The organism is Candidatus Pantoea bituminis, from assembly GCF_018842675.1.
GTDB lineage: Bacteria > Pseudomonadota > Gammaproteobacteria > Enterobacterales > Enterobacteriaceae > Pantoea > Pantoea phytostimulans.
Genome location: NZ_JAGTWO010000004.1, coordinates 1,957,452 through 2,072,794, shown reverse-complemented (window position 1 = coordinate 2,072,794; position 115,343 = coordinate 1,957,452). Strand labels below are relative to the sequence as shown.

Annotated in this window: 80 protein-coding genes and 28 pseudogenes (2 of these 108 cut by a window edge); 65 read left to right on the top strand and 43 right to left on the bottom strand. The window is 53.2% G+C overall.

Features of this window, described 5'->3' with window-relative positions:
• Positions 1-163, bottom strand: partial view of a LysR family transcriptional regulator gene (locus KQP84_RS13465; protein WP_215846910.1) — the 5' portion only. 761 nt of this gene lie to the left of the window's left edge; the window shows 163 of its 924 coding nt (coding positions 1-163); the start codon lies at positions 161-163; its stop codon lies beyond the left edge, outside the window.
• A 205-nt stretch (positions 164-368) separates the two neighbouring features.
• Here KQP84_RS13465 and KQP84_RS13460 point away from each other — a divergent pair, with 205 nt between their 5' ends.
• Entirely contained in the window at positions 369-1,565 is a 1,197-nt protein-coding gene (locus tag KQP84_RS13460) for an MFS transporter (protein WP_252515278.1), read from the top strand.
• Positions 1,566-1,840: 275 nt separating this feature from the next.
• On the top strand, positions 1,841-2,119 hold the full coding sequence (locus KQP84_RS13455) for a hypothetical protein (RefSeq protein ID WP_215846909.1): 279 nt from the start codon (positions 1,841-1,843) through the stop codon (positions 2,117-2,119).
• Positions 2,120-2,981: 862 nt separating this feature from the next.
• Here the strand turns inward: KQP84_RS13455 and KQP84_RS13450 are convergent.
• From KQP84_RS13450 to KQP84_RS13435, 4 genes are all read right to left on the bottom strand, one after another.
• Complete coding sequence (locus tag KQP84_RS13450) at positions 2,982-3,209, bottom strand: YgdI/YgdR family lipoprotein (RefSeq protein WP_215846908.1); 228 nt, start codon at positions 3,207-3,209, stop codon at positions 2,982-2,984.
• Positions 3,210-3,224: 15 nt separating this feature from the next.
• The gene (locus KQP84_RS13445; RefSeq protein WP_215846907.1) at positions 3,225-3,458 is read right to left on the bottom strand and encodes a YgdI/YgdR family lipoprotein; all 234 of its coding nucleotides are present in this window, start codon (positions 3,456-3,458) and stop codon (positions 3,225-3,227) included.
• A 2,014-nt stretch (positions 3,459-5,472) separates the two neighbouring features.
• On the bottom strand, positions 5,473-5,724 hold the full coding sequence (locus KQP84_RS13440) for a hypothetical protein (protein WP_215846906.1): 252 nt from the start codon (positions 5,722-5,724) through the stop codon (positions 5,473-5,475).
• A gap of 449 nt (positions 5,725-6,173) precedes the next feature.
• The gene (locus tag KQP84_RS13435) at positions 6,174-7,424 is read right to left on the bottom strand and encodes a mechanosensitive ion channel family protein (protein WP_215848286.1); all 1,251 of its coding nucleotides are present in this window, start codon (positions 7,422-7,424) and stop codon (positions 6,174-6,176) included.
• 315 nt (positions 7,425-7,739) lie between these two features.
• On the opposite strand from KQP84_RS13435, the gene KQP84_RS13430 reads away from it, so the two are divergent.
• The 4 genes from KQP84_RS13430 to pdxY all read left to right on the top strand — a co-directional run bounded on the left by KQP84_RS13430 (position 7,740) and on the right by pdxY (position 11,058).
• Complete coding sequence (locus KQP84_RS13430; protein ID WP_215846905.1) at positions 7,740-8,054, top strand: MliC family protein; 315 nt, start codon at positions 7,740-7,742, stop codon at positions 8,052-8,054.
• Positions 8,055-8,072: 18 nt separating this feature from the next.
• Positions 8,073-8,729, top strand: coding sequence for a pyridoxamine 5'-phosphate oxidase (gene pdxH, locus KQP84_RS13425; protein ID WP_215846904.1), 657 nt, complete (start codon positions 8,073-8,075; stop codon positions 8,727-8,729).
• A 139-nt stretch (positions 8,730-8,868) separates the two neighbouring features.
• Positions 8,869-10,143, top strand: a complete 1,275-nt coding sequence (gene tyrS / locus KQP84_RS13420; RefSeq protein ID WP_215846903.1) for a tyrosine--tRNA ligase — start codon at positions 8,869-8,871, stop codon at positions 10,141-10,143.
• Positions 10,144-10,197: 54 nt separating this feature from the next.
• Positions 10,198-11,058 (top strand): pyridoxal kinase PdxY, encoded by an 861-nt coding sequence (pdxY, locus tag KQP84_RS13415; RefSeq protein WP_215846902.1) that lies wholly within the window; start codon positions 10,198-10,200, stop codon positions 11,056-11,058.
• Between the two features lie 31 nt (positions 11,059-11,089).
• On the opposite strand, the gene gstA is transcribed toward pdxY, so the two are convergent.
• Both gstA and dtpA read right to left on the bottom strand, forming a co-directional pair.
• Positions 11,090-11,695, bottom strand: a complete 606-nt coding sequence (gstA, locus tag KQP84_RS13410; protein ID WP_215848285.1) for a glutathione transferase GstA — start codon at positions 11,693-11,695, stop codon at positions 11,090-11,092.
• Between the two features lie 139 nt (positions 11,696-11,834).
• Positions 11,835-13,330 (bottom strand): annotated as a pseudogene (dtpA, locus tag KQP84_RS13405) (dipeptide/tripeptide permease DtpA).
• Between the two features lie 872 nt (positions 13,331-14,202).
• Between dtpA and KQP84_RS13400 the strand changes: the two are divergent.
• Positions 14,203-14,901, top strand: coding sequence for a CTP synthase C-terminal region-related (seleno)protein (locus KQP84_RS13400; protein ID WP_215846901.1), 699 nt, complete (start codon positions 14,203-14,205; stop codon positions 14,899-14,901).
• Positions 14,902-14,960: 59 nt separating this feature from the next.
• Here the strand turns inward: KQP84_RS13400 and KQP84_RS13395 are convergent.
• The 3 genes and pseudogenes from KQP84_RS13395 to KQP84_RS13385 form a co-directional block, all read right to left on the bottom strand.
• Positions 14,961-16,306, bottom strand: a pseudogene (locus KQP84_RS13395) (enolase C-terminal domain-like protein).
• Between the two features lie 201 nt (positions 16,307-16,507).
• Positions 16,508-17,532, bottom strand: a pseudogene (locus KQP84_RS13390) (MFS transporter); the annotation flags it as partial.
• Between the two features lie 354 nt (positions 17,533-17,886).
• Positions 17,887-18,585 carry an HPP family protein gene (locus KQP84_RS13385; RefSeq protein WP_370661486.1) on the bottom strand — a complete coding sequence of 233 codons (699 nt, stop codon included), beginning with the start codon at positions 18,583-18,585 and terminating at the stop codon, positions 17,887-17,889.
• Positions 18,586-18,825: 240 nt separating this feature from the next.
• On the opposite strand from KQP84_RS13385, the pseudogene KQP84_RS13380 reads away from it, so the two are divergent.
• From KQP84_RS13380 to KQP84_RS13345, 8 genes and pseudogenes are all read left to right on the top strand, one after another.
• Positions 18,826-20,027 (top strand): annotated as a pseudogene (locus KQP84_RS13380) (M20 family metallopeptidase).
• Positions 20,028-20,038: 11 nt separating this feature from the next.
• Positions 20,039-21,331 carry an NtaA/DmoA family FMN-dependent monooxygenase gene (locus KQP84_RS13375; RefSeq protein WP_215846899.1) on the top strand — a complete coding sequence of 431 codons (1,293 nt, stop codon included), beginning with the start codon at positions 20,039-20,041 and terminating at the stop codon, positions 21,329-21,331.
• 236 nt (positions 21,332-21,567) lie between these two features.
• The gene (locus KQP84_RS13370) at positions 21,568-22,101 is read left to right on the top strand and encodes a GNAT family N-acetyltransferase (protein ID WP_215846898.1); all 534 of its coding nucleotides are present in this window, start codon (positions 21,568-21,570) and stop codon (positions 22,099-22,101) included.
• Between the two features lie 49 nt (positions 22,102-22,150).
• A pseudogene (locus KQP84_RS13365) lies at positions 22,151-23,766 on the top strand (ABC transporter substrate-binding protein).
• Between the two features lie 16 nt (positions 23,767-23,782).
• Entirely contained in the window at positions 23,783-24,775 is a 993-nt protein-coding gene (locus tag KQP84_RS13360; protein WP_215846897.1) for an ABC transporter permease, read from the top strand.
• Positions 24,772-25,605 carry an ABC transporter permease gene (locus tag KQP84_RS13355; RefSeq protein ID WP_215846896.1) on the top strand — a complete coding sequence of 278 codons (834 nt, stop codon included), beginning with the start codon at positions 24,772-24,774 and terminating at the stop codon, positions 25,603-25,605. Before KQP84_RS13360 ends, KQP84_RS13355 begins: the two co-directional genes overlap by 4 nt.
• On the top strand, positions 25,602-27,209 hold the full coding sequence (locus tag KQP84_RS13350; protein WP_215846895.1) for a dipeptide ABC transporter ATP-binding protein: 1,608 nt from the start codon (positions 25,602-25,604) through the stop codon (positions 27,207-27,209). The genes KQP84_RS13355 and KQP84_RS13350 overlap by 4 nt, the downstream gene beginning before the upstream one ends.
• 10 nt (positions 27,210-27,219) lie before the next feature.
• The gene (locus KQP84_RS13345; RefSeq protein ID WP_215848375.1) at positions 27,220-27,426 is read left to right on the top strand and encodes a hypothetical protein; all 207 of its coding nucleotides are present in this window, start codon (positions 27,220-27,222) and stop codon (positions 27,424-27,426) included.
• Between the two features lie 88 nt (positions 27,427-27,514).
• On the opposite strand, the gene nth is transcribed toward KQP84_RS13345, so the two are convergent.
• The 10 genes and pseudogenes from nth to ydgT form a co-directional block, all read right to left on the bottom strand.
• On the bottom strand, positions 27,515-28,147 hold the full coding sequence (gene nth / locus KQP84_RS13340; protein ID WP_215846894.1) for an endonuclease III: 633 nt from the start codon (positions 28,145-28,147) through the stop codon (positions 27,515-27,517).
• Positions 28,144-28,848 (bottom strand): electron transport complex subunit E, encoded by a 705-nt coding sequence (locus tag KQP84_RS13335; protein WP_215846893.1) that lies wholly within the window; start codon positions 28,846-28,848, stop codon positions 28,144-28,146. The genes nth and KQP84_RS13335 overlap by 4 nt, the downstream gene beginning before the upstream one ends.
• A complete protein-coding gene (gene rsxG, locus KQP84_RS13330; protein WP_215846892.1) occupies positions 28,841-29,473 on the bottom strand; it encodes an electron transport complex subunit RsxG in 633 nt (210 codons plus the stop codon). Before rsxG ends, KQP84_RS13335 begins: the two co-directional genes overlap by 8 nt.
• Before the next feature lie 3 nt (positions 29,474-29,476).
• Positions 29,477-30,535 (bottom strand): electron transport complex subunit RsxD, encoded by a 1,059-nt coding sequence (gene rsxD / locus KQP84_RS13325; protein WP_215846891.1) that lies wholly within the window; start codon positions 30,533-30,535, stop codon positions 29,477-29,479.
• On the bottom strand, positions 30,536-30,727 hold the full coding sequence (locus KQP84_RS13320; RefSeq protein WP_215846890.1) for a hypothetical protein: 192 nt from the start codon (positions 30,725-30,727) through the stop codon (positions 30,536-30,538).
• A 307-nt stretch (positions 30,728-31,034) separates the two neighbouring features.
• Positions 31,035-33,163, bottom strand: a pseudogene (gene rsxC / locus KQP84_RS13315) (electron transport complex subunit RsxC); the annotation flags it as partial.
• Positions 33,156-33,734 (bottom strand): electron transport complex subunit RsxB, encoded by a 579-nt coding sequence (gene rsxB / locus KQP84_RS13310; RefSeq protein ID WP_215846889.1) that lies wholly within the window; start codon positions 33,732-33,734, stop codon positions 33,156-33,158. The pseudogene rsxC and the gene rsxB, both read right to left, overlap by 8 nt.
• Positions 33,734-34,314 (bottom strand): annotated as a pseudogene (gene rsxA / locus KQP84_RS13305) (electron transport complex subunit RsxA). The gene rsxB and the pseudogene rsxA overlap by 1 nt, the downstream one beginning before the upstream one ends.
• A 123-nt stretch (positions 34,315-34,437) precedes the next feature.
• Positions 34,438-34,881: a DUF2569 domain-containing protein gene (locus tag KQP84_RS13300; protein WP_215846888.1), complete on the bottom strand. Its 444-nt coding sequence runs from the start codon at positions 34,879-34,881 to the stop codon at positions 34,438-34,440.
• A 115-nt stretch (positions 34,882-34,996) separates the two neighbouring features.
• Entirely contained in the window at positions 34,997-35,212 is a 216-nt protein-coding gene (gene ydgT / locus KQP84_RS13295) for a transcription modulator YdgT (RefSeq protein WP_215848284.1), read from the bottom strand.
• A gap of 706 nt (positions 35,213-35,918) precedes the next feature.
• Between ydgT and ytfQ the strand changes: the two are divergent.
• The 4 genes and pseudogenes from ytfQ (at position 35,919) to yjfF (ending at position 40,440) form a co-directional block, all read left to right on the top strand.
• Positions 35,919-36,874, top strand: a pseudogene (gene ytfQ / locus KQP84_RS13290) (galactofuranose ABC transporter, galactofuranose-binding protein YtfQ).
• A 54-nt stretch (positions 36,875-36,928) separates the two neighbouring features.
• Positions 36,929-38,448 (top strand): annotated as a pseudogene (locus KQP84_RS13285) (sugar ABC transporter ATP-binding protein).
• Positions 38,441-39,454: a galactofuranose ABC transporter, ATP-binding protein YtfT gene (ytfT, locus tag KQP84_RS13280; protein ID WP_215846887.1), complete on the top strand. Its 1,014-nt coding sequence runs from the start codon at positions 38,441-38,443 to the stop codon at positions 39,452-39,454. The pseudogene KQP84_RS13285 and the gene ytfT overlap by 8 nt, the downstream one beginning before the upstream one ends.
• Positions 39,451-40,440: a galactofuranose ABC transporter, permease protein YjfF gene (yjfF, locus tag KQP84_RS13275; protein ID WP_215846886.1), complete on the top strand. Its 990-nt coding sequence runs from the start codon at positions 39,451-39,453 to the stop codon at positions 40,438-40,440. The genes ytfT and yjfF overlap by 4 nt, the downstream gene beginning before the upstream one ends.
• Before the next feature lie 58 nt (positions 40,441-40,498).
• Here the strand turns inward: yjfF and KQP84_RS13270 are convergent, their stop codons facing one another.
• The 3 genes and pseudogenes from KQP84_RS13270 to KQP84_RS13260 all read right to left on the bottom strand — a co-directional run bounded on the left by KQP84_RS13270 (position 40,499) and on the right by KQP84_RS13260 (position 44,421).
• Complete coding sequence (locus tag KQP84_RS13270; RefSeq protein ID WP_215846885.1) at positions 40,499-40,969, bottom strand: GNAT family N-acetyltransferase; 471 nt, start codon at positions 40,967-40,969, stop codon at positions 40,499-40,501.
• Positions 40,970-41,219: 250 nt separating this feature from the next.
• Positions 41,220-42,721 (bottom strand): annotated as a pseudogene (gene araA, locus KQP84_RS13265) (L-arabinose isomerase).
• Positions 42,722-42,735: 14 nt separating this feature from the next.
• Positions 42,736-44,421, bottom strand: coding sequence for a ribulokinase (locus KQP84_RS13260; protein WP_215846884.1), 1,686 nt, complete (start codon positions 44,419-44,421; stop codon positions 42,736-42,738).
• A 366-nt stretch (positions 44,422-44,787) separates the two neighbouring features.
• On the opposite strand from KQP84_RS13260, the pseudogene KQP84_RS13255 reads away from it, so the two are divergent.
• The 5 genes and pseudogenes from KQP84_RS13255 to KQP84_RS13235 all read left to right on the top strand — a co-directional run bounded on the left by KQP84_RS13255 (position 44,788) and on the right by KQP84_RS13235 (position 50,476).
• Positions 44,788-45,770: pseudogene (locus KQP84_RS13255) on the top strand (arabinose ABC transporter substrate-binding protein).
• A 67-nt stretch (positions 45,771-45,837) separates the two neighbouring features.
• Positions 45,838-47,356, top strand: a pseudogene (gene araG / locus KQP84_RS13250) (L-arabinose ABC transporter ATP-binding protein AraG).
• A 12-nt stretch (positions 47,357-47,368) separates the two neighbouring features.
• Complete coding sequence (gene araH / locus KQP84_RS13245) at positions 47,369-48,355, top strand: L-arabinose ABC transporter permease AraH (RefSeq protein WP_215846883.1); 987 nt, start codon at positions 47,369-47,371, stop codon at positions 48,353-48,355.
• 86 nt (positions 48,356-48,441) lie between these two features.
• A pseudogene (gene araC, locus KQP84_RS13240) lies at positions 48,442-49,358 on the top strand (arabinose operon transcriptional regulator AraC).
• 77 nt (positions 49,359-49,435) lie between these two features.
• On the top strand, positions 49,436-50,476 hold the full coding sequence (locus KQP84_RS13235; protein WP_215846882.1) for an oxidoreductase: 1,041 nt from the start codon (positions 49,436-49,438) through the stop codon (positions 50,474-50,476).
• An 81-nt stretch (positions 50,477-50,557) separates the two neighbouring features.
• Here KQP84_RS13235 and add read toward each other — a convergent pair whose 3' ends face one another.
• The 3 genes and pseudogenes from add to malX form a co-directional block, all read right to left on the bottom strand.
• Positions 50,558-51,553 carry an adenosine deaminase gene (gene add, locus KQP84_RS13230; protein ID WP_215846881.1) on the bottom strand — a complete coding sequence of 332 codons (996 nt, stop codon included), beginning with the start codon at positions 51,551-51,553 and terminating at the stop codon, positions 50,558-50,560.
• 247 nt (positions 51,554-51,800) lie between these two features.
• Positions 51,801-52,966, bottom strand: a pseudogene (locus KQP84_RS13225) (MalY/PatB family protein).
• A 33-nt stretch (positions 52,967-52,999) separates the two neighbouring features.
• A complete protein-coding gene (gene malX, locus KQP84_RS13220; RefSeq protein ID WP_215848283.1) occupies positions 53,000-54,589 on the bottom strand; it encodes a maltose/glucose-specific PTS transporter subunit IIBC in 1,590 nt (529 codons plus the stop codon).
• A gap of 181 nt (positions 54,590-54,770) precedes the next feature.
• Between malX and malI the strand changes: the two are divergent.
• A pseudogene (gene malI / locus KQP84_RS13215) lies at positions 54,771-55,801 on the top strand (Mal regulon transcriptional regulator MalI).
• Positions 55,802-56,017: 216 nt separating this feature from the next.
• The gene (gene uraH, locus KQP84_RS13210; RefSeq protein WP_215846880.1) at positions 56,018-56,434 is read left to right on the top strand and encodes a hydroxyisourate hydrolase; all 417 of its coding nucleotides are present in this window, start codon (positions 56,018-56,020) and stop codon (positions 56,432-56,434) included.
• Positions 56,435-56,534: 100 nt separating this feature from the next.
• On the opposite strand, the gene KQP84_RS13205 is transcribed toward uraH, so the two are convergent.
• A complete protein-coding gene (locus KQP84_RS13205) occupies positions 56,535-58,034 on the bottom strand; it encodes a YdgA family protein (protein ID WP_215846879.1) in 1,500 nt (499 codons plus the stop codon).
• Positions 58,035-58,158: 124 nt separating this feature from the next.
• The gene (gene manA / locus KQP84_RS13200; protein ID WP_215848282.1) at positions 58,159-59,343 is read right to left on the bottom strand and encodes a mannose-6-phosphate isomerase; all 1,185 of its coding nucleotides are present in this window, start codon (positions 59,341-59,343) and stop codon (positions 58,159-58,161) included.
• Positions 59,344-59,530: 187 nt separating this feature from the next.
• Between manA and fumC the strand changes: the two genes are divergently transcribed.
• Complete coding sequence (gene fumC, locus KQP84_RS13195; RefSeq protein WP_215846878.1) at positions 59,531-60,928, top strand: class II fumarate hydratase; 1,398 nt, start codon at positions 59,531-59,533, stop codon at positions 60,926-60,928.
• 59 nt (positions 60,929-60,987) lie between these two features.
• On the opposite strand, the gene tus is transcribed toward fumC, so the two are convergent.
• On the bottom strand, positions 60,988-61,917 hold the full coding sequence (gene tus, locus KQP84_RS13190; RefSeq protein WP_215846877.1) for a DNA replication terminus site-binding protein: 930 nt from the start codon (positions 61,915-61,917) through the stop codon (positions 60,988-60,990).
• A 212-nt stretch (positions 61,918-62,129) separates the two neighbouring features.
• Here tus and KQP84_RS13185 point away from each other — a divergent pair.
• Together KQP84_RS13185 and KQP84_RS13180 are read left to right on the top strand one after the other, a co-directional pair.
• Positions 62,130-63,310 (top strand): annotated as a pseudogene (locus KQP84_RS13185) (MFS transporter).
• A 190-nt stretch (positions 63,311-63,500) separates the two neighbouring features.
• Positions 63,501-63,989, top strand: a complete 489-nt coding sequence (locus KQP84_RS13180; protein WP_215846876.1) for an RrF2 family transcriptional regulator — start codon at positions 63,501-63,503, stop codon at positions 63,987-63,989.
• Between the two features lie 107 nt (positions 63,990-64,096).
• Here KQP84_RS13180 and oqxB read toward each other — a convergent pair.
• Together oqxB and KQP84_RS13170 are read right to left on the bottom strand one after the other, a co-directional pair.
• Positions 64,097-67,246: pseudogene (gene oqxB, locus KQP84_RS13175) on the bottom strand (multidrug efflux RND transporter permease subunit OqxB).
• 12 nt (positions 67,247-67,258) lie between these two features.
• Positions 67,259-68,419 carry an efflux RND transporter periplasmic adaptor subunit gene (locus KQP84_RS13170; RefSeq protein ID WP_215846875.1) on the bottom strand — a complete coding sequence of 387 codons (1,161 nt, stop codon included), beginning with the start codon at positions 68,417-68,419 and terminating at the stop codon, positions 67,259-67,261.
• Between the two features lie 302 nt (positions 68,420-68,721).
• Between KQP84_RS13170 and KQP84_RS13165 the strand changes: the two genes are divergently transcribed.
• The 3 genes and pseudogenes from KQP84_RS13165 to KQP84_RS13155 all read left to right on the top strand — a co-directional run bounded on the left by KQP84_RS13165 (position 68,722) and on the right by KQP84_RS13155 (position 69,854).
• Positions 68,722-69,063, top strand: coding sequence for a helix-turn-helix domain-containing protein (locus KQP84_RS13165; RefSeq protein WP_215846874.1), 342 nt, complete (start codon positions 68,722-68,724; stop codon positions 69,061-69,063).
• A gap of 85 nt (positions 69,064-69,148) precedes the next feature.
• Entirely contained in the window at positions 69,149-69,583 is a 435-nt protein-coding gene (locus tag KQP84_RS13160) for a ribonuclease domain-containing protein (RefSeq protein WP_215846873.1), read from the top strand.
• A 2-nt stretch (positions 69,584-69,585) separates the two neighbouring features.
• Positions 69,586-69,854: pseudogene (locus tag KQP84_RS13155) on the top strand (barstar family protein).
• On the opposite strand, the pseudogene KQP84_RS13150 reads toward KQP84_RS13155, so the two are convergent.
• The 4 genes and pseudogenes from KQP84_RS13150 to KQP84_RS13135 all read right to left on the bottom strand — a co-directional run bounded on the left by KQP84_RS13150 (position 69,851) and on the right by KQP84_RS13135 (position 77,836).
• Positions 69,851-72,225, bottom strand: a pseudogene (locus KQP84_RS13150) (virulence factor SrfC family protein). The pseudogenes KQP84_RS13155 and KQP84_RS13150 sit on opposite strands and share 4 nt — an antisense overlap.
• A pseudogene (locus KQP84_RS13145) lies at positions 72,222-75,183 on the bottom strand (virulence factor SrfB). Before KQP84_RS13145 ends, KQP84_RS13150 begins: the two co-directional pseudogenes overlap by 4 nt.
• 2 nt (positions 75,184-75,185) lie before the next feature.
• Positions 75,186-76,505, bottom strand: a complete 1,320-nt coding sequence (locus KQP84_RS13140; protein WP_215846872.1) for an SrfA family protein — start codon at positions 76,503-76,505, stop codon at positions 75,186-75,188.
• A gap of 161 nt (positions 76,506-76,666) precedes the next feature.
• Positions 76,667-77,836 (bottom strand): benzoate/H(+) symporter BenE family transporter, encoded by a 1,170-nt coding sequence (locus tag KQP84_RS13135; RefSeq protein ID WP_215846871.1) that lies wholly within the window; start codon positions 77,834-77,836, stop codon positions 76,667-76,669.
• Positions 77,837-77,943: 107 nt separating this feature from the next.
• Here KQP84_RS13135 and KQP84_RS13130 point away from each other — a divergent pair, with 107 nt between their 5' ends.
• The 3 genes from KQP84_RS13130 to KQP84_RS13120 all read left to right on the top strand — a co-directional run bounded on the left by KQP84_RS13130 (position 77,944) and on the right by KQP84_RS13120 (position 79,571).
• Positions 77,944-78,489 (top strand): helix-turn-helix domain-containing protein, encoded by a 546-nt coding sequence (locus KQP84_RS13130; protein WP_215846870.1) that lies wholly within the window; start codon positions 77,944-77,946, stop codon positions 78,487-78,489.
• An 81-nt stretch (positions 78,490-78,570) separates the two neighbouring features.
• On the top strand, positions 78,571-78,996 hold the full coding sequence (locus KQP84_RS13125) for a MarR family winged helix-turn-helix transcriptional regulator (protein ID WP_215846869.1): 426 nt from the start codon (positions 78,571-78,573) through the stop codon (positions 78,994-78,996).
• A 17-nt stretch (positions 78,997-79,013) separates the two neighbouring features.
• Positions 79,014-79,571 (top strand): isochorismatase family protein, encoded by a 558-nt coding sequence (locus KQP84_RS13120; RefSeq protein WP_215846868.1) that lies wholly within the window; start codon positions 79,014-79,016, stop codon positions 79,569-79,571.
• A gap of 122 nt (positions 79,572-79,693) precedes the next feature.
• Here KQP84_RS13120 and pqqU read toward each other — a convergent pair whose 3' ends face one another.
• Complete coding sequence (gene pqqU / locus KQP84_RS13115; protein WP_215846867.1) at positions 79,694-81,823, bottom strand: TonB-dependent receptor PqqU; 2,130 nt, start codon at positions 81,821-81,823, stop codon at positions 79,694-79,696.
• A gap of 223 nt (positions 81,824-82,046) precedes the next feature.
• Here pqqU and KQP84_RS13110 point away from each other — a divergent pair, with 223 nt between their 5' ends.
• From KQP84_RS13110 to KQP84_RS13100, 3 genes are read left to right on the top strand one after another with little or no spacing between them, the layout of a single operon-like run.
• Positions 82,047-82,559: a GNAT family N-acetyltransferase gene (locus KQP84_RS13110; RefSeq protein WP_215846866.1), complete on the top strand. Its 513-nt coding sequence runs from the start codon at positions 82,047-82,049 to the stop codon at positions 82,557-82,559.
• Between the two features lie 51 nt (positions 82,560-82,610).
• Positions 82,611-83,471, top strand: coding sequence for an NAD(P)-dependent oxidoreductase (locus KQP84_RS13105; RefSeq protein ID WP_215846865.1), 861 nt, complete (start codon positions 82,611-82,613; stop codon positions 83,469-83,471).
• Positions 83,472-84,254 carry an AraC family transcriptional regulator gene (locus KQP84_RS13100; protein ID WP_215846864.1) on the top strand — a complete coding sequence of 261 codons (783 nt, stop codon included), beginning with the start codon at positions 83,472-83,474 and terminating at the stop codon, positions 84,252-84,254. It begins immediately after the preceding gene.
• On the opposite strand, the pseudogene leuA reads toward KQP84_RS13100, so the two are convergent.
• A pseudogene (leuA, locus tag KQP84_RS13095) lies at positions 84,175-85,889 on the bottom strand (2-isopropylmalate synthase). The gene KQP84_RS13100 and the pseudogene leuA overlap by 80 nt on opposite strands.
• Before the next feature lie 190 nt (positions 85,890-86,079).
• Here leuA and KQP84_RS13090 point away from each other — a divergent pair.
• From KQP84_RS13090 to KQP84_RS13050, 12 genes and pseudogenes are all read left to right on the top strand, one after another.
• Entirely contained in the window at positions 86,080-87,012 is a 933-nt protein-coding gene (locus KQP84_RS13090; RefSeq protein ID WP_215846863.1) for an ABC transporter substrate-binding protein, read from the top strand.
• A gap of 89 nt (positions 87,013-87,101) precedes the next feature.
• Positions 87,102-88,121, top strand: a complete 1,020-nt coding sequence (locus tag KQP84_RS13085; RefSeq protein ID WP_215846862.1) for a dipeptidase — start codon at positions 87,102-87,104, stop codon at positions 88,119-88,121.
• Positions 88,122-88,269: 148 nt separating this feature from the next.
• Positions 88,270-88,341 (top strand): pyrroloquinoline quinone precursor peptide PqqA, encoded by a 72-nt coding sequence (gene pqqA / locus KQP84_RS13080; protein ID WP_215848281.1) that lies wholly within the window; start codon positions 88,270-88,272, stop codon positions 88,339-88,341.
• Positions 88,342-88,515: 174 nt separating this feature from the next.
• Positions 88,516-89,433, top strand: a complete 918-nt coding sequence (pqqB, locus tag KQP84_RS13075; protein ID WP_215846861.1) for a pyrroloquinoline quinone biosynthesis protein PqqB — start codon at positions 88,516-88,518, stop codon at positions 89,431-89,433.
• A 3-nt stretch (positions 89,434-89,436) separates the two neighbouring features.
• On the top strand, positions 89,437-90,192 hold the full coding sequence (gene pqqC, locus KQP84_RS13070; protein WP_215846860.1) for a pyrroloquinoline-quinone synthase PqqC: 756 nt from the start codon (positions 89,437-89,439) through the stop codon (positions 90,190-90,192).
• Between the two features lie 3 nt (positions 90,193-90,195).
• Complete coding sequence (pqqD, locus tag KQP84_RS13065; RefSeq protein WP_215848280.1) at positions 90,196-90,474, top strand: pyrroloquinoline quinone biosynthesis peptide chaperone PqqD; 279 nt, start codon at positions 90,196-90,198, stop codon at positions 90,472-90,474.
• A pseudogene (pqqE, locus tag KQP84_RS13060) lies at positions 90,437-91,602 on the top strand (pyrroloquinoline quinone biosynthesis protein PqqE). Before pqqD ends, pqqE begins: the two are co-directional and overlap by 38 nt.
• Entirely contained in the window at positions 91,602-91,898 is a 297-nt protein-coding gene (locus tag KQP84_RS25795) for an insulinase family protein (protein WP_256449275.1), read from the top strand. The pseudogene pqqE and the gene KQP84_RS25795 overlap by 1 nt, the downstream one beginning before the upstream one ends.
• 14 nt (positions 91,899-91,912) lie before the next feature.
• Positions 91,913-93,097, top strand: coding sequence for an insulinase family protein (locus KQP84_RS25790; RefSeq protein ID WP_256449274.1), 1,185 nt, complete (start codon positions 91,913-91,915; stop codon positions 93,095-93,097).
• Positions 93,067-93,552 (top strand): hypothetical protein, encoded by a 486-nt coding sequence (locus tag KQP84_RS25785; RefSeq protein ID WP_256449273.1) that lies wholly within the window; start codon positions 93,067-93,069, stop codon positions 93,550-93,552. Before KQP84_RS25790 ends, KQP84_RS25785 begins: the two co-directional genes overlap by 31 nt.
• On the top strand, positions 93,525-93,884 hold the full coding sequence (locus tag KQP84_RS25780) for a hypothetical protein (RefSeq protein WP_256449272.1): 360 nt from the start codon (positions 93,525-93,527) through the stop codon (positions 93,882-93,884). The genes KQP84_RS25785 and KQP84_RS25780 overlap by 28 nt, the downstream gene beginning before the upstream one ends.
• Positions 93,885-94,008: 124 nt before the next feature.
• Positions 94,009-94,593, top strand: a complete 585-nt coding sequence (locus KQP84_RS13050) for a YceI family protein (protein WP_215846859.1) — start codon at positions 94,009-94,011, stop codon at positions 94,591-94,593.
• A gap of 574 nt (positions 94,594-95,167) precedes the next feature.
• Here the strand turns inward: KQP84_RS13050 and dld are convergent.
• Positions 95,168-96,862: a D-lactate dehydrogenase gene (gene dld, locus KQP84_RS13045; protein ID WP_215846858.1), complete on the bottom strand. Its 1,695-nt coding sequence runs from the start codon at positions 96,860-96,862 to the stop codon at positions 95,168-95,170.
• A 458-nt stretch (positions 96,863-97,320) separates the two neighbouring features.
• Between dld and KQP84_RS13040 the strand changes: the two are divergent.
• The 14 genes and pseudogenes from KQP84_RS13040 to KQP84_RS12975 all read left to right on the top strand — a co-directional run bounded on the left by KQP84_RS13040 (position 97,321) and on the right by KQP84_RS12975 (position 111,318).
• A pseudogene (locus KQP84_RS13040) lies at positions 97,321-98,300 on the top strand (6-phosphofructokinase).
• 10 nt (positions 98,301-98,310) lie between these two features.
• Positions 98,311-98,625, top strand: a complete 315-nt coding sequence (locus KQP84_RS13035; protein WP_215846857.1) for a PTS sugar transporter subunit IIB — start codon at positions 98,311-98,313, stop codon at positions 98,623-98,625.
• Positions 98,618-99,984, top strand: a pseudogene (locus KQP84_RS13030) (PTS sugar transporter subunit IIC). Before KQP84_RS13035 ends, KQP84_RS13030 begins: the two are co-directional and overlap by 8 nt.
• Entirely contained in the window at positions 99,971-100,813 is an 843-nt protein-coding gene (locus KQP84_RS13025) for a class II fructose-bisphosphate aldolase (protein ID WP_215846856.1), read from the top strand. The pseudogene KQP84_RS13030 and the gene KQP84_RS13025 overlap by 14 nt, the downstream one beginning before the upstream one ends.
• Before the next feature lie 64 nt (positions 100,814-100,877).
• Positions 100,878-101,147, top strand: a complete 270-nt coding sequence (locus tag KQP84_RS13020; protein ID WP_215846855.1) for a hypothetical protein — start codon at positions 100,878-100,880, stop codon at positions 101,145-101,147.
• Positions 101,148-101,156: 9 nt separating this feature from the next.
• Positions 101,157-101,594 carry a PTS sugar transporter subunit IIA gene (locus tag KQP84_RS13015; protein ID WP_215846854.1) on the top strand — a complete coding sequence of 146 codons (438 nt, stop codon included), beginning with the start codon at positions 101,157-101,159 and terminating at the stop codon, positions 101,592-101,594.
• Complete coding sequence (locus KQP84_RS13010; RefSeq protein ID WP_215846853.1) at positions 101,591-102,232, top strand: P-loop nucleotide/nucleoside kinase family protein; 642 nt, start codon at positions 101,591-101,593, stop codon at positions 102,230-102,232. The genes KQP84_RS13015 and KQP84_RS13010 overlap by 4 nt, the downstream gene beginning before the upstream one ends.
• Positions 102,183-102,668: a thiol-disulfide oxidoreductase DCC family protein gene (locus KQP84_RS13005; protein WP_215846852.1), complete on the top strand. Its 486-nt coding sequence runs from the start codon at positions 102,183-102,185 to the stop codon at positions 102,666-102,668. The genes KQP84_RS13010 and KQP84_RS13005 overlap by 50 nt, the downstream gene beginning before the upstream one ends.
• Before the next feature lie 140 nt (positions 102,669-102,808).
• Positions 102,809-103,602 (top strand): annotated as a pseudogene (locus tag KQP84_RS13000) (SDR family NAD(P)-dependent oxidoreductase).
• Between the two features lie 91 nt (positions 103,603-103,693).
• A complete protein-coding gene (locus KQP84_RS12995) occupies positions 103,694-104,047 on the top strand; it encodes a hypothetical protein (RefSeq protein WP_215846851.1) in 354 nt (117 codons plus the stop codon).
• A gap of 45 nt (positions 104,048-104,092) precedes the next feature.
• On the top strand, positions 104,093-106,093 hold the full coding sequence (locus KQP84_RS12990) for a protein-disulfide reductase DsbD family protein (RefSeq protein ID WP_215846850.1): 2,001 nt from the start codon (positions 104,093-104,095) through the stop codon (positions 106,091-106,093).
• Positions 106,093-106,814 (top strand): annotated as a pseudogene (locus tag KQP84_RS12985) (DsbA family protein). Before KQP84_RS12990 ends, KQP84_RS12985 begins: the two are co-directional and overlap by 1 nt.
• A complete protein-coding gene (locus tag KQP84_RS12980) occupies positions 106,811-107,311 on the top strand; it encodes a protein disulfide oxidoreductase (RefSeq protein WP_215846849.1) in 501 nt (166 codons plus the stop codon). The pseudogene KQP84_RS12985 and the gene KQP84_RS12980 overlap by 4 nt, the downstream one beginning before the upstream one ends.
• Before the next feature lie 903 nt (positions 107,312-108,214).
• Positions 108,215-111,318 (top strand): annotated as a pseudogene (locus KQP84_RS12975) (efflux RND transporter permease subunit).
• Positions 111,319-111,402: 84 nt separating this feature from the next.
• Here KQP84_RS12975 and KQP84_RS12970 read toward each other — a convergent pair.
• Positions 111,403-111,738, bottom strand: a complete 336-nt coding sequence (locus tag KQP84_RS12970; protein WP_215846848.1) for a cupin domain-containing protein — start codon at positions 111,736-111,738, stop codon at positions 111,403-111,405.
• A gap of 138 nt (positions 111,739-111,876) precedes the next feature.
• Here KQP84_RS12970 and KQP84_RS12965 point away from each other — a divergent pair, with 138 nt between their 5' ends.
• On the top strand, positions 111,877-112,515 hold the full coding sequence (locus tag KQP84_RS12965; protein ID WP_215846847.1) for an RpiB/LacA/LacB family sugar-phosphate isomerase: 639 nt from the start codon (positions 111,877-111,879) through the stop codon (positions 112,513-112,515).
• Between the two features lie 42 nt (positions 112,516-112,557).
• On the opposite strand, the gene KQP84_RS12960 is transcribed toward KQP84_RS12965, so the two are convergent.
• The 4 genes and pseudogenes from KQP84_RS12960 to KQP84_RS12945 all read right to left on the bottom strand — a co-directional run.
• Positions 112,558-113,322 carry an ABC transporter ATP-binding protein gene (locus tag KQP84_RS12960; RefSeq protein ID WP_215846846.1) on the bottom strand — a complete coding sequence of 255 codons (765 nt, stop codon included), beginning with the start codon at positions 113,320-113,322 and terminating at the stop codon, positions 112,558-112,560.
• Between the two features lie 9 nt (positions 113,323-113,331).
• The gene (locus tag KQP84_RS12955; protein ID WP_215846845.1) at positions 113,332-114,198 is read right to left on the bottom strand and encodes an ABC transporter ATP-binding protein; all 867 of its coding nucleotides are present in this window, start codon (positions 114,196-114,198) and stop codon (positions 113,332-113,334) included.
• Positions 114,170-115,073, bottom strand: a pseudogene (locus tag KQP84_RS12950) (ABC transporter permease). The gene KQP84_RS12955 and the pseudogene KQP84_RS12950 overlap by 29 nt, the downstream one beginning before the upstream one ends.
• A protein-coding gene (locus KQP84_RS12945; RefSeq protein WP_215846844.1) for an ABC transporter permease crosses the window boundary here: on the bottom strand, positions 115,070-115,343 show its final stretch. The gene runs 752 nt beyond the window's last position; the window shows 274 of its 1,026 coding nt (coding positions 753-1,026); its start codon lies off the right edge, out of view — the gene reads right to left on this strand; its stop codon occupies positions 115,070-115,072. Before KQP84_RS12945 ends, KQP84_RS12950 begins: the two are co-directional and overlap by 4 nt.

The following is a 115,343-nucleotide window of genomic DNA, read 5'->3' as shown; positions in this document are numbered from 1 at the left end:
TGGTACGCGTTAACAGGCGAATCTGCAAACGGTTTTCCAGAGAAGTAATCGCCTGGCTCAGCGCGGGCTGAGTCACGCCCAAATGGGCTGCCGCGCGGGTAAAACTGCCTTCACGTGCCACGGTAACGAAGGAAAGCAGGTCATTGAGATTACGTTTGATCATGCCGATCACCCCTGTCATTTATAAATGTCACTTATAACCTCAGTAAGCATTCATTAGCTTGTCCTGCTGTGCGACTTCTGTAGAATTTTAACGACACCTTTTATCCCCATGCATTTTAAAAATTTCTGCGTATTCCTTTTGGTACACGCAAAGGCTTCGGCTTGCCTGAAATTTACCTGCGCATTAATGGCGCCCGAGGAAAGTTATGACTGATCAGATACAGGTGGTAAAAAAAGAGGTTGAGGAAACGGCCTGCTGGAGCGGTGTATTGGCGATGACATTGTGTGTCTTTGCGCTGGTGGCATCAGAATTTATGCCAGTCAGTTTGCTGAGTCCTATTGCTCAGGATCTTCACATCAGCGAAGGGCTGGCGGGACAGGGAATCTCGATTTCCGGTGCGCTGGCGGTGTTGACCAGTTTGCTGATTTCATCCGTTGCCGGCAGCCTGGATCGCAAACAGCTGCTTCTGGCTATGACGGCATTGATGATGGCCTCAAGCGCGGTAATCGCTTTAGCAAACAGCTACGTTATCTACATGACGGGCAGGGCGTTGATCGGTATAGCCATCGGCGGTTTCTGGTCACTGTCGGCGGCTACTGCTCTTCGTCTGGTACCCAGCGCCAGCGTGCCGCGAGCACTGGCAATTTTTAACAGCGGTAATGCGCTGGCAACGGTTATCGCTGCACCCTTAGGCAGCTATCTCGGCGCGATGATGGGCTGGCGAGGCGCATTTCTTTGCCTGATCCCCGTCTCTTTAGTTGCTTTTATCTGGCAATGGATCAGTTTACCGACCTTGGCCATGGATAAAGCGCAGCAAAAGCGTGGCGGGGTGATCTCCCTGCTGTCTCGCCGCTTAGTGGTTAGCGGGCTGCTCGGCTGCGGCCTGTTTTTTATGGGGCAATTTGCGCTCTTCACTTATTTGCGTCCCTTCCTCGAAAACATCACGCAGGTTGATGTCTCCACCTTATCTCTGACGTTACTGGCGATAGGTGCATCAGGATTTATAGGAACTTTACTGATTGGCCTGTTTCTCCGGGCAAACTTCTATCTCACCTTAATTGTGATTCCAGTCGCGATGGCGATCATCGCGGTTACGCTGATTGACTTTGGTCATCAAACCGGGCTGGTAATGGTGTTGCTGGCGCTGTGGGGATTAGTCGCCACTGCAGCTCCTGTTGGCTGGTGGACATGGCTGGCACGAACCCTGCCAAACGATGCCGAAGCGGGAGGTGGATTGATGGTCGCGGTGGTGCAACTTTCCATTGCGCTCGGTTCAACCGCCGGTGGCCTGATGTTTGATCATCACGGTTATCAAAGCACCTTTGCCCTGAGCGCCGCGCTGTTGCTGCTGGCGGCGTTTATCACTTGGCTGACAGCACGCAGTGAAAAAATAGATTTGTGAAGCAGGCGCTGGCCTGATTGTTTATCGATCAATAAGGTCGGCGTAATGAAAAGTTTCATCTGACACATTGATGGCGGCGGGTCTGGCTGACACAGTGCGGCCAGGCCAATGAAAGCAGGCAGCAACTGTTCTGCTGAAGCGTCGAATCAATGCGTTAGATGAGGTTGAAAAAAGCTTTTTTATCACTGCTGCGACGAGTGATTACACTATTATTTACCTGGCCCGACCAGATCGGTTGCGTTTGGGCGTAATGATAATAGAACCAGGTAGATGTAATGAACTTTAAGCAGTTTCAAACCAGGATTGAGCTTTGGTCCACACTTCATTTCTCAGCAGTCATCAGTAGCCAATATGGTTCAGATTATGAAATATACGTAACTGACCAAACAAGTAATGCGAAAGGCAAACTGTTTATTACTTCTGCTGCAGACGAAGCTGAGGCGAATCAGCTTATTAAGCAGTTTAGTTTGTGGTTGATAAAGATAAACAGTGAGAACAGGAAACAACAACGCGATAGGTTTCATGAAGGTGAAATTGATTTTTCCATTAAATAATATTCGCCAGCCTATTTCGATGAGATGTAATAATCCTTTTTTACTGTAAACAGCATAAAGCATTAAGCTGGCCGAATAAATAAATCAGCCCTTGCAGATAAAACAGAGCGCTAACAGCCTGTTTCTCTGTACAGGGCTTCATCAGGAAAGCAAGTCGGACAGGTTGGTCTTTATTCACGGACGCTTTTGACGACGTAGTTCCTGCTCTGAATTGACAAGGGCAGGATCAAAAATCGACTTGAACCTGCGCCTATCAGGCGTCATAAAACCCGGTTTTCTCTAGCAATCTGCGCGCATACATATGCTCCGCATCGGATGCGCCTCTGTCAGTGACCTCACGCATCAAGCAAACAGAAACGTCCCCTAAGGCAGCAGGGCGCCTGCATCCACTTTTGTCATACCATTCAAAAGACCAGCTGTCTGATTTCCGACGATGATAAATAGTCAGCCAGGTACTGCAATTGGCAGGATATCCGCTGAATACTTCCACTCGCTTATCCGAAATTTTTTTCGTTAGCGAAAGCAGTAAGGTCAATGCCGATGACACCATGGATGCATTGGATACTGTATTCATGAGGGCCTCTGAGTAACAAGTCACTTAACTGTGAAGTTGACGTAAATGGTTTGCTGTTGGGGCGCGTAACAATCAATTGTGTTTCACCCGCTTCGGAGCCAGATGCCACTTATCTTCTGGCAAAGCGTAATCTACAGACCGGTTTTCCGTGAGCGAGAGATCGCCTGTCGCGCTTAAATCATAGCGTAATCGTAAAAAAATACAGGGAATGAGTAAAAAAGTTCATCATTGCTGTAACGTCACAAAGAAAAAGCCGCCCTGAGGCGGCTGGGGGAATCGATTCCATACTTACTTCGGTACTTCTGAAACCGATTTTACATCGGTTTTATTAATCTGCTGTTTAACACCGTTAGCGTCGGTGTAAGCCAGCAAACCTGCATCTGATTCTGCAGGTTTGCCGTCACTGATGATCGTGCGGCCATCATTGGTATGAATGGCATAACTTGTGCTGGTGCAGCCCGTCAATGCAGCCATACCCAATACTGCTGCCAGCGGTAAAATCAGGAATTTTTTCATATCAGTCACCTTATATTAGTTATCAAGTTCACTCATATTGCTTATCTGATTGCGGTTGATCTGCTCTTCTTTGCCAGTCTGTGCATCCTTGTAAGAGACTAAACCGGTATCGTTATCGATCTGAGGTTTGCCGTCAGTCACGATTGTGCGTCCATCTGTGGTCTTAATTGATTGGTTGGCAGCACATCCAGCAAGCGTACCTAAAGAAATGACCAATAAAGCAACAGTTGAAAGGGATTTCATATTCATTTTCATCTCCTTGAATTAAAAACAGACCTTAATAGCGTAGACAATATTTGAAAAATTTCCGCTTTGAATTAAGTGGCTGGATAATAATTAAGCAACAAAATCAGAAAGATAGAATAATCCTGGCTATATAGAGTCTTGTTAAAAGCATTTATTGCAAAAGTAACGGCGTTTTTATAAGCACGTGGTGTTCACAATTAAACATTAAATTTACATTTGAATTTTATGCTATTTTTACTGCAACTATTTTGTTGTTCAAATCGACTATTGCCAACAATAAATGACTGATTGCTCTGCTTACGTCAATTTCACGCTATTCTTCGGAAATTTTGCGTTGCATTAATGCTGAGCAGGGCTGCTATGCTGTTAAGTAGCCGTTCAGTCGATTAAATAAATACCTGCCACAATCGCGCTAACAGAAAGAATATGTAATAGCTCAGTCATTGTTATTTCTCCTGATGAATACCTGACCTCTACAGTGAAGAAGCTGACAGCCAATACGTCAAAAAAATTTACATTTCTCTGAGGCTGTCGAAGTTGAATACGTTTTACAGGCAGGCGTTTTAAGTTGGAGCAGGATAGTAAAAGAGACCTCTTTACTTCTGCATAGCCCGTTAATAAAAACGGCAGAGGTAACGAATATCCATTTTCAGTGATCAGTAAGGTGTTTAAAAGCGCGTGTTTTTTCCAAAAAATCCTCTCTTTTGAGAGGAAAATATAAGAAATTGTCGAACTTAGAATCTCTCTTAAATCATTTCCCTGGTGAAGGCATGACTCAAAGAGTTTCCTCACTGTAACATACTGCGCTAATCGATCTAGAGGGCTGATCTTTGGAAAAAAGGTTTTCCATCTAAAGGTTAGCTGACTAATTTTTGGGATAAGTATTGTATTCAATAGGTTGTGAAATTTGGAGTTTAAGTGTCGTTTTAATTGAAATAAAAACTAACAAAAGCAAAGAGAAATTAATGATTTCTTAACAGTTTACGTGACGCTTTCGGCTCTTATCAGCGTCAGGGTTACAGAAAAAAGAGAAAGGTGTTTTATAAAATTACTGGCGTCATTCTAATTTTGGCAATCAGAGCGATGAGGTAATGACACTGAGACGCAGAAATAAGCTGTTTGCAATAAATCTGGGAAATTAAAACCTGGAACTTGAAACCAAGAACGTGTAATCAGGGGTGTAAAATCAGGAAAGGGAAGACTCAATAACGCTTTGATACCGTCAGGAAAAAGGTCTATTCAAAAAAGATGACAGAAAAAAAGCCTCTGGAGGTGGAAATCCATAACACCTACAGAGGCGATGCAATGCATCGTTCGTTACGCGTGGCTGAATGCCACCGCATGACGTTATACAAAAAGAGTAGGCTTGTACAATTTTATCCGGTGCAAATTGTGTGGTCTGAGGTGTCATGAAAGGGCTGTTTATAACACCCTCTTTTAGCCACAAGCTGATTAAGGATAGGGTCGCGCGGGAAGCATAAAATAATCTTCAGTAACGTGAGTTAGAGAGATAGCCACAACGCTTTGTAAGGGCAGCCGGTCTTGAGGTTAATTAAGGTGTTCAATCTTATTGTTGCAATAAAAATAGTGTTTAAAGAAGTGATTAAAAAAGCCCCTGATTTGGGGGCTAAAGGGTAGGAGTTAGTACATGCTCTGCGACCGGAGCGGATTTCGTCACAGAGCCATTTGAATATAGACAACGTTAAAAAAGATGTAGGGACCTTTTTTAAAAAATAGAGCTATTAATCATGCAATTAAAAAGTATCTTTTGGTTAATTTTATTTATTACAGTGACTTGCTAAGCCTGAAATCGGTTACTAAGAATTATCTTTAAAAGGCACTGTGCTAAATATTTTTCAACAGCCAAGGAAAAATAAAGCGCTGTGTAAAACTGATTCAGAGGTTAAAAATTTATAATGACGATAAATAAAAGGCGGGAAAGAGACGCTAGCGTGATGCCGAACGACAAAATTTAAGGAAAAGGCAGGCCACCTGAAACGTGGCCTGAGATGCACTGTCAATCCATTGAAGGCGGTTCATATTTAATGTACTGACGAACAGCGTCGTGAATGTCTCTGTTATCACCTTCATCCAGGCCGCGACCTGCATACTCTTTGGCCAAGGCTTCAAGCACGTCATCGAATTTGCCTTTGTAGTTAAGATTATTGAGGGCGATCTGCTGCCCCATAATTTCTCTTAATACGTGGGTTTCGATTCTCAGTTGATGCACCGTGTCTTCAAGGTTCTTGATGCGATCTTCGTCTGACATATTACCTCCACTGTTAAAACAGACAGAATAGTCAAGCGACTCCCCGGCAGGCAAGCGCAGTGTCGCACTAAAGTGACCTGTCCGCACGTTGGCGGGCTTTATTACGCTTGCGGGTTAAGTAAACCTGGTGTGTAGGCTTATCGACGCTATTTGCTGGGCGGGGTGTTCATGCGCTTTAAAGCATTCACACCGAGCAGGATGAAATAAAAACCCGGTAATAAAAGTAAGAGGGTGAGCAGCGGATTGAAACCCGTCTCTTGTGCTCGGCGAAAACACGCTAAGTGCAAGGTAAACCAGGCAAACAGACCTATCGCGGCCAAGGCTGCGCCATAATTTCTCATTTTGAATTCTCCCCATACGCTGAGGAGAGTATCGGCAGCCCAGCCGAAGGTATGAATAAATCATCGTGATCGCTGATGCCCTCCTGCTACGACTCAGGCCGTTCTGTATCAAATGTGGTTATCACGCGCATTGATTGCCGGAGCCTGCTGTGAGAGGCGTGAGAAATCAGTGCCTGCCGGGTGCTGATAGAGCCGCAAATCGAAGTAGCCGACAATGGCATAGATGTATTCGAATATCTCTGCTTGCGTATTCTCGTAATCGATCCACAAGGTGGAGGAGGTGAAGCAGTAAACTTCGATCGGTAAACCATCGGGTGAAGGCTTTAGCGCACGCACCACGATATACATCTCTTTATTAATATCATCACGTTGAGAAAGATAGGCGGTGAGATATTTGCGGAAAACAGTGAGGTTGGTAATGCCATTTTCCAAAAACCAGCGGTCGCCAACGGCCGTGATATCACGACCATCAAGCAGCACCGAAAGCGGCTCACTGACCGCACGTATTTGGCTCATCGATTGAAGCATCTCCTGATTCACGAAAGTCACCGATCGCTGATCCAAATAGAAGCTTCGCATGATGCGCCGCGCGCCGGAGGAGAACATCGCCTGCCAGTTGGTATAGATTTCCGTCAAAAAGTTTTTAGTCGGAATGCGGGAAATCGTATTGTCCCAGTTACGTATAGTGATGGTGTGCAGGGCGATATCAATCACTTCGCCGCTGATACTGTTTTCAGGCATTTCAATCCAGTCACCGAGCTGCAGCACATCATTGGAGGAAACCTGAATATTTGCCACCAGTGACAGCAAAGTGTGCTGAAAGATCAGCATCAAGACGGCGGCTACAGCACCCAAACTGGAAATAATAATCGCTGGCGACTTATTAGACATAATCGCCAGAATCATGATCGCGGAGAGGATATGAACCAGTATTTTTCCTATCTGGATGTAGCCCTTAATCGAGTGATTTTTGCGTTTCGACTTTTTCGAATAAGAGTTATTAACGATCTCCAGCACTTCGGTAAAAAACAGTGAAAGATAAATAAAGAACAAAATGCCGCAAATGGTTTTGATAGCAATAAGTAAATGCTCGGGAAGTTCCGGCATAAATTGCAGAAAATAATAGACGGTAATGACAGGGATAAAATTCGAGAGTTTCTCTGAAATTCTGACATCTTTATCGAGGGGGACATCTTTTTTATGGCTGCTAAAAAAGACTTTTCTCACCACTTTAACCACAAAGAACTTACAGATCAGGTGCGCAATCATACCTGTCAAAATTAATAAAATAATGCTGAAGGTGGCGGAAAGAAACGCATTGCCCTCAATGAAATTCGTTAAATCCTTAATGTAACTCATCATAACCATATGCCTAAAAATGTTAGGGCGAATTCAAACATATTCAGGCAGGAAAGTGTATGCGGGGAATGCGCAAAATGAACAGGCGTTGCTGGGAGGTACTGACAGTTTGGCGGGGCCTTTATTCACTCATTTGAGGCGATGAGCACCTCCGCCTGTAAAGCCACGGCAACAGTCATGCCCCATCGCATGAGCCTAAAACAGCGCGAGTAACGTTTCGTTACCTCACTACGACGGTGATTAGCGTGGATTCTGACTTACTTAACATCTATTCCTTCTTATAATGTTGTCACCATTTGCTCAGGAGATCCCACCATGTTGAAAGGATTAACCGTTGGCGCTGTGCTGGTTTTGTCAGGGTGCAGTTTGATGCACACGCAGCCCGAGCAGCCAAAAACGCTGCATTATCGTTGCGGAACGCTGCCACTGACTGTCACGCTGGATAATGCGCAACAGCAAGTCAGCTTTATTATGGATGGCAAGCCGCTCACGTTGAAGCAGACTCAGTCTGCCTCTGGCACGCGTTACAGCGACGATAATTATGTTTTCTGGTCAAAGGGCAACGGCGCATTTATCGAGCGTAATGATAAGATTGTCGTCAACGATTGTGAGCTGCAACCTGCCAATTAATTTGAAAGAGTCATCATCATGAGCGACAGCGCATCTTTTCAAACTATTTCCCATCTGCGTCGTGAGTACACCCGCGGCGGATTACGCCGTAAGGATCTGCCCGACGATCCGCTGGTTCTGTTCGAAAACTGGCTGAAGCAAGCCTGCGAAGCCCAGTTGCCCGATCCTACCGCCATGACTGTCGCGACGGTGGATGAAAATGGACAACCTTACCAACGCATCGTGTTGCTCAAACATTATGATGCACAAGGCATGGTTTTCTATACCAATCTTGGCAGCCGTAAAGCGCTGCAGTTAGCCAACAATCCGCGCATTGCGCTGCATTTTCCGTGGCACTTTCTTGAGCGTCAGGTAATGGTGCTGGGTGAAGTCGAAAAACTGTCACCGCTCGAGGTGCTGAAATACTTCCACAGCCGGCCGCGAGACAGCCAAATTGGTGCATGGGTGTCGAAACAGTCGAGCCGCATCTCTGCGCGTGGCGTGTTGGAAGGAAAATTCCTTGAGCTCAAGCAAAAATTCCAGCAAGGGGAAGTGCCCTTACCGAGTTTTTGGGGCGGATATCGGGTGAAATTTCATACCGTTGAGTTCTGGCAGGGCGGTGAACATCGTCTTCACGATCGCTTCATCTATCAACGTGAAAGCGATGGCTGGAAAATCGACCGACTCGCGCCTTAAAACTGTACCTTTCTCGCCTTTCAACGCTGGCACAGAAGTCGCCAGCGCTTTATGCTATAGCCCTCGTTTTTTTGATTCCGCAACTCAGCGGAAAGCTGTGTACCAGCCTAGGTGCAGTCTGATCAATTTGGAGTCAGTGATGACCAGCAGTAACCTGATACAACAATTGCAGGAGAGGGGCTTGATCGCCCAGGTGACGGATGAAGACGCGTTAGTAGAGAAACTGGCGCAAGGGCCAATTTCGCTCTATTGCGGCTTTGACCCCACTGCTGACAGCTTGCACTTGGGCCATCTGGTACCGCTGCTCTGCCTGAAGCGTTTTCAGGATGCCGGACATAAGCCGGTTGCGCTGGTCGGTGGTGCTACCGGCCTGATTGGCGATCCGAGCTTTAAAGCCGCAGAGCGTAAACTCAATACCAGCGACACCGTAGGTGAATGGGTTGAGAAAATCCGTAAGCAAGTCGCGCCGTTCCTCGACTTTGATTGCGGCAGTAACAGTGCAATCGCGGCCAACAATTACGACTGGTTTGGCAGCATGAACGTGCTGACTTTCCTGCGTGACATCGGTAAGCACTTCTCTGTGAACCAGATGATCAATAAAGAAGCGGTGAAGCAGCGTTTAAACCGTGACGATCAAGGTATCTCGTTCACCGAATTCTCTTACAACCTGTTGCAGGGCTACGATTTTGCCTGCCTGAACGAACTGCACGGCGTTTCTTTGCAAATCGGCGGTTCCGATCAGTGGGGCAATATCACTTCGGGTATCGATTTAACGCGTCGTCTGCATCAAAACCAGGTGTTTGGTTTAACCGTTCCGCTGATCACCAAATCGGATGGCACCAAATTTGGTAAAACTGAAGGCGGCGCGGTCTGGCTCGATGCCAAGAAAACCAGCCCATACAAGTTCTATCAGTTCTGGATCAACACCGCAGACTCTGACGTCTACCGTTTCCTGAAATTCTTCACCTTCTTAAGCATCGACGAAATCAATGCGCTGGAAGAAGAGGACAAAAACAGTGGTACCGCGCCGCGTGCGCAATACGTATTGGCTGAACAGGTCACGCGTCTGGTACACGGTGAAGAGGGCTTAGCCGCCGCTAAACGCATCACCGCAAGTCTCTTCTCTGGCTCGGTCAACGACATGACTGAGGCAGATTTCGAGCAGCTGGCGCAGGATGGCATGCCAACCATTTCGCTGGGCGCTGAGGACGATCTGCAACAGGCGCTGGTGAAAGCGGAGCTGGTGCCATCACGCGGCCAGGCTCGTACCATGATTGGTTCCAATGCCGTGGCACTCAACGGTGAAAAACAGTCTGACGCCGAATATCGCTTCAGTGATACTGACAAACTGTTTAACCGCTACACACTGCTGCGTCGCGGTAAAAAACATTACTGCCTGATCAACTGGCAGTAAGCTTTCAGGGCCGACTTTCGGCCCTTTTTTATGGCAAGGGCAGTACAGGGTAAAATGAAAAATATTCTCGCAATCCAGTCACACGTTGTTTTTGGTCATGCCGGGAATGCGGCAGCGGAATTTCCGATGCGCCGCATGGGCGCAAACGTTTGGCCATTAAACACGGTTCAATTCTCCAACCATACGCAATACGGTCACTGGACCGGCACGGTAATGCCGGCGACGCACTTGACGGATATCGTTAAAGGCATTGCGGATATCGATCGCCTCAAAACCTGCAATGCGGTATTGAGCGGATATCTCGGTTCAGCCGAGCAGGGCGAGCAGATCCTTGAGATCGTGCGTCAGGTGAAAGCAGCCAACCCGGATGCATGGTATTTCTGCGATCCAGTCATGGGACATCCCGAAAAAGGCTGCATCGTTGCGCCTGGCGTGGCGGAATTTCACTGCAAGATGGCTTTACCCGCCAGCGATATCATTGCGCCGAACTTGCTTGAGCTGGAAATGCTCAGCGAGCGCACTGTCACCAGCGTGGAAACCGCCGTGGACGCAGCACGTCAGCTGATTACCCAAGGGCCGAAAGTGGTGCTGATTAAACATTTGGCGCGTGCCGGACGTCGTAGCGATCGCTTTGAAATGCTGCTGGTTACTGCCGATGAAGCCTGGCACATCAGCCGCCCGCTGGTGGATTTTGGTGTTCGCCAGCCGGTTGGCGTCGGTGATTTAACCAGCGGCCTGTTGCTGGTCGATTTACTGCACGGCAAGTCACTGCAAGATGCACTAGAGCACGTCACGGCAGCGGTATATGAAGTGATGCTGAAAACCCATGAAATGGGCGAGTATGAACTGCAACTGGTCGCCGCGCAGGATGCGATTGCGCAACCTACGCAGCACTTTGCTGCCGAGAAGTTATAACGCAAAAGGGCCGACTTGTCGGCCCTTGTCTCTACTCTAACCCTTCCGCCTTCAGCGCCGCCTGTACCGCTGGACGTTCCTTCACGCGACTAAACCAGCTTTCCAGTGCATCCAGGTGAGACAAGTCTAATTTAATCGCATGGGCCCATCGCGTGACGACAAACAGATAAGCGTCTGCCACGCTAAAACGCAGCCCCATTAGCCACTGCTTCTCCCGCAACGCGTCATCGACGTAACTGAATTTATTCTCCAGCTGCGCGCGTAGCAGCGCTTTATACTCTTCGGGTGTCGTCGAGCTGAATAACGGGCTAAATCGCTTGTGCAGTTCGCTGCTAATGAAGCTTAGCCATTCCAGAGTGTGATAGCGTGTCAGGCTGCCAACGGGTGCCAGAAGATGGCGATCGGGCTTCAAATCAGCCAGATACTGCACAATCGCCACGCCTTCCGTCAGCACCGTGCCATCATTAAGCTCCAGCGCGGGAACCTGTCCTTTAGGGTTGATCTGCCAGTAATCTTCACTGCGCTCGGTTATTTTCTTCGCCAAATCGACATTCACCTGCGTAAAGTCGTGCCCGCATTCACGCATTACGATGTGCGGTGAGAGCGAGCAGGCACCTGCCTTGCAATAGAGTTTCATCATGTTGACTCCAGGTTGCGATGGGATCTTTGCATAATAAATCGTCAACGCGGAATTGCCAGTGATGAGGATCAGGGAATTACCCGTAGGACAAAAACAAAAAAGCCGGGCATAGCCCGGCTGAGTGAAAACTGAAGTCTTACGCTTCGGCTTTCTGCATTTTTTGCTGCGGATCTTGCGTCATACGGTTCAGCAATGGCGCAGTAATCAGCATCAGCAGCGCGATGACCGCGGTAGCAATACCAATTTCCTGGAATACCTTGCTGTAAGTCACGAGCGAGATCAGCGGATCGGTTACGTTCTCTGGCACGGCCATCAAATTCGCCACTTTACCGGCGATAACGGCGGCACCTGCGGTGGTCAGGAACCATGAACCCATGATGAATCCCATCAAGCGCTGCGGCACCAGCTGTGCCACCATCGCCAGGCCCAGGCCTGAAATCATCAGCTCACCGATACTTTGCAATCCGTAGCTCAGAATCAACCAGTTTACCGAGACAATACCGGCATCACTGGCAAACTTCGCACCGACCGGCAGCACCAGGAATGCAGCGGAACACAGCACCATACCAATCGCAAATTTATGCGGCATGGGCAGTTTATCGCCCAGTTTGTTGTAAACCGCAGCCAGAATCGGGCTGGCCAGCATGATCCAGAACGGGTTCAGCGCCTGGAACTGCTCGGGGGCAAAGGTAATGCCGAGAATGCTGTGTTCAACGTTGCGGATAGCAAAAAGTTCAGTGACGTTGGCATCTGCATGTACAGCACAAAGAACACAATCGCTTCAACCATCAGCAGAAAGGCCACGATCATTTTACGACGCGCGAGACCGTGCAGAGAAAACGCTTCTTTAGCGAAGACCAGCACGATACCCAAAGCGATGACCGCCAGCACTAAACGCGCAATCGACTGGTGATGCAGCATCCAGTTGGCCAGTGCAACCAGCAGCACCACACCGACTAACGTCATCAACAGTTTCCCGATGTTCAGCGGGGCGAAGTCCGGTTTAGAACCGTAATCTTTCACCATACGTTTGCAGAACAGGAAGTTGAACAGGGTAATCACCAGGCCGATAACCGACAGCGAGAACGCCACGTTATAGCCATATTTCGCTGCCAGCCACGGTGTCAGCATCATCGAGAACAGCGAACCGATGTTGATCGACATATAGAACATGGTGAAAGCACCATCAATACGCGGATCATCCTTCTGGTAGCAGGTCGAAAGCAGTGAAGAGGGGTTCGCTTTGAACAGACCGCTACCGACGGCGATCGTCGCCATACCGATATAAACGATGCTCACGTTGTGGCCAGAAAACGCCACCAGCGCATAACCCAGCGCCAACACCATGACACCTAAAACGATCACGCGTTTGGTGCCTAGCACTTTATCGCCCAGCCAGCCGCCAATCGCCACCAGGCCGTAAACCAGTGCGCTGAAAGAGGAGAACAGAGTGATGGAATCGGATTCGGACATACCCAGTTGTTTTACCAGATAGACCGCCATGATGGCCTGCAGGCCGTAAAAACCGAAACGTTCCCACAACTCGATTGAGAAGATTAAGTAGAACGCCTTTGGCTGTTTAAACGCGTTAAGGCTGACAGCCTCATCAGTGTGTTTGTTTGCAGTTGACACGAGTACCTCAGTTTTTTCATACCCTGCTTCGTGACAGGAATTAAGTCTGCGTCATGTGAACATTTCATGCGCAAGATTGTTATTAGAAGGGAAAGGCGGCGCCTAATTTGTCTGATTAAGCTCAGCAGGGCAAGAATTTTCTAACCACTGTAATACCTTGTTAAGGTAGGGTTAAAATCCTTATAAAAAACCCTTAATCGGATTTAAATTTCGAGTAGATGAATTATACCAGTATAAAAAGCATGGGCGCGAGGTGGTGAGATGATAAAAATAGCATTAGCTGCTGTTGGCGTGTTATCTGGTTATATACGTTGCTGAAGGTTATTTATGCAGCATAATTGCCGAGCAAATAGGGCTTATAGGGTCTTTTTGGCTAAATTGCGTACGCTCAACGCGCGGGATTGACGCATAAGTGAGCGAATGACGATCTTGCGCACAAACAGATGATTTAATTCAGGAAGAAAAAGAAGTAAACGTTTGCGTGGCTGAAATTTGCGCGCCAAAATTTTTCGCCCTTATCGGTTTGTTAAGTGCCCTCTTGTGAGGCCATAAAGCGAAACGTGTCGGGTGAACGCCCAATCCTGTATTGACCTGGCGTAACGCACGCTTTCCCAACGTTCACTTTTCATTCGTAGGCTCATTATCGCTTCTGTTGCAAAAGCAGGTGCCTTCTAAACCAAGGAGGAGATAAGGGCTGTGCCGTAAAGCGTCCACCACAAGGATGCGGCGGACGAGCCTACAAGGCGGTATTTACGGCGGCTTTACGTATCACCTCATCTCCGACTGAACACATTGATGTCACGCATCAACGCCATTCTCGACAACAACTTAACACTCCGCTAACCTCGTCATTTCCCCTGAAGGATCTCATCATGTCTTCTGCTTTACGCTTATCTTTGGTTGGTGATTACCGTGCAAACGCTGTTGCCCACCAGGCTATTCCGCTCGCCATTGATCGCGCTGCCGCCCAGTTGAACATCGCTGTTGAAGCAAACTGGATACCCACCGAAACGCTCGGTGATCTGGGCGTGATCAAGCAGAGCGATGCAGTTTGGGTGGTGCCAGGAAGCCCCTATAAAAATGATACAGGCGTATTCGCCACACTTCGCTGGTTACGCGAAAACCACAAACCCTTCCTGGGGTCATGCGGCGGTTTTCAGTACGCGATAATTGAATATGCCCGCAATGTGCTGGGCTGGCAGGATGCAAACCATGCTGAAACGGATCAAGGCGGCAGAATGGTCATTGCGCCATTAAGCTGCTCGCTGGTAGAACAGCGCGGTGAAGTGATCTTTACAGCTGACTCGCGTATCGCTAAAGCGTATGGCGCGTTGAAAAGCGAAGAGGGTTATCACTGCAATTTTGGCGTAAACCCAGAATTCAGCGCGGCGCTGGCGGACCATAATCTGCGTATTACTTCCTGGGATTTAGCGGGTGATGTGCGCGGCATTGAACTGATTGATCATCCATTCTTTGTGGCAACGCTGTTTCAGTCGGAGCGTGCTGCGTTGCAGGAAAAAGATTCGCCGTTGGTGATGGCCTGGATGCAGGCTGCACTGGCGCAACGTTAAGCCAGAAATAGCCTGTGAAATCTCACAGGCTTACTGTTTACCTATCCAATGAAGCGAGTTCAGCCACGCAAAAGTGCAGGGCGTTTGGCATTAAACGTCCAGTTATCGATCAGAAACTGCATGCCCAGCGCATCGTTGCGGTTTTTATCTGGCAGTGATTGATAAAGCGCATGGGCTTCTTCTACGCGCTGCATGTTGAGCGTAATGCCAAGTCCTGGTCCAGGCGGCAATTCCAGATGCCCATCGCGAATCTGAGGCGCTTCATGAGTAAGCTGTTGACCATCCTGCCAAATCCAGTGTGTATCAAAGGCCGTAATGCGATCGCCCGGTGCAGCAGCCCCTAAATGCGCCACCATTGCCAGCGAAACGTCAAAATGATTATTGGAGTGACAACCGGTAATCAAGCCCCATTCATTGCACAGTTGCGCCACCGTATGAGCATTACGCATCGTCCAGAAATGCGGATCGGCCAGCGGGATATCAATCGCATTAAGCTGCAAGGCATGTTGCAACTGACGCCAGTCGTTGGCGATCATATTGGTGGCAACGCGCACGCCGGTGGCGCGCTTGAATTCCGCCAGCGTTTCACGTCCCGAATAACCCTGCTCGGCACCACAAGGGTCTTCCAGATAAGGAATGCGTCCGGCAAGCTGCTTACCGAATCGAATGGCCTCATCCAGGGACCAGCTGGCGTTAGGGTCGACCGTCACGCGCGCCTGCGGAAAACGGGCTAACAGCGCTTCAACCGTTTCCACTTCCTGTTCAGCGTGATGTACGCCACCTTTGAGTTTGAAATCGCAGAATCCGTAACGTTCGGTCGCCGCTTCAGCCAACCTGACGACGGCCTCGCTGCTCATTGCGGCCTGATGACGCAACCAAAACCACTCATCTCCCTGCTGATCGCCGGTTTGATAATTCATTGTGGTCAGTTTGCGGTCAGCAATATAGAAGAGATAACCCAGTATCGGAATGCGATCGCGCTGCTTACCGCTGGCCAGCAGATCGGCAACCGGTAAATTGAGATGTTGACCCAACAGGTCAAGTAGCGCGGCTTCTATCGCAGCAGCAGCATTGTAAAACTTTTCGGGATTCATCTGGGGAATATGAATCTCATCAGTGTGCGCACTTTGCTGTACCCGCGCATCACTGGCAAACAGCGTGCCGATGGTCGCATTGAGGCGCAACAGATCGCTGCCTTCAATCTGCGACCTAAAGCGTTCCAGTAATGCCAGCGTTGAGGCGTGACAAGGACTTTCCCCACGCCGGTGCGTCCTGCTGAATCCGTCAACATCACCAGAATGCGGGTGAAATAACAGTTATGCGCGCCGCCGATATTCAGCAACATACTGTCGTATCCGGCGACCGGAATGACGCGCATGCTTTTAATGACTGGACTGTCTGACATGATCTTTCTCCAGTTGAGGGAAGGCGGGGAAGGTTTACGGCGCAGCAACAACCACAAACCGGTGATAATTGACACGCTGGTCAGCGCATACAGGCCGCCGGTTGTTGAACCGGTTTTCATTTCGAGATAGCCAAAAACGGTTGGGGCGAAAAAGCCGCCGAGATTACCTATCGAGTTCACCAGCGCAATGCCTGGCGCGACAATAGAAGCAGGAAGCTCACCTTGCGGCATTGGCCAGAAGAAAGTGGCACTGACTTTTGACCCGATACACGCCACGATCATGGCAACGAAACCAAACCAGGGTGAACCCAACGTCGCCATAAAAGTGCCGCAGGCCGCGACCAACATGGCCATTCCCAGCGCTTTATCCAGCTTATTGCGATGGCGATCGGAAAAACCACTCAACAGGTTGATGGCGATAATCGCGCAGAGCCAGGGAACGGCGGTCAGCAGACCAATGCCAAAGCTACTGAAGCCCTGAATACGCTGAATAATCTGTGGTAGCCAGAACACCAACGTATAGCCGGTCATGGTCATGGTGAAAAAGATCACGCAGAAAAACAGCAGGCTGCGATTGCGCAACAGCGACATCTTGCCTGGCTCACGGTTGAGTTGGTCACGCTCAACATCTTCGTTATGAAGCTGTTGAGCCAGCGCGCGTTTCTCTTCCTCACTCAGCCAGCGTGCATCCATGGGTTTTGAAACCAGCACGCCTGCCGCAACGATCCCGACCAGAATCGAGCCGCCGCCTTCCAGGAACATCACCCATTTCCAACCGGCAATGCCCAAAATGTCATGCATCATCAGGATGGAACCGGTCAGCGGCCCCGAGAACAGAAACGCCCCAGCGGTGGCGCTCAGCACCATGGCCGTCGCGCGTCCACGCCAGGCGTTGGGCACCCATTGACGAAAATAGAACAGCACGCCAGGAAAAAAGCCCGCTTCTGCCACGCCGAGTAAAAACGCAGCGCGTAAAACTGCACTGGCGACGTGACAAAGCCGGTCAGCACCACCACCAGTCCCCAGGTAATCATGATGCGTGTCAGCCAAACTCGCGCACCGAAGCGTTTCATCATGATATTGCTGGGCACTTCGAACAGCGCATAACCGATAAAGAACAGGCCCGCGCCCAAGCCAAAGGCAGCGGCGCTGATTCCGGCGTCCGTTTGCAGTTCAGCTTTGATAAAGCCGATATTGGAGCGGTCGATTTGATTGATGATCAGCATTACCGCCAACATCGGGATAATTCGGGTAAAGAATTTTTTGATGGCGGAGGCGATCAAGGCATCGTGCTGAGTTGATACAGCGGTATCCATCTCTCTTCCTCATTGACGACGAAATTAGAGAGAGCAGTGTAGGTGGCTGAAAAAACAGGCTCTATAGGCATCGGCCCAAGCCAAACTGGGCGTTCGGCCTGGGCTGCTTTGTTATCAGGGTGTTACAATTTTACCGGTGCGATGTCTGTGATAAAACTGTGGGGTAGATCAACTTACCTGTTTTTTTATCAGAACGGGTCTGCGTCGTGACAGGCGCGGCATCGATAAGCAGTGAAGTTGTACACATGACGCGTTTGAGGTGATTCAGCTATTAAGCAGGCGGCGTTCGGCAATCTGCTCAGCACGCTGTAACAGCGCCTGCAAGTCATCTTCATCAATATCCAGCAGCTCACCACTTTGCAAAGCTTCATGCAGATCGGTGCGCGTCAGCGGTATCGGCAATGACAGCGGCTGCGGCTTCACCTCTTCTGGGGCCAGTGGATGAGGATAACGGCGGCCCGATAAATTATTAAAAATAATCGCCAACAGCGCCAGCGTCGCAGAGTTGAGCAGCACCGGCGTTAATACAAACTGATAACCGAGATGCTGTACCGCCGGACCGCCAATCACGGCAGTGAGCGCTACCGCGCCGCCGGGTGGATGCAAACAGCGCAGTTGAAACATCAAGACAATGGCGAGGCAGGCGGCCACGCCACAGGCAAGTGCAGGATTTGGAATCAGTGAGCTGACGGTTACGCCCGCAAACGCAGAAAGCGCGTTGCCACCCACCACCGACCAGGGCTGTGCCAGCGGGCTGGCGGGAACACCAAACAGCAGCACCGCAGAGGCACCCACTGGCGCCACAAACCACAGATTCAACTCACCCAACATCCAGTGACTCAGCAGGCTGGTCAAAACCAAGCCAATTCCTGCGCCAAGGCTGGCTAAGAAAATCTGTTTTTTCCCCACGGCCAGCGGATGCGGCCAGAGACGTGACAAAAAATACGCGTTCTGCGTAGCCAACTTTTGGGCTGTTCGTCCATTGTCTTGTTCACTTATTTTTTCACTTGGTGCGTCATAACATTTTCTTATGGTTGAGGCGGGCAATTTTCCATCATCAGCATCATCGTAACAACCCGACAAACTGTAATGGTTAAGCGCTTATGCCCTGTTTCCCACTTTAGATAGCACTTTTTCTTTTTAAACAATCGAGAGCAACAAGCTTAGATTAATCGCCATCGATGACGAAAAGAGAGCATGGAGATGAGTGATAGCGCATTACGTCTGAACCTTGAAAGCAACCTTGAACGGCATGCTGCCCGCTATATCGCGCTGGCTAAAACCATTCACCAGCAGCCTGAAACCGGCAATGACGAATACTTCGCCAGCGGTGAGTTAACCCGATTGCTCAGCGAGCAGCAGTTCACGGTCACGCGGCACGTCGCGGGTCATGAAACGGCCTTCTTTGCCGTGAAACAGAGCCAAAAACCAGGCCCGACCATCGCGTTTCTGGCTGAATACGACGCGCTGGTCGGGATTGGACATGCCTGCGGACACAACATCATTGGCGTCACCAGCGTGGCGGCAGCGATTGCACTTTCACAGGTGCTTGATGAAACCGGCGGGCGCGTGGTGGTGCTGGGCACACCAGCAGAAGAGGGGGCAAAGGCGGAAAAGGCGGCCCGAAAGGCAATGTGAAAGCGCGCTTTGTGGCGGCGGGCTTGCTCAATGATGTCGATGTCGCGCTGATTATGCACCCGGCGGGTAAAACGCGGCTGAGTGAAGAGACGCTGGCGAATAACCATCTCTATTTCCACTTTCATGGCAAACCTTCTCATGCAGGCAGTGCGCCGCATCTGGGCATTAACGCACTGGATGCGCTGGTGCTGCTCTACAACGGCATCAGCGTATTACGTCAGCAACTGCCGGATGGCGTGCGAGTACACGGCATCATCACCCATGGCGGACAGGCGCCGAATGTCATTCCTGACTATGCGGCAGCGCATTACTACATTCGCGCCGACAGCCGTGAAGTGGTGGAGTCACTGGAGCCGCGTCTGCGTGCTATTGCAGAAGGGGTGGCGCTGGCAACCGGCACGCGTGTCGAGATTGATCATCAGGTGGGCCCTCGTGATTTCAAACGTAACAGCGCGCTGGACGCCTTGCTGCATGAAGAGCTGACGGCGGCGGGTGAAACCGTCGATCTTTCGCCACAGCAGGGCAAAGTCTCTACCGACGCGGGCGATATCAGCCACGCGGTGCCGACAGCGCACCCCTTTCTCAAGATTGGCCCCGATGACCTGATCTTTCATACCGTGCCGTTCCGAGAAGCCGCTAATTCCGAACAGGGCTACCAGGCGTTGATCACCGGTGCGCGCGTACTGGCACGCAGCGGATTACGTTTACTCACCGAACCGGAGCGCCTGCAGCAGGTAAAAGCCCATTTTGCCCGCGGGCACGCTTAAAGGAGAATCTTATGACGCGTAGAAAACTAAAAACCCTGGTGGGTGCCGCGAACGTGGTCGCTGCCGCCAATGACGACGCGCCGGGAAAAGGCATCGCTCGTGCCGTCGAGTTGGCAAAAATTGCCGAGCGGGAAAAAATCACCGGTCTGTTCACCGCCGATCTGCTGCAAGCCGATCCCGCAGGGTTGGCAGGAACCACCGGCAGTCAGGATCCGTTAATCGTGCTGGCCGCGCTTAGCCAGGCGACCTCACAGATTGGCTTGATTGCCACTGTCAGCACCAGTTGGCAACATCCTTACACGCTGGCGCGGCTGATTGGCACGCTCGATCACGTCAGCGCCGGGCGCGCAGGCTGGAACGCGGTAACGTCTTCAGTGGGTGAAGAAAATTTCGGCGATACACCGCTGCCCTCACCGCAAGAGCGTTACGCGCGCGCCACCGAATTTATTGATGTCTTTAATGCGCTGTTTGACGCGAATGACCGCGACGCAGTACAGCGTAGCGACAGCGGCAGCATTCGCATCGATCCCGCGCGTCTGCATGCCATCAACCATCGCGGCGATTACTTCCAGGTGGCGGGACCGCTGAATGTGCCGCCACCACCACAAGGGCGTCCGGTACAGTTTCAGGCGGGTCAGTCAGAGGCGGGCATCACGCTGGGTGCGCGTTATGCTGAAGTGATCTACACCTCGCAGCCCACGTTGAGTGCCGCGAAACGTTTTGTCAGTGATGTGCAGGCGCGTGCGCGGCGCTTTGGGCGCGAACAAAATCTGCCGTTGATCATGAACTCCTTTCACTCAATCATTGGTGACAGCGACGCAGATGTGGCACGGCGCCTGCGTGAAAAGCATGAACGAATCGATTATCAGCAAGGTCGCCTGCGGCTGGCTGACATGCTCGGCGGGGAGATTGAACTCAATACTCTGCCGTTGGATCAACCGCTGCCGAGTTTTCTCATTCCCGATCTGGCGCAGGTAAACCGGCGACAAGGACGCGCGTCGATCTTCCGTGAATTTGCTCTGCAAGGCTTAACGCTGCGGGAACTGATTATCAAAGCGGAAGAGACCGGACACTGGTTTGTCGCCGGAACACCTGAATCGCTGGCGGATGCCATTCAGGCGCGTTATCAAGCGGGCGTGCTGGACGTGATTTCGCTGCATGGTTTGGGACAGCCTGATCAACAGGATCGCCTGCTGAACGGCTTGCTGCCGGAACTGCGTAAGCGCGGTTTGCTGGATGAGGATTATCAAGGTCACGATTTCCGCAGCAGCCTGGAGTTAGCCGCGCGACCGGACTCGCATTAATCGCTGCCAATGCATTGCGGCCCGGATAATGACTCTCCAGGCCGTTTTTTCATATTTAAAACAACCTTAGCTGAAATTATTCATTGGTTTTCACCATAAGGTTTAAATAGTGATGCTGAACCCTAAGCGAAACTGAATATCCCATATTTCTCAAATCCATTGTCATATTTCTAGGTTTACATTTCTTCCTGCGAATTTTAATAATCGCTGCGTGATCAACCCAAGGAAACGGCAAAATGAGTCAATTTATTCAGACGGCAAAACCTGAAGATGCAGAAGAGATATTTGCGTTGCTCCAGCGCGCGTATGCGGATTTGCTGCCGCTGAATATCCATTTCACCATCAGTCAGGGCACCGTTGAGCAGGTACGCGCCACCATCCAGCGTGAGACGGTGCTGGTGCTGCGCAAAGGGGGACGGGCGCTGGCAACGGTCACTGTGCGCTTTCCCTGGACGCAGGATCACAATGCCCCTGCCGATCTGCCTTTTATTCACTGGTTTGCCGTGGATCCCGATTTTAAAGGCCAGGGTTATGGCCGAGAAATATTAACCTGGGCGGAAAATAATTTACTGAGGGAGACTTTAAAAGCACCTGGCGTTTATTTGGCGACAGCGGTTAAACATCCCTGGCTCAGCGAACTTTATCAGAAACGCGGTTATCAACCTTTCCATCATCGCACCAATCCATTAGGTGAAGCGCTGGTCTTCTTGAAAAAGGATCTTAATTCCACGCTTACGCCAGCCGCCAGTAAAAATAGTCAACACGCCTGATATTGCGAAAAACAGGGCGAATAATAAACCTGCATTATACAAGGATTATATGAACGCGAATTCTTTGCGCATCGCGCTGGGCTTAACCTGCCTGCTGGGAACCTCTTTATCTCTTCACGCCGCGGAACAGCCCAAACAAGGCGGCTCGCTTACCTGGGGCGTGGAAACCGAACCCAGCCCCTTTAACCCGCAGCTAAATGGCCAGTCAAAAGCCGAAGTGGTACTGCGTTCGGTATGGGAATCACTGCTGGCTCGCCAGCCGGATGGCCGCTTTGTGCCTTGGTTGGCGGAGCGTTTTGAAGCCAGTGAAGATGGAAAATCCTACCGCTTTACCCTGCGCCGCGATGTCACCTTTTCCACTGGCGAAAAGCTCAATGCCAACGCGGTTGCGGAGAACTTTCGCCATACGCAAGATGCCGCTTACTGCGCCGGTTCAAGCCTCTGCGCGATGGGTAATCGCATCGCCAGCATTGAAACGCCTGACGAGCAGACGCTGGTGATCACCCTGAAACAAGCCTATTCGCCGTTTCTCTCTTTTGCTGCGTCGCTGGAGATTTTGTCGCCAGGCAGTTGGCATTCAACCCAGCTGAAATCGGGTGGCAAAGAGATTGCGGGCACCGGGCCGTTCATTCTCGAAAGCTACGAGAAAGGGCAGCAGGTGACTTTCGTGAAAAACCCAAACTACAACTGGGCGCCTGCCACGGCAAAACATCAAGGGCCAGCTTATTTGGATCGCATCACCTATCGCTTTCTCCCGGAATCATCGGTACGAACCGGTGCGTTGCTTTCAGGTCAGGTTGACGTCATTGAGGGCATTTCGGGTAACGATGCCGGGGAGTTCAAAGAAAATGAGGATTTTAGCTATCAGCATGCGCTGAATACCGGCACGCCTTATTCGCTGTTTCTGAACGTTGAATACGGCGCAACGCAAGACGTTAAAGTGCGTCAGGCACTGCTGCAAGGGTTGGATATCGATCCGATTCTCACGTCGGTGTACCGCGGCGAGCGCACCCGCGCATGGGGGATTACGTCGCCTATCGATCCGCTCTACAACAACGATTTGGAAGGCAAGTACGGCAACCAGCCCGATGAGGCCAATAAACTGCTGGATGAGGCGGGCTGGCAAACTCGCGACAGCCAAGGTTTCCGCAGCAAAAATGGCGAGCGCCTGAGCATTGAAGTGATTCAGGCGCAGGCGACGGTACGTGATCAACGCGATGTACTGTTACAGGCGATTCAGGCGCAGGCGCGCCAGCGGCTGGGTGTTGAGCTGAAGCTGCGTTACGTCGACTCCGGTACCTATACCGAGGTGCGTAACACCGGCAAATTTGGCTCAATTGCCAACTCCAATACCGAAACGGACGGCATCGACATCGAAAACCACTATCGTCCGGTTAAAGCGGGGGATCGATCAACTACAGCCGCGTCAACAGCCCAGAGATCAACACGTGGTTGGATCAGGCGGCCAACACGGCTGATCTCACCCAGCGTCGCCAGCTCTACAGCGAGTTGCAGCGCTATGCGTTGCCGCAGCAGGCGCTCGCCGTACCGCTGTATGAGCCGGAAGATCAGATTGCAGCCGCCCGCTATGTGCATGGCGTGGGTTTCCGCAGCTTCAAGCAGATGCCAGAAAATGCTTACGACGTCTGGTTAAGCGATCATTAATTCGGGAGAAAAAAGCATGAGCCTTGAGAGCATCATTAGCCGCGAACCGCGCATCAAGCCGGTGAAGCGATGGCGCAATGTGCTGGCACGTCGTATTGCCGGGCGACTGCTGGGTGGCGTGCTGGTGCTGTGGGCGGCGGTAACGCTGGCGTTTCTCGGCGTGCATCTGGCGCCGGGTGACATCGTGAGTTTGCTGATTGGCGAGCAGATACGCACGCCCGCTATTGAGGCGGCGATCCGTGCAGAATGGGGCCTTAACGAGCCGCTGTGGTGGCAATATTTGCATTATATCTGGCGGGTGCTGCACGGCGATCTCGGACGCTCTTACATCCTCAATATGGATGTCACGCAGCTGATGCAATCTCAACTCTGGCCGACGCTGAAACTCACGCTGGCGGCGTTGCTGGTCAGCGTGGTGTTTGCCGTCACTGTTGCGGTGGCGACGGCGAATCGTCGCTGGGGACGACGCATTGCCAACGGGGTGGAGCTGTTGCTGGCCTCAACACCCTCCTTCTGGATGGGCATTGTGCTGCTGTTTTTCTTCAGCTTCACGCTGCGCTGGTTCCCGGTCGCGGGTGATCGCCATCTCTCTTCACTGGTGTTACCGGCTTTATCATTGGGGCTGGCGCAGGGCGCAGTGATTGCTCAGGTGCTGCGCCGGGAGTTGGAAAAGGCGCTGGAATCGCCCTTTACCCTGACACTACGCGCCTGGGGCGTGGGTGAAACCACGCTTCGTCTGCGCCATGCGTTGCGGCATGCGGCGCTGCCCGCCGTCACGCTCACCGGTTGGCTGGTGGGCGGATTGCTCAGCGGCGCGGTGATCACTGAGCAGGTGTTTGGTCGCCCCGGCCTCGGCAAACTCACGGTTGATGCGGTGCTGGCGAGCGACATGCCGGTGGTGCTGGCGGTGGCGATCCTGTCAGCGGCGATTTACGTGGCAATGAGCACCTTAGTCGACATTCTGGCGCTGTGGATTGATCCACGTCTGCGTGGGGAGGAGCAGCGATGACTGCACTATTACAACGTTTACCTGGCGCATTTCCGCTGACAATTTGGAGTGCGCTGTTCTGCCTGTTGCTGGTGGCGCTGGCGGTTATTGCGCCTGGGTGGTTGAGCTCTGGCGATCCGCTGTTGGCCGATCCCGTCAACGCGCAATTGCCGCCTTCGGCACAACACTGGCTGGGCACCGATCAGCTCGGGCGCGATCTGCTGACCCGCGTGATCTACGGCAGCCGCTACTCCATGTTGATCAGTATTGCGGCGATGGGGCTGGCGGTAGTGTTGGGTACGCTGTTGGGATTACTGGCTGCGCTGGCGCGCGGCGTGGTAGATGAAATGCTGAGTCGTGCGGTGGATGTGATCTCCGCCTTTCCCGATCTGCTGCTGGCGCTGATGCTGATCGCCTTTACCGGTCCCGGCACCAATAACTTGATCATTGCACTGGGCGTGGCGTCCATACCGCGTTTTGCCCGCGTGGTGCGGGCGCAAACCTTCTCAGTGATGCATTCGGGCTATGTTGAGCAGGCGCGCACATTCGGCTTGTCACGTTTTACTCTTATTACCCGCCATATTCTGCCCCACGCCATTGCGCAGGTTCCCGCGCTGGCAACGCTGGGATTAGGTACTGCGATCATTGGCACCGCTGGCTTGAGCTTTCTCGGCATGGGACCGCAACCGCCCACAGCGGAATGGGGGTTAATGCTGGCAGAAGGGCGAAATTACTTACGCAACGCCTGGTGGATCGCTGTGTGGCCGGGCGTATTTATCACGCTAACCGTGGTAGCAGTTAACACGCTAGGACGTTACTGGCAGGGGCGTTTTGAAGGAGGGGAAGCATGAGTCATCCCGTGATCGACATTCAAAACCTCTCTATCCGCTTCGGGTCGCAGCAGGTGGTGAAAAACCTGTCGCTACAACTCTGGCCGGGCGAATCGGTGGCGCTGGTAGGGGAGTCCGGTTCGGGAAAAACCCTCACGGCGCGCAGCTTGATTGGCCTGTTACCGCCTGGCGCAACGCTGAGCGCTGAGCGCTTTGTTCTTGAAGGGCGTGACATGCTCAATGCTAGCCCGGCGCAGTGGCGTGCGCTACGTGGACGGCGAATCGGCTACGTATTGCAGGATGCGCTGGTGTCGCTTGATCCGCTGCGGCGCATTGAGCAACAGTTGGCGGATGCCCTGACGGCGGCGGGTCAGGGCGATAAAAGCACCTTGCACGCGCGCAGCGTGGCGCTGCTGAAGTCAGCGGGAATGCCTGATGCCGAAAGCCGGCTGGCGCGCTATCCGCACCAGCTCTCCGGCGGTCAGCGACAGCGCGCACTGATTGCCACGGCACTGGCCGGAAGCCCAACCTTGCTGATTGCGGATGAACCCACCACCGCGTTGGATATGACCGTACAGCGTCAAATTCTGCAACTGCTGGCGCAGCGGCGTGAGGATGGTCACGCGCTGCTGCTGATCAGTCACGATCTCGCGGTGGTCGCCGAGTTGGCCGATCGCGTATTGGTGCTGCGCGATGGCGAAGTGGTTGAACAAGGCTACAGCCGCGTGCTGCTGCGTCAGCCGCAACATCACTGGACACAGCGTTTGCTGCGCGCCGTGCCGACGCCCGCGACGCGTGGATTGCGGCTGAGTGAAGCCCAACCGACACCGCTGCCGCCGCGTCCCCAACGCACGGCTGAACCGCTGCTGGAGGCGCTCGGGCTCAATAAGTCTTACGGCGAACGGCAGGTGCTTAACAACATTCATTTTCAGCTTCATGCAGGCGAAACGCTGGGCGTGGTGGGCGAATCAGGCTCAGGAAAAACGTCACTCGTCAAAGTGGTGCTGGGATTGACGGAACCCGACAGCGGCACGCTGCTGCTTGAAGGGCAACGCTGGGATCGCCAGAGCGAAAAGGTGCGGCGCAGTCGTCGCGCGCGTATACAGCTGATTGCTCAGGATCCGTTCAGCTCCTTTGATCCGCGCTACAGCGTGGAAAAGATCATCGGTGAAAGCCTCGACAGCGTCGGTATTAATGGTGATGCGCGGCGTCAACGGGTGAGGCAACTGCTGGATGAAGTGCAGCTAGGTGATCGCTTTATGAACCGCTACCCGCAGCAACTTTCGGGCGGCCAGCGACAACGCGTCGCCATTGCGCGGGCTTTTGCGCCAAATCCGGCGTTACTGGTGGCGGATGAACCGGTGAGTGCGCTGGATGTCTCGGTGCAGGCGCAGGTGCTTGATTTACTGGCCGATATGCAGGCCGAGCACGGCACGGCGCTGCTGTTTATCTCCCACGATCTGGGCGTCATTCAGCACCTTTGCGATCGCGTGTTGGTGATGCAAAACGGTCACATTGTCGAAAGCGGCGAAATGCATCAGGTCTTTACTGCGCCGCAACATCCGTGGACGCAAAAACTGTTACAGGCGCTGCCGGTGCTACCGGATTGGCAGCCGCAAATTTAAAGGAGAGAGTATGAGTCAGACACAACGCCAGCTTCGTTTAGGCGCCATTATTCAGGGCGTATCCAGCAACATGTCTGCCTGGCGCCATCATTCAGGGCGTGTCCGAGGCGGCACGCCGACTGCGTTCGACGATTTTGTCGATCATGTGATTCCGCTGCTACAGGCGCGGGTCATATATCGTACGGAATATGAAGGCGAAACGCTGCGTGAGCATTGAGGGTTGGCGGAGCCGCTGAATCAATTCGCTGTGCGCAAACAGCAGGTGCATGCGCTATCAGGCGGTATTTATTAGGCGTGGCGCACGCTTATTCAACTTTTTCAGCGTACTCGCACAGATCTTCGATCAGGCATGAACCGCAGCGTGGCTTGCGTGCTACGCAGGTGTAGCGACCATGGAGAATCAGCCAGTGATGACAATCAACCTTGAAGTTCTTTGGCACCACTTTCAATAGCTTCTCTTCTACCTGTTCAACGTTCTTGCCCGGCGCAAAGTTAGTGCGATTGCAGACGCGAAAAATATGCGTATCAACCGCAATCGTCGGCCAGCCAAAGGCGGTATTCAGCACCACGTTAGCCGTTTTTCGGCCTACGCCCGGTAACGCTTCCAGCGCCGCGCGATCTTCTGGCACCTCACCGCCGTGCTGTTCCAGCAGGATGCGGCAGGTTTTAATCACATTTTCTGCTTTGCTGTTAAACAGACCGATAGTCTTGATGTACTCTTTTACGCCCTCAACGCCCAGCGCCAGCATCGCGGCCGGGGTATTCGCCACCGGATAGAGTTTAGCGGTGGCCTTGTTGACGCTGACATCCGTGGCCTGCGCTGACAGCAACACCGCAATCAGCAACTCAAATGACGAAGCAAAATTGAGTTCGGTGGTAGGGTGCGGATTGTTGGCCTGCAAACGGCTCAGGATCTCGACGCGTTTTGCTTGATTCACACGGCTTTCCCGGTATTGCCTGACAGTTCAGCCACTGCAGCCGCTTCAGCGCGACGCGCTGCACGCTGTTTCATCTTCTGATCGATCAGATATTTACCTGCCAGCATCATGCCGAGGCCGATAAACGCGCCCGGTGGCAGCATGGCTAACAGCATCGGTGAATCGAAATGCACCACTTCAATACGCAGCACTTTGGCCCACGGGCCGAGCAGCTGATCGGCGCCGTTAAACAGCGTGCCGCTGCCGATGATTTCACGAATCGATCCCAGCACCACCATCGCACAGGTCGCACCCATACCAATAGCGAAACCGTCGAGCGCGGAGAGGGGAATGCTGCTTTTCGAGGCGACCGCTTCCGCACGGCCCACCACAATACAGTTGGTCACAATCAGCGGGATAAAGATGCCCAATGATTGATACAAACCGTAGGCGTAGGCGTTGATCAGCATCTGCACACAGCTCACTACCGACGCGATAATCATTACGTAGATGGGAATACGGATTTCCGAAGGCACCCAGCGGCGCGAGGCGGAGATAAAGCTGTTGGTCAGCGTCAACACCAACGTGGTCGCCAGGCCCAGGCCTAATGCATTGGTGGCGGTTGCAGTCACCGCCAGCAGCGGGCAGAGCCCCAGCAGCTGCACCAACGCCGAGTTATTTTTCCATAACCCGCCAACCAGCAGGTTTTTAGCTTCACTCATTTGCGTCTCCACACTCGGGTAACGAAGAGAGTTCCCCAGGAAGGGTTTCAATTAACAGCGCGGCGCGTTTAGTGGCATTCACCACCGCACGCGGCGTGATGGTGGCACCCGTAAACTGGTCAAACTCACCACCATCTTTTTTCACTGCGAAGGCCGTATCATTGGCGCCATGTACCACTTTACCGTTAAAACTGTTGATCCAGTCGGAAATGCGCAGTTCGATTTTATCGCCGAGGCCTGGGGTTTCATGATGTTCAACCACGCGAACGCCCAGCACCTTGCCTTTGAAATCAGCCCCAACCAGCATTTGAATCGCGCCAGAATAACCGTCTGGTGCGGTGGTCTCAAGTGCGGCGGCAACCGGTTGATCGCCTTTACGCGCCAGAAAGAGATGATGCGGATCACTATTACCCAATGCTGAATTAGTGACAACGTAACACTCTTTCTGAATGTTATTGTCATAAAGATCGGTGGGAACCACCTGATCCAGCAGATTTTTCTGCTGCAACTGGGTTTGATGTTCCACCGTCGGTTTGGTTACGGTGTTCACTACCGCCGTAAAGCCCGTGGTGATCGCCGCGAATATCGCCAGCGTGACGCCGTTTTTACGAATCGTTTCCAGCATCGTTTATTCCTTGTGATGGCCGTAAACGCGCGGCTGGGTGTAATAGTCGATCAGCGGCACACAGATATTCGCCAGCAATACGGCAAAAGCAACCCCATCCGGGTAGCCGCCGAAACTGCGGATCAGCCACACCAGCAAGCCAATCAGTGCGCCGTAGATCAGACGTCCGCGATTGGTGGTTGATGCCGTAACGGGATCGGTCGCGATAAAAAACGCACCCAACATCGTGGCACCTGAGAACAGATGAAGGGTTGGGCTAGTCAGTGTTTCCGGCGAAAAAATCCAGCCGATCGTGGCGCAGAACGCCAGCGAGAGCAGCATGGCTGCGGGAATGTGCCAGCGAATGGCCTTTTTCCACAGCAAAAACAGGCCACCGACCAGATAACCCAGGTTGATCCATTGCCAGCCCAATCCTGCCAGCATGCCGCTGTAGATCGGTTGAGCCAGTAATTGATCGGCGCTGTGTCCGGCGCGCAGACCGGTTTTAAAGGTGTCGAGCGGCGTCGCCTGGCTCACTCCATCGACACCCATCTGCAACTGTTGCATGGTGTCACCGCCCAAGGTGTGGCCAGTAAACACCATACTAAGGGAGTCGAGCAGCGTCGGTTTAATCGCCTGCAGCGTGTCGGGCGGCATCCAGCTGGTCATTTGCACCGGAAACGAAATAAGCAACACGACGTAGCCAACCATTGCCGGGTTAAACGGGTTTTGCCCTAAACCCCCGTAAAGCTGTTTGGCAATTACAATGGCGAATATCGTACCGACTACCACCAACCACCAAGGGGCCAGCGGCGGCAAGCTGATACCAATCAGAATGGCGGTAAGCAAGGCGGAGTTATCAGCCAGATTGCTGGCAATCGGCGCTTTGCGTAAGCGTAAAACGGCGGCTTCTGTGATCCACGCCGTGAGCGTAGCCAGCAAGACTTGAATCAGACTGCCATAACCAAAAAAATACCACTGAGCGGCGAAGCCGGGTACAGCCGCCAGCCCCACCAGCAGCATGATATTGCCTGTGCTGCGGCGGTTGTGGGTATAAGGAGAACTTGCAATACGAAAAGCCATTTATTCCTCAAGCGTCGAAGTCGACTGCGCTTTACGCGCTTTGGCACGGGCGATGGCAGCAGCAATAGCAGCTTTGCGCGCATCTTCGGGTTGATTCAGTTCAGGAGCTTGTTCAGGCTCTGCATAGGCGCTGTTGGCTTGTTCTTCTGCCTGCTCAGCATCTTCGACTTGAGTGCGGGCGATATGCGCCATTTCGGCTGTATCACGCGCATCTTGCCTGGCTTCAGCCGCGGCATTGTCTGCTGCCGTGGAGGCTGCGGCGGCTTTTTCGCTTTGGCGCGGGCAATGGCTGCGGCGACGGCAGCTTTGCGCGGATCTTCCGGCGCGTCGGCAACAGGCTCAGCCGCGGTTTCCACCGGCGCCTCCGCTGCGGCGGCTTTTTCGCTTTGGCGCGGGCAATGGCTGCGGCGACAGCGGCTTTACGCGGATCTTCCGGCACGTCGGCAACAGGCTCAGCCGCGGTTTCCACCGGCGCGTCCGCTGCGGCGGCTTTCTTCGCTTTTGCACGGGCAATGGCTGCGGCGACGGCGGCTTTACGCGGATCTTCCGGCACGTCGGCAACAGGCTCAGCAGCGGTTTCCACCATTGCTTCCGCTGCGGCGGCTTTCTTCGCTTTGGCACGGGCAATGGCTGCGGCGACGGCGGCTTTGCGCGGATCTTCCGGCGCGTCGGCAACAGGCTCAGCCGCGGTTTCCACCGGCGCGTCCGCTGCGGCGGCTTTCTTCGCTTTGGCACGGGCAATGGCTGCGGCGACAGCGGCTTTGCGCGGATCTTCCGGCGCGTCGGCAACAGGCTCAGCAGCGGTTTCCACCGGCACGTCCGCTGCGGCGGCTTTTTCGCTTTGGCGCGGGCAATGGCTGCGGCGACGGCGGCTTTGCGCGGATCTTCCGGCGCGTCGGCAGCAGGCTCAGCCGCGGTTTCCACCGGCGCGTCCGCTGCGGCGGCTTTCTTCGCTTTGGCGCGGGCAATGGCGGCTTCGACGGCGGCTTTACGCGGGTCGGTAACCTGGCGGCTCAATGCCTGGGTTTCAGCTTGTGTTTCTGCCTGACGCAAACGTGCCTGCGCATGACGCGCTTCACGTTGCGCTTCCAAGGTCGCGTCATCCACCTCGGCATCCTGCTTCGCTTTCACACGCACTTTAGCGGCGGCAAACTCAGCATTATCGCAGCGCGCAGCGCGCTGTTTAGCATCAACATGGCGTGCTTCACGCGCCAGTTTTTCACGTTCCAGCCTGGCCTGACGCGCTTCGAAACGGGCTTTGGCTTCTAATGTACGTTTTGCTTCAAGATCGATGGCGCGCAGTTCTGCTTTTTCCTGGCGGTAATATTGCACCAGCGGAATATTACTTGGGCACACATAGGCGCAGGCCCCACATTCGATGCAGTCATCAATATGATGCGCGCGCGCTTTATCGTGATCGCCGCCCTGGCTGTACCAGTAAAGCTGCTGTGGCAGCAGGTTAGCGGGACAGGCATCGGCACAGGCAGAACAGCGAATACAGGATTGTTCTTCGTCGTTATTGCCCATTTCGTGGCTGGAGGGAGCCAGAATGCAGTTGGTGATTTTCACCACTGGAACATCTAATGAGGGCAGCGTGAAGCCCATTAACGGCCCGCCCATGATCACCATTTGTTGCGGTGCGGGACGAAAACCGACCTGATGCAGTAAATGGCTGATTGGCGTACCAAGGCGGCTCCAGACGTTACGCGGCTGCGCGATGGCTTCACCGGTTAACGTGACGACGCGTTCGGTAATCGGTTCACCGTTAATAATGGCGCGCTTCACTGCCCACGCAGTGCCGACATTTTGCATCAGTACGCCAATATCGGTGGAACGTCCGCCGTGCGGCACTTCTTTACCGGTGAGAATCTGGGTTAACTGTTTGGCGCCGCCCGAAGGATATTTGGTTGGAATGACGCGGATCTCTAAATCCCGCTCACTGCCTAAGGCGTGCTTTAACGCCGTAATCGCTTCTGGCTTGTTGTCTTCAATGCCAATCAGCACGCGCTCAGCTTGCAGCGTCCATGCCAGAATGCGGCTGCCTTCCAGCACTTCAGCGGCGCAATCCTGCATCAGGCGATCGTCTGCGGTGATATAAGGTTCGCATTCGGCTGCATTGATGATCAGCGTCTTGATGCCACGCAGACCACCTTTGAGCTTGGTCGCAGTCGGAAAACCTGCGCCGCCTAAACCCGCCACGCCTGCGTCGTGAATGCGCTGCACGATGTCAGCACGTTCGTGTTGGCGATAATTGGGCAGGGGATCAAGCGGCATCCAGCGATCTTCGCCATCCGGCGTCATGAAAATACAGAGCTCAGACAAGCCGGAAGGGTGCGCTGTCATGTGCTGACCAATATCGTCAATCACCCCTGACGTTGGTGCATGGACTGGCAACATCCGACCCTGCCCAAAGGTCAGCGGCTGACCGCGCAGCACTTTATCGCCAGGCGAAACACAAATCTCGCCCTCATGACCAATGTGCTGCTTTAGGGGAATGATGAATCGGTGCGGCAGCGGCAGTTCGCTCAGGGGCGTGCCGTTGGACTGGGTTTTCATTTCGGGCGGATGAATGCCGCCCTGAAAATCCCAGACCTTATCTTTTTTGAAGAAATTTAACAGATTAAGCATGACGCTCTACCGGAATTACCCGAACAGGAATGGTTTCAAGATCCCACTTCCAGTTGGCAGTGGTGGTTGCCACGGGACGCATCTCAATGCAGTCGGTAGGACAAGGCGCGACACAGAGATCGCAGCCGGTGCAAACGTCGCTCAACACGGTGTGCATAGCACGCGTTGCGCCTACGATGGCATCAACCGGACAGGCTTGAATACACTTAGTGCAGCCGATACAGTTCTCTTCATCGATAAACGCGACGGTACGCACCGGCGCTTTGGCCTCTTCGTCGCCGTCAATCGGTTGTGGATCCACGTTCAGTAATTCAGCCAGCTTGAGCATGGTCTGCTCGCCACCCGGCGCACATTTATTGATCGCTTCGCCGTTATTGCCGACAGCGTCTGCATACGGACGGCAGCCCGGATACCCGCATTGACCACACTGGCTTTGTGGCAAGATCGCGTCGATTTGTTCGACGATAGGGTCTTCTTCGACCTCAAAGCGGCGTGAGGCGTATCCCAGCAGGGCACCAAATACCAGGCTCAGGGCACTTAATACAGCAATAGCTATCCAAATCGCGGTCATCAGAATTTCACCAGACCGGTAAAGCCCATAAAGGCCAACGCCATCAGACCGGCGGTGATCAGCGCAATCGAGTTGCCCTTAAAGGGCATAGGCACATTCGCCAGCACTAGCCGCTCACGCATGCCAGCAAAAAGCACCATCACCAGCGAGAAGCCCAACGAGGCGCTGAAGCCATAAAGCGCAGCCTGAAGAAAAGTGTGGTTGAGGTTAACGCTCAATAGCGGCACGCCAAGCACAGCACAGTTAGTGGTGATCAACGGCAGGAAAATACCCAGCAGGCGATAGAGCGACGGGCTGGTTTTACGCACCACCATTTCGGTGAATTGCACTACCACTGCGATCACCAGGATATAAGCCATGGTACGCAGGTAGACCAACTCCAGCGGAACAAGAATCAGGTGGTTTACCAGCCAGGCACAGATTGACGCCAGCGTGATAACAAAAGTGGTGGCGAGTCCCATGCCAATTGCCGTTTCCAGTTTTTGGAAACGCCCATAAAGGGACAGAGGCCGAGAAACTTCACTAATACGAAGTTGTTCACCAGCACTGTGCCAACAAAGAGAAGAAGATAATCGGTCATTTTTTCGCCATAAATTCAAGAAGCGGCTTATTATCAGGGATAAAAGCCTCTATCTCAACTCCCACGCCCAATCAGGCGTGGAAGACCGCACTCAGAATTAAATTATTGACGTTTCTCACCGCGTTACGGTTGGACAAAAGTCGCTTTAACGCGTTGAGAACGTTTGAAGTAGGGCGCAAATACCGCTGCGGCTAACAAGGAAAACAGTAAAGTTTGCAGCGCTTTAGCATCTGAAACGGGTGAAAAGGCGAAGGTTTTCAGTGCCAGTAATACCGTAACCAATAACCACAACACATAGTGACGGGGTAAACGGTGCGAGCGTTTAAAGAACAGCCAGCAAACCCACAAGCTGTATAACCAGACAGCCGCAGCAGTCAGCAAAGAAAATCCCCACTGCATTAATAAACTGCTGCCGTGTGAAAACAGCGTGGTGCGCCATTCCGCATTAAATAACGGCGTAAGGTACATCGCCATCACCAGCGCTGTGGTTAACAGGGTCATGATCAGCCAGGCCAGCGGCAGCGATAACCAGCCACCAATACGCGGCACAGCAACCTGTTCATTCATAGCAAGTGTTCCTGTTTTGGGATCGAAGCGCAGCAGAATAGCATGTCCAAACGGGGCACGCCCGACATGGACAAGAGGATTGATAAAATGGAGAAAAGTGGCGCGGCAAAAAAGATTAAACCACGTAACGCCAGACCGTTTTGGGTACGCGGCCCAAATCATATAAACGTCCGCCAGAAGTGAGCTCGGCACGTCGATGATCGGCAGCGCGGTACATATTGATAATTTCTTTGTCGTCGGTGAGCGAATAATTGAGATGGTCGTAAAGCTTTTCCAGGCTTTCAAAATTATTCACTTTGCGAAATTTAAGCAGGTAATCTTGCGCAGTCATCATTGCCATAACAGTAGTGGGAACAAAGGAGTGCTCAGTATAAAGAGCAACCTTTAGCTGTCCAGATCTCGATTAGAAAAAAGCGTAAATTAAGACTAACTGACGAGATGTGACGTTAAAACGGATGTTTTTAAGGGTTTCAGTGCGACTTCTTCACTTTCATTTTCTGGCTTAAACAGCAGGTTAACCGGTTTTTCTGCCTCATTGCCTTAATTGACCCAAAAGCTAAAAATTTTAGCTGTGTTGTTTTTTGCGCGTTAACGCGCATTGTCCGCCCATAATTAGCCGTGTTTAGTGGCCTTTTTAGACGGTTAACCGCAGCGTGAGAGATATTCCTGTTTTTCAATCGGCGTCACAAGGTTGCTGAATGTACTTAGGCCATAAGGCGCGCCTTTGTGCGGGTAATCACAAAATTAATTATTTATCTTTTCAGGTTACTCATAACCATTCTTTACGCATCCTTGTAATCGCTTCCAGTTGCTGAGCGCATAAGCGGTTCTGTTTATTACAATTATTTAACCTGGCCACAATTTAATTGCAGTCAATTTATCCATAACCCTGTTGCCTGAAATTGCCTGTTAGTATGCGTAACTCCTTTATATTGCTCTATTTTGTGAAGCAGGTCGCCATTATTTACGTGGTTTTAGTCCAGGCTAAACAGGCTCTTTACCCTATACAGCAAACGCCCTTCAGAGGAATGAAAATTATGTGGAAACGTTTACTTCTGACTACTTTGGTCAGCGCCGCGTTGACTGGTCCGGTGCTGGCAGCAGATATGACGGTTGGCTTCTCGCAGGTGGGTTCTGAATCCGGCTGGCGCTCAGCAGAGACCAACGTGGCGAAAAGCGAAGCACAGAAGCGCGGCATTACGTTGAAGATTGCCGATGGACAGCAGAAACAAGAGAACCAAATCAAAGCGGTACGTTCCTTTATCGCACAGGGCGTCGATGCAATCTTTATCGCCCCCGTGGTGCAGACAGGCTGGGAACCGGTGTTGGAAGAAGCCAAAGATGCCAAGATTCCGGTATTCCTGTTAGACCGCGCCATCGTGGTTAAAGATAAATCGCTGTATATGGCAGTCGTCACGGCAGACAACGTATTAGAAGGCAAACTGATTGGCGACTGGCTGGTTAAAACGGTGGGTAGCAAGCAGTGTAACGTGGTTGAGTTGCAGGGCACAGTAGGTGCCAGCGTGGCGATTGACCGCAAGAAAGGCTTTGCCGAAGCGATCAGCGGCCATCAAAACATCAAAGTGCTTCGTTCACAGTCTGGCGATTTCACGCGCAGCAAAGGCAAAGAGGTGATGGAGAGCTTCATCAAAGCTGAGAATAACGGCAAAAACATCTGCATGGTGTATGCGCACAACGATGACATGGCCATCGGTGCGATTCAGGCGATTAAAGAAGCGGGTTTGAAACCGGGCAAAGACATTCTGACCGGTTCGATTGATGGCGTACCCGATATCTACAAAGCGATGCTGGCGGGTGAAGCCAATGCCAACGTTGAATTAACCCCTAATATGGCGGGCCCAGCTTTCGACGCGCTGGAGAAATTCAAAAAGAGGGCACGCTGCCGCCAAAAATTATCAAAACCGAATCAAAACTGTTCTTACCTGCTGATGCTCAGGCCGAGCTGGACAAGAAAAAAGGCATGGGTTACTGAGTTGAAGACCGCCCTTTGGGGCGGTTTTTCATGACCTGAGGCGGAGCTAGCCGAATGACCATACACAACGAAGATGCACTGTTAACCATCAGCGGCGTCAGTAAAGGTTTTCCCGGCGTGAAGGCGCTGGATAATGTCTCTTTCAGCATACGCAAAGGCGAAATTATGGCGCTGCTGGGAGAGAATGGCGCGGGAAGTCCACGCTGATCAAAGTGTTAACCGGTGTCTATACCCGCGATGCCGGCACTATCACATTAAACGGCAATGCCATTTCTCCTCACAGCACAGCGGATGCGCAGGAGATGGGCATTGGCACGGTTTATCAGGAAGTGAATCTGCTGCCCAATATGTCGGTGGCGGACAATCTGTATATTGGTCGCGAACCGCATCGTTTTGGCATGATCGATCGTAAACGGATGATCCGTGATGCGGATGCACTGATGCGTAACTACGGTTTTGCCCTCGACGTCACTCGCCCACTTGGCCATTACTCAGTGGCGATGCAGCAGATCATTGCGATTTGCCGCGCGGTCGATCTCTCTGCTCAGGTGCTGATTCTAGATGAACCCACCGCCAGCCTTGACGCCAGTGAAGTGGAAATGTTGTTTACTTTGATGGCGCAGTTGAAAGCCAAAGGCATGAGCCTGATTTTTGTGACTCACTTCCTTGACCAGGTTTATCGCATCACCGATCGCATTACCGTGTTGCGCAATGGTCAGTTTATCGCCACGCGTGATACCGCCTCGCTGCCGCAGATTGAATTGATTAAATTGATGTTAGGCCGCGATCTGATGGAAACCGCCTTGCAACGTCAAGGCAGCACCTTGCGCAGCAATCAACCGGTGGTTTCATTCGAAAATTACGGCAAAAAGGGCACCATCGAGCCGTTTAATTTGCAGGTTCGGCCCGGCGAAGTGGTGGGCCTGGCGGGGTTATTGGGTTCAGGACGAACAGAAACCGCTGAAGTGCTGTTCGGTATTCGTCGTGCCGATCGCGGCACAGCCACCATAAAAGGCAAAGTGCAGCATATACGTACGCCCGCCAAAGCGTCACGGCTGGGAATGGGTTTTTGCCCGGAAGATCGTAAAACTGACGGCATTATTGGCGCGGCCTCGGTGCGGGAAAACATTATTTTGGCTCTGCAGGCGCAGCGCGGCTGGTTGCGACCCATTAAGAAGCGCGAGCAGCAGGCCATTGCTGAACGTTTCATAAAAAGCCTGGGTATTCGAACGCCGCATGCCGAGCAGTCGGTTGAGCTGCTCTCGGGCGGCAACCAGCAAAAGGTCTTGCTGTCGCGCTGGCTAGTGACCAAACCGCAATTTCTGATCCTGGATGAGCCAACCCGCGGCATCGACGTGGGTGCGCACGCTGAGATCATTCGTCTCATTGAATCCCTGTGCGCAGATGGACTTGCGCTGCTGGTTATCTCCTCTGAACTCGAAGAGCTGGTGGGCTACGCCGACCGCGTGTTGATCATGCGTGATCTAAAACAGGTGGCCGAAATCCCGCTGGAACAGCTTTCGGTGGCGTCGATCGTTAACGCCATCGCCGACGGAGGAGCACAACATGCTTGAATCCCATATGACACCTGAAAAATCACCACGTAAGTGGAAGCTGCCACCGGGAATGCCGCAAATTGCGGCGCTAATTCTGGTTTTGCTGGTGGACAGCTTCGTTGCCAATAACTTCTTTGCCGTGCATTTGCAGGACGGACGTCTGTTTGGCAGCCCCATTGATATTCTCAACCGTGCGGCACCGGTTGCCTTGTTGGCGATTGGGATGACGCTGGTGATCGCGACCGGCGGCATCGATTTATCGGTGGGCGCGGTGATGGCGATTGCCGGTGCCACCGCAGCCACCTTAACCGTTGCCGGACACAGTTTGCTGTTTATCATTCTCGCCACGCTGGGAACCGGATTTTTGTGCGGTTTGTGGAACGGTGTTTTGGTGGCCTTGCTGCGTATCCAACCGTTCGTTGCCACGCTGATTTTGATGGTTGCCGGGCGCGGCGTTGCACAGCTCATCACGCAAGGCCAAATCGTCACTTTCGACAGCGACAGTTTGGGCTGGTTTGGCAACGGTTCGCTCTGGATGTTGCCGGTGCCAGTATGGATTACCGTGGCGGTGGCGCTGCTGGTTTGGCTGCTTACGCGCAAAACCGCGCTGGGCCTGTTTATCGAAGCGGTGGGAATTAACCTGCGCGCTGCGCGTAATGCAGGCGTAACCGGCTGGCTGGTGGTGATGTCAACCTACGTGATCAGCGGCATTTGTGCGGCAGTAGCGGGTTTGATTATCGCCGCAGATATTCGCGGTGCAGATGCTAACAATGCCGGTTTGTGGTTGGAGCTGGATGCCATTTTAGCGGTGGTGATTGGCGGCGCGTCGCTGATGGGCGGGCGCTTCAATATTGCGTTGTCGCTGATTGGTGCGTTGATCATCCAGTCAATGAATACCGGCATTTTGCTCTCTGGCTTCCCGCCTGAACTGAATCAGGTCGTGAAAGCGGTGGTGGTGATGTGCGTGCTGCTGTTGCAGTCGCCGCGCTTTATAGCGATGTTTAAACGGAGACGTTCATCATGATCAAGCGCCATCTTCCCTTGATGATCACTTTGCTGGTTTTTGTGGCGGGTTATCTGTTCTGCCTGAGCCAGTTCCCGGGATTCGCTTCCACGCGGGTGATCTGCAACATCCTTACCGACAATGCTTTTCTCGGCATTATCGCTGTTGGCATGACGTTTGTGATTCTGTCCGGCGGAATAGATTTGTCCGTAGGCGCCGTTATCGCCTTTACCGGTGTGTTTCTGGCGCGCGCAATTGGCGACTTCCATCTTAATCCGCTGGTGGCCTTTGCCTTGATTTTGTCTCTGGGCGCGCTGTTCGGTGCCATGATGGGGTGGTTGATTGATGCGCTGAAGATCCCGGCCTTTATTATTACGCTGGCGGGGATGTTTTTTCTGCGCGGTTGCAGTTATCTGGTTTCTGAAAACTCCATTCCGATTGATCATCCGTTCTACACCACGCTCTCCAGTTTTGCCTGGAAAATCCCCGGTGGAGGTCGGCTCAGTTTGTTGGCGGTGATCATGTTGCTGGTGGTGTTTGTGGGCATTATTCTTGCCCACCGCACGCGCTTTGGGAATCAGGTTTATGCCATTGGCGGTAGCCTGACTTCAGCCCAGTTAATGGGCGTTTCAACCCGCGCTACCACCATCAAAATTTACATGCTCTCTACGACGCTCGCGACGCTGGCGGGGATCGTGTTCTCAATATATACCTCGGCAGGCTACGCGTTAGCCGGTTTGGGCGTTGAGTTAGATGCCATCGCGTCAGTGGTGATTGGCGGCACGCTGTTGTCGGGTGGGGTTGGAACCGTGCTGGGCACGCTGTTCGGCGTCTTGATTCAGGGACTGATTCAAACCTGGATCAACTTCGACGGCACGCTGAGTTCCTGGTGGACTAAAATCGCCATCGGTATTCTGCTTTTCGCCTTTATCGCGTTGCAACGTTTGCTCACGGTAATGTGGGATCGTCAGAAGAACGCGCCCGTTAAACGCATCAGTACCTCTTAAATATAATGTTGTAAAAATGAGGTGTTGAACATCAGGCGGCTCAAAACGAGCCGCCTTTTTATTGCGATGAATCGAGCGGCATCACCATTAATGTCACCTCTTCGTCAGCAATGACCCGTTGCTCAACTGCCTGCCAGCCTAAGCGTTGATAAAACGCCTGTTGATCTGGCGTGTAGAGCCACAACGCTTTAATACCGTTCTGTTTCGCCAGCGCAACGCAGCGGCTAATCAATGATTTAGCAATGCCTTGCCCGCGAAACGCGCTGTCAGTAACCACTTCGCCCAGCCAATATTCACGCGCCAGAGCATCATTGAGTTCATAACGGATCACGCTGCTGGTGGCGATGACTTTGTTAGCGTGCTCCACAACCAGTGTGAATTCGCTGTGCGCTGAATAATTGCGCGCATTGAGCCGTTGCAGGATGGTGGATTGATTTGACCAGGCAGGTAAGGCAGACCATTCGCGGAACAGGAGATGTGCGGTTTGAGCAGCAAATGAGGACGCTTCACTAAGAAGTTGGATTTTCATTGTTATCTTCCCTGTTGGGCAACGCTAAATTCGTTATTGAAAGATGAAAACACGGGGTGGTTAATTCACGCAAGGGGCAGGTTTGAAAACAAGTGAAGCGAGGGAATAAGGGCATGAATGATGAGCAGAGGAGTAAAACGTCCGCCGGGGATAGGGCGGACGTGCAATGGCGTCTTTACGGAGCTGCCCATCAAGTGCGACTGACCGCTCCGTTTTTTTACCGCTGAATGAGAGTAAACCCGCTAACTTATCAACGTTTCATGCGGTAATAGGCTTCATTCCAGCGCAGCGCATCTTTGAATGATGGCAATTGCGTCTGTTCATCAATCACCAACACTTCGATGTCGTTCATCTCGCCATACAGATACATATCATCCAGCGTTAACGCCTGGCTGAATACCGTATGGTGCGCGCCACCGGCTAAAATCCACGCCTCTGAGGCTGTCGCCAGCGAAGGTTGCGCACGCCATAAGGCGCGGGCCACCGGCAACTTCGGCAGCGGTTTTGGCTGTTCAATCGCATCGACCACGTTCACCAGTAAGCGGAAACGATCGCCCATATCAATCACGCTGGCGTTAATTGCACGGCCTGCCGGTGTAGAGAAGATCATGCGCGCCGGATCGGCTTTGTCGCCAATGCCGAGGAACTGCACATCGATCAGCGGCTTCTCTTCAATCGCAATAGAAGGGCAAACTTCCAGCATGTGCGAACCCAGTACCAGATCGTTGCCTGGTGAGAAGTGATAGGTGTAATCCTCCATAAAGGAGGTGCCGCCAGGCCGATCGCCCGCGAGGATTTTGAAAATACGCAGTAGCGCGGCAGTTTTCCAGTCACCTTCACCGGCAAAACCATAACCTTGTCCCATCAAGCGCTGCACCGCTAAGCCCGGCAACTGTGTCATACCGTGCAGCGTCTGGAAGTTAGTGGTGAACGCGTGGCAACCTTCGCCTTCAAGAAAACGCTTCAGTCCCAGTTCAATACGGGCTGCATCCAGAACGTTCTGGCGCTTTTCTCCGCCGGTCGCCGCCACGTCGGTAAAGCGATAAAGGCTTTCATACTCATCAAGCAGCGCATTTACGTCGCCATCGCTGACGCTGTTAATCACGTCGACTAAATCGCCCACGCCCCAGCCGTTTACTGAATAACCAAACTGGATTTGTGCGGCCACTTTATCGCCTTCGGTCACGGCCACTTCACGCATGTTGTCGCCAAAACGGGCCACCTTCAGCTGCTGGCTGGCCTGTTTTGCCACCGCTGCACGCATCCAGTTGCCGATACGCTGCTGGCTTTGTGCATCCTGCCAATGGCCGGTTACTACGCTGTGTTGTAACCCCATGCGTGCACCGATGAAGCCAAACTCACGGCCGCCGTGTGCGGTCTGGTTCAGGTTCATAAAATCCATATCCATGCTGTCCCACGGGATCTCAGCATTAAATTGGGTATGGAATTGCAGCAGCGGCTTATTCAGGACGCTCAGGCCACCGATCCACATCTTGGCGGGGAAAAGGTGTGCAGCCAGGTAATGATCCCAACGCAATGTTGATCGTGATTCGCGTCCCGACACAGCGCCAGCGCTTCGTCGGGGGATTTCACCAGCGGCTTAAGCTCCAGACGCAGCGGAATGCCAGACGCCTGATTCAAGCCTTCCACAACCTGTTGTGCATGCTGTTCAACCTGACGTAACGTTTCCGCTCCGTAAAGATGCTGTGTGCCAATCACAAACCATACGCTGTGCGCTTTAAACTGTTCCATAAACTCTCTCCTGACTACGTAGCGGAAACGGAAGCGGGACGTGCGGCGTAATGCGGTTCTGCCGTCACGGACCATTCTTGATAGCGTTGATAAAGCTGCTGATAGCGCGCCACGCGCGCCTGATCGGGCTGTAAGGTGACGGCAATCGGGCTGGCCATTACCTGTTGGGCATCGGGTACGCTGGCGTAAACGCCTGCGGCGACTGCGGCAAAAATTGCGGCGCCCAGGGCGCAGCACTCATCCGAGGCGACGATATCCAGTGGACGGTTCATCACATCGCAGCAAGCCTGCATGATGGCAGGGGATTTACGTGCAATGCCGCCCAGCGTCAGGATGTTCTCAACAGGAATCTGTTGCTGCTCAAAACATTCCATAATGGCGCGGGCACCGAAGGCCGTGGCAGCGATCAATCCGCCAAACAGTGCAGGCGCGTCAGTGCCGAGGTTAAGATCGGTGATCACGCCTTTCAGACGTTGATTGGCATTTGGGGTGCGACGACCGTTGAACCAGTCCAGCACCACCGGTAAATGCTCCAGTTTTGGATCCGCTGCCCAGGCATGGGTAAGATTTTTAATCAGATCTTTTTGTAGCGCGGCGAGCTGCGGCTTCAATTCAGGATGTTGCTCAGCGGCCTGTTGCAGCGGCCAGCCCAGCAGTCGGCTAAACCAGGCGTAGATATCGCCGAACGCCGATTGTCCCGCTTCGCAGCCAATGGCACCAGGCATCACGCTGCCGTCAACCTGACCACAAATCCCCTTAATGGCGCGATCACCCACGGTTTCAGCATCGGCGATCAGGATGTCGCAGGTTGATGTACCGATCACTTTAACCAAGGTATAAGGCTTGGCACCGCCGCCGACTGCGCCCATATGGCAATCAAAGGCGCCGCCTGAAAGGGTCACTTTTTGCGTCAAACCCAGGCGCTGTGCCCAGTGATCGCTGAGGGTGCCGACCGGAATATCTGCGGTCCAGGTCTCTTCAAACAGCGGCGAATCGAGTTGCTGCGTCAGCAACGGATCCAATGCATTGAGGAAATCTACATCCGGCAAACCATTCCACTCGGGATGCCACAACGCTTTATGACCGGCGGCACAGCGTCCCCGGCGCAGTTGCGCGGGCGCGGTAGTTCCGCTCAGTAAAGCGGGTACCCAATCACACAGCTCCACCCATGACACCGCCGCTTCACGTACCGCATCATCTTCACGCGACACGTGCAAAATCTTGGCCCAAAACCATTCAGAGGAGTAAATGCCACCAATGTAGCGGCTGTAGTCCGGGAAGCGGCCGCTGTGACAGAGCTGATTGATCTCTTCAGCTTCTTCAATAGCGGTGTGATCTTTCCACAGCACAAACATTGCGTTGGGATTGTCAGCAAATTCCGGACGCAGCGCTAACACATTGCCGTCACGATCAATCGGGGCGGGCGTTGAACCGGTGGTATCCACGCCAATGCCAACGACGGCGGCGCGTTGTTCCGCACTCAGCGCGTTGAGCACACCCAGCATCGCCTGCTCCATGGCGTCGATGTAGTCCTGCGGATGGTGACGAAAGCGGTTGGTGTGAGGATCGCTATAAAGGCCTTGCTGCCAGCGCGAGTAATTAACGACTGCGCTTTCAAGCTCTTTGCCGCTCTGGCAATCCACCGCCAATGCACGTACCGAATCACTGCCAAAATCCAGTCCGAGGGTGATGGCCCGCATCGGATATCTCCTGTTGTGTATTGATGCTCCTATCCTGGAATTGACACAGATTAAGGGTTAGTCATCGCTGGCTGAGAATATGCACTTTTCTGCCATCAGTAATGATTTTGTGATCCATGGCAAAAGTTAAGTACCGGTTAAAATCGCTGAATATATGGACCAATTTGCCGTGATTTGAAGATGTGATACCGCTCTACATTTTTCTTCTCCATTCCAGCTAAAACTAGCGCAGCGTTTGAACAGGCAATCACCAACTCGCTTCCTAACGCACTGATTTACATCTGTCCCTAAAAAACAAAATTGACTGGTAGCGTTTACACCGATTCGTTATTAGCAGCGATAAAACAACTAGCGCCGGAGAGCATCATGCATAAATTCACTAAAGCGTTCGCGGTCATTGGGCTGGCAGCGGTTATGTCACAATCCGCTATCGCCGAGACCATGAAGCTTGGTTTTTAGTCAAGCAACCGGAGGAACCCTGGTTCCAGACCGAATGGAAATTCGCCGATAAAGCCGGAAAAGATTTGGGCTTTGAGGTGATCAAAATTGCCGTTCCCGATGGTGAAAAAACTCTTAATGCCATCGACAGCCTGGCTGCCAGCGGCGCGAAAGGTTTCGTTATCTGTACACCCGATCCCAAACTCGGTTCCGCTATTGCGGCCAAAGCCCGCAGCTATGACATGAAAGTTATCGCGGTCGATGATCAATTTGTGACGGCCAAGGGCAAGCCGATGGATACCGTGCCGTTAGTGATGATGGCGGCGACCAAAATCGGTGAGCGTCAGGGGCAAGAACTCTATAAAGAGATGCAAAAACGCGGCTGGGATGTGAAAAGCACCGCCGTGATGGCGATCACCGCCAACGAACTCGACACGGCGCGCCGTCGTACCGGCGGTTCAATGGACGCGATCAAAGCAGCCGGTTTCCCGGCTGGCCAAATCTATCAAGTCCCGACCAAATCCAATGATATTCCTGGCGCGTTTGATGCCGGTAACTCTTTGCTGGTGCAGCATCCTGAAGTGAAACATTGGCTGATTGTTGGCATGAACGACAACACCGTGCTGGGTGGTGTGCGTGCGACAGAAGGTCAGGGCTTTAAAGCCGCTGACGTTATCGGTATCGGTATCAACGGTGTGGATGCCATCAGTGAACTCTCCAAAAACAACGCGACCGGATTCTACGGGTCGCTGCTGCCAAGCCCGGATGTACACGGTTATAAGAGCAGCCAGATGCTCTACAACTGGGTAAGCAAAGGGGCAGAACCGCCGAAATTTACTGAAGTGACCGACGTGGTGTTGATCACCCGTGACAACTTTAAAACGGAACTGGCGAAGAAAGGGTTGATGTAAACCCGCACAGCGCTTCCGCACCTGTATCAAGGTGCGGAATCTCCTCGGCTAACCCAATGGAGTTTCCATGAACACTGATTCAGCCTTTCTGTCGTTTCATGGCATCAGTAAAACCTTCCCCGGCGTGAAAGCGTTGCAGGATATCTCGTTTGAGTGTCACGGCGGCCAGGTTCACGCGCTGATGGGTGAAAACGGTGCCGGTAAATCGACGCTGTTAAAAATCCTCAGCGGCAGCTACCAGCCTAGCGGGGTGAAATCCGCATCAAAGGCAAGCCGATGAGTTTCCAGCTCACCACCGATGCGCTCGATGCAGGCGTGGCGATTATTTATCAAGAGCTGCATCTCATCCCGGAAATGAGCGTGGCGGAAAATATCTATCTCGGTCAGATGCCACACAAACATGGCTTGGTTAATCGCAAGCTACTGCGTTACGAAGCGGGTTTGCAGCTTAAAAATTTGGGTATGGATATCGATCCCGACATGCCGCTGAAATACCTGTCGCTGGGTCAGTGGCAGATGGTAGAAATTGCCAAGGCGCTGGCACGCAATGCCCGCATCATCGCCTTTGATGAACCGACCAGTTCGCTGTCAGCGCGTGAGATCGACAATCTCTTCCGCGTGATTCGTCAGCTGCGCGCAGAGGGACGTGTGGTGCTGTATGTATCGCATCGCATGGAAGAGATCTTTGCACTGAGCGATGCCATTACCGTGTTCAAAGATGGCCGCTATGTGCGCACATTCACCGACATGGCTACCACGCATCACGATGATTTAGTACAGGCAATGGTCGGACGAAACCTCGGCGACATTTACGGCTATGCGCCACGTGAAAAAGGCGCGGTGCGACTGGAGCTGGACAAGGTCGAAGCGAAGGGCGTACGCACCCCGATTTCGCTGCACGTTCATGCAGGGGAAATTGTTGGCTTGTTTGGTCTGGTCGGTGCAGGACGCAGCGAACTGCTGAAAGGGCTGTTTGGTGCGACGCGACTGCGCGGTGGGCAGGTCAGGCTGGACGGTAAACCATTAACGCTACGTGAACCGATTGATGCGATTCGCGCGGGCGTCATGCTCTGCCCGGAAGATCGCAAAACGGAAGGGATTATCCCGGTGCACTCGGTCCGTGACAACATCAACATCAGTGCGCGACGCCATAACCTGGCGGCGGGATGCCTGATTAAACAGGGCTGGGAAACGAAAAACGCGGATAACCATATTCGTTCGCTCAATATCAAAACGCCCGGTGCCGAACAGCTGATCATGAACCTCTCCGGGGGAATCAGCAAAAGGCGATTCTGGGCCGCTGGTTGTCGGAAGAGATGAAAGTGATCCTGCTGGATGAACCGACGCGCGGCATTGACGTGGGCGCTAAACATGAAATTTATAACCTGATTTATCAACTGGCGAACAGAGGTATTGCGGTGCTGTTTGCCTCCAGCGACTTACCGGAAGTCATGGGTCTCGCTGACCGCATCGTGGTCATGCGTGAAGGTGCGATTGCCGGTGAAATAATGCACGACGATGCTACGGAGCAGCAAACGCTGAGCCTGGCGATGCCGAAAACTACTCAAGCGGCCGCCGTGGCCTGACAGGAGATCAACATGGCTTCATCCACGACATCTAATACGCCGCCGCCAGCCTCACGCAGCGGCCTGCAGTTTGGGCGTATCTGGGACAACTTCGGCATGCTGGTGGTGTTTGCGCTGCTGTTCGTTGCCTGTGCAGTCTTTGTGCCGAATTTCGGCTCGTTCATCAATATGAAAGGCCTGGGATTGGCGATGTCGATGTCTGGCATGGTCGCCTGCGGCATGTTGTTCTGTCTGGCATCCGGCGATTTTGACCTGTCGGTTGCGTCAGTGATTGCCTGCGCCGGTGTCGTCACCGCCGTGGTGATTAACATGACGGAAAGCCTGTGGATTGGCGTTGCTGCAGGCCTGGTGCTGGGCATGCTGACCGGATTCGTTAATGGGTTCGTGATTGCGCGTCTAAAAATCAATGCGCTGATCACCACGCTGGCAACGATGCAAATTGTGCGCGGTCTGGCCTACATCTTCTCTGACGGCAAAGCCGTAGGGATTGAGGACGAGCGCTTTTTCGCTCTGGGTTTTGCCAACTGGCTGGGGATTCCCGCGCCGATTTGGCTCACCATCGCGACCATGCTGATTTTCGGTTTCTTGCTGAATAAAACGACCTTTGGGCGTAATACGCTTGCGATTGGCGGTAACGAAGAGGCTGCGCGCCTGGCGGGTGTGCCCGTGGTGCGTACTCGCATCATCATCTTCATTCTTTCCGGGCTGGTCTCGGCTGCAGCGGGCATCATTCTGGCTTCGCGTATGACCAGCGGTCAGCCGATGACCTCGCTGGGTTATGAGCTGGTGGTGATTTCAGCCTGCGTGTTAGGCGGCGTGTCCCTTAAGGGTGGGATTGGCAAGATCTCCTATGTCGTCGCCGGGGTGTTGATTCTCGGTACCGTTGAGAATGCGATGAATTTATTGAATATCTCGCCATTCTCACAGTATGTGGTGCGTGGTTTGATACTGTTAGCCGCGGTAATTTTCGACCGCTACAAACAAAAACACAAAGCCTGATTCAGGGGCAATGACGCCGTTTTCAGTAACCACGCGGACGCAAGCAGCGTCCGCGTTTGAACAATTAACGACGATGTGAGGGCACTATGTATCACCGTGAATTGGCTGCGGAACAACACAATCCCTTGTTGCCGGGTTACTCGTTTAACGCCTGGCTGGTAGCAGGTTTAACGCCGATTACAGCGGATGGACCGCTGGATTTCTTTATCGATCGTCCGCATGGCATGAAAGGCTACATCCTGAATTTGACCATCAAAGGCAAAGGTCAGGTTTTTGATGGCGAAAAGGCTTTTGAGTGTGAACCGGGCGAAATGCTGCTGTTTCAGCCAAAAACGGCCCACTATTATGGTCGCGCGCCCGACAGTCCTCAATGGTTTCACCGTTGGGTCTATTTCCGCCCGCGTGCTTACTGGAATGACTGGCTGCAATGGCAAGATGAGAAAGAGGGCGTAGGTCGATTACAGCTTCCTGAATCACTGCGGGGGAATTTGATCGCCTGTTCGCCAGCATAGAGCAAACCCATAATTCAGGCCGCCGCTTCGCTGAAGAGTTGGCGATGAATTTGCTCGAGCGGCTTTTGCTGCGTGCGGTAGAGGAAGATCCGCGCAGTCATCAGCAAGTGCGCGATCCGCGCGTGATTGAAGCTTGCCAGTACGTGACAAATCATTTGGCGAGCGAAGTGAAAATTGAAGACGTAGCGCGTCACGTTTGCCTTTCGCCTTCACGGCTTGCGCATCTGTTCCGCGAACAAATGGGTGTTAATCTGCTGCGCTGGCGCGAAGATCAACGAGTTATTCGCGCGAAACTGCTGCTGCAAACCACCCAGGAACCGATTGCGACTATTGGCCGTGAAGTCGGTTATGATGATCAACTCTACTTCTCACGCGTGTTCCGTAAACGCGTTGGCGTGAGTCCCAGCGATTTCCGCCGTCGCAATCTGGATGGGCACGACAGCCTGGCTGCGCAAACTGCCTGGCCAATGGCACGAAGTGCTATCTCCTGATTTTTAGGGGATTCCTCCTTGTCCTCGCCTGGCTAATGGTCTTAAATCAGTCACACTAGCGAACAAGAGGAATGAGAATGAGCGATAAACTTCGTGTTGGTTTGATGGGATATGGCTTCGCCAGCAAAACGTTTCATGCACCGCTGATTGCGGGCACGCCGGACGTTGAGCTGGCTGCTATTTCCAGCAGCGATGCCAGCAAAGTGCACGCCGACTGGCCATCTGTTCAGGTGGTAGCTGATCCTCAAGCGCTGCTCGATGATCCTACTCTGCAATTAATTGTTATCCCCACGCCGAACGACACCCACTTTCCGCTGGCAAAAGCGGCCCTGAATGCGGGTAAACATGTGGTGGTAGACAAGCCTTTCACCGTGACGTTGTCACAAGCGCGTGAGCTGGATAACCTCGCCAAGGCCAAAGGTCTGCTGCTTTCTGTGTTTCATAATCGCCGCTGGGACAGCGACTTCCTGACGCTCAAACAGCTTCTGGCTGAGGGCACGCTGGGCGAAGTCCGTTATCTGGAATCGCATTTTGATCGCTTCCGTTTAGAAGTGCGCCAGCGCTGGCGTGAAATGAAAGGTGCAGGCAGCGGCATTTGGTACGATTTAGGCCCGCATTTGCTGGATCAGGCGATTCAACTGTTTGGTTCACCGGTTGCGATTAACGTTGATCTTGCCGAGATGCGTCCCGGTGCGCAGACCACCGATTATTTCCACGCCACGCTGACTTATCCGCAACGTCGTGTTGTGCTGCATGCCAGCATGCTGGTGGCGGCTGAATCACCCCGTTATGTGGTGCACGGCACCAAAGGCAGCTACGTTAAATATGGTCTTGACCCGCAGGAAGATCGCCTGAAATCTGGCGATTTCCCACCGAAAGAAGAGTGGGGTTACGATATGCGAGATGGCCAACTGACGCTGGTTGAAGGCGACGGCATGACCGAAAAAACGCTGATGACGCAGCCAGGCAATTATCCTGCCTACTATGCCGCAGTGCGTGATGCGATAGCAGGGCGCGGCAATAATCCGGTCACCGCTGAAGAGGCTATTCAGGTGATGGAGCTGATCGAATTGGGTCTGCAATCGGCTGAGAAACGCCAGACTTTGTCGCTGAAGTAAAGGTTACTGAAGCACCTGTACGTGACAGAAAAGAAAACGGGCCATGCAGGCCCGTTTTTTATGCATCAATGACGGCATGTTTTACTGAATTTTCGCCCGAATTGCCGCTTTTTCGTCATTGCTCAGGAAAGCGATAGCTAATCCATTCTCCTGCGCCTGGCGCATCTGAGCCTGGCTCAAACCGGCAGCAGGCGCGGCGTGCTGATACTCATGCGCCAGCTCAATGCCCTGAACGGCGGGATCATCAGTGTTGATCGTGGCAAGAATGCCATGCTCCAGGAAGGTCTTTAACGGATGCTGCGCCAGTGATTTCACGGTGCTGGTTTGAATATTGGAGGTCAGGCAGGACTCAATACCAATATGATGCTCCGCCAGGAAATCCATTAATGCGCGATCTTCAATCGCTTTCACACCATGGCCGATGCGTTCTGCGCCCAGTTCACGGATGGCTTGCCAGATACTTTCTGGGCCCGCAGCTTCACCTGCATGCACCGTAACGCGGAAACCGGCATCACGCGCACGAGTGAAATGGCTGAGAAATTCGCTGCCGGGGAAACCCAGTTCGTCACCGGCTAAATCCACTGCAGTGATATGATCGCGATGTGCCAGCAATCCTTCCAGCTCATTCAGGCACGCTTCATCGCCAAAAGTACGGCTCATAATGCCAATCAGACGAATATCAATGGCGTGCTGCTGGCAACCCGCTTTGATGCCGTCAATCACCGCTTCCACCACACCGGCAATCGGCAGGTTATGGTTCATCGCCATGTAACCGGGTGAAAAACGCAGTTCAGCGTAGTGAATGCCTGCGCGCGCGGCGTCTTCGACATTTTCCATTGCGATACGGCGGCACGCGTCCAGATTGCCCAACACTTTTACGCCCCAATCCAGCTTTTGCAGGAAGCTGACCAAATCCGGCTCGTTTTGCGTGACCTGCACATGTGGGCGCAGCGCCTCTAAACTGTTGGCGGGCAGGGTAAGATTAAACTGGCGGCCTAAATCGAGAATAGTTTGTGCACGAATGTTGCCATCAAGATGGCGATGAATATCGGTCAGGGGAAGGTGTGATTCAATCATGGCGCACTCGCTCAGTTGTCGGTTATTTATCGAAGAAACTCTATCGAAGATACTGTCGATAACGATATCGAGAAGTACTTGAGAAGTTTTAGAGAAGTCGATGAGAAGTGCAGAGGATTATAAAAACATCTTGCGCAACAGCGCCAGCAATTTGCGCAACAGCATGGCTGGATGCTGGTTAATTGTGCGGGAAAGCCGGGCGGTGTGGATTGCCGCCCGGCCAATAAGCGCGTCAGGGCCTGAATTGTCAGGTCTGAAGGGCCGCAATCAAGCGAGAGACGCCGTCTTCCACTTTGCTGCGTGGGCAGCCAACATTAAGACGTAAAAACCGCGGCTGGCAGCGCCATACGTCGATCCCGGCATGATCGCCACTTTTTGCTGGTGAATCAGCGTTTGCTGCAAAGCGTCTTCGTCAATGCCCAGCGGGTTAAGATCGATCCACGCCAGATACGTCGCTTGCGGCAGGCGCCAGTTGAGAAGCGGAAACGCGCTATTCAGGCGTTCAGCCACGCAGGTCAAATTGCTTTGCAAATAGGTGCGTAAAGCATCTAACCACGTCGCGCCCTCACGATAAGCAGCGATGTGCGCAGCAACGGCCAGCACGGCAGGCGAAGAGAGGCCATCGCTGTTTTTCAGTGCCTGAAACCAGGCGGCACGATCACATTGACGGGGAATGACTCCCCACGCGCCAGTCAGTGCCGGGATGTTGAAGCTCTTTGACGCCGAGGTAAACAGCGCCCAATCGCTGCGCGCCACCTTCGCCCACGGCGTATGCGGCTGGCTGCCCATCACCATATCCATGTGGATTTCATCACTGATGACACGCACACCATGCCGCTCACACAATGCAGCCATCTGCTGCAACTCCTCCAGCGTCCAGACTTTGCCGGTGGGATTGTGTGGACTGCACAGCAGCATCACCTTACAGGTTGGGCGGGCCAGCAGCGCCTCAAGTTTAGTCATGTCACAGAGCCAGCCTTGTGCGCTGTTAAACAATGGCATGTCCAAAACCTGGCGTTGATTACCCAAAATGGTTTTATAAAACGCGTCGTAAGCCGGCGTGTGGATCAGCACTTCGTCATTCACATCGCTCCAGTGGCGCAGCATCTGCGCCACCATGTAAATCACCGAAGGCCCGTAAACCAGCGATTGTGCTTCAGGCTGATAGTCGAAACGGGTATGCATCCAGTGAACAATCGCCGAAAGAAACGCGTCATGCTGCCAGCGGCTGTAACCGAAGACACCGTGCTGCACGCGCTGCTCCAACGCCTGCAAAATGCAGGGCGCGGTAGCAAAATCCATATCAGAAATGGTGAACGGCAGCAGGTCGGGAACGCCAAAGCGGTCAGCCACGAAATCCCATTGCGTACATGCCGTGCCGCGACGGTCAATGACCTTATCAAAATCAAACATTGGCTTTTCTCTTCCGGTTGCAGGTTAGGTACGTTACGCGGTCACGTCCATCAAGTGTGACAACTCGTCTTTCACCGACTGCACCTGCGGGCCAATCACCACTTGCAAGCTGGTTTGATTAAGGTGAATCACGCCGATCGCGCCGTTGGCTTTCAACGCAGCATCATCCACTTTGCTCATGTCGGCGATAGTTAAACGCAGGCGCGTCAGGCAGTTATCCAGTGAGGTAATATTTTCAACGCCACCCAGCGCCGAAAGAATGGCCGGTGAGTTGTAACCTGACTTGCCTTTGCCCGCGCTACTGACTTTTTGCTCTACGGAATTTGCCGTTTCGACTTCCCGCCCTGGCGTTTTGATATTAAACCGCACGATAGCAAAGCGGAAAATGGCGTAATAACCGACAAACCAGACGGCGGCAACCACGGGAACCCAATACCATTTCGTGGATAATCCATGCAGTACGCCGAACACCACGAAGTCGATAATATTGCCGTCGGTGTTACCAATCGTGACACCAAGAATCGCCATCATGGTGAAGCCTAAACCGGTCAACAGCGCATGGAGTAAATAGAGGAACGGCGCTACAAACAGGAACAGGAATTCAATCGGTTCGGTGGTGCCACCCACCACGCAGGCAACCACGCCGGAAATCAGCAGCCCTTTAATTTTATGGCGATTTTCAGGGCGTGCGCAGTGATAAATCGCTAATGCCGCACCGGGCAACCCGCCCAGGAAGGCCGGCATTTTACCCTGCGACAGGAAGCGGGTCGCACTCTCAGCAAATCCGTGGGTTTCTGGACACGCCAGTTGCGCCTGGAAGATGGTCAGCGCACCGCTGACGGTTTTGCCGCAGACATCCAGCGTGCCGCCCGCATCGGTGAAACGCATAATCGCAACCAGAATATGTTGCAGGCCAAACGGCAGCAGCAAGCGCTCGCCGGTACCGAAGATCATCGGGCCGAAATCACCTGCACTGTTGATCATCCAGCCCAAGCCGGTAATGGCGCGAGCAAAAAACGGCCAAATCAGCGGAACGATCAACCCAACAACACCCAGCACCAGCGTGGTGATGATGGGAACGAAACGCGTGCCACCAAAAAAGGCCAACGCGTCGGGTAGGCGGATATGATGAAAGCGTTCATGCAGCCAGAACACGATAATCCCGACAATCACCGCACCCAAAATCCCGGTATCAATGGATTGAATTCCAAGAATCGACTGCACGTTATTGGCTTTCAATAACGCGGCATCGGTGGTCGGCAGAATACCGTTGATGTTCAGCCAGAAGTTAATACTGAGGTTAAGCACCGCATAGCCGACAAAGCCGGAAAACGCGGCCACGCCTTTGTTCTCACGCGCCATGCCGAGTGGAATAGCGACGGCAAACATCACCGGTAAATAGCTGAAGGCGAATGAACCCAGTTTTGCCATCCATAAAAACAGATATTGCAGCAAGGGTTGATCGAGTAAAGGAATCAGCGTCAGGACATCGTGACTGCTCAGCGAGCTACCAATGCCAAGCATAATGCCGCAGAACGATAACAGCGCAACCGGCAGCATAAAGGTTTTACCCAGGCTCTGGAAAAACTCCCAGAGAGACATTTTTTGTTGTGGGGCGGGCATCATGACTCCAGCAAGGATTAGTAACGGTTAGGAAGTAATGCGATGATAAAACGTTTTATCAAGCCGTAATGCGCGATAAATCACACTGTTTGTGCGTCATGCGATATTAATTTTTCCCTCAGCGGTGTAACGTTTTATCGAAATGTTTAAGGCTTTATGACCGCTTACGTATTGAGAAACCATGTCGCAGCATAAAATCACCATTAATGATGTCGCCGATGCGGCGGGCGTTTCCGTTACCACTGTTTCGTTGGTGCTTTCTGGAAAAGGGCGCATTTCCGCTGCTACCGTGTTACGGGTTAATCAGGCTATTGAGCAACTGGGCTTCGTACGCAACCGTTCTGCATCAACCTTACGCGGCGGCGAAAGTGGCGTGATCGGCTTGATCGTGCGCGATCTCAGCCATCCTTTTTATGCCGAAATGACGGCGGGTCTCAGTGAAGCATTGGAAAAACAGGGCAAATTGCTGTTTCTCACCCAGAGCGGCACGCAAGGTCAGCATCTTAATCGCTGTTTTGATTCGCTGGTGTCGCAGGGCGTTGATGGCGTGGTATTAGGGGTGGCACCGATCAGGCCGCAGAAATCATTACGCGGGTGCGTGAGCAAAATATCGCGATGGTTTGCGCTGCACGTGCCAGCAGTGTTGATGACGTTGATACGATTCGTCCTGACAATGCACAAGCGGCGCGGCTCGCGACCGAATATTTGATTCGTCAGGGACATCAGCGCATCGGTTGGCTGGGCGGAAACAGCGCGTCGTTAACCCGAGCTGAACGTATTGGCGGTTACTGCGCGACGTTACTGCAATACGGTTTGCCGTTTCGCCCGGAATGGATCGTAGAGTGTGGTAACACGCAAAAAGAAGCCGCCGACGCGGCTATTCAACTATTAAAACAGCATCCTCGATTAACCGCGATTCTGGCCTATAACGCATCAACGGCAATGGGATGTTATTTCGGCCTGTTGCGCACCGGGCGTGATATTGGTCGCGGCGCGGTAGACAGCTATTATGGTCAGCAAATGGCGCTGATGGGATTTGGTGATGAGCCGCAGGCGGAATTAACCGATCCACCTTTGACCTTTGTGACCAGTTCGGCGCGAGATATTGGCCGGGCAGCGGCAGCGCGTATTTTATATCGCATGGCAAATCCCACGGCGGAGCGGCAAGATTTAATTATTCCGCCGCAGCTGATTGTGCGGGGGTCGGCCTAGCGTGTTCGTCATATATCTTTTTCTCCGCGTCAGGCATACCCACGGCCTTGCGTGATTTCATCCCTTTTGAATATTTCGCGTAAAATTTGCACTATTTAGCGGATGGATTTGCAGCGTTAATTTAGGAAATTTCACATTTTTTCCCGCGAATTTTAAAGTCGCCATGGCTGGCTATAAGATTCGGCTGCATTCAATTTCTAATAAAGGGAAGAACCGATGAAAACAACATTACTGGCGGCGTTATTACTTTCTACCTCTGTTTCAGCCATCGCGGCGCAGCCTGAAGCGATGAAAAATCCGCTGAGCGTTCATGTCCTGAACCTGCAAACCGGCGTGCCAACCGCAGGTGTTGAGGTTGAACTGGATCAGCAACAAGAGGATAAATGGATTAAATTGGCTACTGGTGTGACGGATAATAATGGCCGCATTCCAGCGCTCTATCCACAAGGTAAAACGCCGACAAGCGGCAATTATCGCGTCGTGTTCAAAACCGGGGATTATTATAAAAATCAAAAACAGAAAACGTTCTTCCCTGAAATTCCCGTTGAATTTACCTTAGAAAATAATGGTCAGCATTATCACATTCCGCTGCTGTTAAGTCCGTTTGGTTATTCCACTTATCGCGGCAACTAATAAATTAAACGTCGCCGACCAAACGTCAGTGAAAGCATAAAAAAATGCCGGCCCCTTTCAGGGTCGGCATTGTTATTCATTCACGCTAAATAGCGAAATTTTATTGTGGCATGCCTTCATTGGTTGGCATACCGAGCATATAACGAGACAAAAACTGCTCCAGCGTCATTTTGTCGCCATTCATATTAACCTGACCATTAGCATATTGCAGACTGGTAATAATATTATCATCCTGCTGCTGCGTCAGACGGAACATCTGTCCCATTGCCGCTAAACCTTTGACCTGCTGATCGGCCAGTTTCTGCGCCTCATCTGCCTGATATCCTTCTGCCAGCCCAACATGGCGCATGGTTTCGGTAGCCATTGGCATATTAATGTTCAGCTTGGTGTCGAGCGTTTTCAATACACGATTAACCATGGCGCTCAGGCTCTGTGGTTCACCCGTCACGGTTGCCGGATCGTTAAAGTTAGCGGTCAGATTAAAGCTGCTTTCGCCTTTCTCATTCTTCCAACTCAACGGCGCGATGCTGATGGCTGGCGAGCCCTTCAACAGCGTCGGTAGGTTGTTCAGCAGAATGGTGTGAACGCCCGCTTGATAACGGATAGGATCATCCGCCAGGCCTTGTTGGTTAAGCAGATCCTGCATTTGCGCATTGTAATTATCAGAGAAGGTCTTAACTGCCTGCGCGTCAAACTGCGACAGCTTCATTTTCAGCGTGGCTTCGCCAAAATCTTGCTGCTGAAGCTGGATGCTGTCGACGTGATAATCGATATTGCCACCGATTTTTCCAGACTGATTATCAAAGGAGGAAGTGCCTTTCAGTTTTTGCAGTGTTAATGCATCTTGTCCATTAATGCTGGCATTGACCTTTTCAACTTCAATAGCCTGATCGCCGATGCGCACACCTTCCGGGCTAAGATGAGTGTTACCACTGACTTTTAAGCCATTCAGCGTGAACAGCACCGGCTGGCCCATCTCATTTTTGCTGGTTAACGCAACGCTACCGATATCGCTATCCAGTGACACTTTATCGCCCTTGCTGTCAGCGCTGACGTTAAGCACGCCGCCATTCGTTGCAGCACGTTCACCGGTTTGCGCATTTTGATAATCAATAGGCAGGATTTTCAGCGCGGTGTCGGTAGCACCGCTGTAACCGATGCGCGTCTCCGCGTTGATCAGAGACTGATTGTTGGTCAACTCAAACAGCTTTTTCACCGCATCGGTATTAGCCAGTTCGGTATGTACCGACGCCATGCTCGGAATAAGATTGAAGTGTTTTAACTGGGCAAACGGGAAAGGGCCGTGGCTGATGTTTTCATTCAATACGATGCTTTGACCCGGCTTCAGCAAAGCATTGTCTTCCGTTTGCGATGTCGCCTGAATCACCAGTTTGGTCTGACTGCTGAAGACGCCACGCTGATAATCTTGATAGCTAATCTTCAGTCGGCTATTGGGTGCGTAAGCGTTCAACTGGGTGTTGGCGTTTTGCACCAGTTGATCCATGTGCGTTTCGAGCTGCTTGCCAGTGAACCAGGCTGCGCCGGTCCAGATTACGCCCAGTGCTACAATCACACCCACGGCAACGTTGGTCTTTTTCATTGCTGAGTCGTCCTTATCCTTGAGTCCGCCTACGCCGCTGATCGTGTTCGGCGCGTGAAGAAAAAACGCCCGCAGGCGTTATTTAGCTAATAGGTTGAAATAATAGCAGTTAAGCGCCAAAACGTCAGCCGCATCCGTGTAAGTCGTTAAAGACACGCGCTAAACGTCCCGTTCCGGCCACTGTGATCGGTGCCTCATTTGCGGCAACGAAGCAGGATTCACCAGGCTGGAGCACCACTTGCTCTGTGCCTTTAGCGATGATTGCCTGACCTTCAATACAGAACAGCAGGGCAGCGCTCTCCTGGCTCACCGCCTGCGGCACCGCATTCAAGGTATGAATAGCGAAGGCAAAGTCATCAACCGGAATCGGAAAGCGTAATTCACTCTCCTGTTCCTCAGGCTGTGTCAGTAACTGATCGGCAGGTTTCTCGACGAATTTAACGTTCGCCATCAATTCAGGGATATCGATGTATTTTGGCGTTAAACCCGCGCGCAACACGTTATCCGAATTCGCCATCACTTCCAGCGCAACACCTTTCAGGTAGGCGTGAGGCGTTTCGGCAAACAAGAACATCGCTTCGCCGGGTTGCAGCGTAATGACATTGAGCAGTAAAGGAGAAAACAGGCCGGTATCGTCTGGGTAATCGAGCGCAATGGTTTTGATGGTCTGCCAGGGTTCGCCTTCGCGGGCATTAAGGGCAGATTTCAGTACGCCAAGCGCCAGTGATTTAGCTTCGCCTTGCAGCGAAAGCAGCGTGGTGAACAATTTTGCAAGATTCTCTTGATCGGGATGCTGAAGAAAATGCGCAATTTGGGGATGCGCGCCCGCAACGGGCTCCAGCAAAGAAACCATTTCTGAGAAAGCGCGAAAACCGTTCATCGCCTGAAAAGGGGTTAAGGCGTAAACCAGCTCAGGTTTATGGTTGGCATCTTTATAGTTACGTTCGGCGGCATTCAGCGGAATAGACGCAGCATTTTCCCGTGAAAATCCCTCTTCAGCAGCGCTTTTACTGGGATGCACCTGAATAGAAAGGGGCTGATCAGCACACAAAACCTTAAACAGAAAAGGCAGTTCACCAAAGCGCTTAGCCACCTGATTGCCCAGCATGGCGTCTGGATGGGCATCAATTACGTCGCGCAGCGAGCGAACTTTACCGTGGTCGTCTACGGTTGAAGGGCTTTTGGGATGCGCACCCATCCACATTTCCGCCATCGGTAAACCTTTTGGGTTAGCGATGCCATAAAGTTCTGTTAAGGCCGTTTTGCTGCCCCAAGCGTAATTTTGCAGCGAATTGTTCAGTTTTTGCATCATTTACCCTTAATCACGGGAAGTTATTGTGTTTATTAAAGCAGAAAGTGTTAGTGAAAATACATATCAAGTGCAATAAGCGTGGCAGGCTCGCATAATGTTAAATTATTGTATGTAAGAATCTCGGCCGCCCAGATCAATTTATGGGCGTTTAAATCCCAAAAACTGTGCTAAAGGAGACGTATTCATGGCAGCCAATCGCATTGAAAAAGATTCAATGGGGCCCATCGATGTACCGGCAGATAAGTTATGGGGCGCGCAGACTCAGCGCTCGCTGGAACACTTTCGTATTTCAACTGAAAAAATGCCAACCGCGCTGGTGCATGCATTGGCATTGACCAAGCGCGCTGCTGCCAGCGTGAACCGTGATTTGGGCTTGCTCCCGGATGAACGTGCGGAAGCCATCCTTAAAGCTGCAGACGAAGTGCTCGCCGATCAACACAGCGACGAATTTCCGTTGGCTATCTGGCAAACCGGTTCCGGTACCCAGACCAATATGAACATGAATGAAGTGCTGGCGAACCGCGCCAGTGAAATCCTCGGTGGCGAGCGCGGCATGTCGCGTTTAGTGCATCCTAATGATGATGTAAATAAAAGCCAAAGTTCTAATGATGTCTTTCCAACGGCGATGCACGTTGCCGCGGTGATTGCGCTGCGTGAGCAGCTGATCCCGCAAATCTATGTGTTAAAGAAAACCCTGAGTGAAAAGTCTGAAGCCTTCAAAGACATTGTGAAGATTGGTCGAACGCATCTTCAGGACGCTACGCCGCTCACGCTAGGCCAGGAAATCTCCGGCTGGGTGGCGATGCTGGAGCACAACCTTAAACATATCGAGCAGAGCATTCCGCACGTTGCCGAGCTGGCGTTGGGCGGCACCGCGGTAGGCACCGGCTTAAATACGCACCCGGAATATGCGGTTCGCGTGGCTAAAGCATTGGCAGAGTTAACGCAGCAGCCTTTTGTCACCGCACCCAATAAATTTGAAGCGCTGGCAACCTGTGATGCTTTAGTGCATGCGCACGGTGCGTTGAAAGGGCTGGCAGCTTCATTGATGAAAATTGCCAATGATGTGCGCTGGTTATCGTCGGGCCCGCGTTGCGGCATTGGCGAAATTGCTATCCCGGAGAACGAGCCGGGCAGCTCAATCATGCCAGGCAAAGTGAATCCGACGCAGTGTGAAGCGATGACGATGTTGTGCTGCCAGGTGATGGGTAACGACGTGGCCATTAACATGGGCGGCGCATCCGGTAACTTCGAGCTCAACGTCTTCCGCCCGATGGTGATTCATAATTTCCTGCAATCGATTCGCCTGTTGGCCGATGGCATGGACAGCTTTAATCATCACTGTGCGATCGGGATTGAACCCGTACGTGAGCGTATAGAGCAATTACTGAATGAATCGTTGATGCTGGTTACTGCCTTGAATACGCATATCGGTTACGACAAAGCGGCTGAAATTGCTAAGAAGGCCCATAAAGAAGGGCTGACGCTGAAAGGGTCAGCGTTGAAACTCGGTTATCTCACCGAAGAAGAGTTCGATGAATGGGTTCGCCCGGAAGAGATGGTCGGCAGCATGAAGCAGTAAGTGTTTTAATCGGGAAGGCCAGCGTGATGCTGGCCTTTTTTATGTCCGGCTTTATTTGCCTAAACCGGCACATCCACCCAAAGATGCAGGCGGGGAATCAGCAAATAGAGCTGTTCAGCGGCGGGTTTATGGCGGTAAGCGATGTTATCCGCATCATAATTCAGCAGCTCACCCAGCACAGGCACCTGTGTGCGATCGCGGCATAACACCAAAATCGGCGAAGGGCAGGCAAGCTGAGTTTGTTTCTTCTCATCGGCACGCCAAACACGCGCAATAGGCTGTACTTTTACCGGGCGCTTGATTTTCAAGCGAGCGGATGTGGGTAATGCCCGCACGCTTTCCAACTCCTCCTGAACTTTTTGCGCCCACTGTTCGCGCGACCACGGTGCTTGCGAACGTCCAGCCTTGAGGCTTTTATCCAACTTTTCCATGATTTCTTCGCGCGTTACATTCTTGATCACATGTTTGTTCGCCCAGCCAAAACGTAGGCTGTCTGGCGCTTGCAGTAAAGAAACGGTGCGGTAAGCGTTTAATGTAATCAATCCGCGAAAATGGTGGTGGACGAATTCGAAGCGCGCTTCACTTGGTAAACCCGAATCAACGGTGATCAGTTTTTCCAGCAGCGCTTTCAGCTGATTCACCTCATCAACTTGCGCAGTGATCGCCTGCTCCATCGCGTCATCGCATTCAATGCAAATCGCCCCCGGCAGGCGCACCGCTGCTTTGGTACTGAGTTTTTCCGACTGATGCTGCATGAACAGGCGACAATAATGATTCAACGCCATGTCGCGCGCGGCTTCTCCCAGATGTTGCTCAACTTCAATTTGCGTAATGGGATCATGCTCGCGGCCTTTTTCAATTGGCGGCAGGCTAAATACGCGTGCAATCAGCAACGGTTGGGATTCAAGGGTCGCTCTCAGGCGGCCAAGCGCCCGTTCTAAATCATTTACGCACTGGTGTAAATCTGCCACTAAGTCGTAGCGCGCCATATTCGCCTCCTTAATTACAACATCCTTACTGTCGCAGAAGTTAATTTCCCCGCAATAGTGATTCTAGTTACAACATACTTTTAAAGTATTCATTAAAATAGTGCCTGCATTCAGGCTAAACAGAGAAAAGCGGGTAGCTTCGCTTCTGGCACCATTTTTCCTTATCCCAGAACATGTTATAAAAATGCTTTGCCAGCTAACGGATTTCAGTTGTGAACCAAACAAACAAACCAGGCGTGGCCGCCATTATCACGTTGGGTTTAGTGCAGATACTTTCCTGGGGCGGATCGTTCTATTTGATGGCGGTGATGGCGAATTCCATTGTTGCGGAAACCGGTTGGTCGCAACAATGGGTTTACGGCGCATTATCGACCGGCATTTTAGTGTCAGGATTGCTGGCACCGCTGAGCGGACGCATCATTGCCAAAACGGGGGCGCCTGCTGCTGGCCTTAAGTGGGGCAGTCATGGCCGTAGGCTTGGTGATCATGGGCTTGAGCCAATCACTGGCGCTGTTTCTGTTTGCCTGGGTCATTATCGGCATTGGCATGGCAATGGGTTTATACGATGCGCTGTTTGCCACGCTCGGAACACGTTATGGCGGCCAGGCGCGTTCGGCGATCACCGGCATCACGCTGATTTCTGGATTTTGCACCACACTCGTCTGGCCCGGCACCGCGTTGCTTATTCACTGGCTAGCGTGGCGTGGCGCCTGCTTTGCCATCGCCGCTATGCTTCTGCTCTCTGTTCTACCTGCCTACTTTTATGCGTTACCCAATGTCAAACCGGTTCGCAACCTGAAACCGAAATCCGCAACGCAGACTAACAGCGACATCGCACCGTCGCTGTTTTGGCTGCTGTGTGCCATTTTCACGCTTGCGTCGGTGATTATGACGGCGATTTCAGTGCAGCTGATCAGCCTGCTGCAGGCCAGCGGTCATAGCTTGACGTCGGCGTTGGCTATCAGCGCCATTCTGGGCCCGTGTCAGGTGGGATCGCGTATTGTTGATATCGCTTTTAAGCGTGGGCATCCTATCTGGACCACCTTTTTTCGGTGGGATTAGTGGCGATCGGCTTGCTGCTATTAGCCTGCTTTCCCCACATGGCCTTGCTCAGCATGGTGCTTTACGGTGCCGGAAATGGATTACGTGCCATCGTGCGGGGAACTTTACCGCTGGCGATGGTCAAACCGGAAGCCTATGCAATTGTCGTCGGGCGGATGGCGCGCCCGGCGTTGATTGGTCAGGCACTCACACCGCTGGTAGGGGTTATGTGTTCGAAACCCTGGGCGCACCCGCCACGCTAGGGTTGCTTTGCGTCCTGGCAATCATTAACGTGTTATTGGTCATGCTGCTAAAACAAAGGCTTCCCGCACCTACGGCAGCGATAAACTAACGCCAGAACAATTTGGCAGTTAGCAGGCTAAGCACCTTGTGCTATCGTGCTGCGGGCTTTGGTGAATACGTGCCTTGTCGCTGTGGCCTTGCTTCAAAAAAGCAACAGTGTTTGTTATATTTATTGCTCATTCAGTGTTCACTTATGCGGCAATAAAACAATAAGATGCACCGCAACTCAGGATAAAGAAATGCTTGATTACCGCTTCCCGACAGCTTTGCAAATGGTTCTTAGCGTAGCGATGGCGGAGCAAATGGGAAAACGCTCAACCAGCGCAGTTCTGGCTTATGGCCTTGAAGCCAATCCCAGCTTTATACGCAAACTGATGGTTCCTTTAACACGTGACGGTATTATCGTCTCGACGTTAGGCAGAACCGGTTCGATTCATCTGGGGCGTGCTGCTGCAGACATCACGCTACGTGACATCTATGTCTCTGTGATTGAAGACAAGAAAATCTGGGCATCGCGCCCTGATGTCGCACCACGTTGTCTGGTCAGCGCTAACCTTTGCTGGTACTTCAAATCCATCGCAGACGAAGCCGAGCAGGCGTCGCTGGATGTGTTAGCTAAACGTACCGTCGCCGATGCGCTCAATGAGCTAAAGAAACGCGACACCAGCAACTGTACCGCTGTGCCTGAACCCGATGAGGTCGAAGACTTCTGTAAGAAAAGCCGCTGATGCGGCTTTTTTCTGTCCCGGTTTTCGTGCTTTAAGCCTGTTTTAAAAAACGACGCTCAATCTTTTTCCAAAAAAAGGCAATCCGAAGATTGCCTTTTTTAGTCACATCACGCCGGTTGCAACGTTTCTTTCGGTGCCTTACGAGTCACCCATTTACGCAGAGTGACATAGAATACGGGCGTCAGGAACAGACCAAACAGTGTGACGCCGAGCATCCCAGCGAACACGGTAATCCCGGTAACACCGCGTACTTCTGCTCCGGCACCTTCGCCTAATATCAGTGGAATGGTGCCAGCAATAAAGGCAATCGATGTCATCACGATAGGGCGTAAACGCAGACGACACGCCTCCAGCGCAGATTCCACGATCCCTTTGCCCTGGATTTCCAGTTCGCGGGCAAACTCCACAATCAGAATGGCGTTCTTACACGCCAGCCCCATCAACACCACTAATCCGACCTGAACAAATACGTTGTTATCACCGCCGGTTAACCAAACGCCCACCAGCGCCGAAAGCATGGTAATCGGCACAATCAGGATCACCGCCAGTGGTAACGTCCAGCTTTCGTAAAGGGCGGCAAGCACCAAAAACGCCAGCAGAACGGCAACCGGGAACACAATCAATGCGGCGTTGCCTTGAGTGGATTGCTGATAACTCAGATCGGTCCATTCGATATTCATGCCATTTGGTAACAGCTGATCGGACATCGTTTCCAGTTGCGCCATCGCCTGCGCCGAAGAAAGCACCCGCGGATCGGCATCACCAATCAAATCCGCCGCCGGATAGCCGTTATAGCGAATCACCGGATCGGGCCCGTAACTGGTGGTGATATTGACCATGCTACCAATCGGCACCATTTCGCCGCGATCGTTGCGGGTACGCAGGTTGGAAATGTCCTCTACGCTGTCGCGGAAATCGCCATCGGCTTGCGCCATGACTCGCCAGGTGCGGCCAAATCGGTTGAAGTCGTTGACGTAGGATGAACCTAAATAGGTTTGTAGCGTGCTGAATAGCTCCGTCAGCGACACGCCTTGCGCTTTGGCTTTATCGCGGTCCACTTTCACATCCAGCTGCGGTACATTTGCCTGGTAAGATGAGATCGGGAACTGCATGCCTGGCGTCTGCATTACCGCGCCGGAAAGCGTATTAATTGCGGTTTGCAATGCCCCGTAGCCTAAACCCGCGCGATCCTGCACATAGAGCGAATAACCCGATCCTTGCCCCAGACCCAAAATTGGTGGCGGCATAATCGAAAAGCCAAATCCTTGCTGTATCTGGGCAATCTTCGCATTGATCTCTGCGTTGATTTCCGCCGCGCTGTGCTTGCGTTGATCAAAGGGTTTTAAACCAAAGAACACCGTGCCGCTGTTGGGCGTGTTGGTGAACTGCAACGCGTTCAGGCCGGGGAAGGCCACTGCATACGCCACGCCCTCGGTTTGCATACCGATTTCGCTCATTTTACGAATCACGGCATCGGTGCGCGCCAGCGATGAACCCTCTGGCATTTTCACGCCGCCAATCAGGTACAACTTATCCTGGGTGGGAATGAATCCCCCGGCACGCTGTGGAACATCCAGCCCGCGCCCGCCAGCAACAGCACATATACCGCAAAGACCGCGCCGCGACGTCGCAACGTTTTGCCCACCATCGACTCATAACCGTGCGCACTGCGCTGGAAAAATCGGTTAAAGGGACGGAACAGCCAGCCAAACAGGCGATCAATCAGGCGCGTTGGCATATCTTTTGGCGCATGATGATCCTTCAACAGCATGGCCGCCAGTGCGGGTGATAGCGTGAGCGAGTTAATGGCGGAGATCACGGTGGAAATCGCAATGGTAACCGCAAACTGCTTATAGAATTGCCCGGTCACGCCCGACAAAAACGCCATCGGGACAAACACCGCACACAGCACCAAAGCAATAGCGATAATGGGTCCAGAGACTTCACGCATCGCCTGATGCGCTGCCGCTTTGGGCGACAATCCCATCTCAATATTTCGTTCTACGTTCTCTACGACCACAATCGCATCATCAACCACGATGCCTATCGCCAGAACCAGCCCGAACAGACTCAAGGTATTGAGGGAGAAACCCAGCAGGTAAAGCACGCTAAACGTACCGACCACTGAAACCGGCACCGCCAGTAAAGGGATGATCGACGCACGCCAGGTTTGCAGGAACAGAATCACCACCAGCACCACCAGCACCACCGCTTCCAGCAGCGTTTTGACCACCGCTTTGATTGAGTCCCGCACGAATACAGTCGGATCGTAGGGGGCAGCCCATTTCACGTCGTTGGGAAAGCGGGTGGCCAGTTCATCCATTTTGGCACGTACCGCATTTGAGAGGTCAATGGCATTCGCGCCGGGTGCCTGGAAGATACCAATACCGACGGCATCTTTGTTGTTGAGCTGTGAACGCAAGGCATAACTGCCTGAACCCATTTCGATGCGCGCCACGTCACGCAGTCTCACCAGCGAACCCTCATCTGAGGTTTTCAGAATGATGTCGCCAAATTGCTGTTCGCTTTCCAGTCGGCCTTGCGTGTTGATCGACAACAGAAAATCGCTTTGTTTTTTCAATGGTTCCGCGCCAAGCTGACCGGCAGAAACCTGCACGTTCTGTTCCTGCATCGCGGTAATCACGTCCGATGCGGTTAAGCCGCGTGCGGCCACTTTGTTGGGATCAAGCCAGACGCGCATCGCATATTCGCCTGCACCAAAAATCTGGATCTGGCCTACGCCCGGCAGACGCGCCAGCTCATCTTTCACTTTTAAGGTTGCGTAGTTGCGCAAATAGAGCGAATCGTAGGTGCTGTTCGGCGAGAACATGTGCACCACCAACGTCAACGTCGGCGACTGCTTCTGTGTCGTGATACCCAGGCGGCGTACATCTTCCGGTAAGCGCGCTTCAGCCTGCGCCACACGGTTCTGCACCTGAACCTGCGCCTGATCGGGATCGGTGCCCGGGCGGAAGGTCACGGTTGTGACCAGCACGCCATCGGAGCCGGCAACCGATTTCATGTACATCATGTTCTCAACGCCATTAATTGCTTCCTCAGGCGGCGTGGCCACTGAATCGGCAATCACTTTGGGGTTGGCGCCGGGATATTCAGCACGAACCTGCACGCTTGGCGGCACCACATCGGGATATTCGCTGATCGGTAACAGCGGAATTGAAATAGCGCCGGTCACGAAAATCAGAATCGACAGCACGGCGGCAAAAATCGGCCGATCAATAAAAACGGGAAAAGTCCATAACGGCCTCGAATTAGTGAGCGGCTGTCGCACGCATGGCGACTTGCTGTGCAGTCACCGCCATGCCAGGCATAAACACTTTTTGCAGACCATCAACGATCACCCGATCGCCCGATTGCAGTCCCGTCTTAACAATACGTAAGCCGTCAACCATCGCGCCGGCTTGAATATCACGACGTTGCGCTTTGCCCTGACCATCAACGACGTAAACGTACTTGCGATCTTGATCGGTTAATACCGCTTTATCGTCAATCAAAAGGGCATCAAACTGCGCGCTGCCGGGTAAACGGACGCGCGCATAAAGGCCTGGCGTGAGCTGGCGCTGGGGGTTGTCGAGCAGGGCGCGCATACGAATGGTGCCGGTGCTGGCGGTTAATTGATTGTCGAGGAAATCGATCTTGCCCTGATGCGGATAACCTTGCTCGTCCACCAATCCGATCTCAACCGGCAGCGCGTTACGCTGTTGGCCCTGGCGCGTCATCGCTTGATAATGCAGGAAGGTCGCTTCATCGACTTCGAAATAGACGTACATTTTCTCTTGCGAAACTAATGTGGTGAGCACGCTGGCGCTGTCGCCTGCGCTGACTAAATTGCCGGAGGTGATCATCGCGCGGCTGGCGCGGCCATCAATCGGCGCGGTCACGCGCGTGAAGTCGAGATTCAGCTGCGCCATATCCACTGCGGCTTCAGCCGCTAACACATCAGCCTGCGCCTGGCTGGAGGCCGAACGACGCTGTTCCCACGCTTCGCGAGAAATCGCCTGCGTTCCGATCAGTTTCTCCGTACGCGCAGATTCGCTGCGTGCCAAACTGGCCTGACTGCGCGAGCGTGCCAGTTCCGCTTTTGCCTGCTCCAGCGCGGCGCGATAACTGCGATCGTCGATCGTGAAAAGTACCTGGCCTTTTTTCACTTCATCGCCTTCGCGGTAATTCACTTCATTGATATAACCAGAGACGCGCGGACGCAGCTGCACGCTCTGCACCGCTTCAACGCGCCCCGTGAAGCTATCCCATTGGCTAACCGGTTTGATCAGCACGTCTGCTGCACTGACTTGTGGCGGTGGTGGCGGGGCGTTTTGCGCCACACCGTTATCGCAGCCGCTCAATTGGCTGATGAGCAGCACCATCCCCAGAAGGGTAGAACCCTGACGAACCCACTTCGTTTGTCTGTTCATTATTGTTATTCCGCCTAAAAGGAAAAAACGGCCCGCAGGCCAATATTTGCAACTTTGACGATTGCAATTAATTACGAGGAGTGTAGGCTTGTGCAACTCGCAACTGCAAGAATATCTGATACACTTTATGTGCGGTTTGGTAGGCGCCCTGTTGAGGCGTGAATCGCGTTAGAAAAACCCTATAAGCTGTGCGGCATTTAATGTACTAATAAAACTTGCATTAACTGGCATAGTCAGTCACCCTTTAAGTGTAACTGCAATTGATACTGATACCATTCGTCAACGCGACGGGAGAACATAGAATGATGAGCGATGCCTTTATTCACGATCTAATCGACTGGATTGATAACAACATTGAAGCACGTCTGGATTTAGACACGGTTTCTGAGCGCGCAGGTTATTCCAAGTGGCACCTGCAACGTATGTTTAAAGAGCACACCGGTTATCCGCTGGGCGAATATATCCGGGTGAAAAAACTCAAGAAGTCGGCAGATCGCCTGACCAGCACCAACGAACCGATTCTCAACGTCGCAATTTCTTTAGGTTTCGATTCGCAGCAGTCATTTAATCGCAGTTTTAAACGTCAATACGGTGTTGCACCGGGAGCATGGCGACGTGATAGCGCGCATTCGCACGCTGCCTAAGCCGCTGGGGCCAGCTTGTCTGGCCCGCGCTGTTTCTGGCCGTTAAAACTGTTATGATCCGCATCCTGCTGTCACGGATGCCATTATGTCGAAAAAACTCTGGATTGGACTTTTCTTTGTCCTTGCCGCCTGCTGGGTTGGCCTCAAACCTTATTTACCCTCTTCTTCTGCACCTGCTGCCAGTGATATCACTGCGCTCACTGATGTGCGCACCGTTGCCCGTTATATCCTGCAAAACCAGCAATTACCTGACTATTATCTGACCAAAAGTGAAGCGCGACGTCGCGGCTGGAATCCCAGCAAAGGCGATCTGTGCAATGTTTTGCCGGGGAAAGCGATTGGTGGCGACCGATTCTCGAACCGTGAAAAGCGCCTGCCGCAACGGCAGAACCGCCAGTGGTATGAAGCGGATGTGAATTATCGCTGTGGGCACCGCGAAGCGGATCGCCTGGTCTACTCTTCAGATGGGTTAGTTTATCTCTCAACCGATCACTATCGCAGCTTCAAACAGGTGCCATAATCATGCTGATTCTGAGCTTTGATTTTCGTCAGTTGGCGGATCGTGATGCGTTTTATGATCAGCTGGCGCAGCAAAGCCATTGCCCGTTTCCGTTTGGCAATAATCTGGATGCGTTGTGGGATTGGTTGACGGGCGGATGGCGTTGCCAGCAGAGATTCATTTACGCCATGTCGATAAGCGTCATCACCATGATACGTTCGCGCCGGTGTTGGCGCTGCTGGAAGAGGCGGCGCAGTCGCTGGAAGGCGAGCTGCGCCTGATCGTCAATTAAGCGCGCAGCGGTTTCAGCAATGCAATCAACGCGTCACGTGCGGCAACGGGTAAATCACCGCCGCCGGTATAACCGTTGTTCTCAATGATCACCGTATTGAGTCCCACTAACCAATCATAAATGTAGTAAGCGGTATGATTGGCGGGCGCGACCGAAAGACGGGTTAAACGCTGTCCGGCACCGAAGCTCACGCTGGGCGCAGGCGGGCGAGAGAAGATCGATTGCCCCCGATTCACGCGACTCGCTGGACGCTCCGATTCGGGTCGCTGCAAAAACCGAGCCAGGCTACAAAATCCCCTAACACTGTCATTGCGCGCGTCACTTGACGATCGGCACGCGACTCATGCGTCACGGTATGCGCATCGGATTCATGCAGCGCCTGCTGCAATTTCTGCGTCATCTCAGCGCGGAAACTCGCGGTGATCAACTCTTCTACCAGCCATTCCATGGTGGCTTTATCGATATTCAGTAACGCCAGCAGGCTGCGATTTTCCGGCAGTTGACGTAAATGATCGAGCCATAAACTGAACACCTGATGCGGAAACTGCTGGGTATTTTGGCTGGCTTTGCTCTGCTGCACGGGGGCCTGCTCGACTTCTGCATTGCTGAACAGATCAAACTCAAAGCCAATACCAAACTGATTTTCAGCCGCATTGAGCGGCGTCAGGCTGGTGGCGTTAGGCGCAGCAGATTGATTAAGCCACAATTGACGCAACGCTTCACGCGGCGGCTGCAAGCGCTCCAGCAATTCACCGTGCAAACCGGTGCGGTGCTGCAAACATTTCAACAAAATATCGGCGATATTCTGTTTACGCGCTGCCTGTTCTGGGCTGGCTTCTGCCTCGGTCCAGGGTTGTAAACGACGCTCAACCACGGTGTGTTGAATCTGCGCCAGCTGCGTCACCAGCAACTCACGGCGCGCTTCCGGCTGCATTTCTTCTTGCAACCAGGCCGCCATGCGATCAACACCTGCGCGATCCAGCGCCAGCATCGATCCCCAGCGTTGTCCCGGCTGACCAATCTGTCGCTGAACCGCTTCATCTACATTCATCTGTTGATGGCGCGCGTCATAAGGCGTGATGGCCCAAATCAGACGCGGCTTTTCGCCACTTTCATTCACCGGCTGATGACGCTGCCATTCGCGTAGCGCCTTGCTGGCGATATCCGCATCCTGACGCTGGCTGGCCGCAGTGCAGACCAGTAACAGATCAATACTCTGACGCGTGGCGTAAAAGCCGGGCAGCAGGGCGCGTTTCTGTTCCAGCAGGCGCGCCCGCAGCGGATCTTGCTGCTGTAAACGCTGAAGCTCTTCCGCCGAAGCGCGGTCAGCCGGCACGCCTGGCGCAGGCAACTCCAGCATATCGGCATCGTCGTAGAGCGCGGTACGCGGCGTAGAACTCAGCGGAATCAGCACTTCCAGCGTCAGCAGCGCCAGTTGACCCAGCGGTACGCTTTGCGGTTTGCCGATGCGATTGCCATTTAATGGGCAAACATCAATGAGTCGTTGCTGATCCTGCTCGCTGGCCGGGACGATCAACTGTTCGGCTGGCAATGAAGCCTCGTCCGTCAGCAGGCTCAGCGGGGCCAGCACGCGACTGCTGTTGCGCAGTTGATGACGCAAATGCAGCAGGCCGCGTAGCCACTCATTCAGTTGCGGTTCAGCCGGCCACAGCAAAGAAAAGAGCTGTACGCGGTCATCCACGCTGAGCCACGGCGCCAGTTCTACCGCCTGCGGCCAGAAATGACGATCCAGCAAGGCATCATAAAAATGATGGCGGCGACACCATGACCACAATGTCACTAGCGCATCACTTTCCAGCCCAGCCAGCGGCGTGGTCAGGCGATGCCGCTGCAGGCGCTGCATCACGCTGTCAATCTGCGCAATATTAGGTTGCGTTACGCCGCCACCGCAGGCAATCGCCAGACGTAAAATTTCCGCTTCGCTCAGCAGCGTTAATTCCACTGGCCATTCACCCGACAGCGGTTCGCGCTGGTGGCTGAAACGCGTGGCGGTCGCATAATCAAGGTTATCGGGATTGATGTGTTGAAAGTAGTTCAGCGATTTGTCGCTCAGACGCGTCACCAATTGGCCTTGGGCATCGGCGACCATCTCGCTCAACAGCCAGGCTTTACCCGCCTGAGATTGACCAAACAGCGCCAGCGTTACTGGACGCGCAACCTGTTGGGCCAATGCATGGGTTTGCACGCGCGCCTGTCGCAGCTGTAGCGTCAGCGTTTCCGCTTCCAGCGCCAGACGCGGCGACTGCGCACGGGTAGTATCAATCCAGTCAAGGCTGGCATTCAGGGCGTCCTGCAACAGGCTAAGACGTTTTGCCAGCGTCTGCGGCTGGCGCGTTTTTAAAGATTTCATCGTTTACACACGCTCCCGCTGTCGATCCAGTATTGCGCATTAGCGTTGCCGGTCGCTGAAAGCGTATTCAGTTTGAGGCTCAACTGATCGAGCGGCACCCGCGTGCCGTCGTCAAGACGCGCATCGCTCAGCACCAGATTTTCCGGGCCTTGCGCATCCGGGCCAGGCTTAACCGCTAACTTCACGCGCAATACGCTTTCACCAGCGACTTTACGCGCCAGCGCGGCATCATTCAGCGTCAGGCTATACAGCGGCGAAGCAGGCCAGCGATCGTTATCCAGCTGACGGAAGCCAAGGCAGACGTTACCGCGAATGCGGAAGCTGCTTTACGGTCCAGCGCGAAACTACTGTCATCGAGATCGATCTCGCTATAGCAAAGATTCTCATCGGTCAGCGCCTGGTTTTCATCCAGCATGCCCAGATAACGAATGGTGGAGTAAGGTTCGAAATCGCCCGCGCGGAACCAGAAGCTGCTAAGACGCAGATCCAGCGCCAGCAAGCAGAGCATGGCACCCACGGCGGCGGTGGATTTTGGGTTATCGATGCGGCCCAGTTTGTTAAACGGATACCAGTCGCTGGTGTGATAGCCTTCCAGCGACAAAATACGGCTGCCCGGCAGCGGCTGTAAGTGGCGTACCAGCGCCTGAATACCCGGGAAACGCGACGGCCGACCGGTTAGCAGCAACACATCGCATTGGTACAGCGACACCACTTCACACATTGAACGCAGCGCAGGAATAATCGCCATGCGGTGTTGCATAAACTCGGCGTGCAGCTGCGCCATGCTCACCACCAGCGGCACATCAAGCAGGTCAAAGCGGCTGTTGCCACCCAGTTCACGCTGAATTTCACCGTTCACAAACGAGAGAACGGCATCGCTCGGACGCTGTTCAACCAGCTCGCCAAACAGCGCATTAATCTCAGCGTGACTTTCCAGCGGATCCCAGTTTTCGTAACGCTCTAACACGGCCTGCGCCAGAGGAATAAACAGTTGCAGCGTGGCCTGTTGGCGCAGCGTAGCTTGCCCATCCATGCGGCTGTCATGACCAAACAGCTTGTTGATCAGCGGCTCAGCCAGCGTCAGTCCCGCTTTTTGCAGGCCATTTTGCAGGGCAGGCAGGATCCACAGCTGAATCACATCCAGCAGAATATCGTCGCCCGCCACTTTAAATCCTTCGCGGAACAGCAGACGCGGCGTGATCTTAACGTTGTTGCCCTGACCATCATCAAGGCGATATTGGGTAATGGCTAAATCGGTGGTGCCGCCGCCAATATCGATGGAGGCGATGCGCAGGCTTTTGCCGGGCAGCTCATCGGTTTCACGCGGGCGATCGGGACGCGCCATGCTGCTGAAGAAATCTTCGGCGCGACCAGCAAAATTGACCTGAGTTTCATTAAACAGCCACACCATCTGGCCGCAGGTGGCTTCATCCCACTCCATCTGCACGTCGGGTACCGGCTTGCGGCTTTGTGCCTGGCTTTCTGGCGTAAAGTCAGCATCAGCGTCGTGCCAGCCTTCCGCTTTCCACACCAGCGCAATCGCTTCCTGCATACGACGACGGAAAATTTCACGCTCCGGTTTTGGCATCGCCGAAGGCAGCGTCAGAATCACATGACGTAACTGGCGCGGGGCGTGGCTTTGTGGCATGCGTTGACGCTGTGCGGCGCTGTTCATTTGCATCATGGCTTGCGCTAACAGTTCGCACAGCATAAAGGTCATCAGCGAACTGCGGCTGTAATGGGCAGAGAACACTGGCAAGCGATCGTCAATCGGCAGCGCATGCAGCGGCTGGCCTTCATCATTAACCAGCGTAGTGAAAGGGGCGGCGCAGGCCAGCGGTTCCACTTGCAACCCTTGCTGGTTGAAACGCCAGCCTGGCTGATAGCGTGCTTCATCCCACAAATAGCGGCGTGGACTGGATAAACCGGTGCTGCCTTCCAGCCCGGCGCGTTGCAGCGCAAGACGGCTCGCTTCGCGACCGACACGGGTGAGTGACGGCCACATAAACGCAGATTCGCGCCCGCTTTCCAGCGAGAAACTGGCCTTGCCGAAACGCGCTTCGGCGAACTCCAGGCGGCTGTCGAACAGCTCGTTATAAACCTGATGCGGTTGAGACAGATCGCGCAGTTGCAGTTCGTAGGTTTGTTTTAAACCGTTAGTTTCTTCGGGATGATCTTCAACCAGAATGCCGCAGGTATGCGAATTCCCGACATCAAGAATGATATCGACGTTCACAGCGGGCGTTTGCAGTGAAGCGGCCTGAATATGGATATCGCTGAGAGTGAGTTGCTCACCGAGCAGCTCCAGCAAATTCAGGTAGTGCGCCTGATATTCAAATTCGCGCAGCGCCTGATTGATCGCTTGTTCACGACGATCCTGCACGCGATCGGTAAAGGCTTCACGCAGCCAACCGTCAACCCAAGTGTTGTCAAGAAACTCACCCAGCTCGTAATTGTGCCAGGCCAGCGCAAAGGTCACGCCGTTTTGTGCGTCTGCGGGAGAGAGGCCCAACTGCTCGCCACCCTCGTCATTGGCGACGCAGCGGGTGTCAAAAGCCAGGCTAACGCGATGGGTATTGCCTGCAGCATCCGGTTTATCCAGCGCGACCAGACGCATGCGCGCCCAGTTTTCGGGTCCACCAATAAAACGGCGTCCACTGGCGCAGCGCAACATCGGCAGCGGCAACCAGCAGGCGGCGAGCAGCGACAGCGAATCAGCCAGCGCAATGTCAGATTCAGGACGCACCACTTCCGGTGCGCCGCCATCTTCAGGATAAAGCAAGAATTTACCGCCATTCCCGTCAACGTTCAGGCGCAGCAGCGGGCCATTAGCGGTCTGGCGCACAAACTGGCGGCGCGCCTGGGGGCTGAAAACTGCAAGCCGAAGTCGAGAAACTGCACGCCGCTGTCTTCAATCAGCGTAATTTTTTGTTTGTCATCGATCAGGGGAGCCAACATGTTTATTTACTCTCACGCTTAATCGTCATTGGGAATACGTTGTCATTGCCATATTGCGCTTCGCAAACTGCCGCGCCAATGTTGGCATGGCACACCAAAAGCGGCATGCGGTAGCGGGAGTTATCGCTGCATTTTGCGGTATAACGACTTTCAATCACCAGATTACCGGCGCTGGTCATGGCGGCGCTGACGTCAGCTTTGCAGCGGGTGTTGCCTTGCGCAATCTGCACACTGCCTTTGCCGTTGTTGAACTGAAAGCGCATCTCGGGCTGCTTACCGGTCGGCGTTTTGATCTGCTCAATACTGACGCGCCAGCGACCATCAATCACGCGCACCAAACCATCACGTACTGCATCGGGTGTCACCACCAGATCGTCCGGTTTTGCTGGCACCGCAGGCGTCACCACACTGGAAAGGGTAGCAGACGGCGCAGCGCTTTCGGCGGCAACCGATGCAACCACGCTTGCTGGGGTTTGCGGCAGCGTATTCGCTAATTTTTCGGCAGAAACCAGTACCGCAGGCGGTTTACTCACGCTTGCTGTGACGGGCTGGGCTGGCGCGGCGGGTTTACGCTCAGCCGTCGCTGGCGTATCAGGCTGTGAAGTGTGCAGCACCACTGCCATGGCTACCGCAGCGGCAATCGCGACAGGCGGCAACAAATACCAGACACGGAAACCGGCACGGCGTGCTGCTGGTGCTGGCTCAGGTGCCATAACTGGCTCAGGTTCAACCGACTCGACAACCGGTTCTGGCGCAATATTTTCAACAATGGGTTCGATAACCGGTGCGACAACTGGCTCGGGCTGCGGGTCGATCACTAATTTCGGTAAGGTCACTTCCAGACTTTCACGCAAACAGGCCAGCGCGTCATCGCGACTGCGTTCCTGAGCATCAACGAAGCCCCAAAAGGTGATAACCGGTTTGCCATCCACCAGATAAACGTATTGCTGATCGGGAAACTGCAAGGTCTTGCTCAACAGCGCGCCAAACAGGCGCATGGCAGGATTTTCCGCTGCGCGCGCGCGTAAACTGAGATCGTTCATATCCTGCTGATAAGCAGTAAGCTGCTGCAGCGCCTGGCGGCGTTCGTGATCGCTGGCACCTAGCCAGGATTTTACCTTGCCGGAAAAGGGCGCATACCAGTCGAGGCGATCGCCGCGCTCGTTGGCTTGGGGAATAGCAAGGCAGTTTGCCAGCGCGCTTTGACGGCGCAGGCGCAGGGTTTCACGAATTTGCAGTGCAGAGGCGTAGACCGGCTGGCCGTTTTCACCTAAGGCCAGCACCGCATCAAGATTACCGCTGCGCAGAAAAGTTTTTGCCACCTGTTGGGCCCTTATCGGTCGTTGTCTGAGGCAGAAAATCGCGAGTTATCGGCGATTACGGTAATTTTACGCGGGGCAATGGCAAATCAAACGGCAGATAAAGGGGATAAATGCGTGGTTTTTTCACGCGCTGCCGGAAAAAGCAGCAGCACGCAGGACGATCAAACCGATTTTTTGCTCAACAGCAGATGCGCTGCTACGCCGCCGACCAGCCCCCAAAAAGCGGCACCGATGCCCAGTAGCGACACGCCCGATGCGGTAATCAGAAAGGTGATCAACGCGCTATCACGCTCGCTAGAGTGCTCCAGCGCGCGCTGCAAGCTGCCGCCGAGCGTTGCCAACAGCGCCAGACCCGCCAGCGCCTGAATCAGCACCGCCGGCAATGCGCTGAACAGCACGCCAATCAACGCACCCGAAAAACCCGCCAGCAGGTAAAACAGGCCGGCAATGGCTGAGGCTAACCAGCGGCGACGTGGATTGGGGTCAACCTCTTCGCCCATGCAGATCGCCGCTGTGATGGCTGCCACGCACACCGAAAACCCGCCAAATGGCGACATGATTAAGGCGATCAATCCCGTCCAGCTCATCAGCGCGGATACCGGCGGGGTATAGCCGTGCGCCTGCAATGTGGCGATGCCAGGCGCATTTTGCGACGCCATCGTGACCAGAAAATAGGGCAGGCCTATGCCAATCAGCGTGGTCAACGTAAAGTGCGGCATGACCGCATCGGGCAAAACAAAGCCAGGCGAATGCGAAGGAAAATGGATCGCGCCTTGGGCCATGGCGACCGAAACGCCCACCATCAGCGTAACCAAAATGGCGTAACGCGCCAGCCAGCGGCGCGCCAGTAACCAGGCCAGGCACATGCTGCCGCACAGGGTGAAATCAGTTTGCAAGTCGGCGAATGTTTGCAGGCCAAAGCGCAATAAAATGCCCGCCAGCATCGCGGAAGCCAGCGATTGTGGAATGTAGTTCATCAGCCTGGCGAACAATCCCGTTACGCCGCACAGCACAATCAGCACGTTGGCAAAGACAAAAACGCCCACCGCGTCGTTAATGGAAATGCCGTGAAAACTGCTGGCGAGCAGCGCCGCACCCGGTGTCGACCAGGCCGCGAGAATCGGCATGCGGTAAAGCAGGGAAAGGCCCAGAGAAGCGATACCCATGGCGATGCCAATCATCGAAAGCCAACCACCAATCTGCATTGGGCTGGCACCCGCCGCTTGCGCGACCTGATAAATAATCGCGCCGGTGCTGCTGTATCCCACCAGCACGGCGACAAAACCTGAAACGACCATCGGTAACGTAAAACCAAAAGTGGCGCGGAACATGGCTGAGATCCTTTGTGCGTTATAGCGCACATCCTCGCATGATGCGCTATAACGCACAAGTGGTACACTGCCGTTCAGCAAGCAGGAGCCTGTAAGCAGGAGAACGTATGGAAAATTGGCATCAACATCTTAGTGATGCGCTGAAGCAGCTCAGACAAGCCAATGGCTGGAGCCTGACTTTAGCGTCGGAGCGAACGGGCGTCAGCAAAGCGATGCTGGGCCAAATTGAACGTGGCGAATCCAGCCCAACGGTGGCGACCTTATGGAAAATTGCCACCGGATTTAACGTTCCTTTTTCTTTCTTTATTCATGACAGCACGCTGCAAGAGGGCGAAACAGCGTCATTCAGCCAACCCAATTCACAGATGATTGTGCGGCCACTGCTGCCTTACGACGCTAAACTTCGTTTTGATCTGCTCGCGGTTGAACTCGCTCCCGGCGCACAAAGCGATTCTTCAGCGCACGAAACGGGCGTGATTGAGCAGGTGGTGGTGCTGGAAGGGGAACTATTATTGAGCCTGGAGGGTATTTGGCGGCGGTTACAGGCGGGAGAAGCCTTTCAGTTTGCCGCCGATGTGGCGCACAGCTACCACAATCCGCTGAAAGTGACGCTGCGTTTTCATAGTCTGATTCACTATTTAGCCCGCGCCTGATTTTACAATTTGATACGAAGGTAAACTACACAGTTTACCTTCGTATTTGTAGAGTGATGCGTTCACAGTAAGGAGCAGGCAATGAGCAATAGGGATGTCTCCGCAGCGGAACTGCGCAGCGTAATAGGTAAGCTAGGTCGCCGATTACGCGAATCAGCCCCGCCGGGCGAGCTGAGCTGGTCGCAGGTACTGGTTCTTGGACATTTGGTGCGGGACGGCGCGATGACCATCACCGAACTGGCTACAGCAGAAGGGGTGCGTACGCAATCTATGGGTGCCACCGTCGCCAGCTTGCAGTCAGCAGGGATGGTACAGGGCGAACCGGATGCGCAAGATGGCCGTAAAACGCGCTACACACCGACGCAAGCCTGCCGGGAACTGATCGCCGCCAATCGCGCTTTACGTGATGACTGGCTGATTAAGAGTATTGAAACCCGGTTTTCAGCCGCTGAGCAGCAGCAGCTACTGCTTGCTATTCCCTTACTGCAACGACTCGCTGACAATTAATCCTGAGAGGACTCAACATGGCTGTAACCACACTTGATGCAAAAACCGCGCTGATCGTTATCGACCTGCAGCATGGCATCGTCGCCTTGCCGGTGGTACATGAACCACAACCGATCATTGACCTGTGCGCGCAGCTTAAAGATGCGTTTCACGCCAAAGATTTGCCGGTGGTTTTGGTAAACGTGGCGGGCAGTGCGCCAGGCCGCAACGAGCAAGGCGGTCACAACGGTGAGCTCCCGGCTGATTGGGCCACGCTGGTCCCGGAAATGACGCCGCAGCAGGAAGATATCACCATCACCAAACACAGCTGGGGCGCATTCAACAACACGCCGCTGCATGAAGAGCTGCAAAAGCGTGGCGTGACGCAGGTTGTGATTTGCGGCATCGCCACCAGCATTGGTGTGGAATCAACGGCGCGTCAGGCGTATGAGTTAGGTTACAACGTCACGTTGGCGGTGGATGCCATGACCGATCTCAATGCAGATACCCATACCAATAGCGTAAAACTGATCTTCCCACGTCTGGGTGAAACGGGCAGTACTCAGGATGTGCTGGCGCAGCTCAGCGCCTTGTAATCAGTAGAGGGATTGTTCCAGGGATTGAGCAGCACCACACTCGTTCCCTGGAAATCTTTGACAACGTCGCAGAATTTGTGCCTCGCATAATCCGTATGTCGAGGCATGTTCACTGAAGATTTTTACTGAAACGCGTAACTGACATTCAGGCCGACGCTGTAATTACGGCCCGGTGCAGATTCGAAATAACGACCGTTGCTTTCATTGACGATCACCGAACCGACGTAGTGACGATCAAACAGGTTATCGGCACGGCCAAACAGATCCAGCGTCCAGTTTTGCACCAGCCATTTGTAGCCACTGTTTATTGACGTGACGGTATAAGACGGCGCTTTCACATCCCCTTCATCGTCAGCGGCAATATTGCTCATGTAACGCATCTCAGCACCTGCATAGAAGCCTTGCTCTGGCGCGTATTCCAGACCGGCGTAGGCCATATTACGCGCAATGCCGGGAATGCGATTACCGTCGCAGCTCTCATCGCCACAGGCGTTGGTGCGATAGCGTGCATCCAGTAGGGTGTAAGCCATCTTCACACGCCAGTCGTAAGCGAACTGCTGATCCAGGCCCAGTTCCAATCCGCGACGACGGGTTTCCCCGGCATTTTTATAGGTGGTGCGCCCGCCGCTGCTGGTGTCTGCCACAATCTCATCCTGCGTATCCGTCTGGAACACGGCGGCGGTAATCAAGCCATTGCCGATACGCTTCTTGGTGCCTAACTCGAGGGTGTCGCTGGTGGCTGGTTTCAGGCCAAGGTTCAGCCCCGACTGACCATCCGAGCGATAAGAAAGTTCGTTGATGGTGGGCGTTTCAAAGCCGCGGCCCGCAGAAAGATAGGCATTCCAGCTGTCGTCAAACGCATATTTCAACGACGCCGCAGGCAGCCATTTGTGGTAACGCGCATCGCCGCTGTCATCGCCATTACCTGCGGTGACGTAGTTGTCGTTAGAGTCGAAATTAACGGTACTGAAGCGTACGCCAGCGTCCAGCGAGAGCTTGTCAGTGAATTGCCACGTCGTTTGCAGATAAGGATCAAGGTTCCACATCAGGTTGCGTTCATTACGACGCAAATTGCCCTGGCTACCGTAATCATAAACGCCGTTGTTGATAGTGTAGTTTTCGAAGCCTTTGCGCCGCTCGGTCATGGTTTCATAATCGAGGCCGCCGGTTAGCGTCACGGGAATTGAGAACAGCGCGTCGCGGTGCGTCCAGCGTGTATCAACACCTTGATAATGACGCGTCAGTGAAATCACGCCGCCGGGATGAGCAGCATTGCTCTGAACGCTGGCAGGAATAGACTGGAATTGTGTGGTTTCCCGCATGCCCGCATACATCATGATGCTGAGATCGTCGTTTTCACTCATCTGACGCTGATAGTGCAGCCCGCCTTGCGTCTGATCCACCGTTTTACGCGTGTCATACAGCGACACGTTGCTCACCACCTGACGCGGATTATCGCGCCACTGATCGGGCGTTAATCCGCCCGGATCTTGCGCATCAATGTGCACGCTGTTGAACAGCAGCGTCAACGTGCTGACATCATCAATGCGCACACCCAGTTTGGCGTTGCCAAGGTTTTTCTGTGCCGAGCTGTGATCGCGATAACCGTGAGTGGTAAAGCGTGAGGCTGAAACCGTGTAATTTACGTCGCCTGCGTGCGTGCCATCGCCGGTTGCGCCGCTGGCTTTCACGCTGTTGCGCCAGCTGCCGTAGCTGCCGTACCAGGTTCCCGCTTCAAGCGTAGTGGGTTGCTGTCCGGTTTGGGTATCAACGTTAATCACGCCGCCAGACGCGTTGCCATACAACGCTGAAAATGGCCCGCGCAGCACTTCTACGTGATCAATCGATCCAATATCAATGTTTGAGGTTTGACCCTGACCATCTGGCATGGTGGCGGGGATGCCATCTACATAGATACGTATTCCGCGCACGCCGTACGTCGAACGTGAACCAAATCCGCGCACCGACAACTGTAAATCTTGCGCATAGTTTTGCCTGTTTTGGATCTGCAAACCCGGCACGCTGGTTAAATTTTCTGACAAGTTAACGCGAGGTGCGGCCTGACGCATGTCATCACCTGTCACCACGCTGACGGCTGCGGGCGTATCCAGTTCAGAAAGCCCTGAAGCTCCTGGAGCAGCACTGACAACCAGCGTATTGCTGCTTTCATCCGCAGCCAGTAACGGCAGAGGGAACACCGCAGGCAGCATCAACAGCGGAAGGTGCGCCTGACGAAGTAACGCTATTTTCATTTATTAGAAGCCTACAAAAAAGAGGAATGAACCAGCTGGAACATTGTGTACATATGTTAAGGGTTTTATTGCATCTTTTAAAAGCGTAAATGATAAAGCGCTACTTAGCGAAAACCTATGGCTGAAAATGTTCAATGCTGTTACGTATTTACGCTGGATTTTTTGATCGATTGCCGCCAGTCTGAATGTTTTGCTTTTCAGAGCTATACGCAAGGAAACCGGCATGGAACTGCTGTACCGCGCCAGCGAGTCAGAGATTGCGCTGCTGAGCCAGATTGGCGAAACCAGCTATCGCCACCATTTTGCGGCGTTATGGCATAACCCCAAAGAGTGCGATGACTTCATCGACAGCGTCTTTTCACCCGCCAGCTTGCGTCGTAGCCTGCATGGCAGCGGCAGTCAGTGGTATTTACTGATGCAGGATTCGCCCTGTGGCGTGGTGCAAATTGGCACCGATCAGCGGCGGCCAGGCAGCGAACTCAGCGGACTGTGCCTGCATAAGTTTTATCTGCTGCCAGACATCACCGGGCAAGGCGTGGGGCAGCGTGTATTTAATGAAATTTGCGCCAAAGGGCGTGAATTACGTCAGCCGCTGCTGTGGTTGGAAGTGCTCGAACAGAATAGTGCGGCACGTCGCTTTTATACGCGTCAGGGCATGATGCAAACCCACGAAGTGCTGTTTCGCAGCCCCACACAGCAAAGCCGGGTACAGATTTTAAGTCTCGATTTATCCTGAATCTGTTCTGTTGCACAGGTTCGCCAAATTTAACCTTAAGAGGGAATCAGCATGAGTCAGAAACCTGAAGTGGCGGTATTGGGATTGGGCGCAATGGGCCACGCGTTTGCCGCTAACCTGCTGAAAAAAGGCTTTACCGTTCATGGCTGGAACCGCACCCGCGCACGCGGCGAGGATTTAGTCGATGCAGGGCTTAAATTAGCTGACACGGCATCTGATGCGGTTAAGCTGGTCGACGTGGTGATCACCATGTTATCTGACGGCGACACCACCGAAGAGGTATTGCACTCCTTAAAATATGCGCTGAAGCAGGGGGCAACAATTTGTCAGATGGGCACCATCGGCGTTGAAAAAACGGATGCGCTGATCGCTTTCTTCGCCGATGTGCGCGATGACATCCTTTTCATTGATGCACCGGTTTCGGGGACCAAAGCACCTGCCGAAAATGCGCAAATTTTGGTGATGGCCAGCGGCGATCAATCGCGCGCTGGGGCGGCTGAAACGGTCTTTGCTGCTATTGGGAAAGGGACGCAGTGGCTGGGTGAAGCGGGAAAAAGCTCGCGGATGAAATTAGTGGTCAACAGCTGGCTGATTGGCTTGATGCAGAGTCTGGCGGAGAGTACCCGACTGGCTGAACAGTTTGGTTTTTCCACCGACGACCTGTGGAAAGTGCTGGATGGCGGCCCGCTGGCTGCGCCTTACGCCAAAATGAAGCTGGGCATGATTGCTAGCGACGATTACACCCCGCAAATGCATCTGGTCTGGGCATTAAAAGATGCGCGCCTGGCGCTGGATGCTGCCGACAGCAAACTGCCTGCGTTAGAAAATATCGCTGATGTCTGGCAACAAGCGGTGGATGCGGGCTACGGTGAGCAGGATCTGGCCGTCATCTATAAGTATTTAAAGGCCTAAATGAGCACCACGCTGGCATTTAATTTTGCTACGCGCCCGCTGGTGCCGTTGGCGCATGACTATGCACACGGTGCCAGCGAACCCTGGCATCACCATACTTGCGCACAGTTGATTCATACGCTGAGCGGCGTGGTGCGAGTGGAAACGGAGCAGGGAAGTTGGGTTGTGCCGCCTAGCCGCGGTGTCTGGCTTCCTGCCTATACGCGGCACGCGCTGCATATCACCGGTTCGGTGGCGGCGCGGACGCTGTTTGTTGATCCCCTGGCGCGAGCGGATTTGCCTGCCAGCTGTCAGGTGGTTCAGATTTCACCGCTGCTGCGTGAACTGATTATCAGCGCGATAACTTTGCCTGAAGCTTATACGCCGGGCAGTCGCACGGAACGCATCTATGAACTGCTGCTGGATGAAATTCGTGGCATGGATGTATTGCCGTTTGAACTGCCATCGCCGCAAACGCACCGTTTGAAAATGCTCTGCGATCTTATTCAACAACGTCCTGGCGAAAGCTGGACGCTGGAGCGTGCCAGTGAACAGCTCAATGTGTCGAGCCGCACACTGGCGCGCTATTTTATCCGTGAAACCGGGTTGCATTTCAGTGACTGGGTGCGACGTGCGCGTCTGGCCATCGCCCTGACACAGCTGGCGCAGGGCGAATCGGTGTTACGCGTGGCGCTGGATCTCGGCTATGAAAGCCCAAGCGCCTTCAGCGCGATGTTTCGTCGTCTGCTTGGCGTGTCGCCTGCAGATTATTTTCCGGTGTCAGAAAGCGACTTGCCGCGTTAAACAGCGCCTGCAGCGAGGCGCGCGAGGTGTCGTTATCGATGCTCACGCCCCATGCACGTTCTCCCGCCATGTTCAGGCAGCTGACGTAAGCCACCGATCGGCTGTCACTGCGTTTGCCTAGCGTGTGCTCATGATAATCCTCAATGGTCAGCGCCAGCCCGAGTGATTGACGCAGCGCATTCACCGCTGCCGACAGCAAACCGTTACCGCTGCCGCGCAAGCGCAAGGCCTTGCCATCCTGTGCTGCGTTAGCATTAAGCTGCGTTTGCGCGCCCGCATCGCTTTGGCTTTCTGCATTCAACAGGCGCAGCGTTGGCTGCTCCACGCCGTACTGGCGACAAAATAGCTGCCAGATAGCATGTTGCGTCATCTCTTTGCCGTGGCGATCGGTTTCACGCTGTACGCATCCACTGAAATCCTGTTGCAAAGCGCGCGGTAACTGCAAACCGTGATTCTGTTCCAGCAACCAGGCCGCACCACTTTTACCCGATTGGCTATTCACCCGGATCACCGCTTCATAGCTGCAACCTATATCGGCGGGATCCAGCGGCAGATAAGGCATTTGCCAAACGGTCTCGGCGTTTTGTCTGCGGATGGCGAACCCTTTTTGATCGCATCCTGATGCGAGCCGGAGAAAGCGGTAAATACCAGTTCACCGGCGTAAGGATGACGCGGATGCACTGGCAGCTGATTGCAGGCGGTCACCACTTCAATCACCTCATTCATCTGGCTGAAATCGAGCTGTGGCGCAACACCTTGCGTGTAGAGATTCAACGCCAGCGTAATCAAATCGACGTTACCGGTGCGCTCGCCGTTACCGAACAAGCAGCCTTCAACCCGGTCTGCACCCGCCAGCAGAGCCAATTCGGCGCAAGCTACGCCGGTACCGCGATCGTTATGCGGATGCACGCTGATACAGACATCCTGACGGCGACTAAAGTGACGACAGAAATATTCAATCTGATCGGCGTAGACATTCGGCGTGTTCACTTCAACGGTCGCCGGCAGGTTGATGATCATCGGACGTTCTGCGCACGGCTGCCATATTTCCGCAACGGCTTCACAAATTTCCAGTGCAAATTCTGGCTCGGTAAAACAGAAGGTCTCGGGTGAATACTCAAAGGTCCAGTCGGTTGCGGGTTGCGCTTCGCAGCCCGTTCGAATTTGACGCGCGCCTGCGGTAGCCAGCGCAATGATCTCCGCTTTGCTCTGCTTGAAAACCCGCTCGCGGAACAGCGGCGCGGTGGCGTTATACATATGAATAATGGCGCGCGGCGCATCCTGCAACGCAGCAAAGGTGCGTTCAATCAGATCCTGACGTGCCTGGGTTAATACCTGCAAAGTAACGTCGGCAGGCACACGCGCCTGTTCAATTAAGTCACGGACAAAGTCAAAATCGGTTTGCGATGCGGAGGGAAACGCGACCTCGATCTCCTTAAAGCCACAGCGCAGCAGCAGATCCCAAAATTGCAGCTTACGTGCGCGGTCCATCGGCTCTGCCAGCGCTTGATTGCCATCGCGCAGATCGGTTGAAAGCCAGCGCGGTGAGTGCGTCAAACGGCGTGAAGGCCATTGGCGATCGGGCAGGGCGATAACCGGCTGCGGGCGATATTTACTCTCGGGTTGGGTCAGCATCGTATTCTCCTCATTAAGTGCCTTCAGTCTGGACCGAACGCCGTGTCTGAATCGCCTGCAAAACTGACAACCCATCGCGCAAAAGTGACAATCGCATATACCGTAAATGGCAAACCTCATGAGGAATCGGCATCGCTGAAATTCTCGTCGCAGTTTAGGCTGAAGCTCTTTTGCACGATGAGAATCAATAATGAAAAAACAGGTAATTGTCCTCAGTGTATTGCTGGCGGGCACCCCATCAGCGCAGGCGGTGACGCTGCGCATTGCCGATCAAAAAGGGAATATGCATGCCGAGATGGAAGCGGCGAATCAGCTGCAAAATCTGGCTTACAAGATTGAATGGGCAGAGTTTCCTGCTGCCGCGCCACTGGCCGAAGCCTTGAATGCCGGAGCCGTTGACGCCGGGATTATTGGCGATGCACCGCTGCTGTTTTCGGTGGCAGCGGGCTCGCAGGTCAAAGCGGTGGCGGTTAGCAAATCAGTGCCGGTCGGCCTGGCACTGCTGGTGCGTCCCGATTCTCCGATTAAAAATGCCGCCGAGCTTAAAGGTAAAAGCATCGCCACCGGACGTGGCTCTGTCGGTCATTTCCTTGCCCTGAAAGCGCTTGAACAAGCGGGGATCAGCGACAAAGAGGTGACATGGCGCTTTTTGACACCTTCCGATGCGCGTATCGCGCTGGACAGCAATTCGGTTGATGCCTGGTCAACCTGGGATCCTTACACGGCGTTAGCTGAAGTGACACACAGCGGGCGCGTACTGATAAACGGCAAAGGCTTATCAACGGGCAACAGCTTTTTAGCGGCGACCGATGCGGCGCTGGCGGATCCCGAAAAGCAGGCGGCATTGCAGGATTACGTTAATCGTCTGGCTGCTGCCGATCGCTGGGCGAATAAAAATGTGAAAGCTTATTCGCAAACGTTGGCGAAAATTATTGGTTTCCCGGCTGAAGCCGCAGAAAAATCGTTTTCACGCCGCCAGTCGCACTGGCAGGCCATCGACGATGCCACTGTCCAGCAACAGCAAGAAACCGCTGATTTTTATACCAGATATGGGTTAATTCAGAAAAAATTGGATGTGAAACCGACCTTTTACCGCGGTTTGAGCGTGGCGCAAACCGGCTAGCCGACCTTAAAGCAATACGTGCGCTGCGGTTTGGCTAACCCGCAGCGCACGCGTAGCATGGCGCGATGTTTTACAATCCTGAATCCTCTATGCTGACTTTCGACGGTCATAACGACTTACTCCTTAATCTGTGGCTTCACCATCGCGAAGCACCTGCCGCGGCCTTCTTTGACGGCATTGAACGCGGTCATCTCGACTTTCCACGTATGCAGCAGGGCGGTTTTGGTGGTGGCCTGTTCGCGATCTTCATCCCGCCGCAAAACTACATCGCTAAAATGGTGCCGCAGCAGGCAGATCATCCTTATCAGCCGCTGGAGATCATGTGGCAGCAGCTCGATATTTTGCAGCAGATTGCCGATGCCTCTGACGGGCGAGCCAAAATTTGCCGCACCGCGACAGAGATTGCGCAGTGCCGCGAACAAGGCGTGCTGGCGATGGTGGCACATATCGAAGGCGCAGATGCGCTGGATGGCGAAGGTGAATTGCTGGCGGCATTCTACGCAGCAGGCGTGCGCAGTATTGGGCCGTTCTGGAACTTGCCTAACCGTTTTGGTACGGGCGTTAGCGGCAGTTTTCCCGCGTCACCCGATACCGGGCCGGGGCTGACGGTGGCAGGCGAAACGTTGATCCAGCAGGCGAATGCGCTGCGGATGATGATTGATGTATCGCACATGAATGAAAAAGCGTTCTGGGACACCGCGCGGATCTCTACCGCTCCGCTCGTCGCCAGCCATTCCAACGCTCATGCGTTGTGCGCTCAGCCGCGTAATCTAACCGATGCGCAGTTGGGCGCGATTCGCGACAGCGGCGGCGTTGTCGGGATCAACTTTGGTAACGCCTTCTTACGGCCAGACGGTAAACGTGACAGTGACACCCCTTTGGCAGAAATTGTTAAGCATTGTGATCATTTGCTAAGGACAATGGGCAGCGATCATGTGGCGTTGGGGTCCGATTTTGACGGCATATCCACGCCCGATGCGTTAGGCGATGTCAGTGGATTACCCAAGCTGTTCGCCACTCTGCGCGATGCAGGCTATGATCAGGCATTGTTAGAAAAGCTGGCGTGGGGAAACTGGCAGCGCGTTTTACACGCGACCTGGCAGCGATAACAATTTCCTTACGTCTTGCGGGTTGATCTCGTCGCAGCATTGGCGCAACATCTGTCGGCAAAATTGTGATGGGGATCGCATTTGAGTCCCTGCCGCAACTGTTTCAGACAGATAATCATCTGTTCATTACTTTATGAGGAAGAGAATTATGTGGAAAAAACCAGCATTTGTTGATTTGCGTTTAGGTCTGGAAGTGACGCTGTACATCTCCAACCGTTAATGTTTATGCCCGCCACTCGTGCGGGCATTTTTATCCGTCATACTTCAAGCTGCAGATGCATTGGCTGAACGCGCTCCCGGTCATTGACGTGAGTCAGCGCCTGGGAAAAGGCCGTTACCGCCCGCATGCAACGTGAATTATTCAGGATATTATTTCAACACGTGGTTTTCCTTCATGTTTATTAAAGTCCTCGGATCGGCCGCCGGTGGCGGATTTCCTCAGTGGAACTGCAACTGTGCCAATTGTCACGGCGTGCGTAATGGCACTATTCAGGCCCAACCACGTACCCAATCCTCAATCATCCTGAGTGATAATGGCGAAGACTGGGTGCTGTGTAACGCCTCGCCAGATATCAGCCAGCAGATCCTCCATACCCCAGAATTAACTAAAAAGGGCGTTCTGCGCGGCACGAATATTGGCGGCATCATCCTTACAGACAGCCAAATCGACCACACTACCGGTTTGCTGAGCCTGCGAGAAGGCTGCCCGCATCAGGTATGGTGTACGCCAGAAGTGCATGACGATCTCACCAGCGGTTTTCCGATTTTCACCATGCTGAAACACTGGAACGGCGGCTTGCAGCATCGTCCCATTGCGCCGCTGAACACCTTTAGCGTGGATGTGTGTCCCGACCTGCAATTCACGGCTATCCCTATTTTAAGCAACGCGCCGCCTTATTCGCCGTACCGCGATCGCCCGTTGCCGGGTCATAACGTGGCGCTGTTCATTAAAAACCGCGCCAATGGTCAAACCCTGCTGTATGCGCCGGGCCTCGGTGAACCTGATGACGTGATTTTGCCGTGGTTAAAACAGGCCGATTGCCTGCTGATCGACGGCACCGTCTGGCAAGATGATGAACTGCTGGCCACGGGTGTGGGTAAAAACACCGGCAAAGCGATGGGGCATCTGGCGCTGGCAGAAGAGCAAGGTTTGATGGCGCTGCTGGCGTCGTTACCGGCCAAACGCAAAATTCTTATTCACATTAACAACACCAACCCGATCCTTAATGAGCAATCACCCCAACGACAGTTCCTGACGCAACAGGGCATTGAGGTGAGCTGGGACGGGATGGCGATCCACCTTCAGGACTAAATCATGCAGATCACTGAAACGCTGTCGCCACAGGCTTTTGAGCAGGCGCTGCGCGACAAAGGCGCCTATTACCATATCCATCATCCTTACCATATCGCCATGCACAACGGTCAGGCGACGCGCGAGCAAATTCAGGGATGGGTAGCAAACCGCTTCTATTATCAAACCAATATTCCGCTGAAAGATGCAGCGATTATGGCGAACTGCCCGGACCCGGCCACGCGTCGTAAATGGGTGCAGCGTATTCTTGACCACGACGGCAGCAACGGCGAAGAGGGCGGCATCGAAGCCTGGTTGCGTCTGGGTGAAGCGGTGGGCATGAATCGCGAAGCGCTGCTGTCAGAGCAGCACGTGCTGCCCGGCGTGCGTTTCGCGGTCGATGCTTACGTTAACTTTGCCCGTCGCGCCAACTGGCAAGAAGCGGCATGCAGTTCGTTAACGGAACTCTTTGCTCCGCAGATCCACCAGTCGCGCCTCGACAGTTGGCCGCAGCACTATCCGTGGATCAAAGAAGAGGGATATTTCTACTTCCGCAACCGCTTGGGCCAGGCGAACCGCGATGTTGAGCATGGTTTGGCGCTGGCGCTGGAATTCTGCACCACACCAGAAAAACAGAACCGCATGCTGGAAATTTTGCAGTTTAAGCTCGATATTTTATGGACAATGCTGGATGCCATGACCATGGCCTATGAACTTAAGCGTCCGCCTTATCACACCGTCACCGACAAGGCGGCGTGGCACACCACTCGACTGGTATAAATGATGAATGACAACACTATTGCCGCGTTTCGTCGCGGCTATCGTATGCAGTGGGAAGCCGCGCAGGATAGCCATGTGGTGCTTTATCCTGAAGGCATGGCCAAGCTGAATGAAACCGCTGTCGCGATCCTGGAGCTGGTCGATGGCAAGCAAGATATTGCAGCCATTATTGCCACGCTTGATGCGCGTTTCCCGGAAGCGGGTGGCGTTGGCGCGGACGTAAAAGAATTCCTGCAATCAGCCTATGAACAGAAGTGGATACAATTCCGTGAACCCGCTTAAACCCGGCGTCAATCCGCCGCTATGGCTACTGGCGGAGCTGACTTATCGCTGCCCGCTGCAGTGTCCGTACTGCTCGAATCCGCTGGATTTCGCTCAGCAGGAAAAAGAGCTCACCACCGATCAGTGGATTGAGGTGTTTCGTCAGGCGCGTGCCATGGGTAGCGTGCAGCTGGGCTTTTCCGGCGGCGAGCCGCTGGTGCGTAAAGATCTGCCTGAGCTGATCCGTGCCGCCCGTGATTTAGGTTTCTATACCAACCTGATCACCTCTGGCATTGGCCTGACGCACAACAAACTGGATGCGTTTGCTGACGCCGGGCTTGATCATATCCAGATCAGCTTTCAGGCCAGCGATGAAACGCTGAACGCCGCACTGGCAGGGTCGAAAAAGCCTTTCAGCAGAAGCTGGAGATGGCAAAAGCGGTGAAAGCGCACGGCTATCCGATGGTGCTGAACTTTGTTTTGCATCGCCATAACATCGACCAGATCGACAAAATCATCGATCTCTGCATTGAGCTGGAAGCGGATGATGTTGAACTCGCCACCTGCCAGTTTTATGGCTGGGCACAGCTCAATCGCGAAGGTTTATTGCCCACGCGTGAGCAAATTGCGCGGGCAGAAGGCGTCGTTAACAACTATCGCCAGCGCATGAGTAAAAGCGGTAATTTGACCAATCTGCTGTTTGTTACTCCCGACTATTACGAAGAGCGACCGAAAGGCTGCATGGGCGGCTGGGGTGCGATCTTCCTCAGCGTAACGCCGGAAGGCACCGCGCTGCCGTGCCACAGCGCGCGCCAGCTGCCGGTTGAGTTTCCTTCGGTGCTTGAGCAGAGCCTGGATGACATTTGGTATAACTCGTTTGGTTTTAATCGTTATCGCGGTTACGACTGGATGCCAGAGCCTTGCCGCTCTTGCGATGAAAAAGAGAAGGATTACGGCGGCTGCCGTTGTCAGGCTTACATGCTTACCGGCAATGCGGACAACGCCGATCCGGTTTGCAGCAAATCGCCGCATCACGGCAAAATCCTTGAAGCCCGTCGCGAAGCGGATTGCAGTGATATCAAAATTGGTCAATTGCAATTCCGTAACCGCAGCAATTCTCAGCTGATTTATAAGTCACGTAACATCTGATGATTCGCCGCCTGAACCTGAATGGATTAGCCGTGACGCTGGTGCATCAACCCGATGCGCGCGATGCGGCAGCGTTGATACAGGTTAAGGCGGGCAGTCATGACGAACCGGATCGCTGGCCAGGTTTAGCGCACTTGCTGGAGCATTTACTGTTTACCGGTAGCCAGCGCTGGCCCGATCGCGATCGGTTGATGAGCTGGATTCAGGCTAACGGCGGACGTGTTAATGCCACCACGCTGGCGCGGCGCAGCGCCTATTTTTTGAAATCACAGCGGATCGATTTGAGGATGGATTAGCGCGGTTGCACGATATGCTCTGCGCGCCCTTGTTTGAAACGGCGGCGATCAAACAGGAAATGGCCGTCATTGATGCTGAATATCGCTTACTTCAGCATCACGTGCCTGCGCAGGCTGAGGCGGCGCTGTTTAGCCTGGTCGCTGAGCCACAAACATTTCATCGCTTTCAAATAGGTAGCGCCGATGCCTTTGGCGCTAACGTTGTCGCGTTGCAGCAGGCGCTGCGTGATTTTCATCAGCATTTTTACGTTGCCAGTAACCTGCAGCTTTGGCTGCAGGGACCACAATCGTTAGATGACCTGGCGCATCTGGCGCAGCGATTTGCTGAAACGCTGCCACAAGGTCAGGTTCAACTCACTATACCGCCACTGCAATTACTCCCTGAAATGAAGCCGCACGCCATGCTGAGCGAGGGCGTAGCCCAATACTGGCATTCGTGGATCGTAGATGCTCAATGGAGTGACAACGTCACGTTGTTGCGTGAGTTTTTACTGGATGATGCGCCCGGCGGTTTAATGGCATCTTTGCGCCAGCGCGGTATTGCCAGCGAAATCGAATTGAAGTGGCTTTATCAATCGGATAAGCAGCTTTGGCTGGTGGCGATTTTCACCACCGAGCAGCCCGATCGGCTGAGTGAAAGCGTGCAACACGCTTTACAGGCTATCGGGGAAACCTGTGAAGAACAGCAGATGCATTATCTGCAACTGGCGCAGCAGCGTTTTAACGCGCTGTCACCGCTGGAGCAGCTGCGTCAGCGCGTGTTGGGGTTTGCGCCAGCCGAGCCGAAAAGGTTTCACGCTTTTATCGCGGCATTGCAGGCTGCGCCTTCCGCTACGCTATTTTGCTCGAATGCCATTTATTCAAATAAAGAGCTGGACGAAAGCGTCAAAACCCAAGGGTTTGAGCTTAGCTTAGCGCCGCGAGAAACAGCGCCACAGCGTCAATCTGCTGTTACCGCTTTCGCTTTTTATCCGCTAAAAACCGAACTCATCTGCTCGCCACTGCCAACCGCTGCCGTGACATTGTTGCACCTTGCGTCAGACAAAGCAGCAACCCTGATTCTGCGTCCTGAATTTTTCAGTAATCTTTCCGCTGAGTCTGGTGAGGCGTGCGCGAAGCGACTGCGCCCGCTGTTTGCCACGTTGCGTCATGCAGGCGGCGGCGGTGAATGGGGGAAGCGCAGGGCGTTTGGCAGTTGACTCTTCGCCTGCCGGATAACCAGAAGCTTGCGGATTGGGCGCTGGAACAGGTTGCTGATGCGCTCGCGGATAATCGTTCTGGTAGTGATCCGCAGCAACCTGAAAGCATCGCCATTCGTGAGTTGCTGAAGAGGTTGCCTCAGCACTTAACTTCTGCAAGTAGCCCGACCTGCTGGCGGGCCGTGCTGTGCGGGGGAAGTGAAGCTCTGCACCACGTCATTGCACGGCGCTTAGCCACGTTTTCACTGCCCGTTAATCCACTGCTGCGCAGTGCCCATTTGTCTTCACGCAGTGGTGTGTCGCGCATTGATCATCCTGGTCGCGATAACGCGTTGTTACTGTTTATCCCCCTAGATCAACGACACCCGCTCGCGGCACTACGTGCTTTAGCGCAGATCTATGAACCGCTTTTTTCCAGCGTTTACGGGTGGAACAGCAGATCGGTTACGTGGTGAGTAGCCGTTATTTACGTAGCGCGGATCACGACGGCGTACTGTTTGCGCTGCAATCACCCAACCTTAGCGTCGGTAGGTTGTTACAGCATTGCAAAAGATTCTTACGCTCGTTGGACAATGAGATCGCCACACTGGATATCGATACATTAAAAGCGCAGCTCCGTGTTGATGAGAGCAATGCGGCCTTAACGGCATTGCGAAGGGAGCAGGGTTTGCACGATTTGACGCAAACAAGCATTGATGCGCTGACGTTAGACGATCTGCAACAGTTACATACTCGTTTAACGAATCAGCGTCGCCGCTGGCGGGTGCTTTTTACGGCTGGACGTTAATGTGATAGTCACGCTGCGATATTGCTGAATTTATTTGAAAAATATCAGCAAATCTCTTCACTGTTTATTCCTGCCATATTAGACGACACTCCTAATGAATCTGTTTTTTAATAAGGAATGTCGTGTGAAAAACGTTAAGCGCATTGCGCTGCCACTGTTAGCTGTAGCCAGCCTGTATGTCCCTTTCTCGCAGGCGGAAGCCATGCATTATCAGCTCAATCCTGAGCACACTTCGGTTATTGCGACCTGGACACACTTTGGTTTTTCACATCCAACCGCCGATATCCCTGACTCAACGGGTTCGCTGGTGTTTGACAAAGATCATCCTGAGCAATCACGCGTAGACGTTACGCTGCCGGTGAGCAAAATCGACAGCCATGTTGCGGCGCTGACCAAAGAATTTAAAGGCGCGGAATACTTCGACGTGGCTAAATATCCTAATGCGACTTTCCACAGCACCAAAGTGGTGGCGAAAGGCGACAATAAATTTGATGTAGAAGGTAATCTAACGCTGAAAGGCATCACTAAACCGGTTACGCTGCATGCCACTCTGAATCAGCAAGCGATGCACCCAATGGTGAAGAAGCAGGCAATTGGTTTTGATGCCACCGGCACTATTAAGCGTTCTGATTTCAAGCTGGATAAGTATGTCCCTGCGGTGAGCGATGAGATCACGCTGACGATTTCGACTGAAGCTTACGGTAAGTAAGTCGCCGTTTGCTTTAGGGCAAACGACCTCATCTGCGCGCTGGCCCCCATCCCGGCCTTCCCCGCGACGCGGGGAAGGAGACGCTGCCACATGCAGGTAAATAGCTGGCATAGGGCAGCATCTTCCTCCCCATTTATGGGGGAGGATTGAGGTGGGGGACAAACGACCTCATCTGCGCGCTGGCCCCCATCCCGGCCTTCCCCCGCGAAGCGGAGGAAGGAGACGCTGCCACATGCAGCTACAGAGTTAGCATAGGGCAGCATCTTCCTCCCCCATTTATGGGGGAGGATTGAGGTGGGGGACAAACGACCCCGCACTTCAGAGGATTGAGGTGGGGGACAAACGACCTCATCTGCGCGCTGGCCCCCATCCCGGCCTTCCCCGCGAAGCGGAGGAAGGAGACGCTGCCACATGCAGGTAAATAGCTGGCATAGGGCAGCATCTTCCTCCCCCATGTATGGGGGAGGATTGAGGTGGGGGGCAAACGACCTCGCACTTAAGAGGATTGAGGTGGGGGACAAACGGCCTCGCACTTAAGAGGATTGAGGTGGGGGCCAGCCAGCTACTCTTGCCTTTAGCCCCAATACTTTTTCTTACTGGTTTTGCCAATTCCCGGATTACAACTATTGGTCGGATCTAACTGACGCCAGTGCTGCTCATGCTCACAGGATGCGTGGTACAAATGCCCGACATTATGCTCCGCCGGATATTTCGCGCCGCGCTGCTCCAATACCTCAATCACCGCCGCTTTAAACGCTTTCGCATCTACGCCAGGTTTTAGCACGTAATCCTGATGATTGACGAAGCAGAAGAAATGCCCACAGCAAGAATCCACCTGAACCTGGTCAGCCAGATGATCCGGCAACACCAGCCGCCAGCTCTCGTCGTTGCGGCGCAGAGCCACATCAAACGCCACTAACCGCTCATCCGGGTTATAGCCAAGATAATCGCAATACGAAATAGTGCAGCCGCCCACGCCAAAACGCACCAGAAACGCATCCGCGGCTTCGCGTGCGTTACAGAGGAAAAACTCGCCGTTTTGATCGCGGAAGAAATTTTCCAGCAACTGCTGCAGTTCCGCCGTTTGCTGCGCCTCAACTTTAATCATCAAATGATGTTCAAAGCGTGCGTGGTAATCAAGAATGCGCGGCGCAACAAAGCGCGGCGTGAACTGATTAAAAAATTGCAGCATTTTATCGATGCTGTTTCTGGGCAGAAATTTGAGATGACTGACGCGCACATCCCACTTGGCTTTCCTGGCCATCAAGCCGGGCAGTGCCTGTGCGCCCAGCTTGCCGATCGCCAGATACATGTGCTTGCTGTAACGCACCGTTAAATCAAACGCGTTGCGATGGATATATTCAGCCTGTAACGGTAATTCGTGCATGTTCGCCAATAAATAACGGCGCAGCGCCACCAGCGCTTTCTCATCTTGGGTGCCGATATAAAATGTATCGCTTTGCTGGCTGGCTTCAAACGTCGGCAGACGCACGGCAAACACCACCACTTTGCCTGCGCTGCCTGAACTTTCATGCAGGTAACGCATGTCGCCATTAAAGCGAGAAGGGCTGTCAGCCTGCGTATCGCGCAGCTGATCGGCGTAATCATCAGCCCAGATTTTACCGTCCCAGTCAGGCTGATCGCCGGTGGTAAATTCCTGTTGCTCAAGGCGACGCAGCATCTCTTCCGGCGTATCGCCTAACGCAATGCCGAGATGATTGATCATCTCTAGCCGACCGTCGTCATGAATACGCGCAAAAAGCGATTTTTCTGTGAATGCCGGGCCACGTCGAATCAGAGAGCCGCCGGAGTTATTGCAAATACCGCCAATCACCGACGCCCCAATGCAGGACGATCCGATCACTGAATGCGGCTCGCGTCCCAACGGTTTTAAAGTGTTCTCCAGTTCGGTCAATGTGGAGCCAGGGAAGGCGATCACTTGACGCGATTGATCAATAACCTGCACGCCTTTTAACAGCCGCGTACTGACAATGACGACATCGCGATCATAATCATTGCCGTCCGGCGTCGAGCCGCCCGTCACGCCAGTATTGGCAGCCTGCATTAAGATAATGGCATCGTTTGCAACGCAAACTTGTAGCGTTTGCCACAGTTGCCACAGCGTTTGTGGCAGAACAACGGCAAAGGCTTCGCCACGTCCAACCCGGAATCCTTTGGTGTACCAGGCTTTATCATCCTGATGGGTCAATACCTGTTTAGCGCCGACCACCTCACCCAGTTGGCGGAGCATTTCCTGCGAGGACGTCATGATTTCTCTTCTGAAGTGAATAAACGCCTTATTGGACAGGCTGACCTTGGGGCAAGTCAATCATTGATCGGCGCTAAATTAGGTTTTAGGCACTATTTACCCCTGCTGTTTTTAATTATGAGGGCGGACAAGAAATTGGATAAATAAGCGACTGAACCGCTGAAAATGAGGTGAAAATCACAAATTTGAATTGTGCTGTTAAAGCGAAAAAAGAGAAAGCACGTGTTAAAAAGTTTTGCGAAGTCATTCATAGTTAATCTATTGATGTGTAATGTTTTTTTATTATTTAATCTGGAATTCATAATGTGATTTTCATCACATAAATCAGTCATTAAAACCCGCTGTCAACGATCTACATTTAAAAATTCCTGTCATTAATGTGATCTTCATTGCAAATACAAAGCTCTTATCCCGCAACAATGATTTCCAGACGCAATACAGCCAATGGAGTGTCCAATATGAGAATTGGGATGGTGATCAGCGGCGGTGATGTCACCGGCATTAATAATTTTATTTTCCAAATGGGTCGGATGGCGCAAGCGGATATGGTGTTATTTAACGGCGGCATACCGGGTTTATTAGCCAATCGTCACCAGGACGTGTCCCAACGCGACTTAATGGATTTTTCAATCGCCTCAATTCCGGTCATGCAGTCTGGCAGGACCGATAAAAAAATAGTACGCAGCGAATATGAATTAATTGCGCGCCAGCTGAAGTCGCTACGCATTGATGTATTAGTGATGGCGGGTGGTGACGGTTCACTGCAATTTTTGCATACACTCAGTGAATTTGGCGTTAATTGTTTTGGCGTCGGCATGACCATCGATAACGACGTGTTTGGCAGTGATTACACCATCGGATTTTCTACGGCTTGCGAACAAGTTTTAAAAGAAGTGGCGAAATTGCGGAATACTGGCCGCGCGTTAACCGGTCGCGTTTTTATGGTGGAATTGCTGGGTGGCTATTGCGGGGAATTAACGTTGCAGTCCGCGATTAAATCCAATGCGGATTTTGCGTTGATTCCAGAATGTCAAATCCCCACGCCGCAGTTGGCTGAGCGTATTACGCAGCGACTGGCCGCGCAGAACAGCGTGGTGATCCTCTGTTCAGAAGGTTACACCCGCGAATATTCCCTGGATTTCAAGGGGCGATCGATACCCTGATTAAACAGCTTGAACCGATGATTGGCGTGCGTATTCGCAAAACCATTATCGGTTACGGTCTGCGTAATGGTGATCCTACCTGTGAAGAAATTTACCAGGGCACCATTATGGCCAGTGAAGTGGTTCGTTGTATTCAATCTGGAATGCGGAATAAAGCGGTCATTATTAATGGCAGCAATAAACCGATTCCCATTGATTTAATAAGCATGAAGAAACGCTTGGTCGATATTGAAGGGCACCATTATAAACTCGCTAAACAACTGAATATCTTGTGAGGAGAACACCATGCTGAAAATTTTATGTGTTTGTGGCTGCGGTCTGGGATCCAGTTTTGCAATTGAGATGAGCGCTAAATCGGTATTAAAGAAACTGGAGATTGAAGCGGATATTGATCACACCACAATATCTGAAGCCAACGCCTTTAAATCTGACATCATTCTGACGCAAAAAGCCTTTGCTGATGTATTGAATGCCGACGCCAGCCCGGAACAGATCAAACGCGTCATTATTCTCAATAAGCTCACCGATAAAACGGAAATTGAGGAGAAGCTCGTGGCGTTTTTAAAAGAACACAACATGAAGGTTCCTAGCCATGAATAGTGTGATTGATTTCCTGGTAAAAGACTTATTAGGGCAGGCATCAATTCTGATCGCCTTTATTGCCCTGATTGGTCTGCTGCTGCAAAAAAATCTGCAGGGAAGGTGGTGGAAGGCACCTTTAAAACCCTGCTGGGGTTCTTAATTATGATGGCCGGCATTAATATCATTGTCGGCACATTAACCTTCCTGAACACCATATTTACGCACGGATTTGGCATGCAGGGTTATATCACCGATGTGGCTGCCATCGCCGGGTTAGCGAACCGCGAACTGGGTTCTGAAGTGGCACTGACCTTGCTGGTGATTTTCATCGTCAACATTATCATTGCGCGCATTACCCCATTCAAATATATCTTCCTGACCGGACAAGCGTTGTTGTGGATGGCCACAATTGGCGCTGTCATCGGTTATAAAGCGGGGCTAACAGGCTTACCTCTGATCCTTACTGGCGGCATTTTCGGCGGCATCATGGCGGTGGTTATGCCTGCGCTGGCACAACCGGTGGTACGACGTATTACGGATTCTGACGATGTCGCGCTCGGCCACTTCTGCACCATTGGTTATCTGGTGACGGCGGCGGTGGCGAAGGTGGTCGGCAAAGGATCGCGCTCTACCGAAGACCTCAAGCTGCCAGACAACTTCAAGTTTTTGCAGGACACTTACTTAGCGATGGCGGTGGTGATGGTGCCGATGTACCTGATTCCGGCTGTCGCCGCAGGCCCGGCTTTTATCGCGCAATACAGCAACGGCATGAACTACCTGATGTATGCGTTTATGCAGTCTATCCAGTTCGTTGCTGGGGTGTTTGTGCTATACAGCGGCGTGCGTCTCCTGCTTAACGAGTTAGTTCCTGCGTTTCGTGGCATCGCCATGCGTCTGGTACCTGATGCCAAACCGGCACTTGATTGCCCGGTGATGTTCCCGTATGCACCAAATGCCGTGATTGTTGGCTTCCTGGCCACCACGCTGGGTTCGGTGGTCGGCATGATCGTCTTCCCGATGTTTGGGTTGGCGATGATCCTGCCAGGCCTGCTGACCAACTTCTTTGCAGGCGGCACCGCGGGCGTGTTTGGCAATGCGTTGGGCGGACGTCGTGGTGCGATAATCGGCGGCTTCGTTCACGGTCTGTTTATTACCCTTCTGCCTGCAATTCTGGTCCCGATGCTGGAAAGCTACGGCTTCACCGGTGTCACCTTCAGCGATTCCGACGTCATCAGTACCGGTTTGGTTCTGGGACATGCGTTCCAAAATAACTGGCTGTTCGTCGCCCTGTTTATTGCCTTTATTACCGCTATTGCCTGGTTTGTTAACGGAAAACCCACTAAGCCGCAAGAGGAAAAAATTCATGAAACTTTATAATTTCGCCGAGCTGTTACATATCGCTAAAGACCGTGAATTCAAAGCTGTTGGTTCGTTTAATTTACATTGCCTTGAGATGTTGCCCGCTTATTTCAAAGCGGCGGAAAAAACCAACAGTCCATTAATGATTCAGATTTCGACCGGCACCGCAAAATATCTTGGGCACAGATTATTGGTTGATGCGATTAAATCGCTGGCAGAAAGTAAAAATGTTCCAACCTGTTTGCATTTAGATCACTGTTCTGACCTCGACTCCATTCAACTGGCAATTGATACCGGCTTCAGTTCTGTGATGTATGACGGTTCGCATTTATCTATCGAAGAGAATATTGCGAATACCCGTAAAGTGATTGATATGGCGCGGCCATTAAATGTCTCTGTTGAAGCAGAACTGGGCGCGATTGGCGGGTCGGAAGATGGCAAAGTGGTGGCGATGGAGGAGATTGCGTTCACCACCGTGAATGACGCCAAGCGTTTTGTCGATGAAACCGGCGTGGATATGCTGGCTATCTCTATTGGCACGGTTCACGGCTTGTACACCGGCAAGGCGCACATTCAGCATCAACGTTTAGCTGAGATCACCGAGGCGACGCGCACGCCGCTGGTGTTACACGGTGGCACTGGCGTCAGTGATGAAGATATGCGGTTAGCCGTCCGCAGCGGTATTGAAAAGGTGAATGTCGGCACGGAAATGAATGTGCAATGGGTAAGCCAATGCAAAAATACCTTTGAGAAAGGCAAAGTGAACGACAGCGTACGTAATTTTCTCGTCCCGGCTAATGATGCAGTCACGAGTGTATTAGTCGAGAAGATGCAGTTATTCCGTTAATTTTTTAATCCTAAATGATGCATTAACCTGAGGTGCCCCAGCACCATTCGGGGCGGGAGACGCTATGTTTGGATTCATGAAAAAGAGTGCGACAAATAATAGCCAGCAAGAGGAAGAGCAGGATCGTCTGGCTGAATCAAGCCGTGAGAAAATAACGGCATTAGAAAACAAGCTAGCTATTAATCCACGCGATGGCGAAACGCAGAAACAATTAATGCTGGAATATAACCGTGCATTAACGGTATTTGCGAAAAGTCGACGTTATCGCAATGAAATTGATCCGCTGTTTGTCAAAATCGATGAATTGCGTAATGTTGTTCGCAAATCGATTTAAGGAGCCGTAATGACGATTAAACAGTTATTGCAAGAGGCAGACGCGATTCAGGTCGGCATCGACGCCACGGATTGGCGTCAGGTTATCGCTATGGCGGCGCAACCGCTGGTCAGCGGAGGCTACGTCAAAGCCTCTTACCCGGAAGCGGTAATTGCCAACACCCTAACGCACGGCGCCTATTACGTATTTGAAGAGGGGATTGCGATTCCCCATGCCCGACCCGAAACCGGTGTGATCCGCGACTGTTTCAGTATGATTTTGCTCTCTGAGCCGATCTCATTTGAAGGCAGCGACAAAGCCGATATTGTCATTATGTTTGGCGCGCGCGACAGCAATGCGCATATCGAAGAGGGCATTCGCGCCATTGTATCGTTGCTGGAGGATGAGGATACGCTGGTTCGCTTACGTCAGGCCAGCAGCGTCGCGGAGGTCATCGCCATCTTATGACCCATGAAACTCCCCTAAAACGTGTGGTGCTGATAAACGGCATTCCTGCCTCGGGTAAAAGCACCTTAACCCGGCTGATGTCGCAGCAGTTTGGTTTGCCGGTGCTGACCCTCGACAGCGTGAAAGAGCCCTTTATGGCCAGCTTCGCGCCCGTGGATCGCCAGCGCAATCGGCAGCTGGGCTGCGCGGCCTATCAGGCGATTTGGCAAATAGTCGGTCAGGCACCTGCAGAGTGCATTTTTCTGATTGATGCCTGGTTTGGTTTTCAGCCTAAATCTGTGCTGGAACAGGGGTTGCAGCAGGCGGGCGTAAGCGAAGTGCTGGAGCTGTGGCTGCAAATTACCCCCGATGAAGCGGTGGCGCGCTATCAATCCAGACTCGCGCAACGTATGCCAGGCCATCCGGGCGCGGAATACTTACCTGAGCTGCGGCGGTTGGCGGAGCAAGCCCAGCCGATGGCGCTTGGGCCGGTATTACGCGTGGGTTCGCAAGAGGCCGATCAGCTACGCGCCGTTAAATGGTTGCGCCACCAACTTGCGACAACAGGCTACACTTTTCCTCTGAGTGAACGCGTGAAAGAGGATGATCATGTCACCACCGCCTTATCTGCAACCGGGCGAGAGCGTCGTGCTTTATGACGGCGTCTGTAAACTCTGTAATGGCTGGGTAAATTTCCTGCTGCGTCATCGTGTGGCGCGGCAGGTTCGTTTTGCTTCAGTGCAAAGTGAAGAGGGTAAAACCTTGTTGAAGTGGGCCGGTTTACCGCAAGAAAATGTCAGTACCATTGTCTATATTGCCGATCAACAGCATTGGCTGCGGGCGCAAGCGGTGTTTCGCGTTATGCAGAAAATGGCTGGGCCGTGGCGCTTTCTCAGCGTGCTGCGCCACTTTCCCGACAGCATCAGCAACTTCGCCTATGACCGCATCGCCCTCAATCGCTACAAGCTGTTTGGCCGCTACGACAGCCAGCATAGTCTTACACCCGACTATCCGGGCCGTTTTCTGCATCAAAAAGAAAAAGCGCTGAATAGGTTTGCTGACGGGGAATCGGTCCGCGTTTTCTGCTGCTGTTGAACGGGTCTTCAAAAGGCTCAACGTTTTGTAACCGGCCAGCAAGATAGGTTACAAAGCATGTTCGAACAATGCTGTTTTCTCTCTTTCAGCCAGGCTCTTACCAAGAAAATCGATTCTTTAGCCACTTACAGGAGTGCAGCATGAAAATAGATCTCAGCGGAAAAGTCGCCCTGGTGACCGCGTCAACGGGCGGCATTGGTTTTGCTATTGCACAAGGGTTAGCTGAATGCGGCGCAGAAATCGTGCTCAACGGACGCAGCGAGGCCACCCTCGCTCACGCGCAGCAGAAGCTGAATGCCGCCGTGCCGGGCGTGAAAATTCACAGTGCCATTGCCGATCTCGGCAGCGCGCAAGGCGTGGACACGCTTCTGAAAGGCTTGCCGGAGATCGATATTTTGGTCAATAACGCGGGCATTTACGGGCAAAAAGATTTCTATGACATCGATGACGCGCTTTGGGAACAATACTGGCAAACCAACGTCATGTCTGGCGTGCGTTTATCGCGTGCTTTATTGCCTCACATGGTCGAAAAAGGCTGGGGCCGCGTGGTGTTTATCTCTTCTGAATCAGCACGTAATATTCCAGCAGACATGGTGCATTACGGAGTGAGCAAAACCGCGCAGCTTGCGCTGGCGCGCGGTTTGGCTAAATTTGTGGCGGGATCGGGCGTCACCGTGAACAGCGTTTTACCGGGACCAACGCTGTCAGACGGCTTCGCCAGCATGATGGAAGATGAAATAAAACGCACCGGTAAATCACTCGAAACGCTGGCGAAAGAGTTTGTCATGGCGCAACGGCCTAGCTCGGTCATTCAGCGCGCTGCCTCGGTAGAAGAGGTGGCAAACATGGTGGTTTATGTCTGTTCACCTTTGTCATCGGCGACCTCGGGTGCAGCACTCCGCGTAGATGGGGAGTGGTTGACGATATCGTCTGATGACGTTAACTCGACAAAATTTTACACAGCGACGGGTTGTGCTTAGGGTCAGAATGCATACCATAAGCACACTTTTCTTTTGGACCCGATCATGAAGATTTCGCAACAGCGCGCAAAATGGATTTTAATGGTGGCTTGCCTGCTGCTGGCGCTTTGCGTGGTTGAAAGAACGGTGCAGCGCGTGGTGAATCCACCTGTACCTGCTCAGCCAACTCTCTCCACTTCGCAGACGAATGAAAGCCTGGTGGGCGAAAGCCGTTGCGCGCTCAGTGCAAAATCTTTGCCTGGCCATACGCCGCTACTCGATCTCGCCTTGCCTGTTTTACTGATGCTGTGGGTAATGTCCCATGCTATTACGCTGCCGATTTTGCGCAGTGCACTTACACTTTCTTCTCCGCTAGCGCCTCGACGGCGACATCTGACTTTCTGCGTTTTCCGACTGTGATACGCGCGCTTATCCCGCGTTAATTCACTTTTTTCGGAGAACATCATGACTATTTTTATCAGAAGCTTGCTACTGCTGCTGGCGGTGAGTTTGCCCGCGGTGCATGCGGCAGACAGTGGCTGGCTGCGTGATGCGCAGAACTCGCATGCAGAAGTACGGCTGCGCAGCGCGCCACACGACAATACGCAACAGGTGCTACTGGATATTCGGCTGCAACCGGGCTGGAAAACTTACTGGCGTACGCCAGGCGAAGGCGGTGTTGCGCCAACTATTCACTGGCAGCAATCCACCCTTCAAAGCCGCTGGTATTGGCCAACACCCGCCCGCTTTGATGTCTCAGGACTGACCACCCAGGGTTATCACGGCGATGTTAGTTTGCCGCTAGCAATCAGTAATCTGCAAGGCAACCGCCTGGCGGGGACGCTCACGTTATCTACCTGTTCCAACGTCTGTATCCTCACTGACTACGCTTTTTCACTGGATCTCACGCAGCCCGCTCAGAGAGAGTTTGCCACTGACTATGCCCGCGCGATGGGCCAGGTTCCCGTGTCATCGGGATTGACCGACAAGCTGCAAGCCCATTACGTCGCGAATGAAGTGCAAATCCGTGCCGAGCGTCAAGCAGGATGGCAACAGCCTGAACTGTTTTTTGATAATCCTGCCGGCGCGATGATGGGTAAACCGATCATCAACGTTGATGGCACGGTGTTGGAGGCGCGAGTACCGGTCAGCGATGAGTGGGGCGATAACGCGCCGGAGTTGGTCGGTGAAACCGTGTCACTGGTGATTGCCGACGGCGGGATTGCTCAGCAGAGCGAAACGATACTGGGCCAACACGCGCTGTTGTCGTCAGACAGAAACCACTTTTTAGTGATCGCCTTGATGGCGCTGTTGGGTGGATTGATCCTCAATCTCATGCCCTGTGTGTTGCCGGTGTTAGCGATCAAGCTCAGCGGGCTGGTGCAGCAGCAGTCGCAGAGCCGCGCTCAGACGCGGAAGCAATTTCTGGCTTCCAGCGCCGGTATTATCGCCTCGTTTTTACTGCTGGCGCTGCTAATGAGCGGGCTGCGATTAAGTGGCCAGGCGCTGGGGTGGGGCATTCAGTTTCAAAGCCCTGGCTTCTTGATCCTCATGGTGTTGGTCACGTTTTTATTCAGCGCAAGCCTGTTTGATCTGCTGCATTTACGGCTGCCATCCTCGCTGAATACCCGTCTGGCGACGCACGGTAACAACGGCTTGCTGGGGCATTTTACCCAAGGCGCGTTTGCCACTTTGCTGGCAACGCCGTGCAGCGCACCTTTTCTGGGCACCGCGCTGGCCTACGCCTTGACCGCGCCGCTGCCACAGCTCTGGCTGCTGTTTTTCTTTCTCGGCGTTGGCATGAGTTTGCCTTGGCTGGCGGTGGCGGCGTTGCCCGGCGTGGCGCGATGTTTGCCGCGTCCGGGACGTTGGATGGTGCATCTGCGCAGTGTACTGGCATTGATGATGTTGATGGCTTGCTTCTGGCTGCTCAGCTTGTTGATGGGCCACTGGGGACGCAACGCGGTAATGCTAACAGCCGCTGGGTTGATGCTACTGCTGGTCGGCTGGCTCATTAAGTGTGGGGCGCTGCACAAGGCGATTGCGCTGTTTTTCACTGTGACGCTGGCGGCGGCCTGGTTGTTAATCACCCGCGTTCCGTCTGAACACGATGCACTAAACTGGCAGCCATTAAGTGAAGAGGCGATTGCCGCTGCGCAGGCCAATCACCAGCGGGTATTTATCGACGTTACGGCCGACTGGTGCATTACCTGCAAAGTGAACAAATCGCGCGTGCTGTCAGATGCCAAGGTGCGCGACGCGTTGAGTGCCGAAGATATCGTGCTGCTGCGTGGCGACTGGACGCATGCCGATCCACTGATCGGGCAATTCCTGCAACGTCGCGGCAGTGTCGCGGTGCCGTTTAATCAAATTTATGGCCCGGCATTACCGCAAGGCCACATTTTATCGCCGTTGCTTTCGCGGGATGCGGTGATCTCTACGTTAAAAAATGCCAAGGAAGAATAATGAAAAAGTTTCTGTTACTGACGTTGATGTTGAGCACGGTCTCAGCTTTTGCCGCTGCGCCCTTTACCCCGGAACAAGAAGCCCGCATCAAAGAACTGATCCGTGAAACACTGGTGCAGAATCCAGCGATTCTGGCTGAAGCTGCCGATGCTTTTGATAAGCAGGCCGCGCATGCTCAACAGGATAGTGTGAAGCAGATGATCGTGAAAAATCATGACCTGATTTATAACGACGCCGGTTCGCCGCGTGTGGGGCCTGAGAAAGCCGCGTTGACGCTGGTTTATTTCACCGATTACAACTGCGTTTTTTGTAAAAAATTTGAAGCAGATATTGAGCGCGTCATGAAAAAATATCCGCAAGTGGCGGTGATCTTCAAACCGCTGCCGTATCGCTCCGAAACCTCACTCAGTTCAGCACGACTGGCGCTGACAGTATGGGAGCAGCAGCCGAAAAACTTCTTGTCGCTGCATGAGCGATTAATGGCGAAAAAAGGCAACCACGATGAAGCCAGCATTAAAGCCGCACTGAAAAAACGGGCATTACCTTGCAGGAGCCGAGCAAAACGAGTCTTGATACCATCAACACGAATCTGACCTTAGCGCAGCAGTTGGGTGTACAAGGCACACCCGCCACGCTGGTAGGCGATTACATGATCAGTGGGGCGGTACCCTACGAGCAGCTAGAAACGGCGGTGAAGGCGGCACTAAAGGCGGCCAAATGATGCGATTCAAGCGTTGGCTGCGAGAAGGCGTCTGGTTATTGTTGATTGCTGCCGTTGCTCTGTGGGGCGTTGATCGCTTGCGCGCACCGGCTTTACCGGATGATTTAGCCACGTTGGTGGTGAAAGATATGCAGGGGAATCCGCTTTCTTTGGCGGAACTCAGCGAATCACAGCCATTGCTGATTTACGTCTGGGCCAGCTGGTGCGGTATTTGCAGACTGACCACCCCCAGCGTTGCAAAGATGATCGCCAACGGTGAGACGGTGTTAAATGTGGCGCTGCGTTCAGGTGACAACGCACGCGTGCAGCAGTGGATGAGTAAGAAGGGGCTTAACGGGCCAGGCATTAATGATGAAAAAGGAGAGCTGACGCAGCATTGGGATATTGCGGCAACGCCGACTTTTATCGTGCTGCATAAAGGTAAAGTGACCAGCAGCACCAGCGGCTGGACCAGTCGCTGGGGGCTTGAATTCCGATTGTGGTTAGCTCATTTTTAAATCAATACGTTATTTGTATGCGTTAACGGCCTGTTTTTAGTCGAATAGTCCAAAAATAGTGCCAGCCCCTTAAACTTTCATCGTGCATATATGACAAAAAGTGGCTGGCGCAGGACACATGTTCTCGTCGTTGAATAACAGCAACATAGCGCGTTTAAAGAATTAAATTTTTGACACTGAATATATAAACATGTCTTTAAAAACAGTGTTGACACTGTTAAAAAAAGCGGTAAATTAGAACTCAACGGAGAGAGAAAATATATTTCCGTTACATCAAGTCCAGAAAGTTTGATGTGGGCTATACTGTAAGAGTACGTTGAAAAGTTCCTGAAGTTGTAGTAAATCGCGATGATGTAAGGCCATGTTTTTTAAGTTATTTACGTTACGGCAGGGTGGGTTTGTTGATTCATAAGCCGTAATGAAAGTAAGGCAACGCATCAAAGAGTATATATCGCGATGGGGTGTGCAAGTTTAGCCGGGCCTGACATGACTTTGCCTCTAAAAAAGCCTATCAGGTGGTTTAAAACCGTTAATAATAATGACGTTTGATTCTGAGGAGCCATTATTATCTGTGAAAACTTGTTCATAAAGCAGTATTGAAAGTAGTAAGTCTCTATTAAGTTAATTAATGTTAAATGTTGAAAAAGTAGTACCCTAAAAGCCCTGGCTATCACAGTCAGGGCTTTTATCATTTCTACGGCCAAAACGGCATTTTTTCTCTTAACAACCCCTTGAAAACACATCCAAAGCCAGCGTCATTCCACGATACGCCAGGCATAGCGCCTTTCTGTTCAGTAATGAATCGTAAACAATGCCGCGCTAATTTCATAATGCTATAGCCTTAATCAGCCTGCAGGAGTGTAGGTATCGTTTCCGCCTGATAAAAAGGAAGAGGCCCACTGAATGTTTTCCCGCTTTTTTATTTATCGCCCGGTGTTTGCCTGGGTGATAGCTATCTTGATTATGCTGCTCGGCGCGCTTTCCATTACCCTGTTGCCCGTAGAACAATACCCTGACGTCGCACCGCCTGCGGTCAACATCAGCGCAACCTATACCGGTGCATCGGCCGAGACGCTAGAAAACAGCGTTACCCAAGTCATTGAGCAGCAGCTGACCGGGCTGGATAATTTGCTTTACTTCACTTCCAGCAGCAGTTCACAGGGCAACGTTTCGGTGACTGTCACGTTCAGCCAGGGAACCGATCCAGACACTGCGCAGGTTCAGGTGCAAAATAAGGTGCAGCAGGCACTGACTCGATTACCCAGCGAAGTCCAGCAACTGGGCGTGACCGTGACGAAATCGCAGTCAAACTTTTTGCTGGTGATGGGGCTGTATGACACCACCGGGAAAAGCAACAGCACCGACATTGGGGATTGGCTGGTCAGCAACATGCAGGAGCCGTTGGCAAGGACAGAAGGCGTGGGGGATATTCAGGTGTTTGGCGGGCAATATGCCATGCGAATCTGGCTTGATCCTTTCAAACTCAATGCCTATTCACTGCAACCCTCGGATGTTTCCACGGCTATTCGCGCGCAGAATATTCAGGTCTCCGCCGGGAAAATCGGTGGGCTTCCTTCTCCAGATAATCAACAACTTACAGCAACCGTCAGGGCGCAGTCGCGTCTTCAAACGCCTGAACAGTTCCGACATATCATCGTAAAAAGTGACAGAAATGGTGCGATTGTTCGTGTCGGCGATGTGGCTCGCGTCGAGTTGGGCGGTGAAACTTACGATATGACCACGCGTCTCAACGGACATCCGGCTGCGGGTATCGGTGTGATGCTGGCACCGGGCGCGAATGCACTTGATACCGCCACGCTGGTTAAGCAGAAAGTCGAAGAGTATCGACATTCCATGCCTGCCGGGTATGAAGTGGCATACGCGCTGGACAGTACCGACTTCATTAAAATTTCCGTAGAGGATGTGGTGATTACGCTGATTGAAGCTATCGTGCTGGTCGTCGTCGTCATGTACCTGTTTTTGCAAAATATTCGCGCAACCATTATTCCTGCGTTGGCAGTGCCCGTGGTGTTATTGGGGACGTTCGGCGTGTTGGCGCTGTGCGGTTATACCATCAACACGTTGACGCTGTTTGCCATGGTACTGGCCATCGGCTTGCTGGTAGATGATGCCATTGTGGTGGTCGAAAACGTCGAACGCATCATGCATGACGAAGGTTTGCCTGCCAGAGAAGCAACAGAAAAATCGATGAAAGAGATCTCCGGCGCATTGATTGCTATCGCACTGGTGCTATCGGCGGTGTTTCTGCCCATGGCTTTTTTCGCCGGTTCAACAGGCGTAATTTATCGTCAATTTTCTGTCACCATTATTGCCGCAATGACTTTTTCCGTGCTGGTGGCATTGACGTTAACGCCAGCGTTGTGCGGCATGTTGCTTAAACCTGGCAAGCCGCATCAAAAAGGATTTTTTGGTGGTTTTAACCGCTTTTATGCAGCAACCGAGCGTAAATATCGCCATAAAGTCGTGAGTACGCTGCGTCGGCCGCTGATCATGATCTCGCTGTACAGCGCGATGGGATTGGTGCTGTTTTTTATGTTTACCCGCCTTCCGGGCAGTTTTCTACCGACAGAAGATCAGGGCAGCATCATGCTACAGGCAACGCTGCCAGCCGGGGCAACAGCCAGCCGAACGGAAGCGGTTAATAAGCAGATTGTTGACTGGTTTCTCACCCAAGAAAAAGAGAATATCGATGTGGTATTCACTATCAACGGCTTTAACTTCAGCGGCGCGGCGCAAAACGCCGGTATGGCATTTATCAAGCTTAAAAACTGGGATCAGCGTGAGGGACGTGAAAACTCAGCGGAGGCGATAGCCGGGCGCGCTACCTATGCGCTTTCCTCAATCCGTGATGCGCAAATCTTCGCGCTGACGCCACCGTCCGTGCCAGGTTTGGGACAGAACAACGGCTTTACCTATGAACTGCTCGCCAGCGGCGGTACCACGCGCAGCGAACTGGAAAACCTGCGCGATCAGTTGTTGCAGCAGGCCACGCAAAGCCCGGCACTCTCCGCGGTGCGGGCAAATATTCTGCCGCAAATGCCACAGCTGCAAATCGATATTGATACCAACAAAGCGGTGGCGCTGGGTCTGCAGCTGGATGACATCACCGATACGTTAACCAGCGCGTGGGGTGGCGCGTATATCAATGATTTTATCGATCGTGGTCGCGTCAAACGCGTTTACATTCAAGGTGATGGTCAGTATCGATCGGCGCCTAACGATCTGGACAAATGGTTTATCCGCAACAGCGAAGGCGGCATGACGCCTTTCTCTGCTTTTGCGTCAACGCGCTGGACTATGGGACCGGAAAGCCTGAACCGCTATAACGGTTCTGCCGCGTTTGAAATTCAGGGCCAAAATGCTGAGGGATACAGCTCGGGAGATGCGATGGCGACCATGGAGCGGCTGGCTAACGCGCTGCCTGCGGGAACAACCGGGGCATGGAGTGGACTCTCATTGCAGGAAAAGCAGGCGGGGGGCAATCGACCGCGCTGTATGCCATCTCCATTTTGGTGGTGTTTCTCTGCTTAGCGGCGCTGTATGAGAGTTGGTCTGTGCCGTTTTCTGTGTTACTTGCCGTGCCGCTGGGTGTGCTTGGCACGGTGATAGCCGTGGCGCTACGCGGATTAAGCAACGACATCTACTTCCAGGTCGCTTTGTTAACCACGGTTGGGCTGACCTCGAAGAATGCGATATTGATTATTGAGTTCGCAGAAGATGCTGTACGGCAAGGACGCTCACTGAGTTCAGCCGCGCTACAGGCTGCCCGAACGCGTCTGCGCCCGATCATGATGACCTCGCTGGCCTTTATTGCCGGTGTGGTGCCGCTTGCGATTGCGACAGGTGCGGGCGCAAACAGCCGCATTGCGATAGGCACCGGGATTATCGGCGGGACGTTAGCCGGTACAGTACTGGCGCTGTTCTTCGTCCCGCTGTTTTTTGTCTTGGTTAAACGCTATCTCACCCGGCATGGATCCGCTAAATAAATCGCTGAAACCTCAAGCCTGTACGAGCATGTGCAGGCTTAAGGTGCGGCAAACAGTCAGATGATTAAACAGCAAAAGCGCGATTTACTGCGTATTGGCGGTCAAAAAATCTTCGCGCTGCGGCGTGAAGGTGTCCAGGAGCGTTCCCGCTTCCAGACAGACACAGCCGTGCACCACGTTGGGTGCTTTATACAAAGTATCGCCCGCAGCGACTTCCTGCGTGACACCCCCAATCGTAAAGGCGAAACGTCCGCTTAACACATACGTTAACTGCTCATGTGGATGATGGTGTAAAGGACCAACCGCATCCTTTTCAAAGATTACTTCAACAGCCATCATGCCGCCGCCGTGAGCCAAAAGGCGACGCATAACGCCATTGCCTAAATCTTCAAGCGGGCGGTCTTGTTTATAGATAAACATGTGAACTCCTGATGTTGGTCGGGCATGCGGTGGTCGTTTTGTGACAGCACTCACAGCGATGGGGTGATTTAACCCATGCACTTTAGCGTTTTTTTATTAAAATGAAACGGTGTTTCAATTAAATGCTAAGGGTAGATCATGAAAATTGCGTTAATGATGGAAAATAGCCAGGCGGCTAAAAACGCCACCGTAGTGAAAGAACTGGAAGGCGTTGCTCAGCCATTGGGCCATCAGGTTTTTAACGTCGGGATGAGCGACGAGCAAGATCATCATCTGACCTACATTCACCTCGGCATTCAAGCCAGCGTGCTGCTTAACAGCCAGGCGGTGGATTTTGTGGTAGCGGGTTGCGGCACCGGACAAGGCGCACTGATGTCGCTGAATATTCATCCGGGTGTGGTCTGTGGCTACTGTATCGATCCTGCGGACGCTTATCTTTTTGCGCAAATTAACAACGGTAATGCGCTGTCGCTGCCGTTTGCCAAAGGCTTTGGCTGGGGTGCGGAACTTAACCTGCGCTTTATCTTTGAGAAAGCCTTTACCGGCGAAAAAGGGCTGGGCTATCCACCTGAGCGTAAAGAGCCACAGGTGCGTAACGCTGGCTTGCTGAATCAGGTTAAAGCGGCAGTGATTAAAGAGAACTATCTGGATACGCTGCGCGCTATCGATCCTGAACTGGTGCGCACCGCAGTGAGCGGCCCACGTTTCCAACATTGCCTGTTCGAGCACGGACAAAATCAGGAAATCATCAGCTTCGTACGCCAGCTGACGCAGTAAATTAGCGACGAAGTGAAAGGGCGGCTCAGGCCGCCCGTTTTTTTATTCCTGTTCCGCCAGCGCCGGATTGTAATGACGACTCGCGTCCACCAGCATCCGCGTGTAGGGCATGGTCGCCCGATCGGCGACTAGCGTGTCAACATCCAGCGTTTCCAGCACTTTGCCATGCTGCATCACCGCCACACGATGGCAGATATGCGCCACCACGCCTAAATCATGCGTCACCATCAAATAGGTCAGATTACCTTGCTGTTGCAGGTCGCTGAGCAGGTTGAGAATTTCTGCCTGCACCGAGACATCCAGCGCGGAGGTTGGCTCATCCAGCAGCAGCACGCGCGGCTCAAGAATCAGGGCGCGGGCAATGGCCACGCGCTGACGCTGACCGCCAGAAAGCTGGTGCGGATAACGCGTCTGAAAAGCGCGGTTTAATCCCACTTTCTCCAACATGCTGATCACCCGCTGTTGCCGCTGCCCGATGCCGTGAATCTGCAAGGGCTCTTCCAAAATATCGCCAATGGTATGACGCGGATGCAGCGAGCCGTAAGGATCCTGAAACACCATCTGCACCAGGCGGCAGCGCGTGTGATCGATTCGATGATCAAGAGGCTTTGCGTTAATCGTTAATTCGCCTTGCCAGTGATTAAACAGGCCCGCCAGACATTTCAGCACGGTGGTTTTGCCAGAGCCCGATTCACCCACCAGGCCAAAAATCTCACCCTCTTTCACACTGAGATTAACGTCGTACAGCACCTGATTACGCGCGCCATCTTCGCCAAAGCTCAGGTTGAGATTGTTAACAGTAATCATCTTGACTCCTTACCCGTTCATCCAGCTAACGTGACGTTGTAACACCGGCAGGCGCGCACGGCGATGATCGATATCTGGCAAAGCGGCGAGTAAACCTTGGGTGTAAGGATGTTGCGCTTGATCCAGCTCGCTGGCGGCCAGCGATTCCACCACCCGTCCGGCGTACATCACCAGGACGCGATCGCAGAAGCTGCGCACCAGATTGATATCGTGACTGATAAAAATCAGTCCTAAACCGCGTGCTTTTACCAAGTCGTCAAGCAGCGCCAATACCTGCAATCGCACCGATACATCCAGCGCTGAAGTCGGTTCATCGGCAATCACCAGTTCAGGCTCGGTAATCAGCATCATGGCAATCATCACGCGCTGGCCTTGTCCGCCGGAGATTTCGTGCGGATAGAGTTGGTAAACACGCTCAGGATCGCGGATGCGCACTACCTCCAACATCTCCAGCGCCCGCTGACGGGCGGCGGCATGTTGTCCGCGATGGTGGCTGCGCCAGGCTTCAGCGATCTGATCGCCGACGCGGATCACTGGATTAAGCGAATATTTTGGGTCCTGCATGATCATCGAGATGCGTTTACCGCGTACGGCACGCATTTGTGCCGGGCTGGCGCGCAGCAGATCGATATCGCCGAATTGCATGAGGCTGGCTTCAATGCGGGCTTTCGCGGGGTGCAGTTGCAGCAGCGCACGGCCCACGGTGGATTTGCCGGAACCCGATTCACCCACAATCGCCAGCTTTTCCTGTCCAAGTTGAAAGGAGACGCCCCGCACTGCGGCGGTAGTCTGGCGTCCGTTGACAAAGTTAACGTGCAAATCACGCACGTCGAGCAACGGCGAAGCGTTACTCACTGCGGGGATCGAGCAGGTCACGTAGGCCATCTCCTAAAAGTTAAACGCCAGGCTGTTAATCAGAATCGCTAAACCCGGAACGGTCACTACCCACCAACACTCCAACATGTAGGTGCGGCCGCTGGCGATCATCGCGCCCCATTCAGGATCGGGTGGCTGTGCGCCAAGGCCGAGGAAACCCAGCCCAGCAGCAGTCAGAATGATACCCGCCATGTTCATGGTGATGCGGATAATCACCGAGGGCAGACACAGCGGCACGATGTGTTTCCACAGCACGCGCAGCGGAGAAGCACCTTGTAGCCGCACCGCAGAGATAAAGTCAGCCTGACGCAGCGACAGCGTTTCAGCGCGTGCCAGACGTGCAATGGGTGGCCAGGCTGTCAGCGTAATCGCAATGACCACATGTTCCAGGCCGGGACCTAGCGCCGCCACGAACGCCAGCGCCAATACCAGACTGGGAAAAGAGATAAAAATGTCGGTCACGCGCATCAGCACGCTGTCGACCTTGCCGCCAAAGTAGCCAGCCGTCACGCCCAGCAGCAGCCCGAGCGGTCCAACAGTAATTGACACCAGCAACACGATGTAGAGCGTGATGCGTGCCCCCAAACTAACCGGCTAAAGATGTCGCGACCAAATTCGTCGGTGCCGAACCAATGCTCGGCGCTGGGCGGCGTTAACGCATTATTTAAATCCTGAATCAGCGGGTGATAAGGCGCAATCCAGGGTGCGAACAGCGCCACAATGCACAGCACCAGCACAATGCCGCCGCCAATCGCCGTCAGCGGATTGCAGGCCATGCGCCAGAGAAAATGAGCGGTACGCGCAGCAAAGCGTTGGCAGCGCGCCAGCTTTTCCCGCGTCGCGCTGACATGAGGCGTGTCGTAGGAGATCGTCATACTTTGGTCCTCGGATCAAATACCTGATAAAGCAGGTCAGAGAGCAGGTTAAGCATCACAAAAATTAGGCCGACCACCAGCACGCAGCCCATCACCGCATTCATGTCGCCTAGCATCAAGCTGCCGGTCAGGTAAGAACCAAAACCGGGCCATGAAAACACCGTTTCAATTAATACCGCGCCTTCCAGCAGGGAACCGTAGGCGAGGGCGACCACCGTGAGCAGCTGAACCAGAATGTTGCGGAAGGCGTGCTGCCAGATCACCTGCCAT

Coding starts and splice junctions, on each gene's coding strand:
- KQP84_RS13460 (WP_252515278.1), top strand. CDS start 369: ATGACTGATCAGATACAGGTGGTAAAAAAAGAGGTTGAGGAAACGGCC.
- KQP84_RS13455 (WP_215846909.1), top strand. CDS start 1,841: ATGAACTTTAAGCAGTTTCAAACCAGGATTGAGCTTTGGTCCACACTT.
- KQP84_RS13450 (WP_215846908.1), bottom strand. CDS start 3,209: ATGAAAAAATTCCTGATTTTACCGCTGGCAGCAGTATTGGGTATGGCT.
- KQP84_RS13445 (WP_215846907.1), bottom strand. CDS start 3,458: ATGAATATGAAATCCCTTTCAACTGTTGCTTTATTGGTCATTTCTTTA.
- KQP84_RS13440 (WP_215846906.1), bottom strand. CDS start 5,724: ATGTCAGACGAAGATCGCATCAAGAACCTTGAAGACACGGTGCATCAA.
- KQP84_RS13435 (WP_215848286.1), bottom strand. CDS start 7,424: ATGAGTTACATTAAGGATTTAACGAATTTCATTGAGGGCAATGCGTTT.
- KQP84_RS13430 (WP_215846905.1), top strand. CDS start 7,740: ATGTTGAAAGGATTAACCGTTGGCGCTGTGCTGGTTTTGTCAGGGTGC.
- pdxH (WP_215846904.1), top strand. CDS start 8,073: ATGAGCGACAGCGCATCTTTTCAAACTATTTCCCATCTGCGTCGTGAG.
- tyrS (WP_215846903.1), top strand. CDS start 8,869: ATGACCAGCAGTAACCTGATACAACAATTGCAGGAGAGGGGCTTGATC.
- pdxY (WP_215846902.1), top strand. CDS start 10,198: ATGAAAAATATTCTCGCAATCCAGTCACACGTTGTTTTTGGTCATGCC.
- gstA (WP_215848285.1), bottom strand. CDS start 11,695: ATGAAACTCTATTGCAAGGCAGGTGCCTGCTCGCTCTCACCGCACATC.
- KQP84_RS13400 (WP_215846901.1), top strand. CDS start 14,203: ATGTCTTCTGCTTTACGCTTATCTTTGGTTGGTGATTACCGTGCAAAC.
- KQP84_RS13375 (WP_215846899.1), top strand. CDS start 20,039: ATGACGCGTAGAAAACTAAAAACCCTGGTGGGTGCCGCGAACGTGGTC.
- KQP84_RS13370 (WP_215846898.1), top strand. CDS start 21,568: ATGAGTCAATTTATTCAGACGGCAAAACCTGAAGATGCAGAAGAGATA.
- KQP84_RS13360 (WP_215846897.1), top strand. CDS start 23,783: ATGAGCCTTGAGAGCATCATTAGCCGCGAACCGCGCATCAAGCCGGTG.
- KQP84_RS13355 (WP_215846896.1), top strand. CDS start 24,772: ATGACTGCACTATTACAACGTTTACCTGGCGCATTTCCGCTGACAATT.
- KQP84_RS13350 (WP_215846895.1), top strand. CDS start 25,602: ATGAGTCATCCCGTGATCGACATTCAAAACCTCTCTATCCGCTTCGGG.
- KQP84_RS13345 (WP_215848375.1), top strand. CDS start 27,220: ATGAGTCAGACACAACGCCAGCTTCGTTTAGGCGCCATTATTCAGGGC.
- KQP84_RS13335 (WP_215846893.1), bottom strand. CDS start 28,848: ATGAGTGAAGCTAAAAACCTGCTGGTTGGCGGGTTATGGAAAAATAAC.
- rsxG (WP_215846892.1), bottom strand. CDS start 29,473: ATGCTGGAAACGATTCGTAAAAACGGCGTCACGCTGGCGATATTCGCG.
- rsxD (WP_215846891.1), bottom strand. CDS start 30,535: ATGGCTTTTCGTATTGCAAGTTCTCCTTATACCCACAACCGCCGCAGC.
- KQP84_RS13320 (WP_215846890.1), bottom strand. CDS start 30,727: ATGGCGCATATCGCCCGCACTCAAGTCGAAGATGCTGAGCAGGCAGAA.
- rsxB (WP_215846889.1), bottom strand. CDS start 33,734: ATGACCGCGATTTGGATAGCTATTGCTGTATTAAGTGCCCTGAGCCTG.
- KQP84_RS13300 (WP_215846888.1), bottom strand. CDS start 34,881: ATGAATGAACAGGTTGCTGTGCCGCGTATTGGTGGCTGGTTATCGCTG.
- ydgT (WP_215848284.1), bottom strand. CDS start 35,212: ATGACTGCGCAAGATTACCTGCTTAAATTTCGCAAAGTGAATAATTTT.
- ytfT (WP_215846887.1), top strand. CDS start 38,441: ATGCTTGAATCCCATATGACACCTGAAAAATCACCACGTAAGTGGAAG.
- yjfF (WP_215846886.1), top strand. CDS start 39,451: ATGATCAAGCGCCATCTTCCCTTGATGATCACTTTGCTGGTTTTTGTG.
- KQP84_RS13270 (WP_215846885.1), bottom strand. CDS start 40,969: ATGAAAATCCAACTTCTTAGTGAAGCGTCCTCATTTGCTGCTCAAACC.
- KQP84_RS13260 (WP_215846884.1), bottom strand. CDS start 44,421: ATGCGGGCCATCACCCTCGGACTGGATTTTGGCAGTGATTCGGTACGT.
- araH (WP_215846883.1), top strand. CDS start 47,369: ATGGCTTCATCCACGACATCTAATACGCCGCCGCCAGCCTCACGCAGC.
- KQP84_RS13235 (WP_215846882.1), top strand. CDS start 49,436: ATGAGCGATAAACTTCGTGTTGGTTTGATGGGATATGGCTTCGCCAGC.
- add (WP_215846881.1), bottom strand. CDS start 51,553: ATGATTGAATCACACCTTCCCCTGACCGATATTCATCGCCATCTTGAT.
- malX (WP_215848283.1), bottom strand. CDS start 54,589: ATGCCCGCCCCACAACAAAAAATGTCTCTCTGGGAGTTTTTCCAGAGC.
- uraH (WP_215846880.1), top strand. CDS start 56,018: ATGAAAACAACATTACTGGCGGCGTTATTACTTTCTACCTCTGTTTCA.
- KQP84_RS13205 (WP_215846879.1), bottom strand. CDS start 58,034: ATGAAAAAGACCAACGTTGCCGTGGGTGTGATTGTAGCACTGGGCGTA.
- manA (WP_215848282.1), bottom strand. CDS start 59,343: ATGCAAAAACTGAACAATTCGCTGCAAAATTACGCTTGGGGCAGCAAA.
- fumC (WP_215846878.1), top strand. CDS start 59,531: ATGGCAGCCAATCGCATTGAAAAAGATTCAATGGGGCCCATCGATGTA.
- tus (WP_215846877.1), bottom strand. CDS start 61,917: ATGGCGCGCTACGACTTAGTGGCAGATTTACACCAGTGCGTAAATGAT.
- KQP84_RS13180 (WP_215846876.1), top strand. CDS start 63,501: ATGCTTGATTACCGCTTCCCGACAGCTTTGCAAATGGTTCTTAGCGTA.
- KQP84_RS13170 (WP_215846875.1), bottom strand. CDS start 68,419: ATGAACAGACAAACGAAGTGGGTTCGTCAGGGTTCTACCCTTCTGGGG.
- KQP84_RS13165 (WP_215846874.1), top strand. CDS start 68,722: ATGATGAGCGATGCCTTTATTCACGATCTAATCGACTGGATTGATAAC.
- KQP84_RS13160 (WP_215846873.1), top strand. CDS start 69,149: ATGTCGAAAAAACTCTGGATTGGACTTTTCTTTGTCCTTGCCGCCTGC.
- KQP84_RS13135 (WP_215846871.1), bottom strand. CDS start 77,836: ATGTTCCGCGCCACTTTTGGTTTTACGTTACCGATGGTCGTTTCAGGT.
- KQP84_RS13130 (WP_215846870.1), top strand. CDS start 77,944: ATGGAAAATTGGCATCAACATCTTAGTGATGCGCTGAAGCAGCTCAGA.
- KQP84_RS13125 (WP_215846869.1), top strand. CDS start 78,571: ATGAGCAATAGGGATGTCTCCGCAGCGGAACTGCGCAGCGTAATAGGT.
- KQP84_RS13120 (WP_215846868.1), top strand. CDS start 79,014: ATGGCTGTAACCACACTTGATGCAAAAACCGCGCTGATCGTTATCGAC.
- pqqU (WP_215846867.1), bottom strand. CDS start 81,823: ATGAAAATAGCGTTACTTCGTCAGGCGCACCTTCCGCTGTTGATGCTG.
- KQP84_RS13110 (WP_215846866.1), top strand. CDS start 82,047: ATGGAACTGCTGTACCGCGCCAGCGAGTCAGAGATTGCGCTGCTGAGC.
- KQP84_RS13105 (WP_215846865.1), top strand. CDS start 82,611: ATGAGTCAGAAACCTGAAGTGGCGGTATTGGGATTGGGCGCAATGGGC.
- KQP84_RS13100 (WP_215846864.1), top strand. CDS start 83,472: ATGAGCACCACGCTGGCATTTAATTTTGCTACGCGCCCGCTGGTGCCG.
- KQP84_RS13090 (WP_215846863.1), top strand. CDS start 86,080: ATGAAAAAACAGGTAATTGTCCTCAGTGTATTGCTGGCGGGCACCCCA.
- KQP84_RS13085 (WP_215846862.1), top strand. CDS start 87,102: ATGCTGACTTTCGACGGTCATAACGACTTACTCCTTAATCTGTGGCTT.
- pqqB (WP_215846861.1), top strand. CDS start 88,516: ATGTTTATTAAAGTCCTCGGATCGGCCGCCGGTGGCGGATTTCCTCAG.
- pqqC (WP_215846860.1), top strand. CDS start 89,437: ATGCAGATCACTGAAACGCTGTCGCCACAGGCTTTTGAGCAGGCGCTG.
- pqqD (WP_215848280.1), top strand. CDS start 90,196: ATGAATGACAACACTATTGCCGCGTTTCGTCGCGGCTATCGTATGCAG.
- KQP84_RS25795 (WP_256449275.1), top strand. CDS start 91,602: ATGATTCGCCGCCTGAACCTGAATGGATTAGCCGTGACGCTGGTGCAT.
- KQP84_RS25790 (WP_256449274.1), top strand. CDS start 91,913: ATGCTCTGCGCGCCCTTGTTTGAAACGGCGGCGATCAAACAGGAAATG.
- KQP84_RS25785 (WP_256449273.1), top strand. CDS start 93,067: ATGGGGGAAGCGCAGGGCGTTTGGCAGTTGACTCTTCGCCTGCCGGAT.
- dld (WP_215846858.1), bottom strand. CDS start 96,862: ATGACGTCCTCGCAGGAAATGCTCCGCCAACTGGGTGAGGTGGTCGGC.
- KQP84_RS13035 (WP_215846857.1), top strand. CDS start 98,311: ATGCTGAAAATTTTATGTGTTTGTGGCTGCGGTCTGGGATCCAGTTTT.
- KQP84_RS13025 (WP_215846856.1), top strand. CDS start 99,971: ATGAAACTTTATAATTTCGCCGAGCTGTTACATATCGCTAAAGACCGT.
- KQP84_RS13020 (WP_215846855.1), top strand. CDS start 100,878: ATGTTTGGATTCATGAAAAAGAGTGCGACAAATAATAGCCAGCAAGAG.
- KQP84_RS13015 (WP_215846854.1), top strand. CDS start 101,157: ATGACGATTAAACAGTTATTGCAAGAGGCAGACGCGATTCAGGTCGGC.
- KQP84_RS13010 (WP_215846853.1), top strand. CDS start 101,591: ATGACCCATGAAACTCCCCTAAAACGTGTGGTGCTGATAAACGGCATT.
- KQP84_RS13005 (WP_215846852.1), top strand. CDS start 102,183: ATGTCACCACCGCCTTATCTGCAACCGGGCGAGAGCGTCGTGCTTTAT.
- KQP84_RS12995 (WP_215846851.1), top strand. CDS start 103,694: ATGAAGATTTCGCAACAGCGCGCAAAATGGATTTTAATGGTGGCTTGC.
- KQP84_RS12990 (WP_215846850.1), top strand. CDS start 104,093: ATGACTATTTTTATCAGAAGCTTGCTACTGCTGCTGGCGGTGAGTTTG.
- KQP84_RS12980 (WP_215846849.1), top strand. CDS start 106,811: ATGATGCGATTCAAGCGTTGGCTGCGAGAAGGCGTCTGGTTATTGTTG.
- KQP84_RS12970 (WP_215846848.1), bottom strand. CDS start 111,738: ATGTTTATCTATAAACAAGACCGCCCGCTTGAAGATTTAGGCAATGGC.
- KQP84_RS12965 (WP_215846847.1), top strand. CDS start 111,877: ATGAAAATTGCGTTAATGATGGAAAATAGCCAGGCGGCTAAAAACGCC.
- KQP84_RS12960 (WP_215846846.1), bottom strand. CDS start 113,322: ATGATTACTGTTAACAATCTCAACCTGAGCTTTGGCGAAGATGGCGCG.